At 59.5% G+C, this 115,343-nt stretch carries 85 protein-coding genes and 1 tRNA gene (2 of these 86 running past the window's edge); 47 read left to right on the top strand and 39 right to left on the bottom strand.

Annotated features, from left to right (window positions below; genetic code table 11):
• Both waaF and VGN12_21060 read left to right on the top strand, forming a co-directional pair.
• Positions 1-1,546 carry the 3' portion of a lipopolysaccharide heptosyltransferase II gene (waaF, locus tag VGN12_21065; GenBank protein HEY4311952.1) on the top strand. It extends 584 nt beyond the left edge of the window, so 1,546 of the gene's 2,130 nt are visible here — the last part of the coding sequence; its start codon lies beyond the left edge, outside the window; its stop codon occupies positions 1,544-1,546.
• Positions 1,543-2,697: a glycosyltransferase family 4 protein gene (locus tag VGN12_21060; GenBank protein ID HEY4311951.1), complete on the top strand. Its 1,155-nt coding sequence runs from the start codon at positions 1,543-1,545 to the stop codon at positions 2,695-2,697. Before waaF ends, VGN12_21060 begins: the two co-directional genes overlap by 4 nt.
• Positions 2,698-2,822: 125 nt before the next feature.
• Here VGN12_21060 and VGN12_21055 read toward each other — a convergent pair whose 3' ends face one another.
• Positions 2,823-3,050, bottom strand: coding sequence for a BON domain-containing protein (locus VGN12_21055; GenBank protein HEY4311950.1), 228 nt, complete (start codon positions 3,048-3,050; stop codon positions 2,823-2,825).
• Between the two features lie 429 nt (positions 3,051-3,479).
• Between VGN12_21055 and VGN12_21050 the strand changes: the two genes are divergently transcribed.
• The 4 genes from VGN12_21050 (at position 3,480) to VGN12_21035 (ending at position 9,372) form a co-directional block, all read left to right on the top strand.
• Positions 3,480-4,193, top strand: a complete 714-nt coding sequence (locus VGN12_21050; GenBank protein ID HEY4311949.1) for a hypothetical protein — start codon at positions 3,480-3,482, stop codon at positions 4,191-4,193.
• Between the two features lie 186 nt (positions 4,194-4,379).
• Entirely contained in the window at positions 4,380-6,776 is a 2,397-nt protein-coding gene (locus tag VGN12_21045; protein ID HEY4311948.1) for an MMPL family transporter, read from the top strand.
• Positions 6,777-6,921: 145 nt separating this feature from the next.
• Positions 6,922-8,142 (top strand): DegT/DnrJ/EryC1/StrS family aminotransferase, encoded by a 1,221-nt coding sequence (locus tag VGN12_21040; GenBank protein HEY4311947.1) that lies wholly within the window; start codon positions 6,922-6,924, stop codon positions 8,140-8,142.
• A 474-nt stretch (positions 8,143-8,616) separates the two neighbouring features.
• Entirely contained in the window at positions 8,617-9,372 is a 756-nt protein-coding gene (locus VGN12_21035; protein HEY4311946.1) for a hypothetical protein, read from the top strand.
• Between the two features lie 83 nt (positions 9,373-9,455).
• On the opposite strand, the gene VGN12_21030 is transcribed toward VGN12_21035, so the two are convergent.
• From VGN12_21030 to VGN12_21015, 4 genes are all read right to left on the bottom strand, one after another.
• Complete coding sequence (locus VGN12_21030; protein ID HEY4311945.1) at positions 9,456-9,872, bottom strand: YkgJ family cysteine cluster protein; 417 nt, start codon at positions 9,870-9,872, stop codon at positions 9,456-9,458.
• 88 nt (positions 9,873-9,960) lie between these two features.
• Positions 9,961-11,133, bottom strand: coding sequence for an aminotransferase class V-fold PLP-dependent enzyme (locus tag VGN12_21025; protein HEY4311944.1), 1,173 nt, complete (start codon positions 11,131-11,133; stop codon positions 9,961-9,963).
• A 42-nt stretch (positions 11,134-11,175) separates the two neighbouring features.
• Positions 11,176-13,281, bottom strand: a complete 2,106-nt coding sequence (locus tag VGN12_21020; protein ID HEY4311943.1) for a PAS domain S-box protein — start codon at positions 13,279-13,281, stop codon at positions 11,176-11,178.
• A 467-nt stretch (positions 13,282-13,748) separates the two neighbouring features.
• Complete coding sequence (locus VGN12_21015) at positions 13,749-14,993, bottom strand: hypothetical protein (protein ID HEY4311942.1); 1,245 nt, start codon at positions 14,991-14,993, stop codon at positions 13,749-13,751.
• Positions 14,994-15,395: 402 nt separating this feature from the next.
• Between VGN12_21015 and VGN12_21010 the strand changes: the two genes are divergently transcribed.
• From VGN12_21010 to VGN12_20990, 5 genes are all read left to right on the top strand, one after another.
• Complete coding sequence (locus VGN12_21010) at positions 15,396-16,400, top strand: D-2-hydroxyacid dehydrogenase (protein HEY4311941.1); 1,005 nt, start codon at positions 15,396-15,398, stop codon at positions 16,398-16,400.
• 78 nt (positions 16,401-16,478) lie between these two features.
• Entirely contained in the window at positions 16,479-17,228 is a 750-nt protein-coding gene (locus tag VGN12_21005; protein HEY4311940.1) for a DUF4261 domain-containing protein, read from the top strand.
• 26 nt (positions 17,229-17,254) lie between these two features.
• Positions 17,255-18,895 carry an FAD-dependent monooxygenase gene (locus VGN12_21000; GenBank protein ID HEY4311939.1) on the top strand — a complete coding sequence of 547 codons (1,641 nt, stop codon included), beginning with the start codon at positions 17,255-17,257 and terminating at the stop codon, positions 18,893-18,895.
• 176 nt (positions 18,896-19,071) lie between these two features.
• Entirely contained in the window at positions 19,072-20,229 is a 1,158-nt protein-coding gene (locus VGN12_20995) for a sialidase family protein (GenBank protein ID HEY4311938.1), read from the top strand.
• Between the two features lie 92 nt (positions 20,230-20,321).
• Positions 20,322-21,143: an NAD(P)-dependent oxidoreductase gene (locus VGN12_20990; GenBank protein HEY4311937.1), complete on the top strand. Its 822-nt coding sequence runs from the start codon at positions 20,322-20,324 to the stop codon at positions 21,141-21,143.
• Between the two features lie 31 nt (positions 21,144-21,174).
• Here the strand turns inward: VGN12_20990 and VGN12_20985 are convergent, their stop codons facing one another.
• Positions 21,175-22,578 (bottom strand): MFS transporter, encoded by a 1,404-nt coding sequence (locus VGN12_20985; protein HEY4311936.1) that lies wholly within the window; start codon positions 22,576-22,578, stop codon positions 21,175-21,177.
• Between the two features lie 225 nt (positions 22,579-22,803).
• Between VGN12_20985 and VGN12_20980 the strand changes: the two genes are divergently transcribed.
• Both VGN12_20980 and VGN12_20975 read left to right on the top strand, forming a co-directional pair.
• Positions 22,804-23,646, top strand: coding sequence for a hypothetical protein (locus VGN12_20980; GenBank protein HEY4311935.1), 843 nt, complete (start codon positions 22,804-22,806; stop codon positions 23,644-23,646).
• A gap of 106 nt (positions 23,647-23,752) precedes the next feature.
• Complete coding sequence (locus tag VGN12_20975) at positions 23,753-26,014, top strand: glycoside hydrolase family 2 TIM barrel-domain containing protein (protein ID HEY4311934.1); 2,262 nt, start codon at positions 23,753-23,755, stop codon at positions 26,012-26,014.
• Positions 26,015-26,157: 143 nt separating this feature from the next.
• Here the strand turns inward: VGN12_20975 and VGN12_20970 are convergent, their stop codons facing one another.
• The 7 genes from VGN12_20970 to VGN12_20940 all read right to left on the bottom strand — a co-directional run bounded on the left by VGN12_20970 (position 26,158) and on the right by VGN12_20940 (position 36,238).
• A complete protein-coding gene (locus VGN12_20970; GenBank protein ID HEY4311933.1) occupies positions 26,158-26,673 on the bottom strand; it encodes a PH domain-containing protein in 516 nt (171 codons plus the stop codon).
• A 305-nt stretch (positions 26,674-26,978) separates the two neighbouring features.
• Positions 26,979-27,494, bottom strand: a complete 516-nt coding sequence (locus VGN12_20965) for a TrmH family RNA methyltransferase (GenBank protein ID HEY4311932.1) — start codon at positions 27,492-27,494, stop codon at positions 26,979-26,981.
• A 266-nt stretch (positions 27,495-27,760) separates the two neighbouring features.
• Positions 27,761-28,801 (bottom strand): hypothetical protein, encoded by a 1,041-nt coding sequence (locus tag VGN12_20960; protein HEY4311931.1) that lies wholly within the window; start codon positions 28,799-28,801, stop codon positions 27,761-27,763.
• Positions 28,802-28,995: 194 nt separating this feature from the next.
• Positions 28,996-30,831, bottom strand: coding sequence for a redoxin domain-containing protein (locus VGN12_20955; protein ID HEY4311930.1), 1,836 nt, complete (start codon positions 30,829-30,831; stop codon positions 28,996-28,998).
• A 259-nt stretch (positions 30,832-31,090) separates the two neighbouring features.
• Positions 31,091-32,485 carry a TlpA disulfide reductase family protein gene (locus VGN12_20950; GenBank protein HEY4311929.1) on the bottom strand — a complete coding sequence of 465 codons (1,395 nt, stop codon included), beginning with the start codon at positions 32,483-32,485 and terminating at the stop codon, positions 31,091-31,093.
• 19 nt (positions 32,486-32,504) lie between these two features.
• Positions 32,505-34,619: a penicillin acylase family protein gene (locus VGN12_20945; protein ID HEY4311928.1), complete on the bottom strand. Its 2,115-nt coding sequence runs from the start codon at positions 34,617-34,619 to the stop codon at positions 32,505-32,507.
• A 209-nt stretch (positions 34,620-34,828) separates the two neighbouring features.
• Positions 34,829-36,238, bottom strand: a complete 1,410-nt coding sequence (locus tag VGN12_20940; protein HEY4311927.1) for a carboxypeptidase-like regulatory domain-containing protein — start codon at positions 36,236-36,238, stop codon at positions 34,829-34,831.
• 489 nt (positions 36,239-36,727) lie between these two features.
• Here VGN12_20940 and VGN12_20935 point away from each other — a divergent pair, with 489 nt between their 5' ends.
• The gene (locus VGN12_20935; protein ID HEY4311926.1) at positions 36,728-37,015 is read left to right on the top strand and encodes an antibiotic biosynthesis monooxygenase family protein; all 288 of its coding nucleotides are present in this window, start codon (positions 36,728-36,730) and stop codon (positions 37,013-37,015) included.
• A gap of 233 nt (positions 37,016-37,248) precedes the next feature.
• Positions 37,249-38,295 (top strand): hypothetical protein, encoded by a 1,047-nt coding sequence (locus VGN12_20930; protein ID HEY4311925.1) that lies wholly within the window; start codon positions 37,249-37,251, stop codon positions 38,293-38,295.
• A gap of 133 nt (positions 38,296-38,428) precedes the next feature.
• Here the strand turns inward: VGN12_20930 and VGN12_20925 are convergent, their stop codons facing one another.
• Together VGN12_20925 and VGN12_20920 are read right to left on the bottom strand one after the other, a co-directional pair.
• Positions 38,429-39,247: an SDR family NAD(P)-dependent oxidoreductase gene (locus VGN12_20925; protein HEY4311924.1), complete on the bottom strand. Its 819-nt coding sequence runs from the start codon at positions 39,245-39,247 to the stop codon at positions 38,429-38,431.
• A gap of 62 nt (positions 39,248-39,309) precedes the next feature.
• Positions 39,310-39,867 carry a DUF6174 domain-containing protein gene (locus tag VGN12_20920; GenBank protein ID HEY4311923.1) on the bottom strand — a complete coding sequence of 186 codons (558 nt, stop codon included), beginning with the start codon at positions 39,865-39,867 and terminating at the stop codon, positions 39,310-39,312.
• A 396-nt stretch (positions 39,868-40,263) separates the two neighbouring features.
• On the opposite strand from VGN12_20920, the gene VGN12_20915 reads away from it, so the two are divergent.
• The 5 genes from VGN12_20915 to lpxK all read left to right on the top strand — a co-directional run bounded on the left by VGN12_20915 (position 40,264) and on the right by lpxK (position 50,273).
• Complete coding sequence (locus VGN12_20915; GenBank protein HEY4311922.1) at positions 40,264-42,645, top strand: hypothetical protein; 2,382 nt, start codon at positions 40,264-40,266, stop codon at positions 42,643-42,645.
• 87 nt (positions 42,646-42,732) lie between these two features.
• Entirely contained in the window at positions 42,733-43,797 is a 1,065-nt protein-coding gene (locus VGN12_20910; GenBank protein HEY4311921.1) for a tRNA-dihydrouridine synthase, read from the top strand.
• A 176-nt stretch (positions 43,798-43,973) separates the two neighbouring features.
• Entirely contained in the window at positions 43,974-47,798 is a 3,825-nt protein-coding gene (locus tag VGN12_20905; protein ID HEY4311920.1) for a hydantoinase B/oxoprolinase family protein, read from the top strand.
• 214 nt (positions 47,799-48,012) lie between these two features.
• Positions 48,013-49,110, top strand: coding sequence for an isocitrate/isopropylmalate dehydrogenase family protein (locus tag VGN12_20900; GenBank protein HEY4311919.1), 1,098 nt, complete (start codon positions 48,013-48,015; stop codon positions 49,108-49,110).
• A 104-nt stretch (positions 49,111-49,214) separates the two neighbouring features.
• The gene (lpxK, locus tag VGN12_20895; protein ID HEY4311918.1) at positions 49,215-50,273 is read left to right on the top strand and encodes a tetraacyldisaccharide 4'-kinase; all 1,059 of its coding nucleotides are present in this window, start codon (positions 49,215-49,217) and stop codon (positions 50,271-50,273) included.
• Between the two features lie 181 nt (positions 50,274-50,454).
• Here lpxK and VGN12_20890 read toward each other — a convergent pair whose 3' ends face one another.
• Complete coding sequence (locus tag VGN12_20890) at positions 50,455-51,417, bottom strand: prolyl oligopeptidase family serine peptidase (GenBank protein ID HEY4311917.1); 963 nt, start codon at positions 51,415-51,417, stop codon at positions 50,455-50,457.
• A gap of 408 nt (positions 51,418-51,825) precedes the next feature.
• Here VGN12_20890 and VGN12_20885 point away from each other — a divergent pair, with 408 nt between their 5' ends.
• From VGN12_20885 to VGN12_20870, 4 genes are all read left to right on the top strand, one after another.
• Positions 51,826-52,161, top strand: a complete 336-nt coding sequence (locus VGN12_20885) for a DUF1805 domain-containing protein (GenBank protein ID HEY4311916.1) — start codon at positions 51,826-51,828, stop codon at positions 52,159-52,161.
• Positions 52,162-52,240: 79 nt separating this feature from the next.
• Entirely contained in the window at positions 52,241-53,215 is a 975-nt protein-coding gene (locus tag VGN12_20880) for a dihydrodipicolinate synthase family protein (protein HEY4311915.1), read from the top strand.
• A gap of 72 nt (positions 53,216-53,287) precedes the next feature.
• Positions 53,288-54,118, top strand: a complete 831-nt coding sequence (locus VGN12_20875; GenBank protein HEY4311914.1) for an enoyl-CoA hydratase — start codon at positions 53,288-53,290, stop codon at positions 54,116-54,118.
• A gap of 167 nt (positions 54,119-54,285) precedes the next feature.
• A complete protein-coding gene (locus VGN12_20870; protein ID HEY4311913.1) occupies positions 54,286-55,104 on the top strand; it encodes a class II aldolase/adducin family protein in 819 nt (272 codons plus the stop codon).
• A gap of 72 nt (positions 55,105-55,176) precedes the next feature.
• Here VGN12_20870 and VGN12_20865 read toward each other — a convergent pair whose 3' ends face one another.
• Positions 55,177-56,127, bottom strand: a complete 951-nt coding sequence (locus VGN12_20865; GenBank protein ID HEY4311912.1) for a hypothetical protein — start codon at positions 56,125-56,127, stop codon at positions 55,177-55,179.
• 153 nt (positions 56,128-56,280) lie between these two features.
• Entirely contained in the window at positions 56,281-56,775 is a 495-nt protein-coding gene (purE, locus tag VGN12_20860; GenBank protein ID HEY4311911.1) for a 5-(carboxyamino)imidazole ribonucleotide mutase, read from the bottom strand.
• Positions 56,776-57,119: 344 nt separating this feature from the next.
• Here purE and rfbD point away from each other — a divergent pair, with 344 nt between their 5' ends.
• From rfbD to VGN12_20845, 3 genes are all read left to right on the top strand, one after another.
• Positions 57,120-58,076, top strand: a complete 957-nt coding sequence (gene rfbD, locus VGN12_20855) for a dTDP-4-dehydrorhamnose reductase (protein ID HEY4311910.1) — start codon at positions 57,120-57,122, stop codon at positions 58,074-58,076.
• A 151-nt stretch (positions 58,077-58,227) separates the two neighbouring features.
• Positions 58,228-59,856 carry a hypothetical protein gene (locus tag VGN12_20850; protein ID HEY4311909.1) on the top strand — a complete coding sequence of 543 codons (1,629 nt, stop codon included), beginning with the start codon at positions 58,228-58,230 and terminating at the stop codon, positions 59,854-59,856.
• A gap of 234 nt (positions 59,857-60,090) precedes the next feature.
• Entirely contained in the window at positions 60,091-61,206 is a 1,116-nt protein-coding gene (locus tag VGN12_20845) for a toxin-antitoxin system YwqK family antitoxin (protein HEY4311908.1), read from the top strand.
• A 112-nt stretch (positions 61,207-61,318) separates the two neighbouring features.
• Here the strand turns inward: VGN12_20845 and VGN12_20840 are convergent, their stop codons facing one another.
• Positions 61,319-62,233, bottom strand: a complete 915-nt coding sequence (locus VGN12_20840; protein HEY4311907.1) for a hypothetical protein — start codon at positions 62,231-62,233, stop codon at positions 61,319-61,321.
• 260 nt (positions 62,234-62,493) lie between these two features.
• Positions 62,494-63,240 (bottom strand): hypothetical protein, encoded by a 747-nt coding sequence (locus VGN12_20835; GenBank protein ID HEY4311906.1) that lies wholly within the window; start codon positions 63,238-63,240, stop codon positions 62,494-62,496.
• Positions 63,241-63,377: 137 nt separating this feature from the next.
• Here VGN12_20835 and VGN12_20830 point away from each other — a divergent pair, with 137 nt between their 5' ends.
• The gene (locus VGN12_20830; GenBank protein HEY4311905.1) at positions 63,378-64,904 is read left to right on the top strand and encodes a hypothetical protein; all 1,527 of its coding nucleotides are present in this window, start codon (positions 63,378-63,380) and stop codon (positions 64,902-64,904) included.
• A gap of 114 nt (positions 64,905-65,018) precedes the next feature.
• Here VGN12_20830 and VGN12_20825 read toward each other — a convergent pair whose 3' ends face one another.
• The gene (locus VGN12_20825) at positions 65,019-65,240 is read right to left on the bottom strand and encodes a hypothetical protein (protein ID HEY4311904.1); all 222 of its coding nucleotides are present in this window, start codon (positions 65,238-65,240) and stop codon (positions 65,019-65,021) included.
• Between the two features lie 333 nt (positions 65,241-65,573).
• Between VGN12_20825 and VGN12_20820 the strand changes: the two genes are divergently transcribed.
• Positions 65,574-67,688, top strand: a complete 2,115-nt coding sequence (locus tag VGN12_20820; protein ID HEY4311903.1) for a hypothetical protein — start codon at positions 65,574-65,576, stop codon at positions 67,686-67,688.
• A gap of 45 nt (positions 67,689-67,733) precedes the next feature.
• On the opposite strand, the gene VGN12_20815 is transcribed toward VGN12_20820, so the two are convergent.
• From VGN12_20815 to VGN12_20785, 7 genes are all read right to left on the bottom strand, one after another.
• A complete protein-coding gene (locus VGN12_20815) occupies positions 67,734-69,020 on the bottom strand; it encodes a DUF5009 domain-containing protein (GenBank protein HEY4311902.1) in 1,287 nt (428 codons plus the stop codon).
• 228 nt (positions 69,021-69,248) lie between these two features.
• A complete protein-coding gene (locus tag VGN12_20810; GenBank protein ID HEY4311901.1) occupies positions 69,249-70,607 on the bottom strand; it encodes a DUF1501 domain-containing protein in 1,359 nt (452 codons plus the stop codon).
• 378 nt (positions 70,608-70,985) lie between these two features.
• A complete protein-coding gene (locus tag VGN12_20805; protein ID HEY4311900.1) occupies positions 70,986-71,696 on the bottom strand; it encodes a PEP-CTERM sorting domain-containing protein in 711 nt (236 codons plus the stop codon).
• 456 nt (positions 71,697-72,152) lie between these two features.
• The gene (locus VGN12_20800; GenBank protein ID HEY4311899.1) at positions 72,153-73,193 is read right to left on the bottom strand and encodes a cytochrome c3 family protein; all 1,041 of its coding nucleotides are present in this window, start codon (positions 73,191-73,193) and stop codon (positions 72,153-72,155) included.
• Positions 73,194-73,320: 127 nt separating this feature from the next.
• Complete coding sequence (locus tag VGN12_20795) at positions 73,321-74,835, bottom strand: amidohydrolase family protein (protein HEY4311898.1); 1,515 nt, start codon at positions 74,833-74,835, stop codon at positions 73,321-73,323.
• A 286-nt stretch (positions 74,836-75,121) separates the two neighbouring features.
• Positions 75,122-75,502 carry a hypothetical protein gene (locus tag VGN12_20790; protein ID HEY4311897.1) on the bottom strand — a complete coding sequence of 127 codons (381 nt, stop codon included), beginning with the start codon at positions 75,500-75,502 and terminating at the stop codon, positions 75,122-75,124.
• Positions 75,503-75,527: 25 nt separating this feature from the next.
• A complete protein-coding gene (locus tag VGN12_20785; GenBank protein ID HEY4311896.1) occupies positions 75,528-75,902 on the bottom strand; it encodes a hypothetical protein in 375 nt (124 codons plus the stop codon).
• Between the two features lie 1,144 nt (positions 75,903-77,046).
• On the opposite strand from VGN12_20785, the gene rpsR reads away from it, so the two are divergent.
• Positions 77,047-77,307 (top strand): 30S ribosomal protein S18, encoded by a 261-nt coding sequence (rpsR, locus tag VGN12_20780; protein ID HEY4311895.1) that lies wholly within the window; start codon positions 77,047-77,049, stop codon positions 77,305-77,307.
• A 361-nt stretch (positions 77,308-77,668) separates the two neighbouring features.
• Here the strand turns inward: rpsR and VGN12_20775 are convergent, their stop codons facing one another.
• The 4 genes from VGN12_20775 to VGN12_20760 form a co-directional block, all read right to left on the bottom strand.
• Positions 77,669-83,563 (bottom strand): peptidylprolyl isomerase, encoded by a 5,895-nt coding sequence (locus VGN12_20775; protein HEY4311894.1) that lies wholly within the window; start codon positions 83,561-83,563, stop codon positions 77,669-77,671.
• A gap of 307 nt (positions 83,564-83,870) precedes the next feature.
• A complete protein-coding gene (locus VGN12_20770) occupies positions 83,871-85,592 on the bottom strand; it encodes a hypothetical protein (GenBank protein ID HEY4311893.1) in 1,722 nt (573 codons plus the stop codon).
• Between the two features lie 42 nt (positions 85,593-85,634).
• Positions 85,635-86,270: a DUF1559 domain-containing protein gene (locus tag VGN12_20765; protein ID HEY4311892.1), complete on the bottom strand. Its 636-nt coding sequence runs from the start codon at positions 86,268-86,270 to the stop codon at positions 85,635-85,637.
• A 52-nt stretch (positions 86,271-86,322) separates the two neighbouring features.
• Positions 86,323-87,501, bottom strand: a complete 1,179-nt coding sequence (locus VGN12_20760) for a TlpA disulfide reductase family protein (GenBank protein ID HEY4311891.1) — start codon at positions 87,499-87,501, stop codon at positions 86,323-86,325.
• A 326-nt stretch (positions 87,502-87,827) separates the two neighbouring features.
• Between VGN12_20760 and VGN12_20755 the strand changes: the two genes are divergently transcribed.
• Positions 87,828-87,901 (top strand) — tRNA-Arg (locus tag VGN12_20755).
• A gap of 1,366 nt (positions 87,902-89,267) precedes the next feature.
• Entirely contained in the window at positions 89,268-89,549 is a 282-nt protein-coding gene (locus tag VGN12_20750) for a hypothetical protein (GenBank protein ID HEY4311890.1), read from the top strand.
• Between the two features lie 240 nt (positions 89,550-89,789).
• On the opposite strand, the gene VGN12_20745 is transcribed toward VGN12_20750, so the two are convergent.
• Complete coding sequence (locus VGN12_20745) at positions 89,790-90,044, bottom strand: helix-turn-helix domain-containing protein (GenBank protein ID HEY4311889.1); 255 nt, start codon at positions 90,042-90,044, stop codon at positions 89,790-89,792.
• Positions 90,041-90,289: a hypothetical protein gene (locus VGN12_20740; protein ID HEY4311888.1), complete on the bottom strand. Its 249-nt coding sequence runs from the start codon at positions 90,287-90,289 to the stop codon at positions 90,041-90,043. The genes VGN12_20745 and VGN12_20740 overlap by 4 nt, the downstream gene beginning before the upstream one ends.
• 302 nt (positions 90,290-90,591) lie before the next feature.
• Here VGN12_20740 and VGN12_20735 point away from each other — a divergent pair, with 302 nt between their 5' ends.
• The 9 genes from VGN12_20735 to VGN12_20695 all read left to right on the top strand — a co-directional run bounded on the left by VGN12_20735 (position 90,592) and on the right by VGN12_20695 (position 100,343).
• Complete coding sequence (locus VGN12_20735) at positions 90,592-91,266, top strand: hypothetical protein (GenBank protein ID HEY4311887.1); 675 nt, start codon at positions 90,592-90,594, stop codon at positions 91,264-91,266.
• A gap of 271 nt (positions 91,267-91,537) precedes the next feature.
• A complete protein-coding gene (locus VGN12_20730; protein ID HEY4311886.1) occupies positions 91,538-92,068 on the top strand; it encodes a hypothetical protein in 531 nt (176 codons plus the stop codon).
• 14 nt (positions 92,069-92,082) lie between these two features.
• The gene (locus VGN12_20725) at positions 92,083-93,513 is read left to right on the top strand and encodes an HD domain-containing protein (protein HEY4311885.1); all 1,431 of its coding nucleotides are present in this window, start codon (positions 92,083-92,085) and stop codon (positions 93,511-93,513) included.
• A gap of 402 nt (positions 93,514-93,915) precedes the next feature.
• Complete coding sequence (locus VGN12_20720; GenBank protein HEY4311884.1) at positions 93,916-94,308, top strand: hypothetical protein; 393 nt, start codon at positions 93,916-93,918, stop codon at positions 94,306-94,308.
• A gap of 78 nt (positions 94,309-94,386) precedes the next feature.
• Positions 94,387-94,785, top strand: a complete 399-nt coding sequence (locus VGN12_20715; GenBank protein ID HEY4311883.1) for a DUF6573 family protein — start codon at positions 94,387-94,389, stop codon at positions 94,783-94,785.
• A 612-nt stretch (positions 94,786-95,397) separates the two neighbouring features.
• A complete protein-coding gene (locus tag VGN12_20710; GenBank protein HEY4311882.1) occupies positions 95,398-96,108 on the top strand; it encodes a hypothetical protein in 711 nt (236 codons plus the stop codon).
• Positions 96,101-99,115: a hypothetical protein gene (locus tag VGN12_20705; GenBank protein ID HEY4311881.1), complete on the top strand. Its 3,015-nt coding sequence runs from the start codon at positions 96,101-96,103 to the stop codon at positions 99,113-99,115. Before VGN12_20710 ends, VGN12_20705 begins: the two co-directional genes overlap by 8 nt.
• Positions 99,116-99,306: 191 nt before the next feature.
• A complete protein-coding gene (locus VGN12_20700) occupies positions 99,307-100,026 on the top strand; it encodes a hypothetical protein (GenBank protein ID HEY4311880.1) in 720 nt (239 codons plus the stop codon).
• 20 nt (positions 100,027-100,046) lie between these two features.
• A complete protein-coding gene (locus VGN12_20695) occupies positions 100,047-100,343 on the top strand; it encodes a hypothetical protein (GenBank protein HEY4311879.1) in 297 nt (98 codons plus the stop codon).
• 1,190 nt (positions 100,344-101,533) lie between these two features.
• Here VGN12_20695 and VGN12_20690 read toward each other — a convergent pair.
• Positions 101,534-101,932 carry a HEAT repeat domain-containing protein gene (locus VGN12_20690; GenBank protein ID HEY4311878.1) on the bottom strand — a complete coding sequence of 133 codons (399 nt, stop codon included), beginning with the start codon at positions 101,930-101,932 and terminating at the stop codon, positions 101,534-101,536.
• A 303-nt stretch (positions 101,933-102,235) separates the two neighbouring features.
• Between VGN12_20690 and VGN12_20685 the strand changes: the two genes are divergently transcribed.
• Positions 102,236-103,219 (top strand): tyrosine-type recombinase/integrase, encoded by a 984-nt coding sequence (locus VGN12_20685; GenBank protein HEY4311877.1) that lies wholly within the window; start codon positions 102,236-102,238, stop codon positions 103,217-103,219.
• 29 nt (positions 103,220-103,248) lie between these two features.
• Here VGN12_20685 and VGN12_20680 read toward each other — a convergent pair whose 3' ends face one another.
• The gene (locus tag VGN12_20680; GenBank protein ID HEY4311876.1) at positions 103,249-104,160 is read right to left on the bottom strand and encodes an ImmA/IrrE family metallo-endopeptidase; all 912 of its coding nucleotides are present in this window, start codon (positions 104,158-104,160) and stop codon (positions 103,249-103,251) included.
• The gene (locus VGN12_20675) at positions 104,144-104,581 is read right to left on the bottom strand and encodes a helix-turn-helix domain-containing protein (GenBank protein HEY4311875.1); all 438 of its coding nucleotides are present in this window, start codon (positions 104,579-104,581) and stop codon (positions 104,144-104,146) included. The genes VGN12_20680 and VGN12_20675 overlap by 17 nt, the downstream gene beginning before the upstream one ends.
• 175 nt (positions 104,582-104,756) lie before the next feature.
• Between VGN12_20675 and VGN12_20670 the strand changes: the two genes are divergently transcribed.
• From VGN12_20670 to VGN12_20655, 4 genes are all read left to right on the top strand, one after another.
• On the top strand, positions 104,757-105,869 hold the full coding sequence (locus tag VGN12_20670) for an E2/UBC family protein (protein ID HEY4311874.1): 1,113 nt from the start codon (positions 104,757-104,759) through the stop codon (positions 105,867-105,869).
• Complete coding sequence (locus VGN12_20665) at positions 105,848-107,386, top strand: ThiF family adenylyltransferase (GenBank protein HEY4311873.1); 1,539 nt, start codon at positions 105,848-105,850, stop codon at positions 107,384-107,386. The genes VGN12_20670 and VGN12_20665 overlap by 22 nt, the downstream gene beginning before the upstream one ends.
• A 133-nt stretch (positions 107,387-107,519) precedes the next feature.
• A complete protein-coding gene (locus VGN12_20660; GenBank protein HEY4311872.1) occupies positions 107,520-108,737 on the top strand; it encodes an AAA family ATPase in 1,218 nt (405 codons plus the stop codon).
• On the top strand, positions 108,730-111,054 hold the full coding sequence (locus tag VGN12_20655) for a S8 family peptidase (GenBank protein ID HEY4311871.1): 2,325 nt from the start codon (positions 108,730-108,732) through the stop codon (positions 111,052-111,054). The genes VGN12_20660 and VGN12_20655 overlap by 8 nt, the downstream gene beginning before the upstream one ends.
• Before the next feature lie 23 nt (positions 111,055-111,077).
• Here VGN12_20655 and VGN12_20650 read toward each other — a convergent pair whose 3' ends face one another.
• Positions 111,078-112,286, bottom strand: a complete 1,209-nt coding sequence (locus VGN12_20650; protein ID HEY4311870.1) for a hypothetical protein — start codon at positions 112,284-112,286, stop codon at positions 111,078-111,080.
• Positions 112,287-112,931: 645 nt separating this feature from the next.
• A complete protein-coding gene (locus VGN12_20645) occupies positions 112,932-113,288 on the bottom strand; it encodes a hypothetical protein (protein HEY4311869.1) in 357 nt (118 codons plus the stop codon).
• 2,032 nt (positions 113,289-115,320) lie between these two features.
• On the opposite strand from VGN12_20645, the gene VGN12_20640 reads away from it, so the two are divergent.
• Positions 115,321-115,343 carry the beginning of a ParA family protein gene (locus VGN12_20640; protein ID HEY4311868.1) on the top strand. It continues 892 nt past the right edge of the window, so the window shows 23 of its 915 coding nt (coding positions 1-23); it begins with the start codon at positions 115,321-115,323; the stop codon falls past the right edge of the window.

Below are 115,343 nucleotides of genomic sequence, written 5' to 3'. Positions count from 1 at the left end.
GTTGTGGCCGACCGAGTATTTCGGACAACTCGCCCGCCGCATCGCGGACCAGTGGAACTACCCGGTCCTGGCTTTGTGCGGGCCCAAGGAACGCGAGATTGCCCGCAAGATCACCGCGGTGGCCGATCATCCGAACGTGATCAGCTTGGCCGATGCGCGCCTGGGAGATGACTATCCGCTGCCGATCGGGCTCAGCAAGGCCTGCGTGCGCCGTGCGTCGCTGATGGTTACGACCGACAGCGGGCCGCGCCATTTTGCTCCGGCCTTCGACGTGCCGGTGATCACGCTTTTCGGCCCGACGCACATTTCGCTCAGCGAAACGCATTTCGCCAAGGCGATCCATTTGCAGCACAAAGTCCCCTGCGGGCCGTGCATGCAGCAGGTCTGCCCGCTGGCGCATCAGGAATGCATGCGCGACTTGACGGTGGACCGCGTGTACGAAGCCGTGTGTGCGCAGCTTAACGATCTGCAGAAGCCCGCGCACTTGGCCAGCAGCGACTCGTGGTCGGACGAGGATCGCGACGGGGGGAACGGGCCCTTGGTGATTCCCTTGCACTCCTGGCGCGCGACAACGTCGGCGGCGACGGCCACTTCGACACGACGGAATGGCTCGGCCGCGGGCGAACGCACGTCCCCCGTGGTTACGGCGCCAGTTTCGTTGCTGGCACCTGTGCAATCTGGCCCCGGTCAGAGTGCAAGACCGGCGGCCGGAAAAGCGCAACTGTGGATCAATAATCGTTATCGCACGGCGTTGGCCGACGCTGAGCTCGATGACTTTACGGCCGTGATGTCGACGACCGACGGTCGGCTGATGCGGGCGCTACCGGATCGCGAAAACTGGTGGCTGCGGCTGCACGGTCCTCACGGCGCGACGCGCGGCGCGTTCTTGAAGAAACATCATGCCCGTTCGCTCCCGCAATGGGTCCGCGCGAAGCTCGGCGCGACGGCCCCGGCCACTCCGGGGCGGATCGAGGCCGAAAACGTCGCGCGGCTGGCCGAGGCCGGCATCGAAACCATGCCGGTGATCGCCTTCGGCGAACGACTCAGCTCGGACGGTCTGCTCGAATCGTTTGTTCTTACCGAAGAGCTGACGGGCTACGTGCAGTTGGACCACTTGCTGCAGCAGCGCTTTCCGGCAATCAACCATGCCATTTCGATTGGGCAGCCGCGCGATCGAGAATTTGACCGGCTGCTCACTCAGGTGGCGGACGTGGCGGGGCGTTTTCACCGCTCAGGCTACAACCATCGCGACCTGTACTGTTGTCATTTCTTTATTCGCGAACCTCAGCCGGGCGTATTCGATGTCCGCTTGATCGATTTGCAACGTGTGCAGCATCGCACGCGTCTGCGTCGCCGCTGGATCGTGAAAGACCTGGCGCAGCTTGCTTATTCCGCGCCGCGCGAGGTTGTCAGTTGCAGTCGTCGTCTGGCATTCTTCAAAGCGTACTTGGGCGTCAAGCGACTGGGGCCTGAACACCGGCGGCTGCTGCGCAGCGTGCTCAGCAAGCAACGACTGATGGAACTGAAACTGGGATCTAATCCATGAGAGTGGGTCTGGTCGTTCGTCATTTCAATCCTCACCGCGGCGGCGCCGAGCGTTGGACGCACGAGCTTGCCCGGCGCGCGATCGCGGCCGGTCACGAAGTACACGTGGTGGCGCAGAATTTTGGCCCGCCCGAGCAGGCGCTGCCGATCGTGCCCCATCCGGTGCCGGCGACGCACTCGCCGTACGCGTTCGCGCTCGCGATCGACGAAACCCTGGGCGAACTGGATCTCGATCTGGTTCACGACATGGGCTTCGGCTGGCGATTCGACATTCTGCAGCCGCACTTTGGCGCGGCGCGCGCTCAATTCGACCGCAAGTTACTATCCATGTCCCCCGTGGCGCGCACGGTGCGACGCTGCCTGACGGCGGTTTCGCCGCGATGGCAACAGCACGAACGGGTTGCCTGGCGGCAGTACGCCGATCATCGCCGGCTGGTCATCGCGCTATCAAAGATCGTAGCTCGCGATTTGGAACGCACGCACGGCTGGCCGATGGAACGTTCGCGATTGATCTACAACGGCGTCGATCTGGACCGATTTACCCCCGATAATCGCGCTGAACATCGCACCGCTGTCCGCGAACGGCTGCGTATCCGCGACGACGAGCTGGTGGTGCTTTTTGTCGCCCATAATTTCGCCCTCAAGGGATTGCCAACGCTGTTGCGCGCCGTGGGAGAGCTGAGGAAGAATCGCCGCCAGGTGCGCTTATTGGCCGTGGGGGGCAAACCCGAGCGAAAGTACATCCGCCTGGCCGAACAAGTGGGGGCCGTGGACTGCGTCGACTACCTGGGGGCCGTGGCGGATACGGCTCCTTTGTACGCCGCGGCCGATGTGTTCACGCTGCCGACGTGGTACGACTCGTGCAGCCTGGTCGTGCTCGAAGCGCTGGCCGCAGGCCTGCCCGTGATCACGACCAGCCACAACGGCGCGAGCGAGATCATGACGGATAACCACGATGGATTCGTCCTGGAAGACCCTGCGGACTGGACGCACCTGGCGCAGCGGCTAGATGCGCTGGTCGATCCGGCCACGCGCTTTCGCCTAGGGGTCGCCGGACGGAAGTTGGCCGAGCGGTACCCGGTTGAGGGAAACTACGATCAGGTCTTGAACCTGTGGAATCAAGTCGCCGGCGGGATGCGCCGCGCTGCCTGAACTCGCAGTCCGAGGGCGTTTCATCCTGCGGAGCCTTAGACCTCGGGAGTCTGCCGGGCGAACTGGCCAGTGTAGCTGTTGCCACGGTGGCCAGCGAAAGAAAGAGGGAACGGAGCGGACGGCGTCTACTGCACGTCGATCGAGTTGATCACGTCGACTTCACGGCCGGCGACGGCGCGGACCAACTCTTGCGCCATCTGCTTGTGATAAAAGCTCTTCACCGAGCCGCGCAGCACCAGCGCGTCCTCTCCCTCTTCGACAACCAGATCGCGCAAGTCAAAAATAACACTGTCGGACAATGCCGACTGCGCGAGCGGTCGTGCCTCACTCAAAGCTCGTTGCGTCGTGGCCAAAAGGTTCCCTCCCGCGAGATTTTCAATCCTTCGAAATGCCGATCGCTCGATCAGCCGAGCGAATTCACTGCCGTCCTCAGAGCGTAACAAATCAGTCGCTGCACAAGGAACACCAGACCTACAATCTGGCAATTGCGTAGCTAAAAGCCGCGCCGGTCCGACGCGCTCACCAACCCGAACTCGCGACGCTCTACCCCGCTACTCTAGGACTCGACCGCTCCTTCTGTCAACTCCCTGCAAGCTGGCATTTCGCGATCGGCGATCGAAGCTAACAGATTGCTAACTGCAGGCTTACGAACTGCACATGCATGCGCGGTACCGAGCCGCGTTGGGCAGCTACCTGGGGGGGCGAAACGGCATTGCGGCGACGTTACGGCCGCCGTTATTAAGCCGATACGGTGTTCCTAACCCTGGCCGGGAGGGATTTCGATGCGTTTCAGTAGGACCGTAGGCACGCTTGCCGTCATTGCGAGTTTGGTTGTCGCGCTGCCTGCTAGCGGGCAACCGCCGGCACAGACTGTCCCCGGAAATCCGCCCGTTCGGGAACTGATCGTCGGTGATTGGTACACGATCGACGTTCAAGTTGGTCCGGTCCAAGAACGGCTCGAAGGGGATTTTGCTAAGGACAACGATCGCTGGATTGTCTTGCGGCACATCTCGGAGAGCCGGAACGACGTCGTGGTCCCCCTTTCGTCGAAGGTCCCCTTCGTGAAGATAAAAAAGGCGGTCTCCGCCCAGCAGACTGAATATCTGTGGATTCCGCGCCCGTCGGCCAGAATCATCAGCCACACCGCTGCCGCGAAGCGCGTCCCGATCGAGGATGTCCTGCCAGAAGCCCCCGCTGCGGGTACGTCGTGTCGGGTGATGGAAGTCCGTGATCAGAAGAGTGCTACGTCGTCCGGCCGCCTCGTCGAGCTGACCAATGAGAAAGTTGCACTTGAATCGCAGCGGCGCGCCTACGTAAAGCGGTCGATTCCCTATCTGGGCGAGCTGCCACTTGTCGGCCGTACCTTCTTCACCAGCACTAAATCGTATGACCAGATCGTGCGCGACGAGTCACGGCTAAACGACGTTCTGTGCATTCGGTACTTCGGCGATCGCGAGGCCGAAACACCAACGGTCACGCCAGCCGAGAAGCGGTGACGGTCGAGCGCTGAAGCAGCCCACTTGGCGTCGCGAAACTTTGCCTGAAGTGAATGCGGCGCCCGGGCGAAACTTGCCCTCGCTGGCGTTCCACGCGGGCAGCGGCCATAATCTGGGGCACGCCCTGCCTTCGCGCAACTGCTCGCGAGTTTGGGTTGGCGCCGCCTGCGGAGGGCGGCCCGGTTCATGGCGCCAACCGACTGGCCGCTCTCGATGGAAACGATTCTCAATCTCGTTGACCGCTTCCGCGGAACGGTCTGGCTCGTGACACTGGCGCTGGCGGGGGTTTCGCTGTTTTTGCTCACGAAGCTCGAGATTCTCGATTCGCCCGAGCGCTGGATGCCCCGCCCCACGGTTGAAGCATGGCGCGTGTTCGATAGCCACTTCGACGTTGGCGATACCGTGGCCGTGGGCTTGCACTTCAGCCGGCCGATCACGGAAGAAGATCTGCCGCGGTTGAGCCAGCTACGCAGACGCTTCGCCGCCATCCCCGGCGTGAAGCAAGTCTACGACACCTCGCTCGTGGCCGAGCAGATCGAAGGGGTGCCGCTCATGACCTTGCTCGCGCGCGAGAATCACGAGCGATTCAACTTGTACGCCGGCGCTCTGTGGGATAATCCACCGCCCGAGGATCCGACCCGCACGCTTGTTACCGTTTGCGAGCTGGAGTTCCATCCCGACAAGGAAACGGACGACGTCCTGAACGAGCGGCGCCGTACGGTCGTTAACTCGGTTCACTCGATCATCGCTGAGGAAAAGGTCGAAGCCGGCTGGGGGCAGGCGGTGGAATTTCACGTGGCCAGCGCCATTGTGATGATGATGGAGTTGGAAAAGCGTGCCCGGCAGGTGGCGCTGACGTTTTTGCCCATGTCGATCGCGGTCGGCATGTTGAGCCTGTATTTCAGCTTCCGCACATGGCGCACATTGGCCGTGGCTGTGCTTGGCAGCGCTCTGGCCATCTTGCTGGTGCTCGGCTGGCTGGGAGGTGGCGGCGGTACGTTAGGCGTGGTGACCGTGGCCACGCCGGCTTTGATCTCGATCATCGGCGTCGCCTCGACCATGCACTTTGGCGAATATGCCGCCGAGCATGGGACGACGGGCGAAACGCGCCGTCGTACACAACTGGTCAGTTGGGTGGCGGTTCCGTGCTTGGGAGCCGCGGCCACGACTGCCGTTGGCTTCTTGATGTTGGTGTTCAACGATTTGGCGCCGGTGCGCGACCTGGGCGTGCAACTCTTCATCGGGTCGTTACTGGCATTCTTCGGCGTGTTTCTCGTTTCGCAGATTATTCCGATACGCAACGCGTCAGGCGGAGTCGTTCTGACGCAGGATCGATTCCGCCGTTATGCCACGGCCGTGATTCAACGCCCGGCGATCAGTTCGTTGTTGCTGTTGGGTGTGACCGCATTTCTGTTCTTCTGCGCGTGGCCTAGGCCGGCTGATTACCCGATCGGCCTGTATGTCGATGCCGATCCATTTTCGTTCTTTACGGAAGAGCAGCCGATCGCCAAGGCACTGGACCTGTTCTCGCGGCGCGAATTTGGCGTCTATCAACTCGACGTGGTGCTGGTGCCGAAGGAATTCGCCGCGCCGCCGAAGATTGGCCAGAAGACCGATCCGGTTTACGAAGCCAACCGCGTCCGAGCTCGCGAGTACAGCGACCAGATCCTGTCGCGACGCGACCTGGGCGTGATGCGGGTTGTCTCGACCGACGCATTTCACCAGCGGCAGCAGGAATTTCAACAGCAGCTGGAAAAAACTCGCCGCGAAGAGGGAATCGGCGCCTACCTGGCCAAGCTGTCGCGCGTGACCTCGCAATCGAAAATCTTCTCGTCGACCTTCCAAAGTTGGAACCACGACAAACAAGGCTCGGGCGCCCTGCGGCTCACCTTCCTGGCACATGAGTCCGGCGGCGAAGGCTTTGCCCCGTTGTTGCGCTACGCGCGCGACAACTTGCCGTATGACCGGTTCGATTGCTACCTGTGCGGCTCGATCGCGCAGGTCGTGCAACTGGGCGAGGGACTTTCAGGCGGCATTCTGTGGGGGCTCGGTTCGAGCGTGATCATCATTGCCGTACTGTGCGGCATCCTGTTCCGGTCGTTCAAGTTCACGCTGTTGGCGCTGCCGCCGAATCTGTTTCCCGTGCTTGCCCTGTACGGTGTGATGGGCTTGTTCAAAATTCCCATCAGCTCGGGCTCGGCAATGGTGGCCACGATCGCCTTGGGCATCGCGGTGAATGACACGATGCATTTCGTGTTGCATTATCAACGTCTGACGCGCGAGCAAGGCTTCGGCACGCAGCGCGGCATCGAGCAAACGATCGCGGACCTGGGACGCCCGATCGTGTTGACCTCGGTCGTGCATATCGCGGGGTTCACAGTCTTCTTGCTGACCGACTTCCAGCCGCTGTTTCATTTCGGCCTGCTGTCGAGCGCCGCGATGACGGCCGCGATGTTGGGCGACCTGTTCATGCTGCCGAACCTGCTGATGCTTTTCGATCAGCGCCCCGATCGGGTCCAAGGAACCAGCATCCCGGAAGCGCACCTTGGCCATGCCCAGCAGCCACCACAAACCGTGACGTGAGGGCTACGATTGTTACCCCACGTGGCCGTGAGTGGAGAGGTTAGGGGGCACCGTGGGCTCGCGCCCACGGCTACACGATGCCGCCCCCGCGGGGCTCAAGCATTGTGATTACTCATCGTGACTTTCACCAAGAAGCGAGTGCCCGATGGCTCAATTGGCACTTGTCGGTGGCCAACCGACGAAGACAAAACCGTTCCCGCAATGGCCGCAATTCGACGAGCATGAGCGCGAGGCCTTGCTCGGGGTCCTCGACAGCCGCGTCTGGTGGCGCACACCGGGGACGCGAACACTGCAGTTCGAGCGTGATTTCGCCGCCTACCATCAGGCACGGCATGGCATAGCGGTTACCAACGGCACGCACGCGCTCGAGATTGCCCTGTTGGCGCTGGGCCTGGAGCCTGGCGACGAGGTGATTGTCCCCGACTATACGTTTGTCGCCACGGCCAGTGCCGTTCTGATGACGGGCGCCATACCCGTGCTGGTCGACGTGCGGGCTGACAACTACTGCATCGATTGCGACCTGGTCGAACGTGCGATCGGCCCACGAACGAAAGCCATCTTGCCGGTTCACATGGGAGGGCACGCCGCGGACCTGGACCGGCTTACCGAGATCGCCACGCGCCACGGCCTGATACTGCTCGAAGATTGCGCGCACGCCCACGGCAGCCAATGGCGCGGCCGTGCGGTGGGGACCTTCGGCCGGGCCGGCACGTTCAGCTTCCAGCAAAGCAAGTTGATGACCGCCGGCGAAGGAGGGATCATCATTACCAACGACGACGGCACCGAGCGGCTGTTGCGCTCGGTCCATGATTGCGGTCGACTGCCCGGCACGTGGTTCTACAGCCATTTCGTTTACGGCTCGAACTATCGATTGAGCGAATGGCAGGGGGCCATTCTCGGCGCACAGCTCACGCGGCTGGATGATCAAACCCGGCGCCGGCACGATAACGCCCGGCTGCTCGATCGATTGCTTGCCGACATACCGGGCATTACGGCACAAGTGCTCGACTCACGCATCACGCGCAACGGCCACTACGCGTATATCTTCCATGTCGATCGACAGCAGTTCGCCGGCATCAGCACCGAGCGATTTATCGAGGCCATGACGGCCGAAGGCATCCCGAATCAGGCCGCTTATCCGCCAGTTCACGCGCTGGACGTTTTCACGAGCGGTGCTTTTCGCAGCCGACTTTGCCCCGGCACCGAGGGGCATGCAAGCTGGCAAGGCCCCTTCCCGGAAACTGAACGGGCCGCGTGGGAAACTTATTGGGTTCCACAATATGCCCTACTGGGTGACGAGCAGGACATGCACGAAATCGCGGCCGCGATCCAGAAGATTCAGCGCCACGCCAAGGAATTGGCGTAGCTTTTCGGCGAGATCCTCGCCCCGCCGGTACCTGGGATGCATTCCGGATGTGCCCGCAGCTCTCACAGATTACGCAGATGCATTTCGATTAGTGCGCCTGGCATGGACGGCGCCTGCTCACTGTGTATTTGTTGCGATCATTCTACTGACAGGCAACGCACGCGTGGTCGTCGGAAATAAAAGAATGCGATTACCCGACGATCGCGTACCAGCATGAGAGGGCCAACTATCGCCTTTGGCGTTTTGCTTGTCGAACGAACGACTTGGCAAATTACGAAGGCGCGCCGGTAACCAAACGTTACTTCCGATCATTCTGGTTCGCTCCTTCGCCAGTGCTTGCGGCACGCGATGTGCAACTTCGCTGCGCACTCGTGGTCGAAGCCCTGGATCCTTGGAGCTCCGGTGACGCTCAGGCGGACTTGGTGATTTTTCCGAGGCTTCGCGCATTTTCGAAGCAAAGAGAAGGAGAACAAAATGTTACGCAATTTGTTTTGCACTGCGATCGTCGGGGCCATCGTTGTTTCCAGCGATGTGGCCGGCGCTCAGATCGTCGGACCCGCGCGGCGCGCCGCCTCGGACGCTGCGGCCGCCGCCGGCGCACCCGGTGTGGGAGCACGCATCCAGAATCGGGAAGCGGCCCGCGGCATCACGCCTGGCGATCGTTGGCGCTACGTCAACCACGGAAATCAATGGTGGTACTACACCCCGCAAAGCTCGTGGATGATGTACCGCAATAACGCATGGGCACCGTATGACGCGGCCAGCTATACAGGCAGCGTACCGGGTGCCCCGATGGTGCCGGCCGGCTTTGGCACCAATAACGCCCATAACTGGCGCTATGTCTACAACGGCAATCGTTGGTGGTATTACACACCGCAACAATCGTGGACCTACTTCGATAACAATCGATGGTCGCCGTACCAGGCCGGCGCCGCGGGAACTGAATACCGCACAGGGTATCGGGGGACGCGTCGCGCCTATAGCAATGTCCCTGGTAACCCGCCGCAAGTGCCAGTCGACCCGAATCTGCGCGATGGGCGAGGCGCTGCGGCGACCGAACGACCTGACTTGAACGCTGCGCAACAGGCCAACCCGCCTCAAGTCGTGCCAACCCAGCCAGCGCCGTCGCAAGCAGCGCCAGTTCAAGCGGTGCCGCCGCAGGCGAATCCGAACCCCGGCCCCTCGCTCCCCGCGCGGCCAGCACTTCCTGCTGAGCGACCGAATCCGTGAAGAAGATGACCGGGTGGCGTTTTAGCTCGAACGTGTCGCGTCTGGCGCGCGGCGCGTTCGGCTTTTTTTGTGGCGCGGCAAACCTACAGTCGTACGACCTTCAATTGCTCGAGAATCTTTTCTAGCGGCACCAGGTTCCCCTCGCCGCTGCCCGGGCAGACTTCGCACGTCTCTTGCCACGTTTCCGGTGTCCGCACATTCGATTCCCAAAACGGCCAGGTGCGGCACTGTCGTGGGCGGTCTTCGTAAACGGTGCACTTGCGTGCTTCGGTGTCGAAGAAAACGCAATCGCCGTTGTCGTATTCGATCAGGCTTTTGCGGATACCGACCTGGCGGACGTAGTCCTGCTCGAAATCCTCGACCGAGACATTGAAGCGGCGCGCGAGGGCGGCAATCTCTTCTTTGTTCACCCACACGTATCCAGGCGCGCCAGTGCAGCAATTGCCACACTGCGTACACTTGAAGCGCAATCCGTCGCGGTACCAGGGCTTCTTTTCCATCTGCATCAGTCCTCGAATCGATTCGCGGGCGCCCTCGTGGCACGCCGTTCTGTTCTGCAAAGCCGCGCCGGTTCGCAGCTATGCCGTTTTACCCGACAGGTGATTGCGCCGCTACTTCGGCCACGGCGCCGATCGCGGTCTGAATGTCCTCACTGCTGGTCAAAGGGCCAGGGCTGAAGCGCAGGGTCCCTCCGGCGGCCGAGGTGCCCAGCATCCGATGCATCAAGGGAGCGCAATGCAAGCCGGCGCGCGCCTGCACGCCGAAAGCCGAATCGAGCGTTGCCGACAATTCCTGCGGATCGTAGCCGGCCAACGAGATGCTGACAACGGCCACGCGCGCCTCGGGCGAGCGCGGGCCGTAGAGGCGAACCCCCTTAATCTCGGAGAGCCCGTCAATCAACTGCCGCGTCCGCGCAATCGCATTACTGCGCAAGGAATCGATGCCATGTTCGGTCAGCCATTGCAGGCCGGCCCCCAGTCCGGCGATGCCTGGCACGTTCAAGTTCCCCGCCTCGTACTTTTGCGGCAGATCATGGGGCTGACGATCACGATCGCTATGCGTGCCTGTTCCCCCCTGCCGAAAGGCGGGAATGCGGTCTTCGATTCCGGGACGAATATACACGAAGCCTGTCCCTAACGGCCCCAGCAATCCTTTATGACCTGGCGCGGCGAGTAGATCGACGTGAAGCTGATGGACGTCGATCGCGATTTCTCCCACGGTCTGCGCCGCGTCAAGCAAGAACAATGCACCATGTTCGCGCACCAGTCGTCCCACTTCGGCGGCCGGCTGGATCACTCCCGTTACGTTCGAAGCATGGACCAAGGCCACGAGCCGCGTGGTAGGACGCAGCGCGCGGCGAATTTCGGCCGGATCGACCACGCCCGAACCGTCGCACGGCACGCGCGTGACTTGAACGCGGCCGGATTCTTGCAATGCGGCCAGCGGCCGCAGCACGGAATTGTGCTCAGCGACGGTCGTGACGACGTGACCGCCGTCGGCCAGTGCCCCATGGATCGCGGTGTTCAGCGCATCGGTACCGTTAAGCGTGAAGACGACGTTCCGCGCCTGAGTCGCGCCGATCCAACGGGCAATGGCTTGCCGCGCACTGTCGACCAGCGACTGTGCCGCGACCGCTTCGCTGTATACTCCCCGGCCGACCGGTGCGCCGACCTCGCGTAAATAGTGTTCGACGGCGCGATAGACAGCCTCGGGCTTGGGCCAGCTCGTAGCGGCATTATCGAGGTAAATACGGCGCATCATGAAGCTAGTGGGGGAGAAATCCGGTGGCGGGCAACAGGCAAATCAAACTTCCGTGACGGGTAATTCTACCGCCACGCGCGTGCCGCGTCCCGGGGCACTGTCGATCATGGCGTGTCCCCCCAGTAAACGCGCCCGCTCGCGAATGCCGCGCAAACCGAAGCTATTGGCGGCCGCGGCCTGCTCGGTATCGAAGCCGATACCCTGATCCACCACCTCCAATCGCACCCAGGCGTGTTCCTGCGTCAGGCGGATGCGAATCTGCGTCGATTGGCTGTACTTGGTGGCGTTGGTGAGCGCTTCCTGGCAGATGCGAAACAATATGCCTTCCATGAGCGGCGTCAAACGTTCGGTGCGCATCTGATGCTCGAACGTGATCTTCCGGGCATCATAGTGGTCGTTAATCAAGCATTCGATTGCCGGCGCGAGCCCTGACTCGTCCAGCAGCATCGGTTGCAGGCCGTTGATCATGCGGCGCGATTCGGAAATTGTATTGCGTAACAGTTCGAGCGCTGTGGTAAACGCCTCGTTCGTCGTGACCGCATCGCCTCCGAGCGTATCGCGGGCCGTCTCCAGATGCATCAGCGCCGCCGTGACGTATTGGACGGGCCCGTCGTGCAATTCGTACGCGATGAGCTTGCGATCGGTTTCCTGGCGGTAGAGCAAACGGCGGAGCAAGATTTGTTCTGCTTGCAGGGCCGTGTCAGCCGACTCGCGTTCGAGGATTTCGCGTTGCAGCCTCGCATTGGCGGACGTCAGGTTGCTGGTCCGCTCGGCCACGGTCTTTTCGAGTCCGTCCAGCACTTTGCGTAGGCGTTCTTCCGCATTCAGTCGGTCCGTAATATCGACGGCCACGCCACCGATATAACGATCGCCCGATCCTGCTTCGACCGGGAACTTGTAGACCAACCAGTGATGCATCACACCGTCAGCCGTCGGTACGGCCTCGATTGTTTGGACGCAGCGGTTTTGGCTCATCACGCGCTCGTCGTTCAGCGCTAGCTTTCGCGCCAGGTCGGCATCGAACATTTCGTAGTCGGTCTTGCCGATGACGTCTTCGGAGCCGCGCTGAAAGCGTTTCAAGTACGGCAGATTGGCGTATACGCGTCGACCGTCACTGTCCTTCATGAAGGCGATGGCCGGGCTGTTGTCCATAAAGGCGCGAAACCGCTCCTCGCTGGCGCGTTGATTCAGTTCGGCATTCTTGCGATCGGTGACGTCTTCGACGCAGCCGACGTAGCTGGGCGGCTCGGTATCGCCCAAGCGCTTGGCCATGGCTCGTGCCCAGCGAACCTCGCCGTCCTCAAGCACGATCCGGAATTCGTCCAGATAAGGACGTCGTTGGCTGGAAGCCTCGCGCCACACTGCCCTGGCTCGCTGAATATCGTCAGGATGCACGAACGACGACCAACCGAAGCCGAGCAGTTGCTCGTTCGGTCGCTTCATTAACTCCTCCCACTGCGTGCTGATGTACGTGCAGAAGCCGCGTTCGTCGCTTTCGAACACCCCCATCGGAGATGCCTCGCAGAGCGTACGAAAGCGGGCTTCGCTCGTGCGCAGCGCCTCGTCCGCGCGGACGCGTTCGATCTCTCGTGCGGCACGGTTGGCAAACAGCGACAGCATGGTGCGCGCCGGCTCGGGGTCTGCCAGTGGCGTCGACCACATCGCGGCCAGCAGGCCCAGCGGTGCCCCCTGCGAGTCGAACAGGGGCGTTCCGACGTAGCTTTCCACACCCCATTCGACGAGGGTTTTGTCTTGGGGAAAAATTTCGCGAACCCGTTCGGTGTAGACGCAATCGCGCTTGCCGACGACGTTCTCGCACGGCGTGCCCGCCAATTCGTATTCGTCGCCGACCAGGATGACGCCGCGTGCGAAAATCGCGGGCGTACGGATCAGGTTCTTGCCTGCGCAAAGCTCACCCACGACGACGAAATTAGCGTTCAGCGTCTTGGCCAAGGTTTCGGCAAGCGCGGGAAAGAAGGGCCGTTCCTCCGCGTCGCGCCCCTTGGGCAATTCACCTAACCGCTCGGCCAAACGCCGATAGTCGTTGACCTGGGCTTCGAGTTCCGCGATTCGTGCGCGCAGTTCTTCGACCTCGGCGAGGCGCTCGTCAGGGATCGCGCTCGATAGGGCGGATGAGTCCTGCTTCATGGCGCGTGCTCGCTAGAAAAACGGCGACGGAAATCGCTGCAGCCCACTCTATCAGCCACGACGCGGTCTACGCGCCGTGTCAGCGGTTCGGGACGGGAATCGATAGTGCGTCCGAACCATCTCGCCTGTCGAGTCGGGACGGCCACCGCCTGAAGACAGGGAATTTCGCCGGCCCCGCAGCCCGTACAGGCCGGCCGGTTCTCTCCCCTTAACTGTATCATTGCCGATGAACATCGTCGACTGTCCAGCAGGCGTCGACGGGACAAAATCCCCGGCAAATCGGCATATTGCGAGCAGTTGGGGCGATGTTACACGCAGCGGATTGGGCCGATGGCCACGGCCACACGCGGGGCGTGAAGGCCGACGCGCGGCAAAGAATCGCAGGACGCGACCGTGGCAATCGGACGTCGCGGCGTTATGAAGAACCGGCCCCTTGGGAAGTTGGCCGGGGGGTGTTTTCTGCGCTACTAGCGTAGCGGGTTCGTCGATCCGCTCGAGGTGTATTCGACCTGTCGCTTCGGCGTTGGCGTTTGCGGCGCAGGTTCCGAGTACGACGTCTGTTGCTCGGGATACTTCGGGCTCGCGACTTGTCGTAACGCGTTCTCACGTGCACGTTGATGAGTCGATTGTGCGACGGCGCCACGATCGCCGGTAGCAGGCGCCCGCGACGGACGCCAGTCGCTCGTTTCGCCTTCGGAGGTCGCCCTGACGGTTGTCGCGGTGCGACGTACGCCGTTCCCTTTTTTCGCGGCTTGCCACGGCGTCGATTCGGCGCTCTGCGGCAGCTTGTTCTCGATGATCGTCGGCATGGCGACGTCGACCGACTGTTCGCTCACCAGTTGCGGACCCTCGGCGAAAGGATCACGCATCGCGCCGGCTTTCATCTTGCCACCGGACAGTTCGCGAAGCGCGTTTTCCGGTTCGATGAGCATCGCCTTGGCGCCGGTGCGGACGCCAGGCCGCATGGCATTTTCGATTGGGGCTCGCCCGCGTCCTTCGGGACGTGGCGACTGCTCGATTGGCATCATCAATCCGGGACGCGGCTTGGCGAGAGTCGGTTCTGGCGTTTCGGGAATCAGGTTTCCTTGCGGAGCGTCGAATGTGATGTCCTCGAGATTCGCCGGTTCTTCGAGCAAGCTGGTCTCGGGCGGAGGCGTTGCGCCGGCCTCGGGAATCAATGTGTCGGGAATGGTCTCGCCCTCTTCCGGAGCGTTCGGGCCTTTTCCTTCGTCCGGATTGGCAGGCCCATTCTCAGGAGGAATCAAGTCGTCGGGCAGCATGGCATCGGGAGCCTCGCCCGCTGCTCCACGGTCGTCACCCTGCATGTCCGGCGCGTTCTCTGGCAAGTCGAAGATGTTCTCCATGCCCGGTTCGGTCGTGCTCTCGGCGCCGGGTTCGGTGCCGGGCTCGGGCAGGTTTTCCGTCGACTCAGGAGTTCCGACCTGTTCGTCTTCCTTGTTGTTGGCCGCGGTCTGGCCGGGTACGGCTTCCGCCCCTGGCCATGGGCGCCACAGGGTCGGGAAATAGCCGTAATTTGCCGGCGCCTCGAACTCGTGCGGATAATTAGGGGGCAGCGAGGTCTTCCCCAACTCGACATTTTCATACATATGAGCACAGCCGCTCAATCCGAGCATGCTGCCCAGCACGGCGACCAACAAGATGCAATTGGTCATCCGCGATCGCGATGGCTGTGTCATAAAAGGCTGATTCATGTTTGTCCCTTTTTCGACAGTCTGCGGAGTTTGAATACTCGCCGCAGTTTGTCGCGCAACCCTGCAATCCGAGGGTGCGGATTCCAGGGTCATTGATCGGCAGATTGGACGCTTCGCTTTGGGCCGAGTTTGACGGTTAGGCGCTTTTCATGACTTTCCGCCTACTTTGCGGCCTTTGCTTGATAGCAAGCTGGCTCGATTTGCGGGTATGTGCGCGAAGCTGCGAAAGATGAGAAATCGAGGCGCCGCTGCTGATTCGTTTTGTATTGGTAGAATCATCCCACAAGATTGGTAACCAGCCAGCACCGCTGGCACCGATAGAAGTCAATCGGCACGTTCAGCAATATCGTGCCCGCGACCGCCGGGAAGCAGCAATCCGCTAACGCACCTGAGCCCTGCCTGATGAAACTTGTCATCCACCCGCCTGTCGAAGACGAGCGTGCCGCGAAGATCATTGCCGCCACGGCCGGCGTCGCCACGATCGTCAATGCGTCGGACGAGAACACGGCGGGCGACGAGATGGCCGACGCTGATGCTTTTTTCGGACGCATCACGCCTGAGCTGCTGGCCCGAGCCAAGCAGCTTCGCTGGATCCAGGCCCCGACGGCCAGCATGGAGCATTACCTGTTTCCCGAGCTTGTCGAGCATCCGGCCGTGCTCACCAACATGCGAGGGCTGTTCAATGACTGCATTGCCGACCAGGTGCTGGGGTACATCACCTGTTTTGCCCGTAATCTGCACCACTACATCCGCCAGCAGAAATCGGCGCGTTGGGAGCCGGTGGGGGGTGAGACGACGCGCGTCGGGTTTCAATACGGCGCCGGGCGGCAGACAGCAATCGACCTGACACATCGACAATTGACCGGCGAGACGCTGGGCGTGGTTGGCTTTGGCGGGATTGGCCGCGAGATCGCCGCGCGTGGTCTGGCCTGCCACATGCGCGTGGTGGCCGTTGATCCGGTGCCTGGTGAGCTGCTTCCCGGCATGTCCGCGCTATGGGCCAGTGACCAACTGCCGCGACTTCTGGCCGAGAGTGATTACGTCGTGATCGCGGCGCCGCACACGCCTGAGACCGCGGGGCTATTCGGTCGAGTACAGTTTCAACAAATGAAGCGGAGTGCGTATCTGATCAACATCGGCCGCGGCGCGATCGTGCGGCTGGATGATTTGTGCGCGGCGCTCACGGCCGGTGAAATCGCCGGCGCTGCGTTGGATGTCTTCGAGATCGAACCGCTGCCGCCGGATCATCCGTTGTGGCAATTCGACAATGTCATCGTTACGCCGCATGTCGCTGGTATGGCGCCGCAAATCGCCGAGCGTCACTTGCATGTGCTGCTCGCCAACCTGCGCCGCTTTGCTGCTGGCGAAGATCTTTTGAACGTCGTCGACAAGCGGCGGTGGTATTGAGACAGTCGGCAGTCGGCGGAGCGCAGACGGCAGTAAGATTGCGAGTTACTTTTTCGTCGCAAATCCGAACGGGATGTTATGGAATTCGCGCTGACAATGATCGCGATTGCGGACGAGCGCTTGCCGACTGCCGACGAAGTGCAGCGGGCCTTTGCCTCGGCACAGGGAGAGTGGGGTGCAATCAGTCGACTTGATCGCAACGATAAGGCGGTAACGTTCGAGTTGGATGGGTACAACGTAGCAGTCGGCCTAGTAGCAAAGCCGATACCCTGGGCGGACCTCGCAGGGCCTGTCGCTGCGTCGCCGCTCTGGCCGGAAGCGGCTACGAAGATGCAAAAGCAGCGGGCGCATTTGCTGGTAACAGTATTCGCGATGCGCGTCGATCGGCTGAAAATGTGGATGACCATGACGCGGGCCGCGGCAGGACTGTGCGAACTGCCGTCGGTGATCGGCATCTACTGGCCCGAGGCAGGGCTGGTGCATGAGCCAGCTGCTTTTCGCAAACTGGCTGCGGAAATGACGCGCGAGCGTTTGCCGCTGTATCTGTGGATCAGTATTCGCCTCGGTCGCAACGAGGACGGCTCGCTGTTTGGCTTCACGACCGGCCTGGCGGCGTTCGAGCAAATGGAACTTGAAGTTTCGCACTGCAACTGGACGCCGGATGAGTTGAGCCATCGGCTCTATAATTTTGCGCATTATTTGCTCGATCGTGGGCCGGTGCTGTTGGATGGTCAAACGATTGGCCTATCGGCTGACGAGCAAATCACGATCGAACATCGACCATCATTGTGCGGCGATGATCGTACGGTCATTCATTTGCAGCCCTAGCCCAACTGCCTGGAAGGAGCCATTCGATGCCTGCCGAGAATCTTGATGCCTTGGTCGTGGGCGCCGGCCCGGTGGGACTGACGATGGCGGCCGAGTTGGCCCGGCACGGCTTGACCTGTCGGCTGATTGATAAGGCCTCGACCGCTTCCGACAAGTCGAAGGCGCTCGTCGTATGGAGTCGCAGCATGGAGATGCTCGACACGATGGGGGCTGTTCGGCCGTTCGTTGACGCCGGACTGCAAGCCCACGGTGCGAATCTGTACAGCGGCGGCGAAAAGCTGGTACACGTCTCGTTCGAAGCGGACAGTCCTTACAACTACGCTCTGATGCTGCCGCAATGCGACACCGAACGACTGCTGGCCGAGCACGCCGCGCGACTGGGAGTGCAGATTGAGCGGCAAACCGAGCTCATCGGTTACTCGGCCGATGAGCAGGGTGTCAGCAGTCGTTTGCGTCATGCCGACGGCAGTGAAGAACGAATTCACACGCCTTGGATCATTGGCTGCGATGGTGCTCACAGTGCTGTTCGGCACGGACTTGGCATTACTTTCTCAGGCGCGGCCGAACCGAATGACTGGATGCTGGCCGATCTTTATCTGGAGGGAGATTTACCGGCCGATGAGTTGAGCATCTTTTTTCATAAGCAGGGCGTGCTGGCGTTCTTTCCCATCGTTGGTGGCCGGTTCCGCGTCATTGCCGATCTCGGCACGACCACGCCTGACGGGCGGCCCCAGGATCCGACGCTCGAAGAAGTGCAGCAGACCGTCAACGAGCGAGGTCCGGGCGGCCTTACAGTTTCGGATCCTGTTTGGTTGGCCGGCTTTCGCATCAACGAGCGGATGGTCGAAGCATATCGTCACGGTCGCGTGTTTCTAGCCGGAGACGCTGCGCACATTCATAGTCCTGCCGGTGGCCAGGGGATGAACACCGGCATGCAGGATGCCTATAACCTGGCTTGGAAGTTGGCCCTGGTTCAGCATGGCCAGGGGAAGGACTTGCTGCTGGATAGCTATTCGCAGGAACGGACCAAAGTCGGACGTCGTGTGTTGAAAAACGCCACGATCATGACCAAGGCCGGCACACTGCGCAGTCCGATGGCTCAGGCAGTTCGCGACAGTCTTTATCGGCTCTTTGGTTCGTTGCAGTTCGTGCAGAGCGAGATCAGCAACACGCTGTCTGAGTTTTCGATCAATTACCGGCGCGGACCAATTACCGGCGAACATTCGACGATCCACGCGATTCACTGGTTTCACTCTGGTGGGGGAGTGAAGGCAGGTGATCGAGCGCCCGACGCAGAATTGATCGACCGCGCGACCGGTCAAGGCACGCGTCTCTTTGATCTTTTCCGCTCTACCGAGCATGTGCTGCTATTGGTTTCAGGCGATGCTGTCCGAGAACTCGATGGTTTGCGACAGATCAAGCAGCAGGTCACGGCCCGCTTCGGTTCTGTAATACGGTCGTATATCATCGCTCCGCGCGACATGGCGCGCGTCAGCCCGAGCGCGGTCGAGGGCGCTGGTTATTTATGCGCCGGCGAACTGCGGCAGCAGTACGGAGTGCATCGTGACACGCTGTATCTCATCCGGCCCGATCGGTATGTCGGGTTTCGCAGCCAGCCGGCCGAGGGCGCCGAACTCGTCAAGCACCTGGAAAAGTACCTGCGATAAGGGTGTTTGTCCCGCGGAATTCTCTGGTGCCATGCTTTTTCCGTCCGTTCGGGGCGGAATAAGCATGTCCGGTACGGGATACGTCGCAACTCATTGCGGCTTCGCTTAAACTATCGCGTTCAATGGTAAACCGCCTCACGAACTGGCCTCTGGGCCTCACGATCGAGATGAACATCATGAAGCGTCGTAGTTTTTTGGTTTTGCCTTTCGCAATGCTTGCCTTCGTCGCGATATCATCGCAGCGGTCGGTGGCGATTGAAGTCGAGAACTTCGATGTCTACCGCGTGCCGGGGCGCTTTGGCGGCTGGCCGGCCAATCATGGCATCTGGTCGTGGGGAGACGAAATCCTGGTCGGCTTCGGCGCCGGCTATTACAAGGACCTGGGATTCGAGCGGCACAATATCGACCATGACCGGGCCGAGGAACACCTGCTCGCCCGCAGCACCGATGGCGGTCGCACTTGGAAGATCGAGAATCCGGCCAAGCAGGGGGTGCTGATCCCGGTCGGCAAGGCGCTGCATGGCGTGACGCCGCCAGGCCTGGTCGAAAAGCCGTGGCAGGATTGTCCCGGTGGCATCGACTTCACGCATCCTGATTTTGCCATGACGCTGCGCATGACCGACGCCGATGTCGGTCCTTCGCGTTTTCACTATTCGACCGATCGAGGCCATACCTGGCAGGGGCCTTTCCGCTTGGCGCTCGTTGACCATCCAGAAATCAACATCGCGGCCCGCACGGACTACATCGTCAACAGCAAAGACGATTGCCTGCTGTTCCTGACGGCGGCAAAAGCGGATCGTGAAGAAGGGCGCGTGCTGTGTGCCCGCACCAAGGATGGCGGTAAGACGTGGCGTTTCATTTCGTGGATTGGGCCAGAGCCGACCGGCTTTTCGATCATGCCTTCGACGATTCGTCTCGGTCCGGCCGAGCTACTTACAGCGCTGCGTCATCACGAGGGGCCCAAGAAATGGATCGACCTGTATCGTTCGCTGGATGACGGCGGCAGTTGGCAGTCTGCCGGCATCGCTGCTCCCGACACCGGCGAGGGCAACCCCGGCGCCATGCTTCGCCTGCAGGACGGGCGGGTGTGCCTGACGTACGGTTACCGCCGGCCCCCTTACGGCATGCGAGCCGTGCTGAGCAAGGACGGCGGTCGCACTTGGGGTAAGGAGATTATCCTGCGCGACGATGGCGGTGGCCGCGACGTGGGCTACCCGCGCAGCGTGCAACGTCCGGACGGCCGCGTGGTGACGATTTACTATTATCACGACCAGCCGAAAACAGACCGCTATATTGCGGCCACGATTTGGAACCCGGACAATGCTGGGAACTGAAGGCGCTGGAGATTGATAGCGCCGAGGTTTGATCGCTCGTCCGACCCGTCTCGATTTTTCCTTCTTCTCGATTTCGAATTGCGGAGCATCCCATGCCCAGTCTGCGCGGTAAGACCATGTTCATCACGGGTGCCAGCCGTGGCATCGGCAAGGCCATCGCCTTGCGTGCCGCGCGCGACGGCGCGAACATCGTGATCGCGGCCAAGACGGTTGAGCCGCATCCGAAACTGGCTGGCACCATCTTCACGGCCGCCAAGGAAATCGAAGAGGCCGGCGGCCAGGCCCTGGCCCTGCAGGTCGACGTCCGGCAGGAAGAGCAGGTCGCCGAGGCCGTCGAACAGGCGGTCAAGAAATTCGGCGGCATCGACATGCTCGTCAATAATGCTAGTGCCATCTCACTCACTCCTACGACCGCCACGCCGATGAAGCGGTACGACCTGATGCATCAGGTCAACATCCGCGGCACCTTTCTCTGCTCGCAGAAGTGTATTCCGTATCTGGCCAAGAGCGACAACGCGCACATCTTGAACTTGGCGCCCCCCTTGAACATGGAAGCCAAATGGTTCGCCGGGCATGTTGCCTACACCATGAGCAAGTTCGGCATGAGCATGTGCGTGCTGGGCATGTCTGCGGAATTGGCCGAGCAGGGAATTGCGGCCAACGCCCTTTGGCCACGCACCGTGATCTGGACCGCCGCGGTCGAGAATCTGCTCGCGCCGCACGCCCGCCCGCATTGTCGCAAGCCAGAGATCATGGCGGATGCGGCGTATGCGATTCTGTCCAGCGACAGCCGGAAGTGTACGGGCAATTTCTTCATCGACGAAGATCTGCTCCGCGAACGCGGCGTCACCGATTTCGATCAATACGCAACCGAGCCCGGCCAGGAATTGCAGCCCGATTTCTTTATTGATTGACGACACCGGGCAGCGGCTTTGGTGAAGCGCTCTAGGTCCCTCGCTGTTTGGACTGTTTCCCGCTCACCGTGCCTACTTCGCCGAGCGCTGCCAGTTCGTCGGCCAGGATATCGGTTGGCAATTGGGGGTCGGCGGCGACGGCCGGTAAGATTCCTTTGGCGATATAGATGGGCCGGATCAGGGGGCGAATCGCGCGCAGATGCAGGGCGAACGCCAATCCCGCCAGGATGCAGACTACGCCGGCCATCGCCAGCGTCCAGCGGATGCCGATTTCGGTTGCCACGCTTCCAGCCAGCAAGCTGCCGAAGGGGGCCATGCCCATGAACGCCATGGCGAACAGGCTCATCACACGGCCGCGCTTGTCTTCGTCGACGATCGTCTGCAACAGCGTGTTGCTCGAAGCCGCTTGCACCAGCAAAGACGCTCCCGCGACCAGCAACGCAACGATCGAGATGGCGATGTGCCGTGACGAGGCCAGCGTCAACATGGCCAGGCCCAGCCCGACCGATCCGTAAACGATGACGCGCCCTAGTCCCAATACGCTGCGTCGCGACGCCAGATAAATCGCGCCCGCCAGAGCTCCCAAGCCGGCGCTGCCGAGCAGGACTCCCAGCGTGCGCTCGCCTCCGCCCATGATCTGATTAGCGTAGATCGGCATCAGCACCGATTGTGACATCGCCATCAAGCTCACCACGGCCACCATCGCCAGCAGTGCCCGGATCGGCGCAAAGCCGAAGGCGTAAACTAATCCCTGCCACAGCGCGGCCGTGACTGGCATATGCTTTTGGACGGTCGGTCGGGGGGCGATCCGCATCATCCACAGCGCCGCCAGCACGGTCAGAAAGCTGAAACCGTCAATCAAAAAGCATAGCCCCTCGCCGAACGCATAAATCAAGAAGCCTGCGACAGCCGGGCCGACCAACCGCGCCGCCTGCACCATCGACGAGTTGAGCGCGATAGCGTTGCTCAAATCCTCGGGCTCGTCGATCATCTGCACCAGGAACGCCTGCCGCGTGGGGATATCCAGGGCATTGACGATCCCTTGGAAAATGTTGAGCGCGATGATCTGCCCCAGCGTGGTCCGATCGGTCAGCACCAAGAACGCCAGCGCGAACGATTGCAGCATCGACAATACTTGCGTCGCCAGCAGCACGTGATGCCGGTTCCAGCGGTCGAGCCACACGCCGGCCAGCGGGGCCAGCAGAAAGATTGGAATCTGGGCGGCGAAATTCACCACTCCCAGCATCATCGCCGCGTGCTCGGGCTGGCTTTCTCGCGTCATCCGATAAACGAGCCAGCTCGTAGCCACCAGGCTCAACCACGTCCCGATGAGCGAGATGAGCTGCCCGCTGAAGAACAACGCAAAGTTGCGATGGCGCAAGCTGCGCACCATGAAGCCCCAATCGCGGCGATTCTTCGGCGTGGACGAGCTCATGAGATGCTAATACGGCGGAGGAGATTTCTCGAGGATCATGTTCATTTCATAAAATCGCCACCCCGCAGATGGGGAATGTTAGTAGTCGAGCGATCACGAGTCCAGCCGAGGATTTCCCAGAGACTGGTTTGATGTCGTTGAAATAAGCTTACTCGCATCGCATAATCGACACCGCATTCTGGCCGCGCCGGCGGCTGGCATTCTCGTCATAATCAAAGGGCAAATATGCATCGTGTTCTGTTGCCGTCGGTCGCGTCACTCGTGCTCTTAGCAAACCTGTCGAGCGCAGACACTGTGACGCTGACCTTCTCGGGGCGCATCGACGGCAGCGACACGATTGACGTCACGCCCACGCAGGCCACTTGGGATCACACGTATTTCGGCTTTCCCACGGGTGTCGATTTCGACGGGCAATCGTGGGACCCGCAGACCAACACCACGCTTTCGGACGCTGGCAGCCCCTTCATCCCCAGCGACCTGAGCGATTACCGCGCCAACGTCGTGCAGACGGCTGGTCGTGACCAGGTTGCCGCCGAGATTGATGGCAACGATCTGCAAATCCATCTGGCGGATACGCCCAATGGCGACGACCTGTATACGTTTCAGGTCGTGTTGACGAAAGAGCCGCCCCGGGTGCCCACCACGCAAACTCTATTGCACGTGCAAGGAACGATCGACGGCAGCGATCGCGTCGTGATTACGAACACGGGCGCTACGCTCGATCATTATTTCTGGGGCACCCCGACCTCGATGTCTTTGAACGGCGTCGCCTGGGATCCGAGCGTGCAGCCCACTTTGTCGAATTCGGGCGCCACGACGTTTCTGCCCAACACGGTCGACCTGAGCTCGGCGACGTTCGTCAAAAACGAGGGGCGCGACCTGGCCTCGTTCGAGGTGTTTAATGACCACGTCGACTTGATTTTCGCCGACAACCCGCTGGGGAGCAGCAACTACGACGTCACGCTGTCGTTCTCTTCGCCCGTGCCCGAGCCCGGCACAGCGGCGCTGGCCGTATCGGCGATCCTGACAACAGCCTGGGGACTGCTCGGGCGCCGGCCGGCAGATTGAATGCATCGCGCCGCTGGGCTAGCCTAAAGACTCCCGCCGCGGTGTCATCCCGGACCGTGCGGCGTATGCTTTTGTCAGGACCACGTCTTCCCGCGGAGCCGACCGCATGTCTATTCGTCTCGCATTGTTTGTGGTCCTGGTGGGCCTGGCGCCGTTTGCACGCGGCGCCGACTGGCAGCCTGCTGCCGGCCCGCTGTTGACCCGTTTTGCTAAGGAAGTTCGCCCCGACAAGGTATGGAGCGAATACCCCCGGCCGCAGATGGTTCGCCGCCAGTGGCACAATCTGAACGGCTTGTGGCAATTCGCGGTTGCCGGACGTGATTCGGCGCCCCCCGTCGGCAGGCAACTTTCGCAGCAGATCCTGGTCCCGTTTCCGGTCGAGTCGGCACTGTCGGGCGTGATGCGCGATGCCGAACGCGTCTGGTACCGGCGGATGTTTACCGTGCCGCAAGGATGGACCGGTAAGCACGTCTTGTTGCATTTTGGCGCGGTCGATTGGGACACAACCGTGTGGGTGAACGGCAAAAAGCTCGGCTCGCACCGTGGCGGTTACGACCCCTTCGATTTCGATATCACCACGGCGCTAAATGGAACGGGCGAGCAAGAATTAATCGTCGGCGTGTATGATCCCGGTGACGCCGGCACGCAGCCGCGCGGCAAACAGGTGCGCAAGCCGCACGGCATTTGGTACACCTCGACCACCGGAATCTGGCAGACGGTGTGGATCGAACCGGTTTCGGACGCTTACGTAACTTCGCTGCGCATCACGCCCGATCTGAAGGCCGGCGTTGTAAGAGTCACGGCCCAAGGCTCGCCCGAGGCCGAAGATATGCCCGTCCGCCTGACGGCACTTTCCGGCGAAGATACCGTGGCGACGGCCACCGGGACGATTGGCCAGACGATCGAGCTTCCGCTGCCAGACCCGCACCCGTGGAGCCCTGCCGACCCGTTCCTGTATGGGTTGAAAGTGGTGATCGGCAACGTTGAGCGTGAAAGCGACGCGCTGGAAAGCTACTTCGGCATGCGCGATATCTCGATAGGCAAGAGTGCGAAAGGGGCGATGCGCATCCTGCTGAATGGAACCGCGCTGTTTCAGTACGGTCCGCTGGATCAGGGATTCTGGCCCGACGGGCTTTACACAGCCCCCAGTGACGCCGCGCAACTCTATGACCTCGAGGTCACGAAACGGCTCGGCTTCAACATGGTGCGCAAGCACGTCAAAGTCGAGCCGGACCGCTGGTATTACTGGTGCGACAAGCTGGGGTTATTGGTTTGGCAGGACATGCCCAGCGGCGACCGTTCGGTCGCATCCGGTAAGGGAGAATTGAAACGGACCGCCGACTCGGCCCAACAGTTCGAAGCCGAGTTGAAGCGGATGATCGAATCGCACATCAATCATCCGTCGATCGTGATGTGGGTTGTCTTCAACGAAGGGTGGGGGCAGTACGACACAGCCCGGTTGACTCGCTACACCGAGGAACTCGACCCCTCGCGCCTGGTTTGCGGCGCCAGCGGCTGGAACGATATGCAAGTCGGCGACGTGCATGACATTCACGTCTATCCGGGCCCTGGAGCGCCGCCGGCCGAAGACGATCGCGCCGCGGTGCTGGGGGAATTCGGTGGGCTGGGACTGCCGCTGGTGGGGCATACCTGGCAAAACGAAAAGAACTGGGGCTATCGCAACCTGTCGTCCAAGGATGAGTTGAACGAAGGCTATCTCAAGCTGCTGGATGGCCTGCGCCCGCTGGTGGCCGATCCCGGCCTGAGCGCCGCGGTCTACACACAAACCACGGACGTCGAGATCGAGGTCAACGGACTGATGACTTACGATCGGGACGTCATCAAGGTCGATGAGCACGCCGCTGCGGCGGCCGCGGCGCGGCTTTATTTGCCGCCGCCAATCGTTCGCACGCTGGTTCCGACCTCGGAGCATTCGGCCCAGCACTGGCTGTACACGCTGAATACGCCGGGCGTGAAATGGGCGCTGCCCGAGTTCGACGACAAACAGTGGAGCGAGGCTCCGGGCGGCTTCGGCACCAGCGACACGCCCGGCGCTGTGGTCGGCACGGTGTGGAACACGGCTGAGATCTGGCTGCGACGACGATTTACCCTCGGCGATTTCGATCGCGAGAACGTCTTTGTGCGACTGCACCACGACGAAGACGTCGAGGTCTTTCTCAACGGTGTCCTGGCCGCCAAAGCCTCGGGCTATTCGACCGATTACCAACTGTTGCCGATTGCTCCGAAGGCGCGCGCGGCGTTACGGGCGGGCGAAAATATCCTCTCGGTACATTGCAAACAGACCGGCGGGGGGCAATACGTCGACGTCGGTGTGGTCGAGGTCACCGAGCAACTGCAGGCCGAGTAGCGGCGAATTCGCGGGTGCTCGTCGCTATCGCTTTTGCAGGCGCAGTGAATCGTTGGTGTGTTAACCCCAAACTTCTGGTGCGTTAGCCCCAATGCCGAGCGTCAATGCGGTCGCTCTTCGGGGACGCGGCCGCGAAAGCGTGGCTAGACCGCTACTGGCGTCTGATGGGCCATGACGCTTTTGACCGAGGCGTAGCCGCGCTGCGCCTTCAGGCAGACCTGCTTGAACGATTCGGGCCGCGGCACGGCCGAGAGGCGGAACGTTTCGACCTTGCCCTTGCGGAAGATCATTTCACCGCAGGGGTACCATTCCTGGCCGGGCAGGACTTCCAGATCGATCGCGTCGAAGTCGTCCAGCAAAACGGCGCTGGCGACCTTGGGGCTGAGCCCTGTTTCGATCAGCAACCGACGATTCGTCAGCCGGTAGCGACGGTTCATGCCCGGCACGAGCAGCATCGCGAAGAAGATGCCCAGCGTGACGGGAATCGTGGCCAGCTTGAGAAAGTTGCCAAGCGTGAGAATATTGCCAAAGCCTAGCCGGCTTTCAAAGGCGCGCCCTAGAAATCGCCCCAAGCCCGTGATGGCGATCGAAGGCCATACGGTCATGATCGTGACTTCGCTCAACTCGGGAGGAGCAACTCCGGCAATCGCCTGTTTCATCGGGGCAGCCTCGGCAATCGATTCTTGTCGCTCACCCAGCGAGAGGGTTCCCGACGGGGAGCTTAAAGCGTGCCAGCGTAACAGATTCGGCAATGGGCCGCCAGGGGCGCGACGTCACTGCGGGCACGAAAGGGGACGCCGGCGAAGCGGTTTGACGCGTCGTCGACGCCCCAGCTAATGGAGCCGCTAAACCCCTTAGCCAACTCAAGGATATGTCACTGGGACAATCCTTGCGCGAGACATTCGGCGGTGTCGGCGAATGAAGATTTCGTCACGCTTCGCTGCTCGGCGTTGCCGTCGTGCGGTCACCCCTCGGGGTATTGCCTGCAATATTCGTAAAGAGCCATTGCCGTGGCCGTGGCCACGTTATGGGCGTAGGGCAATCCGTAGACGGGGATTTCCACCACGTCGTGCAACAGCCGTAGCACGTCGTCTTCCAGCCCTTGGCGTTCGTTCCCCACCACCAGGACCGTCCGCCGGGGAAAGGGAAAGTCGTACAGGCATTTTGATCCGGTAGTCTGCTCGAGGCCGACGAGCTGATACCCCTGTTCGCGCAGCTTCACGAGTGCCGGGGCGAGCGTGCGATGCACGTCGAGCACCAGCGTCGCGGGATTGTCGGGATCGAGCGCGTCGCGGGCGATCTTGCCGATCACCTTGGCGTGGCCGCAACAGACGATCCGCCGCACGCCACAACAGCCGGCCGCACGCACGATGCGCGACAAATTGACGTTTGTCCGCAGCGGCGCGCAAGCCACGACCAGCTCGCGCTCGCGATTTAAAGGCACCAAAGGCTTATGACGCTCATGCGCGAACTCACTCATCGGCGAAGGTTTTTCCTGGAAGGGGTGTGTTCGAGTAGCGCGTGACTGAGGGTGGGGTGTGATTGGATGGGCGCGTCTCGGGGGGGCGGGCGGCTCGCCCGCCCATTCGTTGATGGGCGAGTTGGTTTGGATAATTTGGCCGGCATGAATCGGCAAAGAAGCTAAGAAGGCGGACGGGACGTCCGCCCCCCAAGACAGTGCCCCAGGGAGTCCTGCCAAAATATTCGGCCTCCAAGATATGCCATTCCCGAGAGGCGCGGGGTTGTTCAACGTAGCTGGCCGTCGATGATTGCGTCGAGCAGTTCTGTAAGGTTGTCAAACGCATCGCCTGGCATTCCGGCGCGGCGCACGTAGGCGTTCAGGTCGGCGATCGCGAATTCTTTGTCCGTTTGCACGCGCACCTCGCGCGCGGCCCGGGCCGACGGCAGTTGTCCGGCCAGCGCATACTCGGTGATCCGCACGGTGCTGCGAATCGTGCAATCGTTGACGTTTTTCGGAACCGTGTACGGCGCGAAGCTGACCAGCTTCGTCAAGCCGTCGATCGTGCCGAAGGCATGTACCCGCACATCGGCCGCGGACGGTGCTTGCCCCTTCGCCGGGGGCGCGATCCGCATCCGCACGAACAGCAGTTCCATCGTCGGCACGGTTTCGATCACTTCCAACTCTTTATTGGGAATGATCCGGCTCCCCTTAATGCTGATCACCAGCGTTCGCAGCGCCTGCGGATTGCGCGGTTGTCCAGGCTTGACGAACAAGCCCAGGCCGTGAACGTTACTCACGGCCGATTGCTGCAGCGCCGCGAATTCGGACGCCGTGGCCGGCTTGCCATATTCGCCGGCGCAGGCGGCGGGCACGTAATACAAATAGGGCTCGCCGTCCGGACTGGCACGCTGCACGCGCGCTTGCAGGCTGATGTAGGTGTTGTCGATCACGTCGAGGATGACGCCGCTTGTGAAAAACGGCAACTGCTTGCGATCCTCGTCGATCATCAACGTGCCGTAATCGATCACCGGCCAGCGTCCGAAATTGAGCTGCGCCTGCTGGCGGCTGCGCACTCCGCCGCGGACCACGTCGACGTCCACGACCGTCCGCTCGCTGAACGTCGGCTGCGCGAGCGGCACCCCCTCTTCGAGCATCGTGCAGATCAAGTCGCTTTTGTCGTGCGCTTCGGCCAGTTCCTGCGCGGTGCGAGGAATGCGTTCCAGCACGCGTGTGACCAGGGGAGCTTGCGCGCAAGCGGGCGGGGTGAAGTGGTTTTGCAAAACCACCACACTCACGAGCGTGGCCCAAAAAGTCCAACGCATCATCGCAAGCAACCCTGAAAGAATCGGTTCGATCTGGCATTCGCCCCGCGCAGGGCGAACGTCTGGGCTGCATTTTCCGGTCGAGCGCCAGGCCTGTCCAGGGCCGGTCCACCTCGGGCGGCCGGCGTTCGGCGCATAAAAAAACCGGCCGGTAGAGGAAAAGCCCCTTCCGGCCGGTGATTATTGATCATTGGGCGTTATCGTCCGCCGGCGTTTCCGTCGCGTTCGAGGGTCGAACCGCTGCGGGGGCCTTCGTTCTTGTCGGCTTCGCCTGCAACCTTAACGGTTAGATCCTCTTTCGGATCGATCGAAGCGTAGAAGCCGAACATCATTTCTTCCCACGTCTGGTCGCCGAAGTGAACGACCTTCGTCGGATCCGGATTCGCCAGGTTCTCGGTCGAGTTGTCGAAGTGCGCGACGCAATGCAATGTCGAGCCCTTGGGAGCGAGCACTGGCTCGGCCAACTCGTAACGCAGTTGCCAGTTGAAGTCCCAATTCGGCACGTCCAACAGCACCTGCTCGCGTCCATCCGGATGCGTCAGCACGTACCGGAAATCCTTACCACGCAGATGCATGTGCGGCGTCATGTTCAAGATCAACATGTCGCGGCGGAACTTGTGCTTGGCTTTGACTTCGAAGTTGGGATCGCCGGCCGGAATGTTTAGCGACAGGTTGCCAATCGCGTCGCCGTGTACCTTCTTCTTCACACTCTGCGGGTCGGCGAACTTAATGCCGATCGAGCTGCGATCCGTCGTCGCGACGCCGTTGGGCGTGTAGTGCATCTGGAAAACCAGTTTCGAATTGGCTGGCACAAACGTGGCGGTTCCTGCCGGATGCACGTCCGAGGGATTCCCCGGTGCGTATCCACCCAGCCCGGCCATCATCCCTTCGACGCTGCCCGGCGCGCGAATAAAGCAAATGATGTGATGCACCACGGCCGAGTTGCCTGGCCGGCACTCAGTGGCTTGCACCCATTTGTCCTCGGTCCAACCGGGGTCGACCGTGAAGTACTTGTATTCCACGGTCCCTTCGGCGGGCACCGCGTACGGTTCGCTGTCGACGAAGATCACCTGGTCGGGCTCGCCGATGCGCCAACCCTTGGCGAATTCACGCGGCGCCGGCAGTTGCGACTTGTCCCCTTCCGGGCAACCATTGTCGACCCAACTGGCCAGCAGACCCTTTTCTTCGTCGGTCAGCCGTGCGTCGTTGGAATACTTGCCGTGCGCGGGATTGGCGTACCAAGGGGGCATGCGTCCGTCGTTGACCACCTCGCGAATCATTTCGGCCCAGCCCACCACTTCGTCGTACGAATCGACGGCGAACGGCGCGACTTCGCCATCGCGATGGCATTCCAGGCAACGCGTCTGCAAAATTCGCGCGATCTGGTTCGAATAGGTGACATCGCCGTGCGGTTCATGCTTCACACGACCGATGATGCAACCGTCGGCCTTTACCAGTGGCTGGCTGACGGGCTTGCCGGCCAACAGTTCGTCGATCGACACGGCCAGGTCGCGACGCTCTAAGCGTGGCTTGGCATAGCCGGCCCCGGTCTTGAAGCCGAACTGGTCGTCCACCCGGCCCGCGTATCGCAGCACGTCGTCTGCGTCGAGCACGAATACTTCCGGCGTACGCGTGGCGCCGAAGGCATCGGCAACGCGATTATTCATGTCTTTCAGCACGGGAAACGTCAGGTCGTGCATCTTGGCGAAGTGTGCGATTTCGGCCAGCGAATCCTGCAGGTTCGAATCGATCGCGACGAACTTCACGCCCTGTGCTTCGTATTCCGCAGCTAACGTCGCCAACCGCGGCGCGTACTGCTTAACGAGCGGACACTCAACGCCGACGAACGCCACGACCAAGGCCTTGCCGCCGCGCAACTCGGCGAGCGTGCGATTGTTGCCATGAATGTCAGGCAACGAAAAGCCGTCGATCTTCTTGCCGATCGGCGGAACATTCGAGGGCTGGTCCGCCAAGACCTGCCCGCAGGCCACAAGGGCAACCGCCACAGCCGCCACTTGCAACGAGCCGCGCATGAATCACCTCAGATAGGGTTGACGAAAAAGGCAGTCAAAAGCCTTGGGCTTTGCCAGTCCGGTGGAACGGACCCACGTCGCCCGAAGGAAAATAGTTAGCTTACAAACATTCTTATCGACCAATGCTACTCATGTAAATAGCGGACTGGCCGAAAACCGACGCCGGACGCTCTGCTGGCACCGCCAGAAACCGGGTTTTATCGTGGCCGCCGGCGTGGCAGAGGACGCGAAACCCCGCGGCCTCGCCCCTCTATTACCTTCACTTTGCGGCCGCGGTTTCGGCCAGCAGCTTGTCGATCGAGGCCGTCACGCTTTTCCCCAGCGTGGGCGAATACCCGACGTGGACCTCGCGCACGGTGCCCGCCTGATCGATGATCAAGAGCGTTGGAAAGCCGCGCACGCCGTATTTCTCGTCCAGGCCGTCGGCCTTTAACGTCGGGTAGGAGAGCGCCAGCTTCTCGACCACGAAACGGGCATCGGCCTGGTCGTCATCGGTGTTCATGCCAAACACCTCGACCGGCTGCCCCTGACAGTGCGCGGCCAACTGCTTGATCTGCGGCATGGCACGGATGCACCAGCCGCACCCGCGATACCAGAAATCGAGCACCACGACCTTGCCGCGGCAATCTTCGATCGAGCGGGTGTTGCCCGCCAGGTCAGTCGTCTGCCATGTCGGCGATGGCTGACCCACGACCGCGGCGAAGCGTTGCGCCTGCTCGAGTGCGTGCTTGGCGACTGTGTCATGCCGCTTCAGGTCGGCGTCAAGCTGCGATTGAAAGATCTCGGATTGAACCGTGGCGCGCAAGTCCTCGAGGATCGCTTTCGCCCGGGTCGACAGATCACTCGATCGCGTAGCATCTTTTTCAGCTTCGCTCAGCAGCTCTTCGTATTCCTGTTTGACGGCGAAGTAATCGGTCATTTCGACGGCCACGAACGTGGCGATGTTCGGATCGACTTGCGCGACTTCACTGAGCGACAGCCGGGTCGTACCGCGCCCCTCGACGCCATACCCTTGTGCGGTTTCGGCGTCCGCCTGATCGACTAGCCCCCGCTTCACGTCGAACGAGAAGGTCGACTTCTTCGAGCTGAGATAAATCTCGTCCGTCGGGGTCTTGGAAACATCCTCGAACCGGATGTGATCCGCATCCGCAGCGTTTGACTCGAGCAGCTTGTAATCGTCGTGAACCGTGGTCAGGCTGTTGTCGCATTGCCAGGAAGTCTGCCCCGCCTTGGGCAATTGGGGCAAAACAGCGCGTACATCGAGCGTGAAATCGAGAGTCGGATTGTCCGCGATGCAGCCGTCGGGCGCCAGGTCGCACCAGGCCATTGATACCTTCTCGGGGCTGTAGGTGACCTCGGCCTCGCCCTTCTTGGTTCGCCCGCGCGACGTTCCTTGCCGTATCAACATTCGGCAGCCGCCGTCCGGATTCTGCCGCACGGGGAGCAGCTTCCAGTTGATCTTGGTTTTGATGCTGCCGTCGTCGTGCTGAAAATCGCTCTCGCCGGTGTAGATCAACTCCTGTCCAATATGCACCTTGTAGCGCAGCGGCTTGGCGTCACTATTCACGGCTTTATTGTCGGCCGCAGTGGCCGGCGTGAAGAACGAAGTTGCAAGAATCGCGACGCTGCAAAGGCAGATTAACCACCGCTTCATACGCGTTCTCCCGCCATCGTTAGTTGTATTCCAGCTTTTTGGTGCTCGTGACATGCGGCGCGAGCCCTTCTCGGTCCATGAAGTAGGTATCCTTGGCCTTCCCTTCGCTAAACAACTTCGCCGCCTGGTCGTCCCAGTGCCCCGTCGCGGGATGATCGCTCTCGCCCAGAGGTAGCACCATGTACGAGCGTGGCGGCTTCGAGAGCACCACGATTTGCGTCGAGGTCTGGCCGCCGTGGCCGATCTTTTGATCGCCGACCGCGTCGAACGAGATCGCGCGCGGGGTGGCCATGCCGGCCTCCTTCACGCTGCCACCGCCGACGGGCCAGCTTTGCTTGCCGTCTTTGCGGGCGACTCGAAACACATCGCCGTAACGAGCGCTGACGCCGCCGGCTTTGCTGCGCATCCAATCGGTTCCCTTCGTGAGCGCCGCCAGGATATCTTCATCCTTCAAATCTGCCGGCACGCTGATCGCCTCGGCCAACTTGCCGCCCAGCGCCATCTTGAAGGCGTAATAGGCCAGGGCCCCGTTGCTGCCCGGATCGGCACGACGGTCCCAACCTTGGATCGCGGCGAAAGCGGCGCTGACATCGGGCGTCTTTGCGGCGTCCTTGGCCGACTTCCACGCCTGGGCCAGACGCTCTTGCCATTTCTCGGCGCCGAGAATCTGAGTGCAGAAGGCCAGGTCGATCGCCTCGTCGAGCGTGACGGAATTGTCGGTATGCAGAATCTCGGTCACCATCTCGGCGCGCTGATGATTGCCGCGTCCATCGTCATAATACAAATACGGCCGCTTGGCACTTTCCTTGGTCATCGGGCTGTGCCGCATCATATGCACTGGCGCGACGTTGCAGTTTTGCATGTACCCGTCCTTGGGATTCGTGACCTGTGCCAAATCCTCGAAGGGGTGAATGCCCGCGAAGTCGTTCTTCGAGACATTGCCCGGCACGGGCTTGTTCGTCGGTAGGCCGTGATTGCGGACCGGCACTCGCCCGTCATGCACATAGAATGTGTCGCCGTCCACGGTGCCGATCATGATGTTCTGCGGCATTAGCTCGCAGGTGGTTAGCGCCGCTTTTATCGCGTCCAGGCTGCGGGCCGTGTGAACCTTGTACAACTCTTCCATCAAGCCTGCGCGATCGATATACGCCAGGGCCATCGTGTATGCCTTGCCGTCTTTGCGTGCCACGACCGGGCCGTGATGCGTCGAATCGACCTGAAAGCTCTTCTCGGTCACTTTCTCGCCTTCGCGCACGCGAAGCGTAATTTTGCGCGTCGTCATTTCTCGCCATTTGCCATCCACTTCGTAGCGCAGCGGATTGGCCGGGTCGATGGTCTCTTCATAGACGTCGGCCGTGTCGGGCCCGCCGGTGGTCATGGCGACCGACGCATACTGCGTGTGCCCCAAGCCCGGCATTGGCAGCCCCAGGATCGCCGCGCCTGACAGCGCAAAATCCTCGCCGCTGGCGTACATCCGCTGCTCGTAAAAGCGGAAGGGGCCATACCAGCTCAAGTGCGGGTCGATCAGTGCGATCACCTTGCCATTCGCGCTGCGATCGGCCGCGATCACCCATTCGTTCGAACCCAGGTAAGGCTGCGCCGAGGGCTTGATACCGGCCCGCTCGAGGTCATCCTGTGCCTGTCCCTCGGGCCAGTTCCAAATAATGAATCGGCTGAGCATGACCGGGAAATGCGGTTCCAGCTTTTGCGCCCACTTGGGCACCTCGTCCGGATGCTCGTCCATATACTTTTGGATACCTTTAATAAAGCCGGCGGAAGCGGCTTTCAGCTTCGGATCCATTTGGTTGTAATGCTCGCGGGCGATTTCCTCGTGCTGCCAGACGCGCGAACGATAGTCCTGATCGATCAGCGCAGGGCCTGCGATCTCGGCCAGCGTACCGGCGGCGAGACGATAGTTCTGCAAAAGTTGTTCGAGGCGATCCTCGGCCTGTGCGTAACCGGCCGCGAAGGCCGCGCCGGGCAATGTCTCAGCATAAATGTGCGGTACGCCCCAGTCATCGCGATAGACGGTGACCGTTTCGGACTGTGCTGCACCGCTCGTCGCCATGACGATCGCGACCGAAAGTGCCGCGACCCGAGAACACCAATCACCCGACAAAACTCTCAAACGCATGGCAACCTCCGGCAGAGAAGAATCAAATTCGACCGTGTGATGGGGGTGCGCCGCCCGCCGCGCACGCCACCGAGCCCAGGGGCGATATTGTTCGCGTCAGAAAGGAAGGCCACCAACGAACCCGTATTCTGGTTCGCTGAAGGGCGCGCGTCAAACTGGGGTCATTTTGGATTGTGGGGTTCGCTGCGTCGCGGAATTCTCGCCCCGATCTATTTCTTCGCTTGCAGCTTCACCGAGACTTCTACTTGTTGCCCGGCTGCCAAGGAGACGAGCTGGCTGGGATGCGGATCATTGCCCGGCATTTGTAGCGTGTCGTGATACACGCCAAGTTGGTTGGCCTTCGCGGGCAGATTCTTGATGAGCGCTTGTCCCTCGGCGTCGGTCTCGGCCGAATAGGCATAATCAGGACGCCGGAAGAGTTCACGCAAGCTCGGATCCTTCAGCAGGTCGATTGTGCTGTAGAACGGCCGGCCATAGACCTGGCTTCCGCCGCGCCACCAGCCAACATTCGGCCAGAAGCCGCATTTGGCGCCTGCGACCGCGGCATTGTCCGGTCCCACGACGTGTACCAGGCAATCGGCCGTTTTGACCATCTTTACCACAACCCGCGTCGTCTCTTCTTGTAGCTTGAAGACCTGCGGCCGACAGAAAAACGACGCTCCTTGCTGCTTCTCGTGGTCCCGAGCGAAGGCTGGCGTCTCGCCGTCGTCGGCCATCGCACCAGGGCAGACCGCGATCACTTGCAGATCGCCGCGCGGTAAGGACTCGAACACAAAGCTGCCATCGATCCGCATCGTCGCCGCGGCGCGCCATTGCAGCGTCCCCTGGACTTCCTCGTCCCACAGAATGACCTCGCCGATCGCGCGACCCTCCTTCATGGGACGTTCGACGGGCCCTTCGAGCCGCCCTTCAACGCGCACGGCCGGCTTGAGTTCGAAGCGTAGTTGATGATGGTCGCCGTCGTGGAGCTCGATTTTTTTCACGTCGCTGTACATCACGCCCCCGTCGTCGGGCAGATAGACGATCTGCAGCAATTCCTTGCCGGCCGGCAGGTGGGGCAACTGGATCGCCCCGCGCTCGTTGACCTTGTTACGCTCTTGATCGGGCGCCGACGCGCTCCATACGGCGTAAACCTGCGCCGGATTAATGTTCACGTGATCGGCAAACGGCGTGATCTCGATCGCAGCCCCCTGACGCACTTCGATCGTCGATTCTCCCTTATAGGCGTCGTTCTCGACTGGCACGTCGTTGTAGGTCGAGCCGGCGTAGTCGGGATGGGCTACGCTGCAGGTGAACGCCATCGGCGGAAATGTTTTGTCCGAATCAAGTAAGACAGGAAACGAAAACTGGCCGCGTCCTTCGTTGTCGGTCGTGATCTTGGGCGGCTCCTGATCGTAGTTGGGCCCGGTGCGCCACATGCCATGTCCTCGCTTTGATCGCACCGCCCACGGGATCACGGTCGCGCCGCCGACTGGCTCTCCCTTTTGATTCACGACTCGAATCCGCTTCGTCCGTTGGTCGCCGGACTTATCAGCCTCGGCCGCCGGTTCGTCCGCGCGCAGAATCGCGGCGAATAACGTGACGACCGCAACCACGACCAACGTGGGCCTCGCACTCACGATTCGATGACGCCTGCCTCGTTTCATCGGACCTTCCTCTGCCGGGTGCGCGTTGCCTGGGCCGTCTGCCATATTTGGTATTGTGCCGGCCGCTGATTCAGAACGCAAAATTCCGGTGCTGGTCACCTTAAGCAGTGGGGAAAAATAAATCTCGACGGAGTATCATGGCGAATGGTATCTCCAATATATGGGAGGGGCGCAGCGATGCGAGCACTAACTGGAGCTTTCATGACATTGGCGGGAGGGGTAATTCTTTGCTCGCCGCACGCGGAACACGTTATGGGTTGGTTCGTTGTCCTGCTTGGCATCATCATCTGCATATTTGGATTGGCGCGGCCCGAGCCCCGCCGCAATTCAGACTGATGCCCCGGCCGCCCACTCAATCAATTCTTTGATCGTCCAAACCTTATCGGCTAACCAGCTTGCCATCGCGGGCGAGCAACGAACCGTGCACCGCATCAACCTCGTCAGGACCGGGAGCCTCGACCGATGATCTATGCCAACATCTGGATTACCGTCAAAGACGCCAAAGACGTCCCCGAGATTCGCGAGCTGTTGCGCGAGCAGGGGCGGCTATCCCGCGCCGAGCCCGGCTGCGCCCGCTTCGAGGTGTATCACTCGACCGTCGACGAAACGAAATTCCTGCTCGTCGAGCGCTGGGAATCAACCGAAGCATTGGACCTGCACCGCAAGGCCAAGGCCTACACCGAAATCTACCAGCCCAAGGTGCTACCGAAGGTCGATCGCCAAGGGCATGTTTCGACGCCGATTGAGTAATCTCGACGGCCGTCAAACAGTCTGTCGCACGGAAACTTGAGACACCGCCCTGCGCGGTGGAATGCCTTACTGGCGCCATCGCCAAGAGCTCGCGCGGCGAACTCACGTGAAGGGGCGGTCTTCACTTCGCCTTGACCGCACTTTCCGGAACCTTTGTCATTTCGGAAGAATTGGCGACCCGGCAGTCAACTGCTCGGGCTAGGCGATGATCTACATGGTGAGAGAGGGCCACTATGACCATAGAAGCCGAAACGATTGAAGCGGGCAACGTCGAAAGTAGAAGTTCCGACCGCCAATTCGAGAAAGCCGCCTCGTTCGCAACCGACTATGTAGGGTTAGCCGGCGGGTTGCGGAACGTGTCACTGCGTCCAGTTGCTGAGGCATTTGAGCGAAACGTCAATCGCCTTCGTACGATGGCTAAATTTCCCGGACGCGTCAGCTTGGCATCAGGAATTGCTGGTATCGCGTTTTTTCAACTCATTAAGTCGCTTTCAAAAGTTCCGGGGCTCATCGAAGCAGTATCGACCAATCCAAATACTCCAGAGACTAATGCCATTCTGCAGTCAGCGCTACAGGAACGGCTCGAAAACGTCGGTACGTTCAGGGAACTGCTCGATTTTCTTCCTATTCAAGAGTCAGTTGATAAGGCGACTGTCGGATTCGAGAGTATGCATCCGCAAATTTCGGCGATGATTTCACAGTTCAGCACCTCGGCAATTTCAGACGCATTGCACGCGCTTCTTGCGGCTCAAATCATCGGCAGTTGGACAGCATTTGAGACGCTGGTTGGAGATCTCTGGATTGTAGCCGTCAATGAGTGCCCGCGTGAACTCGTGAAACGAATGGCACCAAGCGGCAAGGAAGAGGCTTCTAAATGGTTGCCGTTCCGCCTCCTTATGAAGCATCATTTCGATCTTCGGCGTACTATGGGGAACGTGCTAGTCGAAAGTAGAAAGGTGTCGTTTAAGACTCTCGACGACATTAGATCCGCGTATCGATCGATTTTCAGAGGCGATGCCGTAATGGGCGCGATTGACAACCGCGGCTTGGATATACTGCACGCCGTCCGAAATGCGCTCGTTCACCGGAGTGGTTTTGTTGACGACGCATTCAAAGAGCGGATGAAAGGCTTTGACTCTTGGGGCGAAATGCAGGTCGGTGCAGAAATTGAGTTATCCGGCGCAATCGCTGCGGATCTCACCGGAGCGTCCATTACGAGTGCAACTACGATGATGACCGAAGTCGACAATTGGATAACTACCAATCCAGATCCCGAGTAGAGCCGGAACCGGAAAGACCTCAGTCGTGAGAGGTACTATGTTTGGAGTCGGACCGAACCTGCGTCGTAGTCTAAACACGCTCCCGAAGTCTCAAAAGAACAGTCCTCAAATTCAACGTCTAGAACTGCTGCATCTAACTCGTCATCCGTCGCACCAGCCAATCGCCCCAGCGCGGTGAGAGGGCGGCGATGGCGAAGAGGATTCGCGCCTTGCCTGGGATGACCAGTTCTGGTTGTCGCGCGTCGCAGGCTTGGACGATGCGTGCGGCCAGGTCTTCTGGCTGAAGGAGTTTTACTTTCGCCCCCGCGCCTGGCTTGCGGGCGCTTTCGGGAATGCCGCTCGTGTCTTCTTGGGCGCGCTCACTGTCAGCCGCACGCGGTTCGTCCCGCGCGATCGGGCCCGGGCAGACCAATAACACATGCAAGCCCTGCGGCTCGAGCTCCAATCGCAACTGCTGCGAATAGGCCGAGACGGCGAACTTGCTGGCCGGGTAGGCCCCCATGAATCGGGTCGCGGACTTGCCAGCCAGCGAGCCGATATTCACCACGTGTCCGTGGGCTGTTAGCAGATGGGGCGCCGCGGCCCGCGTCATGCGCACCAGACCCAGCAGATTGATTTCCACGAGCGCGGCGAAATCCTCGGGCGTGGTGTCGAGCACAGCCCGCCGGCTCGATCGTCCGGCGTTGTTCACCAGCACATCGATGCGGCCAAATCTGGCGATCGTTTGCGCGATCAGCGCATCGACCGATACCTGCCGCGTCACGTCGGTCGGAATCGCAGTCACCGCACGGCCCGCTTGGCTGAGTTCCGCGGCGGTGCGCTGCAATGCATCGGCGCCGCGCGCCGCGATCACGACATTGGCCCCACGCTCGGCGAACGCAGCAGCGATGGCGCGCCCCAGTCCGCTTGAGCCACCGGTGACGATCACCACTTTTCCGGACCAATTCGTCATGCCAGGCAATTTCTGAATGTGTTTATGGATTAGTGTTAGCGGATCGATGACAATTTGCTCGTTCACTCGACGGGCGCGAAATGCGTCACGTCCCACTCGACGGCCAGATCGGTGCCCAATACGAAGCGCTGATAGCGCCGCGGATAGCCGTAGTGCGAATCGAACTCGGCCTTGAGTATGGTCTGCGAGCCGGGGGCCGCGCCAAAGCCTCCGGCGGTTTCGGAGGAATCGAAATCCTGGCGGATTGTTTCGAACTGTTCCGGCACGGTCCAATATTCCCAAGTACGCGATTGCGAGGGGGTGACCCCGTCTCGCGTCATTTTTGTGACCGTGCCGGCGCGGACCTCGATGTGTACCACGCCCGGCTGCCGTCCGCCGATCGTGATATCCATGTCGTACCCGGCCGGTCCGTTGGCTTTCCACTTCTGCTCGGCCACGTCCAGATCGGCACGGGTAATTTCAGGCACGGACGGTCCGCGCTTGAGGACGAGGGTCACGACGATGATCGCCAGCACTATGCCGATGCCGCACGCCGCACCAAGCACCATGGCCGAGGCGCGCACCGGCTTTGGGTGCGGCTGCTGCCCGTTCGGCGATTGGCCGTTGGTCTTGGAATTCATAGGCGGACGGAATGCTGAAGCGCCTTGTGCTGCAACTGCCTGACGTGGCCGGGATGCCTGCACATTCTCACAAGCCCGGCGCGCGGGCGTCAACCACGCGGTAACATGATGGCACGAACAATCGTTCCGGTGGATTAGGCAAAGTTAACCGGCACTTGCACCGCATTGGCCACGGGTTAGACCGTCACTCGTTGGTGGAAAAGAGGCCTGCCCGAATCGTCCCTGTTGACGCTTTGGCAGGAACCGGTCACGCTGAACCACAGTTTTGCGAGGCGCGGGGGGCTGCGCTGCGCAATTCCGCGCGCCAGCCGAAACTTCGCGTCCTATCACAAGTAGGTGACGGTCCGTTGTTTCGGGATTTGCTATCGGGCTGTCAACGTCCGGAAGGATGCCGAGATGTACACGACTCACTTTTTAATCTGTAGCTTGCTCGCGCAATTGCCGCCGGCCGCCCAGCCGCCGGCCGCACCGCGCGCGGGGCAACAGGGCGTGCATGGCCAGCGCGAGCGTGGGCAAAGTACCACGGCGCCGGCCGGCGAGGCCCCGGCCGCGCCGCAGGCGGGCGTCATTCCTCCTGCCGAAACTGATCCACCGCCTCCGCCCGTCCCGGCCGAAATTCCGCCGGCGCGCAAGGAAGCTCCTGCTGCTGCGCCGCCGCCGTCCGCGGCGCCTGGCAAGCTGGTGCCCGTCGAACCGCGTTCGGCACGCACCGCGTCGGCCGAGATTCTCAGTCAGGCCTTGGCCGTGCCCGAGGGGGAACAACCGCGCGGCCGCCCGATGCCGCTGGTCGAGGTCCTGCGTTTGGTCCCGGATCGCGCCGGGCAATTGCGCGCGACGGAAAGCTATTGGCGTCTGGCCGAGGCGCTGGCCGACTACAACTTTGCTTGGGATGAGTATCAACAGTTCGAGCGATTGAAGCCGGCCCAACACCCTGACAATGAGCCGAGCACCGACCAGCGCATGCTGGCGCCTCGGCTGCAGGCCGCTAAGGCGAGACTGCAAGATGCCGACGTTGCGCTGGTCTCTGGACAATATGACCTGGCCGGCTCGATTCGTTTGCCGACGGGGCAAACGCTGCCGTTGCCGTCGGACATTCCGCACGTAGGACCGTATCGCACGGAGTTGGACAATCTATATCAAGGCCGCGCGATTCCGCCGCGGGCCGTGTTGATTGATCGAACACTGCCGATCCGCCGTAGCGCGATCGAATCGCGTGCCGCCGCGGTCAACGCCGCCGGCGATGCCTTAATGGCCGCCGAGGAATCGCATTTTGAGGGGCGCAGCGACTTGGCTCTCGTTTTATCGCTGGTCGATGAGCTGTCGCGTCAGCGCCGTGCTTTTATGGCCGATGTCCGCACTTACAATCTCGAAATCGCCGAATACGCGATGTCCGCTCCGACGCCCCCCTTGGACCCACAAGGGCTGGCCTCGATGTTGATCAAGCTTCCCGCGGGTGTTCCGACTGGCACGGTTGCCGGCGGTACGATGACGAATCCGGCGGGAGCGACCGGCATCGAACGGGCCGGCTTCAATCAGCCGATTGCCGCGCCGCAACAGATGCCTTTGCAGCCAGTGCCCGAGGGGCAACTGAATCTTGCTCCGCCGCCGGTGAATCCCGCGGCGCCTGTGCGCAACGAGCCGACGCTGGCTCCGCCGCGTCCCCCGCAGCAAACACCGCGCGAGCAGCGCTTGCCCCCGTTGCCACGTGGCGACGAAGAAAAGGCCCCCTACGGTTCGACATCGACGGAAAAGGCAGAACCTCCTTACGGCAAGTACGCTGCACAGCGTCCCACCGGCATTCCCGAGAATCAGACGGCGCCGGCCGACATGCTGCCGGAGGCGCCTTTGGCCGAGTCCTCTGCGCTGCCCGTTGCGGAACGCGGTGTGCCAACGATGCCGAGTGCTGATATTCCAGCGGCCGAACCGCCGGCGGCAGCGATCACGACCGCTGAGCTACACGCTTCGCCATGCCTTTACCCGGCGCTGCGCGATCGGTCGAGCGCCGATCAGGCGCGGCAGTTGGCGCTGGTCTTGTGTTGGGAGCCTGTCGCGGTAACGGCCGAAAGCGCGCCGATCCCGCTTGCTGATTACCTGGTGAATGTTCCCGCTGAGCGGCGACGTGACGCGATCACGTCGTATTGGCAGGCGCAGTTTCACGCGGCTCGCGCTCAATTGCTCGCGCAGCAGCTCGAGCAATTCGAAGCGCTCGGGGGGACGATCGCCAGTCAAGGGCTGCAAGGTCCTGGCGGCGCCGAAGCCATGTTGTTGGTGCGCGCCGCACAACTGGCCGCCCAGGCCGACGCGCGCAATGCACAGATCGAGCGACTGACGGCACAGTGGAGCCTGACGCAGGCCGCGGGGCGCCCGCTGACCGGCAGTCCTTGGCTGATCGCGGAAACACCTCCGCACGCTGGCGGATACCGACTGCAATTGAACGAATTGCCGCGTGAGCTGGCCACATCTCCCACGATCCAGCGCCTGGCCGCCACGATTCCGCAATTGCGGGCTGCCCTGGTCGATCGAGCCGCGGCGGTCGTCGCTGCCGACGACGCGCGGGGCAACATGGCTCTGGATCCCACCTTCTCCATGGCCGAGACGCGCCAGGCTCTGCAAGCCATCAGCGATCAAACCGCCGAGACGGGCACGTTTCTGGCCCGGCTCACCGATTACAATATCGAGATTGCCGCGTACGCGAATGCTGTGCTGCCACCTGCCACGGGGAGCGAGTCGTTGGTTCGGGCCCTGGTAAGCACCACGCCGACGCCGGTCGGCAACTGAACGCGGTACGCCAAAGCAATCGAGTGTCACGCTGCCTTACGAGGTAGCTCGCTAGACTGCAATTCACCGTAAGCGTCTGAAAGACTGATGGCCACGATCACCGAGAATGTTGCCAGCGAAACGGCCGAGCGTCGCCCTCGCGCGAAGCCGCTCGTGATCGGCAACGTGATCGTCGATCCGCCGGTGCTGCAGGCGCCGATGGCCGGCTTCACTAATTACGCGTATCGGCAGATCGTGCGCGAATTCGGCGGCGCCGGCCTGCAGGCGACCGAGATGGTTAGTGCTCGCGGCTTTCTGGCGAAGGATGAACGGGACGGCGAATTCCCCGATCGATTGTGGGGCGTGAAAGATGAAGCCCGCCCGCTGGCGGTGCAGATCTGGGACAACGACCCAGGCACGCTGGCCGCGGTCGGCGCGCGATTAGCGCACGAGTTCAAAGTCAGCGTTGTCGATATCAACTTCGGCTGCCCCGTGAAGCAAGTCACGGTCGCGGCGCAAAGCGGCAGTTACTTGTTGAAATGCCCCGACCGTGTCGGTGCGATCGTCGAGCGCGTTTCTCAGGCCTGCGCCCCCACGCCGGTTACGGCCAAGATCCGCTTGGGCTGCACGCGCGACAACATCAACGCCATCGACGTGGCACAAGTCATCGAAGGGGCCGGCGCCGCGGCGCTGACGGTGCATGGCCGCACGGCGCAAGATTTCTTCAAAGGTTCGGCCGACTGGGACCGGATTTCGTCAATCAAGCCTTACCTGAAACGCATTCCGCTGATCGGGAACGGCGATCTCGACTCGCCGCAGAAAGTCGTCGAAGCCTTGGCCCGTTACGACGTCGACGGCGTAATGATCGCGCGGGCTGCCCTATCGAAGCCGTGGTTGTTCCGCCAGGCACAGGCGGCATTACGAGGTGAACCGATTCCCGCTGACCCGACGCTGGCCGAAGAACGCACGCTACTCCTCTATCACTACAGGCTGGTATGCGAGCGATTCGGCCAGGCACGCGGCACGATCCTGATGCGGCGCTTTGCCTGTTGCTATGCCCAAGGTCGGCCCGGCGCGCGCGAGTTTCGCACTCGCATCTCGCACGTTACCACGCCTGACGACTTCGCGGGCGTGGTCAACGATTTCTTTCCGCAAACGCAAGACGCCGAATAGCCGACAGATATCCCTCTCCCTCCGGGAGAGGGCAGGGTGAGGGGATCGCATAAGCGATCATCGACTCGCGCCGCGGTTCCCCGACAGTGAAGGTGTCCTCTGGGGGCGAGGTCTTCGACGCGGACGATTGATTAAGAGTTTGCCTTGCGGCATGTTTTCCGCCACACTCGGCCTCCATGCAATCAAGCGCTTGGGAATTCTGGATTGACGTTGGTGGTACGTTCACCGATTGCTTTGCACGGCGTCCGGATGGCACGCTTGCGCGCCTTAAGTTGTTGAGCTCGGGCGTGACGAAGGGATCGGCTGGGGACGGTTCGTCGCGCACAGAGATCTTCGATTCGTTGCGCGCCGTCGATCCGGCGAATTTTTGGGCCGGCTATACGCTGCGGCTGTTGAGCCCGACGGGCGACGTGGTGGCGGAACGTCGGGTGCGCGAAAGCGATGCAGGCTGTCTGAAACTTGACGCGCCGCTGCCCGTGGATGCCACTCCGGGGCAAGCGTACGAGCTCGCCTCGGGCGAGGAAGCGCCGATCGTGGCGATACGCTACTTGCTGGGGCTGTCGCTTAGTTCCCAGATTCCTCACGTCGTGGTGCGTTTGGGAACCACACGGGGAACCAACGCCTTGATAACGCGACGCGGGGCGCGCACGGCGTTTGTGACGACCCGTGGGTTCGGTGACATTCTGGCGATCGGCTATCAAAACCGGCCGAGACTGTTTGATGTCGCGATCAAGAAACGCGTTCCTCTGTTCGCAGATGTTGTCGAAATCGACGAGCGTGTGACCGTCGACGGCGAGGTAATGCGATCGCCAGACCCCGATTTGGTAAAGCAGCAGTTCCGCGAGCTGCGCGGCCGTGGCATCGATTCGTTGGCGATTTGCCTGCTGCACGCCTATCGCATTGCTGCACATGAAGAACAGGTCGCGGAGTTGGCGCGCGAGGCAGGCTTTGCCGAAATCAGCACCAGTAGTCGCGTGGCGCCGCTGGTTAAGATTGTTGCCCGCGGTGACACAACCGTGATGGACGCCTACTTAAATCCGATCCTGCGCGATTACGTGGGTTTGCTGCGAGGCTCGCTCCCCTCGGCCGATTTGCGGATCATGACCTCGGCCGGAGGGTTGGTCGCGGCCGAAAATTTCGTCGGCAAGGACAGCATCCTGTCCGGACCGGCCGGCGGCGTGGTCGGTTTCTCGCGCGCGGCGGAAAGCGCGGGCTTCACGCAGGCCATCGGCTTCGACATGGGGGGGACGAGCACCGACGTATCGCGCTTCGACGGCCGATTCGAACTCGAGTACGAGACTGAAAAAGCGGGCGTGCGGGTCGTCGCGCCGATGATGGCGATCGAAACCGTGGCCGCGGGCGGTGGGTCGATTTGCGCCTTTGACGGGGCAAAGTTGGTCGTCGGACCGCAGAGCGCCGGAGCCGCACCGGGCCCGGCCTGTTACGGTCGCGGCGGACCGCTAACCGTGACGGACGTGAACTTTTACCTGGGCAAGATTCTGCCAGAGCATTTTCCGTTTCCGCTCGATCACGCGGCGGTCGCAGCGCGACTGAAAGCGCTAATCGACGAAATCGAGCGTGTGGCGGCGCGTCGCTACACACCGATTGAACTGTGTGACGGTTTTCTGCAGGTCGCGAACGCCAACATGGTGAAGGCGATTCAATCGATTTCGATCGCCAAGGGATGCGATCCTCGCGAGTATGTCCTGGTGGCGTTCGGCGGGGCGGCGGGACAACACGCCTGCGCCGTGGCCGACGAACTTGGTATGCGCCAGGTGCTGTTGCATCCTGATGCGGGCATCTTGAGCGCTTATGGCATCGGTGCCGCCGACGTGGTGCGCCACGCTGCGCAGGGCGTTTACGATCATTATTCGGAAGATCGCGTGCAGCAACTGGCAGCAACGTTTGCCGAACTGGTCGCGGGCGCGCGCGACGAAGTGCTGGCCGAGGGGATCGCGCCGGATCGCGTCAGCGTGCGACGATCGCTTGACCTGCGCTACCAGGGGTTAGATGCCTCGCTGACGATTGCCGAGCCCCGCCAGGGAACATACGCCGAAGCGTACGCCGCTGAACATGAGAAGCTGTACGGCTATCGCAGCGACGGTCGGGTGATGGAAATCGTGGCGTTGCGGGTCGAGGCCGTGGGGCATACTGTCCCGCCCGAGGAGCCTTCGACGCATGCACCGCACCGCGCCGCGCCGGCCGAGCGAGAGGCCAATGTGTACTTCGAGGCGCAGCAGTGCCATGCGAATGTTTTTGATCGCGCGCGGTTGCAGCCGGGGGATCAGATCACGGGGCCGGCCGTGGTACACGAAGGGATGTCGACGACGATCATCGATCCCGGCTGGCAGGGAGAAGTCCTCTCGCGCGGCGAATTGGTGCTGACTCGTGTGGCGCGCAAAAAGGAGAGCGAGCGATCCGAAGGCGACACGGACAACAGGGCCATCGATTGCGATCCGGCGACGCTCGAAGTTTTCAACAATCGCTTCGCCGCGATCGCCGAGCAGATGGGGATCACGCTACGCAATACGGCCAGCAGTGTGAACGTGAAGGAGCGTCTCGATTTCAGTTGCGCGGTATTCACGGCCGCGGGGGACCTGGTCGTCAATGCGCCGCACATCCCGGTACATTTGGGGGCGATGGGGGAAACGGTGCGGTGTATTTTGGCAGACAATCCCGCGCTGCGACCGCGAGACGTCTTTGTGACCAACGATCCCTATCGCGGAGGATCGCATCTGCCGGATGTCACGGTCGTCACACCCTTGTTTGACGCGGCGGGCACACAGCTCTTGTTCTTCACGGCCAGCCGCGCGCACCACGCCGAGATCGGGGGCATCGTCCCGGGCTCGATGCCGCCATTTTCTCGGAACCTGGCCGAGGAAGGGGTGCTGGTGCGGAATTTCAAACTGGTCGACGCCGGAGAATCACGGCTCGAGGAATTTGGCCGACTGCTAAGTTCCGGGCGGTATCCGACGCGCAAGGTGGCGGACAATCTGGCTGACGTCGCGGCGCAGGTGGCGGCGAATCAGCAGGGCGCGCGCGACCTGGCGCGGCTGGTCGAGCGGCATTCGCTGCCGGTCGTGCAGGCCTATATGCGATATATCCAAAACGCGGCCGAGCAGAAGATGCGGCAGGCGCTCGCGAAATTACCCAGTGGTCGACACCGCTTCGAAGACCATCTCGACGACGGTTCGGCCATCGTGGCAACGATCGATATCGCGGGAGATCGCGCGACGATCGACTTCACGGGTACCGGCCCCGTGCTGGTCGGCAACCTGAACGCGAATCGGGCGATTGTCACGGCGGCCGTGATGTATTTCTTGCGGTCGCTGATCGACGAGGACATTCCACTGAATCAGGGAGTGCTCGCGCCGGTGACGATTGCGCTGCCCGAGTGCTTGTTGAACCCGACGCCAGGCGCGACGCCCGCCGTCAGTCCGGCGGTGGTTGGTGGAAATGTCGAGACGTCGCAGCGTGTCGTGGACGTGTTGCTGGGCGCGCTTCAGGTAGCTGCCGCCAGTCAGGGGACGATGAACAACGTGTTATTCGGCGACAGCACGTTCGGATACTACGAGACGATTTGCGGCGGCGCCGGCGCGACGCCCGAGGCGGACGGCGCCGACGCCGTACACACACACATGACGAACACTCGGCTGACCGATCCCGAGGTGCTCGAACAGCGCTACCCGGTGCGGCTGCAAGAGTTCTCGATTCGGCGCGGATCGGGCGGAGCCGGCCAACATCGCGGCGGGGACGGTATCGTGCGCCGCATCGAGTTCCTGCGCCGGCTGGAAGTTTCGATCTTGTCGCAACGACGTGGGCCGTATCCGCCGTACGGCCTGGCCGGTGGCGCGCCGGGCCAACTCGGAAGGAACACGTTGCGGCGCGCCGACGGGACGCATGACGAATTGGCTGCCCAAGTGCAATTCACCGCGAAGCCGGGAGACGTGCTTTCGATCGAGACGCCAGGCGGCGGGGGCTGGGGCGCGAAGGACGGGTGACGGTTTCGGCTTGGTCAGGAAGCTAATTCATCCCGATATGGGGAGACGGAAAACGAGTTGTGCGGCACTCACGCCGCCCGTTCAGGCCCGTTTGACCCCCCGCCCCCTGTCTGTTAATTTTTCCTGCTTACGCTTCGCCCGCCTCTGGGCCGCTTTTTCGGCCCCCCGCGAATCGACATCCCCCCCAAAGGGCAAAAGGTAGGTCCACACTCCCATGGCTCACGAAGTTACCCTCATCACCGGCGACGGTACCGGTCCGGAACTCGCCGCGGCCGCCAAGAAATGCGTCGATGCCACCGGCGTCAAAATCAACTGGGACGAGCAGGTCGCTGGCGTCGACATCATGGAGAAGATGGGCACGCCTTTGCCGGACGCCGTCATGGAGAGCGTCCGCCGCACGAAGTGCGCCTTGAAGGCCCCTATTACCACGCCCGTCGGCACCGGATTCCGCAGCATCAATGTCCATCTGCGGCAAGCGCTGGGCCTGTTCGCCTGCATCCGCCCCTGCAAGCAGTACGTCGGCGTGCGCAGCTTCTTCACCGAGGTGCCCGTCGACCTGGTGATTGTCCGCGAGAACACCGAGAGCCTGTACGCCGGCATCGAGTTCGAACGCGGCAAGCCCGAGACTGCCGAAGCGATCAAGTTCATCAACGAGCGAGCCGAGAAGAAAATCAAATCGGGCCTGGACGAGACCGGCCTGACGATCAAGTCGATCAGCGTTTCGGCCACCGAGCGGATTGTGCGCTGTGCCTTCGAGTACGCCCGGAAGAACAGCCGCCAGCGGGTCACGGCCGTTCACAAGGCGAACATCTTGAAGTTCACCGACGGGCTGTTTCTGGAAGTGGCCCGCAACGTGGCTGCTGAATATACGGACATCGAATTCGAAGACCGGATCGTCGACAACATGTGCATGCAGCTCGTGCAAAAGCCCGAGTTGTATGACGTGCTGGTGCTGCCGAACCTGTACGGTGACATCCTCAGCGATCTGGCCGCGGGGCTGGTCGGTGGTTTGGGTGTCGCGCCGGGTGCGAACATCGGCCCCGACGGAGCCGTCTTCGAAGCCACGCACGGCAGTGCTCCCAAGTACAAAGGGCAGAATAAGGTCAACCCGACGGCACTGATCCTCTCCGGCATGTTAATGCTGCGTTACCTGGGCGAGATCGAAGCCGGCGACCGCCTGGAAAAGGCCGTGGCTGACGTGATCGCCGAAGGGAAGTATGTCACCTACGACCTGAAGCCGAATCGCGATGATCCGACCGCCGTCGGCACCCGCGAGATGGCCGACGCGATCTGCCGCAAGTTGGCCGAATAGGAATGGCCAGGTAGTCATGACGAATAACCTGTAGCCGGGGACTGTGACCCCGGTGCCGCTCGGATTCGACCGGCCTCGTAGAGGCCGGCTACAGGGGACGCCTTTTGCTTAGCGCTGCTGAATTTCGTGCTCTGGTCAGCGGACAGCGGCGCGACGCGCGAGCGCATCTATGGCGTGCCGTGCTGCGCATGGTCGAGATTCCGTACACGCTGGCCGTCCGCTGGCGCAACTACGGCTATGATCGGCAAATTGGCGTCGAGCATGCCAGCGTGCCGGTGATCAGCGTCGGTAATTTGACGCTTGGCGGGACGGGCAAGACGCCGCTCGTGGCCTGGATCGCTCGTTGGCTGCGTGCTCGCGACATCCGTGTAACGCTCATCAGTCGCGGCTACGGCGCCGAGCAAGGAGCGCGCAATGACGAGGCGCTCGAACTCGAGCAAAAGTTGCCCGACGTTCCGCATCTGCAAAATCCCGACCGCGTCACGGCCGCGCACACGGCCGTCGACGAGTTCGAATGCCAGGTGATTCTGCTCGATGACGGCTTTCAGCATCGCCGGCTGGCACGCGATCTGGATATCGTGCTCTTGGACGCGCTCGAGCCGTTTGGCTTCGACCACGTGTTTCCACGCGGCATGCTGCGCGAACCGGTTTCCTCGCTCGCCCGGGCCGATATTGTGGCGCTGTCGCGCGCTGATATGGTTTCGCCCCAGCAGCGCGCTGAGTTGCGCGCCATTGCCGCGCGCTATAACTCGCAGGCGGCATGGCTCGAGATGCGGCACGCACCTGAGCGATTACTTTCGGGAAGCGGGCAAACGGCTCCCTTTTCGGCCTTTGTCGGACAGAGTGTCGCGGCATTCTGCGGTATCGGCAATCCGGCCGGTTTCCGGCACACGCTCGCGCAGTGCGGCTTCGGGGTGAGCGAACTGCGTGAGTTCCGCGATCATCACGCCTATACGCAGGAGGATGTCGCATCGTTAGGGCAATGGGCCCGCGAGCAGCATGCCTCGGCACTGATTTGCACGCACAAGGACCTGGTCAAGCTGGGGGTCGACCAGATCGCGGGCGTACCGCTGTGGGCTGTGGAAATCGGCGTTGAAATTCTCACCGGTCTGCCGGCGCTCGAAGAACGCCTGCAAGCGATCGCGGCGAAAGCCACGGGCTGACAAGTATCGCAGCGTAACGATAGGACGCTACTGCAGAGAACTTGGCGTCATCGCATTGCGCTTATCCAACGCCTCGGCCTGCGTAATCTGTGGACCTGCTACCGGCGTTTGCAGGCGGCGATCCACAGATTACGCAGATATCACAGATTCCGAGTAGAAGCAAAGCTGTCAGTACCGGAGCTTATTTCACAAGTTCTTTGTCGAACCAGTCGGCAACTTCCTTCACTTCCTCGTGGATCGTTGGCCAGGGATGACCGCCTCCTGGTTTTACAATCAGCTCGGCCGGCACTCCTTCTTTTTTCAGCGCCGCGACCAGTAGCTCGCTTTGCTGCAGCGGGACCAACGGGTCTTTGTCGCCGTGGTAAACCAAGAACGGCGGAAACTGGCCGGTCACATGATGCGCGGGCGAGATCTTCTTCATCTGCTCGAAGACTTCTTCATTCTTCTGCGTCGTGATGCCCCCCTGATACAGCAGATTGCCGACCATGCGCGACGACATCGAAAGATTGTCCGGCCCAACCTTGGCGGTCCCCCAGTTCGTGAAGTCTGTGGGAGGGAAGAATACCGAAACCGCCTTCACTCGCGTACTTTGGCGATTCAAAGGATCGCGATCGTCCGGCTTGCCATCATCGGCCGTGGCCGCGCACAGGCATGCCAGATGCCCACCGGCCGAGGCGCCGGTCAGGCCGAGTCGATTCGGATCGATCTTGTATTCCTCGGCGTGCGCTTTGACCCAGCGAATGCCGGTCTTCAGGTTCTGCAACATCTCGAGCGCTGTGAACCGATTACGCGATCCGGGTCGCACGGCGAACACCGTGTAGCCGCGTTCGCAGAAGGTGTCGAACATTTTGGCCCGCTTGTGATCGTTGATCTTGCCGCGGTCCGAGAACCAGGCGCCGCTGGCCACGTCGACGATCGCCATGCCGTTGCTCTTGCCAGTTGGCGTGAAGATATCCAATAGCAGGCCGATACCGTCGATGTCTGCGTAAACGACGTCCTGTTGCTGCTTGTAGGGTGACGCGGCTTTCTCGGGTGGTGCTGCCAGTCCCGCGGCGGCGCCGGGCGCGTCATCCGCAAGGCAAACATTGACCGACAGAATCGCGGCAAGCGCGAACAGGCCAAACGACGACGCGAGGCGTTTCACTGTGGTTGACTCCAACTTGAAGGGCAGGGGACTGCGACGCGAGCGAGACTCGGCCCTAACGCCGTGGCGCAATAGCACGGCGCGACCGGTGGAGAGGTATTGTGAATCACGCCCATTGCGGGGTCAAATTTGCGATAGTCATCCGCCGGACGGCCAGGTCAGCGGATCTCGAATCCCGTTGCCCCAAGCGATCATCCCGGTTCGTCAAGACGGCCGGCAAACCCTAGTCAATCCCCCCACTTCGCTGCACCGACAAACACGCCGTTTAAGCACTTACGTCGACGGCTGGCAAGCTGTGTCCCCCTTTTGCGTTGTAACGCTTGCGGGCCCGCGCGCGGCACGCTACCAAGAGAGGTGTTCGCGGTGACCGCCCGGTGCGCGGGTATATATAGTTAGGAAAACTACCGCATGACCACGACCACGCTTCCCACCGCGCGCAACGACGTTCTGCACACCCCGCACGGCGAGGCGCTGGGAACCAGCTTTCGCTGGCCCGGTGGCCAGTATTGTGCCATTCACACCAGCCGCGGGCTGGTCGGATGCGGCATTTATGATGTGGCCGTCGCGGGGGAATTCGGGCTCGTTGTTGCGATTGCACGTGGCACGCCCGCCAAACCGCTATGCGAGCCCGAGGATCTTTACCAGGCCAAGATCGTGGAAGTCAGCGAGCCCGCCCGCAAGCTCGGTATCGAGCCGGGCATGACCGGGCTCGAGGCTCTCGCCAAGCTGCTCTCGAGCAATTAAAGTCGACTCGCCGCCCATAATGGCAAAATCTGCCAACGCGAAATAGACACCTATCACTACCTCCTGCCGAACGATTTTTATGAAGCGTCCACCCGTCAAGTTGATTGCCGCTCCGTACACTCCCTTCACGCGAAATGGTGAGCTCAATCTGGGCGTCATCGACGAGCAGGCCGACCTGTTCGCCAATAACGAATTGGCAGGCGCCTTTGTCTGTGGGACCACCGGCGAGAGCATGTCGATGACGCTCGCCGAGCGCCGCACGGTTACCGAGCGCTGGATCAAAGCCGCCGCTGGCCGCTTTGCCGTGGTGGTTCACGTCGGGCATACCTGCCAGCGTGATTGCATCGAGTTGGCCGAGCACGCGGCCGAGCATGGCGCCGCGGCGACCGCGGCGATGGGCCCTTGCTTTGCCAAGCCGGCCGATGCAGACATGCTGACGGACTTTTGCGCTCCGATCGCGGCTGCCGCCCCCGATCTGCCGTTTTACTACTACCACATTCCGGGCATGACGGGCGTCAGCCTGCCGATGGCAAACTTTATGAAGGTCGCCGGCCGGCAAATTCCCAATCTCGTCGGATTGAAATACAGCCACGATGACCTGGTCGATCTCGCGGCCTGCGTCGCCTTGGATGATGGCCGCTTTGAAGTGCTGTTCGGCAAGGACGAAATCCTGCTGGCGGCCCTGGCGCTAGGTGTCCGGGGCGCTGTCGGTAGCACCTATAACTTCATGACGCCCCTGTATCAGCGGGTGATTCATGCCTTCGACGCGGAAGACATGGTCCTGGCCCGCCGCGAGCAAATGCGTGCCGTAGAATTGGTCCGGGCGCTGTTGCGTTTCGGCTCGTCGTTCATGGCTGCCGGCAAGGCCGTAATGAACCGGCTGGGGATTGATTGCGGGCCGGTTCGCTCGCCGCTACGCCCCTTGAGCGCGGAACAGGCAAGCCAACTCGACGAGCAACTCACGCGATTGGGCTTCGACGATTACTGCTCGAAAACCACTTCGCGTCCCTTACGATCAGCGGGCCGGACGACGCGTGCGATCAGCGCCAACTAGGTCCATACGAACTATATCCATTGATCGCGCTGCGACGAAACGCCACGGCTCTCGGGCCGCGCTTGTGAATCGATGACGCAACGATCAACGACGACTGACGCCCTGACATCGCATGCCGGCGCCTCGGCCCCGGCTGGTTCGCTGGTGGGTTGCGAGCATGTCGATCGGGTCGCGGTGCTCACGCTCGCCAATCCGGCCAGGCGCAATGCGCTCAGCCGCGACGTGCTCATGGCGCTGCGCGATCAACTGCGCGTGATCGCCGGCGACGCGGCGATTAAGTGCGTCATCTTGAAGGCCGACGGCCCCGTTTTCAGTTCGGGCCATGATCTGCGCGAGGTCGCGACGGCCAGCCGCGAGCAGGCCGAGGCGCTGTTCACCCTGTGTACGGAAGTCATGGAGGCGATCCGCCATCTGCCGCAGCCCGTTATTGCGCAGGTGCAGGGGGTTGCTACCGCGGCCGGTTGCCAATTGGTGGCCACGTGCGATTTGGTCATCGCCGCCGAGACCGCCACCTTCGCGACGCCCGGCGTGCGGATCGGATTGTTCTGCTCAACACCGGCGGTGGCGCTAGCCCGGGCGGTGAGCACGAAGAAGGCGATGGAAATGCTGCTGACTGGTGATGCGATTACGGCGACCGAGGCCGAGCGTATCGGGCTGGTAAATCGCGTCGTGCCGAGCGACCAACTGGCCGCGGAGACGCTGAAACTCGCCCGGCAGATCGCTTCGGCCAGTGGTGCCGTGCTCGCGCTCGGCAAACGAACTTTTTACGAGCAGTTATCGCTCGACCGTCCGGCGGCCTATAAGGTTGCCGAGTGTGCGATGGTCGAAAATGCCGCTCTGCCCGACGCCCAAGAAGGGATCGACGCATTTTTGAACAAGCGTCCGCCGCAGTGGCGCACCTGAAAGATCGTCTGCGGGCTCGTCGTTTTGCATGGCTTTAATTAGCACGCTAGGATGACGTTCCGAGCCGTGCAACGTGGTTCCGCCAACGCTGGGCTCGCGGACCTTTCTCAAGTTCTTTATACGCACACGCTGCCCGCCCGCCCCTACGCAGCGCTTAGGAGGATTTAATGATCAATTCCGACCCCTCGTCGATCGTTCGCAGTACCGTTGCCAGCGACTCGGCTGAGAAGGAATGGGTCCTGGAGATCGCCAATTCGCAGGAAGCGCGACACGAACGCGTGAAACTTGCCGCGGCTTATCGGATTATCGCCCGGCATGGTCTGGACGATGGACTAGCTGGCCACATCAGCCTGCGTGTGCCCGGTGCGCCCGATTATTTCTGGGTCAATCCGTTCGGCAAGATGTTCAGCGAGGTGACGGCCGAGAACCTGGTGCTGGTGAACTCGAAGGGGGAGATCATCGACGGCTGGCCGATGATCAATCAGGCCGGCTTCTGCATTCACGCCGCGATTCATCATGCCAGGCCTGACGTTAACTGCGCCTGCCACACGCATCCGCCGGCCGGCTCGGCCTATAGCGCGCTGGGCATCCTGCTCGATCCGCTCGAGCAGACGGGCTGCTCGTTTTTTGAAGACCACGCCATCTACAGCGAATACACCGGCATCGTGCTCGACGAGCAGCAAACAGTCGACATAACGTCGGCGCTCGGAACGAAACGGGCGCTGATCCTGGCCAATCACGGCTTGCTTACCACAGGTTCGTCGGTCGAGCAAGCAGTCCTCGACATGATCGATATGGAGCGGACCTGCGCGGTCAATTTACGCGCGATGGCCACGGGGCGGCCTTTGCAAATCGTGCCGCCGGAAGTGGCCCGACAAAGCCGCTCGGTGCTGACGCAGCCGATGCGGTATCCGTTCCAATGGGAAGCGGTCGTCCGGCAACTCGACCGCCACGAGACCGATTACAACCCATGGCGCGCGAAATAAATGATACGTCGGTCAAAAATGGAATGGACGACGAAGGACGCGGTCTCGCTGGTTGTAGCCTATCGGTACGAATTAAACCGGCTTCTTTTTACGTTTGCTTTCAGCGTCCGTCTTACTTCGCCGAAGTTCGTCCTTCAACTCCTCCACGTCTGACTCAACCTCAAGTAACCGGTCTTCCACGTCGTCGTGCAGAGGTCTTATCGAATCCTCGACAGGTGAGTGGTAGCAAGTCGCATTTGGCGGTAACTGAACGGATGACTTGATGTCGTCCGATAGACTATGGTCGACGTTAATTGCGGTGATTAACTCAGGATGTAGACCACGTTGACCAAGGGCTCGAAGAAAAAGGCTGGCTCCAGCCTTATTTGGCGTCAGTGTTATGAAATCAAATGCCGGGGTAATTCCCGACGACTCCTTTAGGCCCCCATATTCGAACGCGTACCGCCATCCCAGCAACCCGTGATCGATTAGTCCTTTCGTTGCCAACAAGAGAATGGCCGCGCCGTCCCCGCCGTCAAATTGTGCGGCCAAGAGTAGCTCGTCGACTGAAACGGCCACGTGAAGGCCCTTCCAGAACTCATGTGCGTCGAGCCGCTTTGTGGCAAAAGGATAGCGCGCGAGTAACGAGTAGATGATGAAATGTAGTCGCAGCTGTTGGGAGGACATGGCTTTCAACAGCGAGAGTGCTGGGACGGCCGAATCATCGGCACCATCTGTCGTTCGAGCCCCAGCAAGCAATCCGCCGAAGTATTCTGCGGAGATCGCATCTTCGATGTAACGTCCTTCTTCCCAGACACCTTTTAAGACACGTGCGTTTACACCACCTTGAGAGTCGATCTTATTTCCGAGCTTTCCGCACGCGACATCGAATATTCGGCGCAGGTTCCGGCTCGACTTCTCAACAAGACTCCGCGCGCCTTCGCCAATATAGTCCGCGCTCGGTCCGAGAAGCTTCGTGATTATGTCCTTCGAAGCAATACCGCCGGTGGCGGCAATTAGGATTTTGGTAATTTCGTCAGACATGCACTCGCCCCAAAATGCGCGCGGATCGATTTGGCATCAACCAACGGTTACGTCATCAGGATAAGCGTTTGGTGCGTGACGCAGCAAGTTTACGACGGCGCGATGCGGCCGATCGTAGTAGCCGCGACGGTGTCGAATCGCCGCTTGTCGTAGTTACGGCAGCGTCTCGCTGAGGACTTTCTTTGCCTGTTCGGCGCGATAGTCGTGCAGCTTTGCGGTCAGCGGCGGGCGGTTGGTTGCCAGGATGCTGACGGCCAATAATGCCGCGTTGACGACGCCAGGCTTGCCGATCGCCAGGGTGCCAACGGGGATGCCGGCCGGCATCTGCACGATCGCGAGCAACGAATCGAGCCCGTTGAGCGTCGTGCTGGGAATCGGCACCCCGAGGACAGGCTTCACCGTGTGTGCCGCCACGACTCCCGCCAAGTGGGCGGCTCCGCCGGCGGCGGCGATCCACACTTCCACGCCGCGCTTTTCGGCGTCGGCCATATACTCGCGCAACTGGTCCGGCGTGCGATGCGCCGACAACACGCGGCACTCGTGCGGCACGTCGAACTTGGCCAGCGTATCGCCGGCGTGTTTCATCAACTCCCAGTCCGACTTGCTCCCCATCACGATGGCCACTAGCGGCTTGTCTACGGCGCTCATGCAATTCTTCCTTCTGCGTGTGGGCAATAACGACTAGAAATTAGGGGCCGACGAACGCACCCCGGGGAAATTCGCGATTACGAGACAACTTATCGAGAATTGAGCGGGGCACGCTATAACGCGTCGCTGATGCCCCTTCCCTCAAGGCTTCGACTGGTCGTCGTTTGACCAGCGGATCCCAAGAATTCGATAAGCCGCGCGGCCGAGTATGCCATATCCGCCAGCAGTGGCAAGGGGCCAAGTGCAACTGCCGATATAATGGGAAACCAGAGTCGAAATCTCAGCGTTATTTTCGACCGCTGCCAACTGTCACTGCCGACCATTCAATCGGGACGGATCCTGCCTTGACGTCGAAGCCCGATAATCCGCCGCGCATCCTGCTCGTCGGCGCTACGGGGCAGGTGGGGCGTGAATTGCTGCGGACGCTCGCCCCGGTCGGTCCGGTGTTCGCCACGGCCCGTTCGCCCGGTGCGTTCGCAGGCACGGCGCAACGGCTGATCCTTGACGTTACGGATTTGGACGCCGTGCGCCGTACGGTTCGCGAGGTGCGTCCGGCCATCATCGTCAACGCGGCAGCGTATACGGCAGTCGATCGGGCGGAGTCCGAGCCTGACCTGGCCATGCTCGTCAACGGCATCATGCCCGGCATGCTGGCCGAAGAGGCGCGAGCGGCCGGCACGGCGCTTGTGCATTATTCGACCGATTACGTGTTCGATGGCGGCGGCACGCGCCCCTGGCGCGAAGACGACGTCACAAATCCGTTGAATGCCTACGGCCGGACGAAACTGGCTGGCGAGGAAGCGATTCGTGCCGCCGGCGTAGCTCATGTCATTCTGCGCATCTCCTGGATTTATGCCGCGCACGGGCACAACTTTGTCCGCACCATGCTCAAGCTGGCGTCCGAGCGGACCGAGCTTCGCGTGGTCGCAGACCAGGTCGGGGGGCCGACTCCCGCCGCGGCCGTGGCCACTACCACCGCCGAGATCCTGCGCCTGGCCGGGGACTCGCCCGCTGAATTCCTGCGCGAGCATGGCGGGACGTTCCATCTGCCCGTCGCGGGCGAAACGAGCTGGCATGGTTTCGCCGAGGAAATCTTTCGCTTGGCCGGCGCGGCGGGGCTTTCCCTGCGTGTCGAGCGGGTGCTGCCGATCACGACCGCCGAATACCCGACTCCGGCACGGCGCCCACTGAACTCGCGCCTCGACGGCTGGCGGGTGCGCGAGCGATTTGGCCTTGCGCTCCCTGATTGGCGGGCTGCGCTCGCTGCGGAGTTTCCTAAGATTGTGCAGGGGTTGCAGTAGCGATGTCGGGTTCACCTTAAGGCGGGCGAGACGCCCGCCCCCCTGGGTGTTCCTCGCTGGCTTCCTGGCTAGGGAGGCCCTATGATCGAGAGGGGGCTGGTCGGGCGGCCCGCGCGTCGGGTTTTCGATCGCTTACGGCAGGAGCGAGGCTATGGAAAAGCTCAGGCGTCAGGTTCGTATCGCGCGGCGTCGTTTGGCGATGCAGCGATTCTTAGCCACGCTTCCCTGGTGCTTGTTCGGCACATTGGCGGCTTCGGCCATCCTAGTCGCGGTCGATAAGTATTATCCGCTGGGGCTGCTGAGTTGGGCCTGGCCCACGATTGGATTGGCCGCCGGCATTCTCCTGTCGGCCGCGCTGGTCTGGTTGCGCGGCCAATCGGAATTGGACGCCGCGATCGAGATCGATCGGCGCTTCGGACTGCACGAGCGAATTTCGAGTGCTTACGCCTTGAGCGCGGCCGAGCGCGAAACGCCCATGGGGCAAGCGCTCGTGGCGGACGCCGTTCGCGCCGTCGAGCGTGTGGACGTCGGACCGGGATTTCGCCTGTCTCTGTCGCGCACGGCGCTACTGCCGCTGGTGCCGGCCGCGGCTGCCTTCTCGCTGGCGGTGTTCCTGAATCCCGTCACGGAAATCGCCACGGCCACGACCGAGCTGGCCGAGCAAAAGGTGCAAGTGAAGAAGGTCACGCAGGTGGCACGCGAGAAGATCGCCGAGCAGTTGAAGGAAGCCAAGGAAAAGGACCTGAAGGAGGCCGATTCCCTGGCGAAGCTCGAAGCCGGACTGAAAGAGTTGAGCAAAGGGGAAGAGAACCGCCACGACGCTTTGGTCAAAATGAACGACCTGCACAAGCAGCTCGAAGAACGTCGCGAGCAATTGCGCGGTGGTGACAAGTTGCAAGAGCAGTTCGAGCAGTTGAAGAACCTGGCCAAGGGCCCCGCCGACAAGCTGACCGATGCGCTCAAGGAAGGAGATCTGAAGCAAGCCGGCCGCGAGCTGGAAGCGCTGCAGGAGAAGTTGCGGTCCGGCCAACTCGACGGTCAGGCCAAGGCCGAGTTGGCCAAGCAACTGGAAGCGATGGAACGAAAGTTGAAGAACGTCGCCGAGAAGCAGCGCGAGATGGAAAGCGAGCTGAAGAGACAAATCGCCGAAAAACGCGCCGCCGGTCAGTCGAAGGAAGCCGAGCAACTGGAAAAGAAGCTTGGCGAGATGCAGAAGCAGGCGTCGCAGATGCAAAAGCTGGCGCAAATGGCCTCGAAGATGGGCGAGTGTTCGGAGTGCATGAAGCAAGGCGACTCGAAATCGGCCGCCGCGGCACTGGCGCAAATGCAGGGGCAGCTCTCGGAAATGATGCAGGAGCAAGCCGAGGGCGCGCTATTGGACGAGGCGCTGCAAGAATTGGCGGACGCCAAGGATGCGATCGGCGCTAACGACGCGATGGAGGCCGACCGTTTTGGCATGCTGCAACAACGTTCGACACAACGGAGCCTGAAGCCCGGCCGTGGCCACATGGATGCCGATCGGCCCGAGGATGATATCGAGGCCGGCCTGTACGACACGAAGTTGCGAGGCAAGATGGGGGCGGGCGCCGTGAGCGTGACGGGCAAGATCGACGGCCCGAACTCGAAGGGGCGCGTCGAACAAGAGATTCAATCGCAATTCCAGGCCGCGCGCGGCAGTGCCTCGGACCCGCTGGCGGACACCAAAATGCCGCGCGGTTATCGCGAGCACGCGCGGACGTACTTCGACGTGCTGCGCGACGGCGAGAAGCCGGCTGAGTAAACGACGCCGCGATGATCGCTCGTGGCGGTGAGCTGCCAGCTTTCGGGCAGGGGCGGGGGATGGCGAGGATTTTTCCGCCCGTCGCGCCCGGACAAAACGCCTATTCCCGGGCCGGGCTGTTCCCAAACTTTACCGGCGGGCCTATCGTAGAATTTCGAGGGTCCGGTCGGCGTGCCTGGTGGTGCGCCGCGGTACCGGCGGCGATTTTTTCTCGCTTCTCACGTCATTCGATCCATGATCGCTCCCTTACTTCTCAGCCTGGTGGTCATGACGGCGCCGGCCGGCGCTCAGACGCCGACCGCGGCAAAGCCGCAAGTGGTCGAGGAGAAGTTCGCTTCGGGCGCAATCAAAGCAAAGCGGCAGATAAAGAAGAACGCCCGCGGCGAAGAAATCGAGCACGGTGTGGTCGAAACTTATTACGAGAAGGGACCGATCGCCAGCCGATACATTTACCACGACGGAATGCGAGACGGACCCTGGACCGAGTGGTACGAGTCCGGTCAGAAAAAAGGGGAAGGGACCTACAAGAAGGGGAACAAGGAAGGGGCCGAGGTCCTCTATCACGCCAATGGCCAAAAGAAACAGGAAACGACGTTTCGCGGAGATACCAAGCACGGAAAGCTCACTGCCTGGCACGCTGGTGGCCAAAAATCCATCGAACAGATCTTCGACCAGGGAGATCAACACGGCACCGTCCGCCGCTGGTACAACGACGGCGCCCCGCAAGAGGTTTCCGAGTTCGTTCATGGCACCAAGAGCGGCCATTCGGTGCTCTACTATCGCAACAAGCACAAATCGCTCGAAGTCGATTACAAGGACGGCGCCAAGGAGGGGCATTACGCCGAATGGTATTCCGACGGCCGACCCAAGACCGATCGCACCTACAAAGACGGCGCACTCGACGGCGATTTTGCCGAATGGCATCCCGATGGCAGCGAAAAAGCCAAAGGCCATTACATCGACGGGGCCCGCGATGGCGAGTGGAAAGAATGGTGGGGCGACGACGACAAGCATGCCCCCAAGGTGGATGCCACTTACGAGAAAGGGGATCTGACGGGGCTGTATCGCAATTGGTATCGCAACGGCCAATTGAAGGTCATGGAAACGTACAATGTCGGCAGCAAGGATGGCCTGTCGACCGAATGGTTCGAAAACGGCAATCGGAAGGCCGAGGGAGTTTTCGAAGACGACGCCCCCAACGGCCGTATCATGGGCTGGTATGAATCAGGGGCACCTAAGGTCGTGGTCGGCTATCGCAAGGGACGCAGGCACGGCGAATTGTACGAATGGGCCGAATCAGGCGAAGTGCAGGAGGCGACATCGTTCAACAACGGTGTCCCCGTCAAGTGAGCGCGGCAGGGTCGGCAGATGGATTCGGTCCTGCAATCCAAGAAAGGAGCGACGACCGCCACTGTCAGACGATCGTCGCTCGCTTCGTTTGGTAGTGCAATAAGTGCCGCGACTAGTGTGATCGCCTGCGCCAACGCACGCCCACGACCAATGCACACCCTACGGCCCAGATGGCGACCGTGGCCGGCTCGGGCACGGTGGCGAAGTCACCTGTGATGTTATCGACCGCGACCTGATTGCCGTCGCCAGTGTTCTGGCCGTTCATGTACATGAATAACTCGTTGAAAGTCGCATTGGCGAGAGGGCCGGTTTGGCCGGGACTGCCGCCATTTCGTAACGGATAGGCGCTCAAGCCCAGGGTGTTATTGATATAGGCGCTTGCCGTGCCGGCCGTGTAGTCGGCCACGACCGTGATGTGATTGTCCTGGCCATTGGTGTAGGTCCCGAACGGCATCAGCTGCGAATTGTCCGAGTTGCGCAGGGCGTATACACCGCCCGTGGCGCTCGTGGGCACAACCGCTACGCTGACGGCCCAATTGCCTGCGGTGCTGCTGTAGAGTCGCGCCCCGAACAAGATGCCGGCCGTAATGTCCCCCGAATCGAGGTGCAGTGTCATGGGCTGCGAGTTGGCATCCGTCATGAGCGCCGGCGCTTGCATGACGTCAATATCAAAGCCCAGGGTCACCTGCTGCGACGTGATGTTGAAGCCGGTGTCCATGAACAAAGCGCCGGTTTCGTCGTTTGATCCGACTGAGCTGAAGACCGCCTGGTTATTTGGGTTTTGAACCGTGATAGTTCCCTCGGTGATGGCATTCGGTGGGACGTCGCCGTCTGGATTGCCTGTGCTCGAAAAACCACCGATGGCCCCCGGCATGGTAATCACGGGGCCCATAGAACCCGTGGCCGGCGCCTGGCCCACGGAGTCGCTGTGGAAATCCTGATCCAGGAAATGAATGCCTGCCTGTGCCGCCGGCGCGACGATGCCGATCATTAGCGCCACGCACAGCCCAATTGTCGGTCGTTTCATGGAGTGCAGCCCTTGCGAATGTTGCCTGACCTAGTTGAAGCCCCCTGTCCGGCGGACGCAGCGTATCGAAAGCCCGGGACCGGTCCAGCGCGATTGGCTTCGCGGCGTGACGGCCTGGGGCGGACGATGTAACAGCACTCACCGTTACAGGATATAGGCGTGCGGAATTGCGCATCCTGACAATCGGTTTTGCGAAAAGTCAAAATACTCGCGCTGGAGGGCGAGAGTTTGCGGCAGGGCAGTGGGGATCGGCCAGGCGACTAGCTCCAACCGAGCTTTACCCGCCAATAGCTGGAATAGACAACGAGCCAGTCGTGCATGATCCGCTCCCCCTCGCGGTCTTGAAAACCGGCCCGAGCGGGAAAGTCTCGGTACAGCCCAGGCTCGGTTGTGGGCAGATGCGGGATGTTGAATACTGGATCGCGGGTGAAGCCCGGCACGCGGGCGAAGCCATACGTGCTCTGGTCCTCGTCGAGATAAAGGACGACCGTCTGGCCGATGATCTCGACGTCGTAAACATAATAGAGCCCCGCCCAGCAGTTTCCCCCGATTCGCGCGGCTCTCGGGTGGGCCAACGCGCTGTCGGCCAAACGCTCCATCGCCGCACGGCTGAACCAGAAGCCCGCGTGCATGAGGATTTCAGCCCACACAAGCCCGTAGGCGACGGCTCCCAGCACCAGTAGCGGTGCCCAGAGCCGGCGTCGCGATTGGTAGGTGCCAGGCGCGATGCCGCGACCCAACTCGACAAACGCCCTGAGGGCTGATTGCAGCCCACGGGTTATGGCGATTACCACCAGCAGCGCGAGCCCGGCGCAGACGTCATCCGCATAGTTGAACCGGACCATGGCAACACTCGGCAGGCGATATTCCCACACGCGATAGAGCACCAGCGGCACGACGAAAAGAAAAAGCGGTGCTGGATCGGTGCGCAAACGCCACATGGCCCACGCAGAGGGCTTGCTCGCCGGCACGTCGCCGGGTGGTTCTCGTTCATCAACATCGGGCATCGCGATAATCTCCGTATCGGCCCGGATTACGACCGGCGGTGACGGCCGCTGATTACGACGCCCGCAGCCACTGCCACCGGTCGAGTCATTTTACCACGCGACGTAAAGCACGGCGCGACGGATTAGAATCGACAGTGATGACCAACTCACAAACACGGCCCACGCGCCGCCGCTGGTTGCAGTTCGGGCTGCGCGGATTGCTCGTCGTCTTTTTGACGCTCGGCGTCAGTCTCGGCCTGCTCGTGCGCTGGCACGCGAGCGCCCTGCGGCAGAAGCGCTCGGTGGTAGCGCTTCGCGCGGGACACACTTTCAATTCGATAGAGTACAAAGACTTCGAGCCCGAGTTCGACACACTTCCTGTCCCATTGTGGTTGCAGAGATTTGTCGATGTCGATCATCTCTGTAACGTTAAAAGCGTTGAATTGTGGCACGCAACGGATGATATGTTGCGCCTCCTTCCTGAATTTCCGCAGCTTGAGGAACTGATGATCTCATCCGACTCCGGTTGCACGCAATCCGGATTCCAGGAATTAGCGTCCTTAAAGCAACTGAATGAGCTTTGGCTCGAATCTCGTCTAGTCGGTGACAACGGCGTGATGGCCATTGTTGGTTCCCTGGAAAAACTAGAGTTCCTCACTATTGACTGCGGAGCGAACGTGACTGACGCGGGAATTGCCGAACTCGAAAAGCTCAGCAATCTTCGTCGTCTACATTTGAACTGCGGATTTCAAATTTCCGACGATGGACTTTCCCATTTAGGCGCCCTCCGCAACCTCGAATATCTTGACTTGGATATTGACGAAGACGTAGATCACAGAGTGACGATCTCGCCGGGGCCGGCTGGGCCCATTCTCCAAGTTTTCGTTGTCGATTTGCCCGCCGGCGTGCGCGGCTGGCCGTGGGTTGGCAATTTGCACGGACTCCATCAGTTAGAAATCAACGGCCGCGCTCTGCGCAGCAACCTCGCGAACGCGCGGCTTGGCGAGCTTAAGAATCTAGACTGGCTGACCATCCGATTTCGCGACGGACTGAATGATGATGTACTCGCCGAAATCGCGACCCTGACAAAGCTAGAAGATCTGACGCTGCTATTTGGCAAGAGCACGGAAACCAACAAAGGATGGGAACAGCTACGAGCGATTAAGAACCTTGAGTCTCTTGATATCACTTTGGGTGCGAACGTCGACGACGCAGGGCTTGCGAGCCTCGGAGAATGCCTGCAACTGCATCAACTCTGTATTCGTATGAACGACCGTGTGCAGGGGCACGGCCTGTCATCGCTCCGCAAATTGAAGCGGCTAGACCTCGATTATCAAACACGCTCTGCCGATGCGCCACATTATCAGGTCGTAATACCCCAAAGCGTTGAACATCTGGTGATCAATGGCGTCCAAGGATTCAGCGATGATGACGTGGCGAGTTTGGTCCAATTGCCGAAACTAATATCGTTGGGGTTTTATTGGTGCGAGAAGCTCACAGATCATGGCTTGGAGCATCTGAAGAAAATGTCGAATCTTCAGGAATTAGGCGTCCACAGGTGCGTGCATGTGACCGGCAGTCAAATAAGCGCATTACGTGCCGCGTTACCGAACTGCAAAGTCGAAGCAGGTCAAGGCGGATACGTACATCTTGACCCGCAGTTCCTGCCGATTCGAGATCGGTGACGGATGCGGGGGCCACCCGAGCTTGTTGGGGCCGTAATTCGGATCGCCCCACCTCGGCAATGTACAGTGCTCGCAGGGCACCCTACGGGAGAAGCATCGCCACAGTAGACTGCCTTAGCCCTTCACGCGCTGCGGGATCGTGAACGAGTAGAGCATCGTCACGGCGCCAGCCGAGAGCAGGCTCCAGGGGGCCCATTCGGGCGGCTTGATATCGCGAGTGCTGCGCTCGGCACTGGCACCCCCCTTGGACGCCAGAATGAAGTCGTCCACGACCAGGCATTCGGCGCCGGCCACGAGCAACGTCAGGCCGACGGCAAGAAAAAACGACCGCCACATGCGCGTGGTCTCGTCACAAACGGTGCGCCCCGGATTCCGATAGATCGTACCGGCACTGCGCCGGGCACCCCCGGGGTCCTCTGCTTGCATTCATCGACCAAGCCCGGATAAGGTCTTCAGCGATTGGTGGGTCGATGGCGCTGGTCGGCGGTCGGCGACGGGCCGATTTTGACGGTCTTTCCGCGCGCGACCGTCCAGCCTCCCACACCCTGGGGCAGCGTGGCCGGCGACGGGTCGTAATGGCCGCCTCGCTCTGATACGATCAAGGCACTTTTGCCTGCGGAAAATCGTTCCGCCGGGCCTTGCCCATTCGTTACAGACGGACCGAAAGCCATGCCGCTTGATCCTTATTCCCCTTGTCCGGCCGGAACGGGCAAGAAGCTGAAATTCTGCTGCGCAGACCTCGTTGGCGAGCTGGAAAAAATCCAGCGGATGCTCGAAGGGGACCAGCGACTCGCCTGCCTGGAACATATCGAGAAACTGCAATCGAAGTATCCCGGCCGAGCCTGCCTGATGACGTCGCAGGCTCTGCTACTGCTGGGTATGGGGCGGCAAGACGAGGCGAAAAAGGTGATCGATGGTGTGCTAGCCAATGCCTCGACCAATCCGGTGGCGTTGGCCGAATCAGCCTTGGTGACGCTGGGTGAGGGAGAGCTGCGGAGGGCGATCGAAACCCTGCAATTGGCGATTTCGAGCAGTCCGACGCCAATGCCCGCCACGGTGGTCGACGTGATCGCCAGTATTGCCGAGGCGCTGGTGACGATGGACGAAATTCCGTCGGCCCTGGGGCATCTGCTGGTGCTCGCGCACCTGCTGCCGCAGGACGAGCGGACATTGGGGCTGATCATGCGGCTAAATGGTTCGCCGCAGGTGCCGCTGCTGTTCAAGGAAGAGCCCGATTTTTTGCCGGCGCCGGAGAGCGCAAGCTGGCGGGCGAAGTTCGACGAGGCGCTACAGCCTGCGCAGCGTGGTTCGTGGCGCGTGGCGGCCGACAAGCTGACGGCCTTGGCCGCGAGCGCCGGCGATTCTCCCGCGCTCTGGCACAACCTGGCGATCCTGCGGCAGTGGCTGGCCGACGACGGCGGCGCGGTCGAAGCGCTGCGCAAGCTGGCGTCGCTCGACGTTCCGCGCGACGATCGGGTCGAGGCCGAAGCGCTCGCCCAACTGATCGATCCGGCGACGACAGGGCAGGGGATCGACTTGTTCTCGATCAATTATCCGATCACGGACGTCGAGGGGCTGGACACTCGGCTGACCGATCGGCGTTTGGCCGTGATGCCGGTGAACACCGCATCATGGACAGAGCGCAACGAGGTGCCGCCGCACCGGTCGTTCGTGGTGCTCGATCGCCCCGCGCCGGGCACGGGCGCCGGTTTGAAGCGTGAAGATGTACCGAATGTGCTCGGACATGTGCTGATTTTTGGTCGACAGACCGATCGCGAAGCGCGGTTGGAAGTGACCGTGGCACAGCCGAACGTCGCTCCGCTGCGTGAAGTCGTCACGGAGCTGTGGGGCGGGCAACTTGGCCCGGCCGGCGCCGAAGAGAAGCGGGGCGAGATTCCCGCCACGCAATGGTCGCTGAGCTGGAACTGGCGGCTGCCCGAGGATACGCCCGTTGATGAGGTTCACAAGCTGCTAGTGGCTCAGCGTCGCGAGGCGATCCTCGATCGATGGACGCAGACGGCGGCCGCGGTGCTCGGCGGTCAAACGCCCGCGCAAGCCGCGCAAGACCCGGGCAAGCAGATCGCGCTGCTGGCCGCGATTCTGGTGCTGGAGCTTTCGTTCCAGGAAGCATCGATCGGCGACGCGTTCGGTGAATTGCGCCGGCGGTTGGGATTGCCCGAGGCCGAAGCAATCGACCCGACGAAGACGTCGGTCGATGATGTACCGCTGGCCCGCCTGCACCACGTGGAGTGGGAGAAGGCGCCAGATCAGGTGCTGGTAGCGGGATTCAATCGGGCGCGATTCGCGGCCGCACAACTGGCCACGCGCAAGATCGCACACGCGATTCTTGCACGCGAGTCTTTGAAGGCCAACACATCGCAAGTCTACGGCTTGCTCGCGAGGCTGGAAGACGACACCAGCCAATCGCTTACTTATCTCGACAAGGCGCGCGCGGCAGCCGACGAGGCCAAACAGTCGACGGCCATGTGGGACATCGACGAATTGTCGCTACGACTGGAACGGGGCGAACCGCAGGAATTCAGCCGCGTGCTGGCGCACATTCAAAAGGAACATTCACGCGAGCCGGGCGTGGCGCAGGCACTGTTGCAGATCCTGGTCGAGGCCGGACTGGTCACGCCCGATGGTCGGCCGGTGCGGCCGCCTCAGCAAGGTGCGTCCCCGCTGGTGGTGCCGGGGGCGGCCGCCGAACCGGGCAAGATCTGGACTCCCGAAAGCGACGCGGGGCCGGGCAAGAAGTCTGCGCTGTGGGTGCCAGGCGAGTAGAGGACGCGTGGCGTTCTTTAAAAAACGTCGTCGTCCGCGTAGCGTTCAGATGCGCACGAAGATCTTTTGGCGATAGAGCCAATAGCAGACCAGCCACATCGCCAAGAGGACCAACACGTGCTCGACGATGGGCACGTAGGCCTCGCCGAGATGCAAGGCGTTGGCAACACGCGGATATAGATCCTGGCCGAAATGGATTTTGAGCCGCGTGTTAAACCAGCCGCTGAGCATGCTTTCCATGACGTAGATCAGGATCGAGTTCATGCCGACGACCAACAGCGGAGAGCTCCATCGCCGCAGGCCGAGAACGTCGATCACACCGTAGAAGCCAGCCAGCATCAACAGCGTCCAGCCGGTGCTGAAGATGGCCCAACTGGGCGTCCAGATAATTTTGACGACCGGGCAGATGCCGGCCAATTCCAACCCCCAGCCGATTCCGAGTGCCGCGCCGCCCAGGCCGGCCAGCGTGAGGAACTTCACCCAGCGGCGCTGTGGGCCGCGTAGATACTCGCCCGCCATCAGGCCGAAGATCATCGTGGCCAGCGAGGGGATGAAGTTCAGCGTCGGATAGCCCGATGACTCATACGCGAACGGCTTGGCACGCGGGAAGAGGTTCAGGAACCAGGTGTCGAATCGCGCGGCGGGGTTGGTTCCCTTGTCCCAGTGCTTTGAAAAGCCTTCCAGATGCTGCCAATCAGCCGATACGCCGACCGACGCGTAATCGAAATCCTCAGGCGGCAGCGGGTACGCGGCGAAAAGCGCCCAATAGCCGACGAGAATCACGGCCGCGGCAATGCCTTGCCACAACCGAGGCTTGCCCCACAGCAAAAACAAGAACGTGTAGCCCAACCCGATCTGCGATACGACGTCCATGAACGTCCAATTGGTTTGCGTGCCACTGCCCGAGCGCAGAAACACGCCCAACAGCACCAGCACGATGGAACGTGTGATGGCGTGTAGCAACATCTTCCAATACGGTTGGCCATGCGACTGGCGTGCGGCATACGAATAGGCCATCGCCACGCCGACCATAAACATGAACGACGGCTGGATCAAGTCCCAGAACGCGCAGCCCAGCCATTTCACGTGATGAAAGTGATAGCCCAGCGTTTGCCAGGTGGGATCATCGGGAAAATGCTTGCGGGCCACCTCCCAGATTCCGAACCCGCCCGACGCCAGCGCCACCATGATGAATCCACGGTACGCGTCGAGCGACAACAGCCGCTCGTTGGGCTGCGTGCGGACCGAGCTGCCTCGCGCGGCGCTGGTCGGGGGCTTCGCAGGAACCGGCGCGGAGGGAGACGTAGCGGAAGGAGCGATCGAGGTAGCCATGGCCGGGGGGCACCTGGGGATGCAGGGACGAGCGAGCGGCGTGAGCAGCCCTAGTTTATCCGCCGCGATGGTTGCGACAATCGAAGCCGGCCCGAGGGAAGCTTTTGTGCAGGGCGGTGATCTGGGTTGGCGTTGGGACCCTTGCTGGCACTGCTGGGCTGGTAGTGCGTGATGCGTGGAGCGCATTGCGGGCAGCGGCCGATGCTCGTGGAGTACCTACGACGTTCGTTACACCAGTTCGCGGATGGGCGCGCCGTCGGCCAGAATTTTTGTCGGCCGGCCGCCTAAATCAACGAACGAGCGGTCATAGTCAACGCCAAGATGGCGATACATCGTGGCGAGCAGATCCTGCGGCGTGAGCGGGCGATCGGCAGGGTATTCTCCTTTCGAGTTCGTCGCACCGACGACTTGCCCCATCCGCAGTCCGCCGCCGGAAACGAGTGCCGCTTGCGCGCCGGGCCAGTGATCGCGGCCGATCAGCCCGTCGCGATTGACCAATCGCGGCGTGCGGCCGAATTCGCCGGCTGCGACGACCATCACTCGTTCGGACAGGCCGCGGTCGTAGATGTCTTCGATCAAGGCCGAGATGCCCTGGTCCATGAACGGCGCGCGATACCGCATCGCGTCGGCCATGTCCCAGCGTGTGACTGTGTTGATGTGATCGTCCCAACTGAAGTACCGATCACTGAGCGTGGGGGCGAGGGCGTCGATCGTAATGACGGCCACGCCCGCCTCAGCCAGTCGGCGCGCAAGCAAGCAGCTTTGTCCCCACAGGTGCCGGCCGTAACGCTCGCGCGCGGCTTCAGTTTCGCGACCGACGGCAAAGGCGTCAGCGACCGCGGGGTTAGTGAGCATCGTCAGCGCCTGGCCGCGGAACTGCTCGACGCCGTCGAGCGAGCCCCCCAAGTCCAGATCCCGACGCAACCGATCGAATTGCGGTAGCAGGCCGCGCCGCTCGGCAAGTCGCTGGGCGTCGACACCCGCGGCCAGTGACAAATTGGGTGGACGATAATCCTTGTTAGAGGGATCGCCCGCGGCCACGGCCGAGTGCGCCAGCCCGAGATAAACGGGCCGGGTCATGAAGGGTTGCCGCGGAATGCCGACGTAATTCGGCAGGCCGTCCGGCCGGGAGCCGCGCAGCTTGCTGGCCACCATGCCGAAGTCGGGATGCTCGCTGCGCGCCGTGGAGGTGGGGTCGGGCCGATCGGGAGTTTTGCCGGTCAGAAGTTCGATCGAGCCGTCGTTATGCGCCGACATGTCATGGTGCAACGAACGAACGAGCGAGATCTTCGAGCCGAGCCGGGCCTGCCGCGGAAACAATTCGCAGATATCGAGCCCCGGCACGTCCGTCGCGATTGGACGGAAGGGGCCGCGATATTCGCTGGGGGCGTACGGTTTCAGGTCGTACGTCTCGAGATGGCTCGGGCCGCCCCACATCCAGAAGAGGATCACCGTCGTGTCGCGCGATGCCTGGCCGGCGCGAGCCCGGGCGGCGAGAACCTGCTCGAGTCCGATGCCCCCCAGCCCGAGAACGCCCGCGCGCAAGAACTCGCGACGGCGCAGCGGGCCTGGGCAAAACGGATTCATCGCACCGATCCTTATCGTTGTGCGGAGGCGGGCGGGACGGCGGCGGGGCGGGGGCACGGACGGTCAGGCAAGCGGCGCCATTGTGGAGGATCAGCGACCGAAGGTCAAATTCTCAAGACGCGAGAGTCTACGACTCCGGCGATTTCATCAGGCCAAACCGGTCGATCAACCGGTAACATGCCGAGAAAACCTCGGCTCGATGTCATGCCGTAACGGCGGCTGCGCATGAAAAAAGCCGCCCGGAAGGCGGCTTGGTCATTTTTAGGAGACCAACCTCGTACGTGCTCTCTGTTCTTGTCCGCTTATCGTTCAGCTCTTTGCGCCCTGCCTCTCCCTGGCAGGGCGCCCTACAGCGCACGAGGGCGCTGTCACCCCCGGCTACGCCTTACGGCGTAGCGAACGCAATTTACGGCGGCCCGCAACAGCCCCACACGCAATCGCCAGACCGACCAGCGTCATGCTACCCGGTTCGGGCACAAACGTATTGCATGCTTGCACGTACGTCGCACAGATACCAAAGTGAAAAGTGGCCCAATCGACCGTCGTCGTCGACGTGACGCCATTTACGGGAATCACGAACGTCACCGGCCCGGCCAGGAACGGATTGGCATCCGAACTGCCCGCGATCGACGAATTCGCATTCGAGTACTTGGTGCCAGAAGCCGGCCCGATAATGGAGTGCGTGTCCATTCCATCGGGCAGCATCAGCTGCATGCTGGTGCCATCGAGCAGAACTTGCCAGCCGGTGGGAACCGTCAGACCGTCACTGAAAGTACGGTTTGAATTCACCGTTCGTTCCACACCGGAACTCGATCCGAGCGTGGTGCTGGTCTTGTTGTTGCTCAATTCGAACGACACACCACTAATCACTTGCGCGATATCACTAATCTTCGTTTGCAGATTTTCCAACGTGACAAGAATTTCGTTCGTAGTGGTCACGAACGTCACCTGGGCATCCACCGGTTTACCACCATCCACCGTCGAGTTATCGCCGGTTGAGAATGAGATCGTGGTCGCCGGGGCCGAAATTGCCAATCCCAGCACGAGACAGGAAAAGGCAATCACACCAGGCATTTTGGTCGACTTCATGAGACACTCCGTAGTTAAAGGCAGGTAAACAAGTCAAGTAAATCCGCGGGTGCAAACCTGCGGTGAAATCCGGAATAGGCGCGCGATAAACGCGAGGTCACGATTCGAATTGATTGATGCGCGCACGATGAGCGCAACGAGCAAATCCAATCGAAAGCCCGAGTGACGCGGCAAGAATTGCCAGAATGAGCCCGAATTAACAATCGCCTAGAAAGCGCGCGCCCCCGTAGGGACGGAGGTTAGCGATTGGGGCTCGATGTCATTAGCTGCGCCAAGAAAAAGCTGAAATTAGTCCCACAAATCAGTGTCGAGTCTAGAAGCCGACTCCGAGCAACGCAAGTAGAAAATGCCCTTTTCCCCCAAGAAATCTGGTGCCAAAGCCCTTTCCCGCATGCCAAATGGCATATGAGCTTTTTTCGATCAATCGTCGGAATTCAGCCATGAATTTGTCGCCGGTCAATACTGGCAGCGCTGGCTGTGAACCTCGTAGGGAATGTGCTCCTTCTTCGGTTTGCCGGCCTCGTGGCAGTGCAGGCAATACTTTTGATCGGGCACATCGCGATGCGCTTTCGTCGAGCCGGTATGCACTTGGTGGCAACTGAGGCAGGTCATCGACTCGCGACCATACAGTACGACGTCGCGCACGTTGTCGAGCACGTGCCGGTCGGCCGGATTGATCTTCACATCATCAGCCAACGCGAAGTCGACCTGGAAGTCGCGGAACAAATTATCGCCCGCCACGAAGTTGTTGGCATAGGGCAAGCCTGTCGATTTCGATTTTCCGAATCGCACATGGCATTGGGCGCAGATCGAGGTAACTACGGCGGGCGAATCTTTGCGCGCCTTGGCCAGCGGCATCAACTTCGGATCGTTGGCATGCTTGGCCGGCGCATCGCCGTGGCAGGTGAAGCAATCGAGCGATGGCGCGGCGAAGGCGTGTGTCTCGGGATCGACGGCCGTGGCGTGACAGCCGGCGCACTCGGCTGCGAAAATTTCTGTGTTCCATGTTGGCTTATCGACGTGATCCAACTTCGCGCGGCCGGTGCGAGAGAGCGTGGCGCCTACGGTGCGCAAATCGAGCTTACCGTAGGCGGCCGAACGTTTCAGAAAGCGCGTCTCGCGCGTGTCCCCCATGATTAGTTGCACTTCGTCGGCCGGTTGCTTCGTGGCGGGATCGGCCCGCAGTGCGGCCAGCGCCAGATTGTCGGCCTCGGGTTCGCGAATCGTGCGATTGTGCTTGTTCGTGCCCCAGGTCGTTCCGACCTCGTTGCGGTGGCAGAACAGGCACTCGCCACTTTCCATGTATTCAGGCAGTTCCTGGCCGACATGATCCTCGCCCCAGGCGGCGGGATCGAGTGTCTTGGTATCGGCCGGGGCTTCGGCCGCGATCGATGCATCGTGCCTTGCCGCCGAAAGTAACGACAGGCCGAGCAGTGTCGCCGAGGCCAATCCGCATAGCAACAGCTTTGCCCGCCGAAAGAAGTTCGTTGGCGCCATACGTGCCTTGAGAGGCTAGAGAAATGAAAGCGGGCGTTCGCACGTCGTTATTAGCGACGCGCGAACGCCCGGTGAAGGCCATCATGTCGTTTGTCCGCCGTGCAGCGGGAACGACTTCGTGCGTCGCTTACGTGTTCGTGTCGTCGCGGACCCAGCCATAGGCGGCGTTATCGCGCGTTCCGCCGAAATTATCGTAGGCGACCTTCAGCTTCGACAGTTCGTCCTTGGGGATATTCTTGCGTTGCTCGGCCGGATCGACGCCGTAGATCTTGGCGGCGTTGAGGCCGAAAATGTTCGCCTTATCTTCCTTGGAGAGCTTCGTGTAGCCGAACTTGTCGCACATTTCGTCCGTGATCTGAAAGCGTTTGAAGGCGTCGATCACCCACTGCGGCGAGCCCCACCACAGGCAGTCGGTTCCCCAAACCACGTGATCGGCGCCGTAGTTCTTGACATTCTTGCCGATCAGATGCTGACACATCTCCGGGTGATAAACCACCAGGGTGCCGAAGCTGGAGCCGATTTCGGGGTAGACGTTGTTGATCTTCGGATTGCGCTCTTTGATCTTCATCAGCACGTCGTGCCAAGCGAAATCGCCGGTGGTCGGGTTGTAATTCTCGACCAAACTGGCCTGCTCGATGCCCGGTGCATGCTGCATGGCGGAGTGATAGATCACAAAAGTCAGGTCCGGATTGTCGAGGGCGGCCTTTTCCACATCCTTTGGATTCGCCAAGTGGCCCAGGGTCTTCGACTGGTAGGAAAAGCCCTTGTGGACGCTAATCTTTTTGATGCCCAGCTCGCGCGATTTCTCGTAGAACGGGTAGGTCAGCTTCTCGTCGTCGAGTTGGAAGCCGTTGCCCGAGCGGCCGGGATCTGTGTGGCAGTACCACTTCCACGAGTCGATGCCGTACATCTTGACTTCGCGTTCCATTTGCTCGAACAGCGCGGCCTTGTCCTGGCTATTGGTCTTCATGTCCCAATAGTGGTTCGGGGCACAGTTGCCCTGGCACAGGGCGCGGACGCTGCCGGCCATGTCATTGATGTCCTTCTTGCGAGCCGACATCAACCAACTGGGGAGCGGGCCGCCGCCGCGCTTAGGCCCTTCGGCCTTGTTACCCTTGCGATCGAAGTGCGTTTCGCGTCCCGGCACACCCGAGATCACGAGCATCGAGGTCTCGCTGTCGAAGAACATTTCCTTGACGAAGTTCGGGAAGCCGTAGGCGTCATCCGATTCGTCCAGCTTGAAGCCCATGTTCTTTACGAATTCCTGATTGCGGAATCCGATGGCCAGGCCGTTGGTGAAGTGGGCCTGGACGTCCATCACGAAGTACTCACCCTTCGGGTATTTGTCTTCGTAGGCGCCCGGCTCGAGGGTCTCGTCCTCTTTCACATCCCAGTAATTGCCGAACACCTTATTACTGGCCAGGAAGCAGGTGGCCATGCCCATCGTGCTGGCCATGAAGGCACGGCGTTCCATGCCCAAGTATTTGGCCTTCTCCTCGCCCAGCGTGTTGATCAGGTACTCGACCTGCTTCTGCTGCTTGGTTTGCGGGCGTGGAATGAACTCCTCGTTCGAGACCACCTGGGTAGGCATGGGGGAATCGATCCCCTTCTTCCGGTCCCGGAGCCACTTTGGAATCCACATGGGGAATCTCTCCTCGAAACAATTGAATGCGGGGCTGAATTAGACGAACAAGCCCGCCACGGCCCGATCGACCAAAGGAAGAAGCGATGCACGTTCCACAGAGCCGCGAAAGCCTGCACGCGCGAAGCCGACAAGAAAGGAGGATCGGCCCCGACTGCGTCTCGGCCGCCAGACGCGGCTACCAGGAAACTGGTTGGATTATAGGTTCTGCGAGAATCACGTGCAAAGCAAGAGCAGGTGCGGGGCAGGGGCCGCTGGTCGGTTTGCCTACCCGGGGTCCACTTCGCTACCGACCCTCGATTTGCGCGAGCGCTATTTCGGCGGCACTCTTGGCTTCCGGATCGTTCGTCGTGGCGATCAGCGTCGCCAGGGCCTGGTCGGCGCCAAACTGCTTGGCCATAGGACCGATACCTCCGAGGCGTTTGGCAGCCTGCACCTGGAAGTTTTGGATGTGGCCTGCTGGCCGGGGCGGTCCGTTGATATAAGCGATCAACTGCTTCACGTCAGCCGGTGAAGCGGTGGTCGAGAACGCAGGTTTGTACGGCGTTTTGAGCCCCCCCTGGTAAACGATGTACGCGAGCGAGGCGGCTACCGCCAACACCAACGCGATGATCAGCGGGGGCCAGAACTCGCCGGAGCGCCAATTGGTGGGAGATTCATCGGCCATACCGTCGTGGCCTCCTTGAAAACAGCTATGGCATGGGGGTCTTCTTGTTAGCGCCGGTCGCCGAGGTCATGCCATAGGACTCGGGGAAGGCCTTGGTGAGTCGCTCGATCTCGGCCCGTTCGAGTGGGGGTGTGTAGAGACAAGTAATCGGGTCGTCCCCGATCCACGATCGCCAAAAGGGAATCGTGACGATTTCATGCTCGTAGTCCCCCGGTTCGCCACCGGGTACTTGCACTGCGGCCACTCCGCCGTTGGCGGTTAGCCATTGTCGCAGCGCCCAGCGGTCGCGGACGATCATCCATTGCCATCCCAACCAGCAGGCGGCGACGGCCACGATCAGAAATTGCAGTGCGATCCTGGAGTTGAAACGGCGTCGGGTTGGCTCTTGCTCGTGAGACATGGGGCTTTCGGCCGCCGTCCTAGAAGAGCTCCAAAATCGTCAGCAGAACGAGGACGATCTTGCTTCTGGTCAGCCTGCGCCATAAACCGGCCGGCTTCTTTTGGACTGGAGTGTTCTTGTGCCGGGATTCAATCTCGGGGTCGCTGGTCATGAAACAAATAGGCCCCAAAACAATAGAATGATGGGAGGCGCAAAGATCCCAAAAATCGCACATTCTAATTGCGAAGCCTTGAAGAGAGCGCCCAACGATGCGCCGACGGAGGCGCCAATGCCAAAAAAGAACGCGGTGGCTGCCGCCCATCGATACAGGCCCAGCGAATCGGGCGGATGGCTGGTTTTCGGCGCATAGTGCGGAAACGACCGTACGACCAGCGCAAGCCCAACGAGGCATACCAGTCCGATGACCAGTGGCAGAAGCCACGATCCGGGCTGCCGTGACGTGGGGGCCGGGTTGGACTGGTGGTCGCGGGTCATAGGACTTCACCCACCATTGCCATGATGCTCAGGGGGTGATTGCCACGCATCGTGCTTAGGATAGAAGCGTCGCTGCGAATCACGTAGCAGCCGATACGTCGCCCCGAACAGGGCAACGATTACCGAAATTCCTATGATGGTTCCCATGCCCGAATTCTACCAAACGCCCCGCGACGCTCCATTTCTGGACGATCCGGTGGGCATTCACGTTCGGGTCCGGGTTGTGCTGGTGGTCGCGGGTCATGGGTGTGGTGACTCCGGCGAATGCCTTCGTTCGGTCCTGATCCAGCTTCGACGGAAGTTGGCGCACTTCTTGTTCTGACACGTATATTCCGTCGTCAGGTTGCCGCTTTCCTTGTCAGTCATCATCGAACCGGCACTGAACACGCCGTTTTTCCCACAGTTGGGGCATCTGTCGGAGGTATTTGGCATGCCCCAATTCTACAGCCCGGCCATCGACTGCGGCTCACCGATCCCGAGAAATCTTTGCGTCAGAATGTACCACTATCCGTGAAAAAGCCCTTTTGACGGCGGGGGGGAAAGTGGGTAGGATGTGCGATTCTGCCGAACGTGGGCGGGCGGACTGGGGATGGCCCCGGGGATGTTCAGCCCGGGCGTTTACGGCACGCGAAGTCGCGATCAACGAAACACTTGCAGTTGGATTGGGAGCATGGGAAAGTTCGTCCCCAAGAAGCGATCGAAGTTCAGCAGCCGCGCGAAGAAGAAAGATCCGATCTTTGTCGACGGTAAGCGGCCTCGCCCGATGTACGTCGATTACAAGGATCTGGAGCTGTTGTCGAAACTCACCAGCCGGCAGGGCAAGATCATCGGCCGCCGCAAGAGCGGCTGCACCGCCGCCAGCCAGCACGCCGTGACCGCGGCGATCAAGCGGGCTCGCTTCATGGCCCTGCTGCCGTACGTCGCCGAGTAATCCGACTGGCCATCTTGGACCATCGAGTTGCGGGCCGTATTGGCTGCTGCGTGCGCGCCGTGTGCAATCGACATCGGCGCGCTCTGTCAATGGATGCGTCTTCAGCAGCGACGCGTCTTGAATGTGCGAGCGGGATTTCCGTTCGCCCCGCGCCGGCAAGTTGGCCGCGCGGCCCTTTGTGATCAGTAGCGTGGCAAATCTGCGCCGTAACGCCTGCTTGGCGAAGCTCAAAAGGTGCCCTAGTTGGTGCCGTCAATCTTCGCACTCTCGGCACTGCTGACCCACCGCTGACCGATTGCGAATCGCCGACGGTCTTACTTATGTTGCGAGGTGCCATTCGCAGACGATGGCCCGACGACCTCTATTTGGCGGCGTTCTTGGCCAGCAGCGTGGCCAACTCGCTTTCAATCGCGGAACTCTCGAAGTCGTTGGTTCCGAGACTGTCGTTCGATCCTTCGTTCGAGTTCGTCGAACCAGACAGCGAACGCTCAATACGAGCGGCAACCGATAACAGCGACGAGGAGAGAGCACCTGTGTCGGGTGAAGCGGCCATGATGTGATCGACGATCGGCGCCGCGACATTGATGGCGAGTTTGGTCGGGGATGAAGTCGGCCGATCAACGGACACCGACGTTGCAGGCAGCGACGTGTTGGTGGCCGTTGTGACGCCGCCCACGGTGGAACTCGCGGAATCGACCACGCTTGTGCTGGCCACTTCCACGGGGCCGGCGCTGATGCCAGTCGATGCGTCGACAGCGGACGTGACTTTTTCGCTTGCGCTTGCCGGATCCACAACGGTTTCGTCGGTAGGGCTTGGCCCCAGGACCGCGGGAGCCGTGAGCCCGCTGGCGGTGGCCGTGGTCGGCGAGACCGTCCCGGCCGGTACGACGGGCGCTTGCGAGGGCGTGACGGAAGCTGGCGGTGTCGCGGCCACGGACAGGGCGCTCGTCGCGACCGTAGCGTTGGCTGGGGCGCCGTTTGCCGGAAGCGATGAGAGCCAGGCCGAGGAGATCATGGCCATTTCCAGCACGTTGACGATACCGTCGCCATTGAAATCGGCGCGCCAGTTGGCCTTCAACCAACTGGACGAGGCCAGGGCAGTATCCTGGGCATTGACGATACCGTCTTGGTTGATGTCGCCTGGCAGGACGTTGAACGAGAAATCGAAGTTCCCGCCGGCCAGTCCGTCACCCGACGGGAAGAACTGCAGGCCGTCGCGCCAATCGCCGTCGAGCGAATTGCCAGAGCGGTCTGTCACGGCGTAAGGGCCTGTCGAGCTGAGATGAATTTGCATGTTATCAGCGCCGATCGATCCGCCCAACGTCCAGACCGCCGTGTAGGTCGAAGGATTGTACGTGAATCCGCGGATCAGATACTGCACGCCAAGCTTGTCGGTCAGCAGCAGACTGTTTTGCTGAACGTTCACATCGCGATTAAACACAATTTGAATCTGGTTCAAGTTGCTCCAGGGTAGATCGCGGGTTTGGGCCGCGCCCGTCGGAATGCTATAGCCGCCAGAGCTTTGCCCGTTCGAGGCGAGTTGCTGCAAATAGGACTGCGACCAACTGGTGCTATCGACCAGTACGCCCGTTACCTCGGGCGGAGGCAAAACCTGAATGGCGATCGTTTGAAAGCCGCTACCGACAAGGCCATCCCAGGCGCTGAACGTGACGTTGTCAAGCCCGTTGTAGCCTTGGAAGGGCACATACGACACGCTGTGCGTGGCGGCCAGTGTCGTGTTGATCTCGGCCAGCGTCGCCGTTACGGTTACATACGGACTGCCGTTGCCCCAGATTTCGGCGCTGGTTAATCCGCCGGGAACGTTCGTCGCCAGGTATACGCCTCCCGAACCTGCATAGACGTTCAAGCTGATGAGACTCGTGGCAGGCAAACATTGGTCCGTCAGGGAAACGCCGGAAATCGAGAGAGGGCCCGTGGCGTTCAATGGTGGGGAACTCGGGGGCACTTGAATGGTCAGCGGACCAATGACGGTTAGGCCGACGCTAGCCGTGTTGGTATTGCCGGCCTGGTCGGTGGCTGTGATCGTGACGGCATCCGGCCCGTTGTATCCAGCCTCTGGCAGATAGGACGAACTGTAATACTGCAAGCTGTAATTGATCTCCGCCAAGGTCGCGACGATGACCACAGAACTGGTGCCATTGCCCGTGACTTGGTTCGTGGTCAGACCGCCATACGAGAAGGGAAGCGCGACAATGTCGATCGCGCCATGCGCAGCGGTGAGTGAGACCGTGACCAGGCTGTCGGAAGGCAATCCTGGATCATTGAGTGAGGCGTAGAAGTTCGCCAGGCTGTTCGCCTCGACTAACTGTGTTGTCGAGTTCACGGTGATTGATAGCGGACCGACAACGCTGATCGCGACATTGGCGCTGGCGGTATGCTGCAGAGTATCCTCGGCCGTGATCGACAGATTGTCGGTGCCGAGATAGCCGCTATCGACGCGATAAGTCAGGCCATGAGTGTCGGCCAGCGTGGCATTGATCGCCGAGACAGGGGCGAGAATCGTCACCAGGTTTGTGCCATTGCCCAGGATTTGCGCCGCGGTTAGGCCACCGGGGACGTTGGTCGACAGCAGCAACGTTCCATGTTCGACCGAGAAGGTGGTGACGACATTTGCCGTCGACGGCGCAGCCGGATTACTGAGCGAAGCGCCGGTAATCGTGATCTGTCCGTGGGCAGCTACGATGGGCGGGCTGCTGGGGGTTGTTATCGAGAGGGGAGCGATAACGTTCAACGTCGTGGTGGCGTTGAGGTAAGTCCCTTGGAAATCATTCGCCGTGACCGACAAGAAATCATTTCCGGTAAAGCCATTGTACGGTGTGTATGTCAGCCCTCCGTCGGCCGCGAGCGTGGCATTGATCTGGGCCAGGCTGGCCGTGACCGAGACGTACGACGAACCGCTGCCATACACCTGATACCAGGCGATGCCGTTCGGAACCGTGGTCGACAGCGTGAGGTATCCATCCTGAACGTAGAACGTGACCGTCAGGTCATTAAAGGACGAAAGTGAGGGGTCTTGAATCGAGATGCCGTTCACGGCCGTCGTTTGGTTCATCGGGACGGCCAACGAGACGGGCACGTTGATCGACGAAGCTGCGCCGATCGGAATAGCTCCGTAGGCGGCGTTGTTTGCTGGGTCCGTGACTGACACGTTGATTTCGTCATTCCCGCTGAAATCGGAGTCCGTCGAATAAGTCAGTCCGTTTGCGTCCGCGAGCGTACTGTTGATCGCGGCGATCGGCGCCGTGATCGTGATCGACGAAGTGCCGTTACCGGTGATTTGGCTGGCAATCAGCCCGTTAGTTACGAATGTCGATAGATTCAGCACGCCGTGATTGGCCTGCAGCGTCATCGTGACGGGGGCCAGGCTGGACAGGCCTGGGTCCGAAACCGAGATTCCCGATATTGCTGTCGAGCCGCCCGCGGTGACGAATTGTTCGAAGGTGGGCAGCGAAAGTGACAGGGGGCCCAGGACAGTGAACTGGGTTTGCTCGATGTCGCTATTGCCCGCCGTGTCAGTGGCGGTGAACGTTAAGGTGTCCGTGCCGGCGAAGCCAAATGTTGGGATATAGAGTAGGCCATTCGTGGCCGCCAATGTTGCGTTGATCGCGGACAAGGGGGCCGTGACCGTGACGCTGTTAGTTCCGTTTCCTGTAATCTGAGCGTCAGTGAGGCCGCCGATAACCGTCGTGTTCAAGGCGAGCGTGCTGTTCGCGGCATTCAGCACGAGTGAGATGTTGTCGGTTGATGGCAGTGCCGGGTCGACGATCACCATGCCCGTTAGGGGAATTGGCGCGCCGGCTCCGACGATTCCTCCTATCGGCGGGACAACCGTGAGCGGCCCAACGACGAGCAAAGAAACGCTGTTGGTGGCCGTGCTCGTCAACTGATCGGTCGCCGTGAGCGACAGCGTGTCTGAGCCGTCGTAGTCGTTCGCCGAGCGATAGATCAAGCCGTTCGTGGCGGCCAGCGTCGTGTTGATCTGCGCCAAGGTGCCGGTCACGGTGACGCTGGCGGTGTTGTTATTCGTAATCTCAGATGCGGAAACTCCCCCTGTGACAATCGCCAGTTTGACGTTGCCGTGCTGGGCGGCGATGGTGAGCGTCAGCGTGTCTGCCCCAGGGAGCGCCGGATCCGAGATTGCCACGCCCGTTATGCGGGCGCTGGCCGCCGAAGGGACTTCGGTCGTCGTGGGGGCGGTAATCGTCAGGCCTACAGCAATGGCGACGCTGGTGTAAATCGAGTTTCCGAGCGGGTCCGTGGCATCAAGCATTACCCCGTCGGATCCATTGAACCCAGTTGCCGGCGTATAAACGACGCCATTCGCGGCAGCGAGCGTGGCATTGATCGCCGCCAGCGGCGCGGTCACGATCACCTGGGCCGTGCCATTGCCGATCACCTGCGCGGCGGCGATGCTGCTGGAGACATTCGTCGCCAGGGTCACTGTTCCATGACTGGTGGTGAGGAGGAATGTAATGTTGTCTGCCGCTGGCAGGCCTGGATCCGTGACCGAGATACCGCTAACGGCCAAACTGGTGTTTTGAGGTGTTGCGAGTGTCGTGGTGGGTGCGCTGATTAGCAGACTGGCCACCACGGACAAGGGGACACTACCGGTGCTGGTGTTACCCAGCGAATCACTGGCATTGATCGATAGAGTATCCGCTCCGCCAAATCCGGTATTCGGCGCGTAAATCAAGCCGCCGGTCGCCGCCAGTGTGGCATTGATCGCAGCCAAGGGGGCGGTAATCGTCACGAAACCCGTGCCGTTGCTCGAGACTTGCGAGCTGGTAATGCCGGCAGCGATCGTCGTCGAGAGATTGATCGTTCCGTTGAGGGCTGCGAACGTGGCCGTGATATTGCTGGTGGTCGGCAGCGCGGGGTCGGTTAGTGACACACCCGTCACGCTGAGGACGCTTCCGGCCGCGACTTGTTGGGTGGTGCCCGGTGTTTGCACGGTGAGCGGACCACCAACCGTCAGCGTGAATGCTTGCGCATCACGCAAACCATTCGATGCGTCATCGGCGTGCGCTACCAACTGTAACGTTCCGGTGAATCCGGCTTTCGGCGTCAATGTGACGGTGGCCGTGTCGTTAGTTCCGGGTGTGACTGTGACGGTGACATTGGCCGGCGTGGAATACGGGGGCTGGCCGAACGGGTTTTGATCGCTGATGCTGAAGGTTGGCGTACCACCATTGGTATCCGTGGCCGTGATCTGAAATTGGACCGCCTTGCCGGCGGATGTTGTCAGATTGCTGACCGGGCCTAGCAGGACCTGCGGTTCTTGAGCCGGTGGGACCGGCGTGATGACGTTGACATTAAAACTTTGCTGCGCGGATGTGTTGTCCGAACCGGTGCCCGTGACGGTGATCGCGGCACTGCCGGTGAAGCCTGCCGGCTCCGAGATCTGCAGCACGCCGTTCTGCGTGTCGTTCTGCACGATCGAGGCCGAGGTGATTGTCACGGGCGTGTTGGCGATATTTACTCCACCACTCGAATGGGTCGACACGTTCAATATTCTGCTGTAGATATCCTGGCCCGTGAGCAACTGGCCGAAGATCGTGTAGCCGAAATTCAGCGCCTGCGGTTCCGAGGACAGCGGCTGAGTCGGTCCGGTCAAGAAGAATTCGCTACTGGCAACATGCGCACTGGTCGCGGCCATCGCCAACAGGCCGGGCGTGTTGTAGGCGATATTGGCGTTGTATTCATTGGGCACAGGGGCCACGCTGGGCGGGCTCGACTCATCGCTAATGCCACCTTGAATCAATTGGAACGAGCTCGAAGTCTCCATCCGGTAGAACGAGGAGTTCGTGTAAACGCCGCTATTGACATCGGCGATGATCGCCGCGACGGTTTGCGGCGCGAGATTCTCGAATAATTGAAATTCCAGTTGGCCTGAAAAAGAAAATCCATTTGAATCAGTCCCCGTGACGTTGAAAACCAGGTCGGGGTTGCCCGTGAGCACACTGACCTGCACGCTGGGATTGGTGCTGTTGGCCGTATAAGTGATCGATTGGCCGGTGTCGTGCCCGACGAGCGGCACGTACAGGTCCTTGCCTGAGGGGACGTTGTAAGCCGAAGAGAGGTCAGGCCCGTTGATCGGGTTCAGCGTGACGCTGAGCAGGTGCCGATCTTCCAGCGGCTCGTACCGCAGCCGCCGGGCTCGAACGCCGGAGTGGCGTGTCGTCGCGGCTCGATGATGTTTCTTTTGCCACCCACCACGAAATCCAAAGCCACCCATCTCCGCCCCCTCGCCCCGCTCGATAAAGCCCAGAAGTTTAAGCCCGTTGCACCCCCATTTACAGGTAGTGGCGGGTGAAATGCAAGTGAAAAGAGTGTATGAGATTTTCATTTGCTTCCAAGGAAGTAATTTCTGGCGGCCCGGCTGTCTGAATGTACAGCATTACCGGTGCTCGTCTGCGGATTCGCCGACATTTACCGGACCGGCCTCGCGTGCGCAACTCACCAGCGGAGGAGTGAGTCGATACCAACGAACGGGCGATGCAATGCGAAGTTTCGTAGTCCTCGCACGGAAGAGGGGGGGCAATTCAGCGAGGCGGTTTTTCGAGATCCAGCGCAATGCGGCCCGCCGTGGCTTTGCGGAATTCGTCGGCGTCCGGTGGCGATACGCCAGCCGTCGCAAGGATCAGATATTCGAGGTTCTTCGCTTGGGCCAATGCGTCCAACCCATGCCGGGTAAATGTCCCTCCCGCGCCGAGACGGGTTAGACGCTCGAGCCGTGCCAGGTCTTGTAGCCCGGCGTCGGTCAGATGTGCGCAACTGCGATCGAACCATAACTCCTTGATGGCAGGGAACTGGCCCAGCACGTTTGCTCCGCGGTCTGTCGTCTCGATATTCGACAGTTGTAAGAATCGCAGTTTTGGCAGTCGGGCGAGATGCACCAGCTGATCTTCCAGAATCTCTTTGACCGGATCGGAACCGTTGCTGAGGTTGATAAGCTCGAGACTGGGGGCATCGGCTAGCACGGCCAGCCCGTCTCGCCCCATTCCCGCAATGTCGCCGAGCGATAGCCATCTAAGTTTTTCGAGCGCGGCGAGCGATCGTAAGCCATCGCAGGTAATCGGCACGCTGTAGATCGACAATCTCTCTAGGTTTCTCAGGTTGGCAACGTTCGCCATTCCCTCGTCCGTGACAGTTGCGAAACTGATGGCCAGTTTCTTGATCGCGGGAAGACGGCCGATCTGTGTCATGGCCCCGTCGTTGACACCCAGGCCGGCAATGCGCAGTGAATCGAGCGCCGGCAATTTTTCGAGGTTTTCCCAACCGGCGTCTGACGTGTTGTAGATCGTTGCTTCAAGCTCGCGCAGCTCGGCGAGCTTACTGATTTGCTCGAAGGCAGCGTCGCTGGTAATGACGCGCAGCTTTAGTCGCTGCAAATGTTTGCGCAGGACGATATGGGCGAGTCCCGCATCGTTAACCCCCTGCGCATCGACCTCGAGCGTGGTGAGATTGCGCATGCCGGCCAGGTACTTCAGTCCGTCATTGGTCACCAACGTGCCCGAGATGTTCAGGCTTTTGAGATTTTCCAAGCCGGAGAGGCTGGCCAAGCCCGTGTCGGTGAGGCGGGTTCCTTGCAGATTAAGTGTTTCGAGCCTGGTCAGATCGCGCAGCTGGGCGATCCCGGTATCGCCGATTTCCTGTTTGCCAAACCCGTTGAAGTTGATCAGGCTGAGCGATTCGAGCTTTTCGAACTTGGCGATTGCGAGCAGGCAGTCATCGTTGAGCTTCATATTGACCAAACGCAGCCGCTTCAATCTGAGCGGCGCCAGTTTATATAGCCCTTCTTCGGTGACCGACTCGGCGGTGATAACCAGTTCCGAGAGGGATGTCATGCCCGCGAGCGAGGCCATCGCCTGGTCGTCGACACTGCCGCCGATCGACAGCGACTCGAGCCCTTCGATCCGAAGAATCTCGGGCAGCAGTTTGTCATTACGGCAATCGAGCGCCACTAGACCCAGCCGCGGCATGTCGTGCAAGCAAGAGAGGTCCGCGGCTGCGCGGGACAGATCCAAGCGAAACTTCTTGCCACGCGGCAGTTGTACGTCCCCGCGCGCCACGATGCGCTCTTGGTCTGGCTCTGCGTCGACAATCGTGACCACCCCGAGCGACCGGTCGGCCGGAAACTGGAGAACGACCGATTCTGAGGCACGATTCGGGGCAGGGGAGGACTCGGCGGCGGTTAACGTCGGGCCAGCGAGGATATCTATCGCCACATACAAACCGGCAACGATCAACGCGCGAGCTGGCATCGGCGTGTTCCCTCGTCCGATTCTGGATCGTGTTGCTGCTGCTCACGGTGGCAATGTATTTTCGCCCCCGGCGACCGTCAACAACGCGCGCACACGGCTTGGTTCCATCTCCCGAGGAACGTATCGCACCGAGCCGTCGGCCATCAGCAGGTTGACTCCGCTGACGTGCGGGCTGGCGATGTCGGTGGTTGACCCGGAGTTGATTTGGAAGGACATCTTCGCAAACTCCAGATCGAATGGTTTCGTCCACGGTATTTCGAGGCCTGTAATTTCGACCACGGCAATGGTATTGGACAGACCGTCGGAGATTTCCTCCGCCTTACGGCCCGACGTGTTTGGCCACAGCGTCTCATCGCCGACCACAGCGACATAGTTTGTCATGCCAGGGGCCGTGTGGTGATCGCTCGGGCAGCGAAATATATCTGGGAGCTGGTCGATCACTTTGAGATTCGCGGGGCTATCCCACGGCTCTGCCAAGTTGTAGTTCGGGGTTGCCCCAGCCTCGAAGTATGGCAAGATAAGTGCCCGCCAACTGTGCATGGGCTTACCATCGGCATCGACCGTGTACGCAGGCGGGAACTCGCCATATTGCGACAGATAGTTGTGCAACGCGAGACCGATTTGCTTCAGACGGCACTGGCACGATGCTTTGCGAGCCGCTTCGCGGGCATTGCCCATTGCGGGCAGCAGAATCGCCGCCGCTGCGCGTGAGTAGCGCGTTTACGTCCGGTTATTCGCCCAATGTTTTGCGGAGGATCGCGATATCTGAATCACTTTCCGGATCGAATCGCTTAACGACTCTTCCCTGGCGGTCAATCAGCACCGCGTCCGGCACCGCATGGACCCCAAAGGCTGCGTACGTCGCGTTCGTTGCGAAGCCGGGCAGATCGCCCGCAATCGGGGTCGGGGCCTCCTTCGACATGGTAATTGCTACGGGAAAGGGTATGTCGCGCCCGTTCCAGGCAGACGCCCGTATCCCTGCTAGACGATCGTCGAGAGCAGAAGCATCCCCTACAGGAATATAATCGTCTCGGGCGACGTCGCTATGAACCCAAATGATTACCAACCCCTTTGCTTGATACTTGTCGAACAGCGAGAAAAGGATTGGGAGTTGACGTACGCATGGGCCACACCAGTAACCGCCGAATTCGAGTATCACGCATTTGCCGCGCAAATCCGCAAGACGAAGTGGAACGCTATTCTTCCAAGCAACTACATCCGCGAGGTCGGGGGCTTGTTCCCCCTCAAGTGCGAACATTCGGGCCGCCAAAAGGTCAATTGTATCCAGACGCTGAGCATCTGACGTTTGGAGAACCTCGATCACCTTTTTCATCCGTTGAGCAGGCCAGCCAGCATTAATATCCAGTTCGTAATGGCCGGCGGGCAGGACAAGCCGAGCGTCTTGCGCCAGTGAGTCAAAAACAGCGCTTGCTTTGCCCACTTGAAACACAGTTAGCCGGACGTTGCCCAGCTTATGGTCGCGTTTCGCCAATTCTCGTGACGTGATGTCAAGCGATACCTCATGCTCGGGGACGAGACGCATCGTTAGCGGAGACGATGGGTCGGAAACGTGATTTATGGCGATGATTTTTCGTTTTTCATGTCGCCCTACAATGCAAAAATGATCCAGTAAGCGGCGCTCCGTTTTTAGCACAGCGTGTCCGTGCTTATCAGATCGGCAGTTCCCGTAATAATACCACTCGGTGCCGCTGCGATCTTCGTCCGCCAGTTCACTCGCTCGTTGGCCGGCAATAGAACCTAAGCCAATATTTGCACCTTCGATTGGGTTCTGGTTCTGATCGGTTACATGAATCGTCAAAGAAATTTCGCAGATGTCCGCACTTGCGTCTCTCAGGGGTAGCGGAAGCCAGAAAAGGGCATTTACTAAAAGTAGGCAAGCGCTCTTCATAGGGTGATTCCTTGATTGACAGTTGCACGCGGTGCTTAACGTTCGGCTTACGAATTGCGTACGAATCCTAGCCACGCCCGTCGGCCATTGCGCTCGTGCCGAGGCCAAATAGGTCCGTAGAAGCAGCTACGTTTGCAATTCTGTTGCTCTAAGATGCGAAATCCAGCGTCCATTCGAGTTGATCCTCTCCAGGATCGCGCTAAAGCAAGCCAGCGGCTGGTGGGCTTGGGGCTGGGGGCATGCGATGTTGTCGTCCACGAGAGGGGCTGCGAGTCGGCACCGGTTGTCGATCGCGGTTTTAGATCGTATTCTAGACCGTCTTGCACGCGCCCGTGGCGCAACTGGATAGCGCATCGGTCTTCGGAACCGAGGGTTACAGGTTCGAATCCTGTCGGGCGTACTTCTGACTTGGTCCGACTTGCGGTGACACGCCGGGCCAAGTCCTGACTCTCTTTCATCTTGCGGCGGCCACTCTCGGTCGCCGCATTTTTTTCTACCGTAGCAGCTCGCGCGACTAAATGTCCGTTTGAGCCAGCTTGAGACACCGGCGCACTCCCAATATGCTGCGCGCCATTTTCTTCGCTGGTGATTTGGTGGTCAGCAGCGACCGCATCGAGCACGCCGATGTTGGCCTCGGTCGGCTCCGCCAAGTCTGAACGAACTTCGACGTTCGAGGATGCCTTAGCGATCGCGTGAACCGGCGGAGTGCCAGTTGATGCGGCTGCCTGACATTCTCCGACGCAGGCGCACTCCCAAGATGCTGCGTCCGCGCTCGGCTGTTCGCCTAACCCGTTTGCAGATAAACTGTTTTGAGATTCGTCGAGTGGACTTCGAAACCGAGGGTTACAGGTTCGAATCCTGTCGGGCGCAGTTGAGTCATGGCCCGACGTGCCGTGACACGTCGGGCCAACTTCTGACTCTGTTTCACCTTCCGTTGCCGCCGCTCGGTTCTCACCGGCAGTTTTGCTGGAGCGACGTTGCGCGACCGGCTGCCCATTTGAGCCAGCTTGAGACGCAGCTGCACTCCCAATATGCTGCGAGCTATTTTGTCTGGCAGCACTTTGAGAGTGCACCGAGCCCGATGACTCACCGACGATAGTTGGCACGAGTTCCGGCAAACGGTTCACCGCTTCGACCTTCTCTGACAGATCTGTGTGGCTGTAGACATTCATCGTCAGCCGGATGTCCGAATGCCGCGCTAGCTTCTGGGCAGTCTTCGGGGAAACCCCCGCACGACTCAGATTGGTGATGAAAGTGTGGCGGGTCGAATGGAAGTCGGCAAACTCGCCTTCCTTATCTTGGTAGACCAGAAAATCCGACTCGTCTCTCCGCTTCAGTTCCTCCGGATCATCCGTCTCGGTCATCCACTTGCATCGAGCTACCGCGAGATCCTTTTGCATCATCTCCGAAGTTCGCCGGTCGAGCCCACCGGAGGCAGCAGACACCGGAAACAGCAGTTCGGTGGGGGAGGGCTTCTTGCCGTCGATCCATTTTTTCAAATGACCCGCGACCGTCGGCGGGAGCACTTGCGTGTCCTTACGACGCCGCTTGCTGTGCGTCGCCTGGACTGTCACCGTCGGCGGATCTGTTTCAAAAGAAAATGAGCCAGTTCTCAGACTGCCGATTTCACCGCGACGATATCCCGTAGACGCCGCAAGCATGTACATGCTTGCTCGGTCGGGGCCAGGAAGTCCTACCGCATCGCCACCGTCCTGGGCGGCCTGGACGAGTCGTAAGAACTCGTCCGAACTTAAAGCTCGCCGGTCATGGCGACGGTCGGTCTGAACGTTAAGGAGTGGGATGTCCGCCGTTGGGTCGCGATCGAGTCGCTTCGTTCGAACAAGCCACCGGCAAAATTGCCGGAGAGCTTTCACATAATGATTGCTGGTCTGCTTGCTCATGCCTTCTTCTCGGCGTTCCGAGAGGAAGCTTTCGACTTCGGGACTCTTAATCACCGCAGCAGATCCGAATTTGCACTCGGTGATGATGCGACGAATCTTGCTCACCACCTCGCCGCGTTGCCGATCGCACACGTCGCGATCTTTTAAGTGCTGCTCGAAAGCGGAAATCTGCCGCTCAATACTTCCGGCCAAATTATCGGGGGCGGGTTTCTGCCCGGCTCGGATTAGCCGGGCTTCTTCCTCAAGCTGAGCGGCGAGCCGCTCCGTCGCTCCGCGATCGCTGAAGCCTTTGACTGTCTTCCGCTTCCCGCGGTGGTCAAGGAAGCCGATATACCAGCAGCTTCCCCGCTTCTTTTTGTCCTGCGTACGTTTGTAGATCGATGCCATTTAATTTCCACCTCCCGGTTTCTGACATTCTCCGGCCCGGTCAAGGGCCTGGCACCCATTGGCAATCCATGTCTCAATGTCCGGAAGGCGCCAGCGGGTGTTCCCGCCCAGCCGCACCGGCTGCGGCAGGCGTCCCTCGCTAAGCAATCGCCATAAGGTTCGGGTCGAGACGCCAAGCAGATCGGCAACTTCGTTCGCCTTGATCAGCACCATCTTGGGATTCGGAACGCCGTTTGTTGTTTCGGAGGTTTTCATGATTGCTGCGTACCTCCGTTGTTCTCGCGGTCACCGCCGAACATCCACGTATGGGCCATATCGAGCACTTTGATTACCAGCGGCAGATCGTCGCGACCGAAATAACCCGACTGCTGCCACTGATCCCCATTTTTGTAGAGCCGATTCACGGTCACGTTGAAACGGTCTCCGCTTTTGGTCTTTCGCAAATAGACCTGGCACTTGATCAAGCCAAGGCGAAAGACCTGAGCAGGTTCGTTGCTCATTGGATTCTCCTTTAGAACGCTGGTCGAACAGAGTTACTTGAGCGACGGCTTTTGCCGTCGCTCGTCGAGAAGCGTAAGTGAGAATCTTCATTGCGCCGCGCAGGTGACATCATAGGCGGCACTTCGAGACAAGATTTGTCGTCTCAATTCATTTTCTAGCAACGACTTTCGATCTGACACATTGTCATCTCAGTCGGCACCGATCGTTTCTACTAGAAGTGTCCAACGCGGTCGCGTCGCGGCACGACGGTTCATGTTGCGATTTGCTGCGACAGCAGCCAGCGCCTGCGCGTCTTAGCCACTTGCCGCAACAATTGCCGCAATTACTCGCCTCGCGCGGTACCACCATGCTCACTGCATCGGATCAAGAATTACTGAGCATCCTCAGCTTGTGCGCCCAGGTGGCTTCACTGAGTCAGGCGGCGAGGATTTGCGGATTGCCCTCGGAATCCGCATCCATCTTTTCCCGACTTCAACGCTTAGAGAAAATTGATTTCATTGGGCACACAAAGTCTGTTGAAGTCGAAATGCCGCCACTGTTGGAACCGCTAGTGAATTGGCAACCGGGACAATGGGTTCCCGATTTTGGACCAGTCGTGTGGCAACTTCAGAAACGGTGGCACGTTCCGCGCCGACCGCTGCATTTGTTCTTCGTAACGCCGCGTGCTGCACGTCTATTCGGAGGTCGGCGAAAAGGTCGGCCTTCCCGCTTAGGGCAGATCTCTCACGATCTCGGAGTGACGGAAATGTTCTTGTCAGTCAAATGGCGTCATCCAGAGTTAGTGGAGTATTGGGTCGATGAGGCAAGGCTTGCCGCTTTTCGTCGAGGCCAAAAGCTACCCGATGCAATGTTAGCTAAAACTCCTTCGGCCACTCCAATTCGCGTGCTGGAGTTTGGCGGCCACTACGGAAAGAAACGCTTGCAAGCCTTTCATCACGACTGCGAACGGCGCGGGTCGCCGTACGAGATCTGGTAAAAACGATCTGGAACTGAGCTTGAATTGTCGAGTCGGACTTTGCCAAGTAAGCCACCCGTCTTTAGAATTTGGACAAAGTGTTCACGCGCATGAGCCAGTTTGTTCCTGAACTCAAAGACCGAGAGGCACGAAAACATCAGTTTTTAGCCGCTTTCTGTCGATGGGCCATGAAGCGAGAAGGGGCTGCATGGCCTGAGCCAAGCTGCTATGATACGATCGCTTTTAGCGGATTGGCGTTGCCCCGTGCTCTGCACGACAAGGAATCAAAGCAATGGATGCTGCACGAATCGAATTGAAATTGGCCTTGGATGAGGCTGGCTTACCCTCCTTGAAGCTTCAAACGTTCTCCGAACGGCTCAACGTCCAAAAGCGCATCTACTTGATTCAAACGCTCGGCTACGACCTTGGTTACCGTTTCAGCTGGTACCTTCGAGGGCCGTACAGCCGCCATTTGACTGACGATGCTTTCGCCCTGCGAAACGAACTGGATGCAGGAGATACCGACGCCGATGGTTTTTTATTGGCGGAGTCGGCCAAGCAATCGATAGTTCGTGCGCACCAACTGTGGACATTGCCGCAGGGGACATCCGTCCAACCGGATGCGTGGCTTGAAGTGCTCGCGTCACTTCATTATCTGAAGGAAGTTGCTTACTGGCCTAGCTCTGCTGACAAATCCTTCGACGCGGTGTTTGCGAAGCTGATCGAGTCGAAGCCGCAGTTCACAGATCGCAAAGAGCTTGCAAAGCAGGCGTGGGACCGTCTAGCCGAGTATTTTCTTATCCACTCTCACGCGACCGCTTAAGGGCAGGGGCTGTCGTGGGCAACGAGTACCGGCATAAGATCATCTGTGATCCCGTTCACAGCGAGATTCCGGTAAGCGAGCTAGAACAGAAACTAGTCGATTCTCGTTCCTTCCAGCGCCTTCGCAATCTGAAGCAGCTCGGTCTCGCCTCACTAGTTTATCCGAATGCAACGCACACTCGGTTTGCGCACTCGTTGGGCGTATTTCGCCTTATGAGCCGAGTGATCGATCTGTTTGTTGATCGCGGACACTTCAATGATGAGGATCGACGCAAGCTGCGAATAGCAGCTCTGTTGCATGACATTGGCCATTATCCCTACTCGCATCTCATGGAGTTTGTCGACCGCGACAAACTGCGGCCCACACTGCTACGCAAGGGAACTGGAGCTGCAACCGTCGGCACAACTGCCGTCCGTTATCCGTCGCACGAAAAAATCGGCGAGCTGATCATTGAGAAACGCACTGACCTCGCTGAAGTATTGAGTCAAGCAGGACTCGACCCGAAAGAAATCGGATCGATGATTCGCGGACAACACACAAAACCGGCCTACAACCGATTAACGCATAGTAGCCTCGACGTAGATCGGATGGACTATCTAGTCCGTGATTCTTTGGGGACTGGCGTTCCCTATGGGCATATCGATCTAGATTACATCCTGAGCAATCTTGATGTCGTTTCGGAACCGAATGAGGAGGGCAAGGATGTTCTCGACGTAGTCTTGGCAGAGAAGGCATCGACTGCCGCCGAGCATTTTCTCGTCGCGCGATATTTCATGCATAAGGTCGTCTACTTCCATAAGACGACATTTGGACTCGAAGCCTTGCTGCGACAGATCTTATTTCTGATGCGAGAGCAAAAGCGAGTTTACGCAGACGGCGACGCCGTTCGGAACGCAATTACCGACGACGCACAGTTCTTTGCTTTTCATGACGGATATGTGGATGCGGCTGTCCAGCTTGCCGCAGCCGATAAGAGTGCGGGCACTCTCGCCGACCTCTGCAACTTGCTCCTCACGCGAACGCCACCAAAGCTCTTGTGCGAAGTTCCTTCGCTTCGAAACCATGACGGCCAACATCGGAACGAATACGTTTTATTTCGCAACAACAAGGCTGGAAAGATTGAAGGTCTCGCCGCGAAATATGGCATCCCGAAAGAATTCTGGATCTGGGAGGATCTTCCAAAGGACGTTTCCTTTGAGGCAATGGGACCATCAATTGAGCTATCTCAGGTCGAGGACTTGAAGCCTGAAGAAGCCGCCGAGCTGATTCGTATTCAAGGGAAAGATGGAAAGATCCGTCGATTGATTGAAGATCCAACAAGCATCATCCACCATCTCAGCAAACTGAAATTGCAGGTAAGTCGTTTGTATTTGGCTAAGCCAGTTGAAAAAGAATTACTGGCGTCCATCCGTGCTGAAGTAAACAGCTGGTCTAAGCAGGACTAGCAGCGACACGACTGGCAGCTTTTAGAGTCCGATGCCAGATCGATTTCGTGACCCACTCTCGCTTGGTCGCGATGCACTGACCACATCTGCCAAATACGTCTCCACCGCGCAATCCCTCTTCGCGGGATTTGCACCCCGCCCCACGCTCGCTCGCTATTTCCGCTCTGCGGAAAAGACTACGCGAGGCTCCGCCCTGTCGGACAGCCAACCTACGTGCAGCTCTGGGCGCTACGCTACAACCGTCACGCCAGGCAGTAGCCTGTCATGCCGCTTGCACGCGCTTCGCTTCCGACGCAGCACTCCGGTTGTCTGGTTTTTCTATTTTTTGCTGTGGGGGGCTTCAGAAAATGCGAAAGCCCCCCACACCAAAAAAATTGTAGGTGGGGGAGGGCTCAGTGATTAATGACCGGTGCTGCAAGTGCCGGACTATCGATTAGTGAAAAAATGGAAACCTTGAACCAATACCATCACGTCAATGGACAACTCAGCAACGGCGCGAGTGCCGGCAAAACGCCAAACGCTGAAACCACAACTCGCACGGAGAAAAAAGACCGACCTGCACACTCTCTGACGAACGGTCGAATCTTGACCCGTATCTGGGCCGAGCAAAACGATTGGGGCTCAATCACCTGGCGAGTTGATCAATACCGGATGCCGGTTCCGAACTACGCAGGGGGAAAATTCCGCTCGTTCCACATCTGCGATCTTCAGGACGCGATGCGTGGTCTGTATGAGGCGAAGCGATGGATCAAACGGGCCGACAGGCAGAGCACACGCCGCTGGTTCCGTTGGTAGTCGCAAGGCTTAGGCAGACTTTTTGATTCAACAGCCCACCGAGTTCTGATTCGGTGGGCCTTTTGGAGATGCATCCATATGAGCGAAGAAAATGACCTACGTCGTGACGGCTGGGATCTTATCCATGTTTACACTCGCGCAGAGGCAATTGAAGATGGCGTGTTGATCGATGTCAGCGAGACCGCTCGAGAAGCTGGATTCCGCTTCCCGGTCGCAATGACTGACGCGGCCTGGCACAAGCTCATCGCTGTCCCGCCCGAGCTTGGACATCAGGATGAGATTGGCCGCTTGTGGGACGTTTTGAATGTTCTGCTTTTCTCGATTCGAAAATCGAAGGACAACAGCTCTGAGATTCGATTTCGAGTTTCGGTTTTGAACGAGCACGAGAAATTAGAGGAGGTCGAAGTCAAATCTCTTTGCGGCCCCGGCGACAATCTCGAACCGGTCATAACCATCATGCTACCGGACGAGGACTGAAGTAGCCTTAGCACCGGCCAAGCGGTTCTCCGCTTGGCCTACTTTCCTCTGGCATGGGGTGCCACAAAATCGCGCACCGCGCATTCCCCAGTGCTGCGCACTTGGGAGATGCTCCTGCGGAATTTCGCACCGCTCTCGCGGTACGAACATTCCGCCCACCACCCCACCAAAAACCGAGCGGCTAGTCGCCGCCCTTTTTTTCCGGCCTGAACGGCCAGAGCCCTGAACGGGCTTGCGCCACACCGGCTAGGGCCGGTGGTGGCTTGCGTCTGGACCCGGCTGGGGCCGGGTGCCAGCCGGGGCTTCGCTGAACGCTCCGCCCCCATTCCAAGCTGTCGCTTGGAATGGCTCCCCGGACGGGCCGCAGTAGCGGCCCAGATTCCATATTTGGAATTTGGCGAAACGCCGAGACGAATCGGAACCGCGAGATTCGCGGCACCTCGCACCAGTGGCCATGTGCCAAGCGAGGTGCCGTTTCGATTTGCAGAAGTTCTCCTGCAATCCTTGGTTGCGCGATACTCAGAGACTAATATGTGAGGTCTAAGTATTTGCTTACGAGTTGGATTATGGTCACTACCTTGCCCGTATTACCGGCTAGCCGCCGCCTGCGAGATGAGCAGTCATCCCCGACGAAATCCCAGACTTCAGGAGCGTGACTACGATCTGCTCGATCACGTCATGCGGTATCGCGTAACGACGCCGCAGATCCTCCACCAGCTCTTCTTCGCCGACTGCGATCGAAACGCCGTGACCAAAGTCACCTCCAGACTTTGCGATCACGATTTCCTAGAAAGCCATCCTCTCTACGGTTCCAACAGCTACTTCACACTCGGCAAGGCCGGGGCCAGGCTCTTCGGCTTAGCAGCGCGAAGGCTCGGTGCGTTGGGGCCGATAGCACTCTACAGAGATTTTGGAGTGCTCATGTTTTGCGCACGCACCGGCGCACGACGCGAAAAACTTCGTGTGAGCGAAATCGCAAAACGCTTCCCGCAGATTCTTGTTCGAGGTGTCGATTCGAGCCACTACTATCTCGACTCCGAGAACGACACCGTACGACTAGGGCATATCTGGGTTGAGGGCGGCGGGACGACAGAGCACATTGTCCGGAGCGTCAAGCAAGACATCATCGAGCCGCGGCGATCCGTTCCGGCACTTCTCGACTACATCGACAAGGGCAGATTTGTCGTTGCCGTGGTGACAATGACTGCCGAGAAACGAGACCAGATTGCCGGTGCCCTGAATACTTTGCCCACAAGCGTTCTCTTTCGCGTCGAGCATGTTCCCGAACTGATTCAGCTCCTCCCAGGCGCACGCAATGTATAGCCGACTCATTGCAGCCGTCCTGCGGCTGCTGCCAGGAAGCTCCTACCAGTCGCCGGACAACCCGTTGCAGGTTGACCGGCTGCCAGACATTTCCAAGGTCGAACTGGATTACCCGGTCTATCAAAGCCCTCCGGCTGTCATTCAGCGACAAACGCTGATCACGATTTGCGTCACCGCAGCGACTGCATCTCTTCTCGGATGGGTCTCGCAGAGAATTCCGATCCCACTGCTCCACGGGGGGCTGAATACCATCGGCCTGCTCGCGGCAGCGACTATGATCGTGCTCGGAATTTTTGCCGCGAAGTGGCCGACCTTTGGGTGGTTGCTTGCGGCTGTATCAGTCATCGTGTTGTCGAGTCTCGTGCGTGAGGTTCCGTTTTCGCTCTCCGCGTTGATTTTTGCGATCCTAGCTTTGCCATTTTTCGCAAATTCACTTGCCACACATTTCTTGTATCTGAAAACAGCCGCACCGATGTCCGGAGAGATGTCGCGATTGATTCGCGACTTTTGGAAGGCGAGGTGGTTCAGGCCGTGGCGATCGCCGCCCGGCTCAGAATTCTATCCAGTCAACTTCCTGATTCTGATTCCTTCGGCGTGGCTTCTCTTGAAGCACCTAGCGGAGGAGCCGGGGTTTGAAGGAGCGACCAAGACTTTCTTTCAAGTCGCACTGCTAGGACTCCTTTGGGGCGGAGCCACTGACGCAATTTTTGCGTTCGTCTTTCGGCGACGGACATTCTTTATTCATCGGCAACTTGTCGCTCTTTGGCACGCTGTAGTTGAGTGGGCGACGTACAACCGGCTAAACACGCACGGTGCCGGAGTGCATCAAAGTCCCGCTGGGACGTGCACCGTGAGAAAGTGGTTTTTTGTCGGCATGATTCTCTCTTGGGCCTGCGTCTGGGTCGGTAGTATTGGGAACGAACCGCCGGTCACATTTGATGACTTGATGGCGAAGCAGCTGAAAATTCTCAACAGGCTCACAGAAGAGGTCGAGAAGCATAAAAAAAGCGACGCGGACAAAATAGCCGAGAGGCGTCGAGAACGAGACTTGCCCACGTTTTCCGCAAGTGAGCTTGCCCAGCTTCGCGCCAAGTCACCGGCTGACGCCGAAGAATACATCCAGCGTCGGCGCGAAGAGCTTGAAAGGAAGTTCCGCGACGAAGACGCTGCCGAAGTTGCTCACTCTGAAGGCAAAGTCTACGAGCTTCTCTCCAAGTTCGTGCGGCGGCTCGCATCCGTACTTTTACAAGTTTTCGTGCCATTTGCTGCCACGCTCAGCGCGATTGTCGGGCTTTGCACTGGCATGATCGGTCGCACGCTTGCCGGTGTCGAAGACATGTCCGACTCGAATTGGCGCGAACGAGTCTTTACAACGAACAATTGGCCAAATCTCGTTGATCGCATCCAAGCCTCCGGCGATGAGACCGAGAAGAACAGCGTTCTGTTGGGGACGAACGCCCGTGACGACAGTCCGGTTTTGGTTCATCGCGACGTGTTTCGCGAGCATGCGCATATTCTTGGCGATTCCGGTTCCGGAAAAACCAGTATGGGAATCTTGCCGCTGCTCTCCCAGCTAATGCGCCGGGGCGACTGTTCGGTCGTGGTCGTCGATTTGAAAGCAGATGACCAGTTGCTTTTTGAGTGCTTGCGCGACGAGTCGGCACGAATCACCGAACGGGTTAGAAGAGCTAACCGTTATCACCCGACATACGACTTTCGCTGGTTCACCACTGTTGTCGGGCGATCGTCGTATGCCTTTAACCCGCTCCGCCAAGCGATGATGAAGAAGTTGACGCCGGATCAGCGCACCGATTTGCTCCAAGCGGCCCTCGGTCTGCATTACGGAAACGATTATGGCCGGAAATTCTACGGCGATGCGAATTTCGAAGTTCTTAACTTCGCTCTTCGTAATTTCCCCGAAGTGGACAGCTTCACCGCGCTAGAACGCGTTCTCGACGGTTCTGACCGATTTCCGCTGCACGCGGAAAGCAAAAAGGCGGGGAGCAATGTGCGATCCTCGATTAGACGATTGGCACGGTTCGAGGCCCTTAACGCAAGTCCGGCAAATGGCACGCCGGACCCGGTTCTAAATGCGTCGATCGACTTGGACGATCTTTTTACCACACCCCAAGCTCTCTATGTCGCGCTGCCGCCGGCGGCAGGTATTTCGACCACGGCAGAAATCGCACGGATCTTTCTCTACTCCTTGCTCGCGACCGCCCAGGCACATACCTCCAGGCAGCACCAAGTGTTCTTGGTCGTCGATGAATTCCAGCGCATTGTCGCAAAAAACATCGAGCTGTTTTTGCAGCAAGCACGCAGCATGAATATCGGCTGCATTCTTTCAAACCAATCGCTTGCCGACCTTGAGAGCGTTGATGCGGATCTGGTGGATGCGGTTCGGACGAACACTCGCTTTCGTCAAGTCTTTGGGGCCGGGAGTCGGGGAGACATCTACGATTTGATGGACACCGCAGGGGAAACCATTTTTGGCCTTCGCAGTTGGTCGTTCGTGCCGTCGCTTTTCACGTTTGGCCCACAGTCGATGAGCGTGTCAGAAGGACGCCACTCTCGACTGTCACTCAATGACATTCTCCTCGCGACGGATGCACCTGGAAGAAACATCGCGTGCGTTCGTCGAGGAATGGGCTTCGCCCAGTACGGTGGAATGGCGTTCGTGATGGACTCCGTATATCACCTGGCCGACGAGCATTACCGGAGCTTGTCGAAATCAAGCTGGCCGCCACAAGAGAAATATCTTGTGTCGGCGAAGCTCGAAGAAACCAAAGCAAACGCTCCGATCGTAACTCCGCGAGTACTGGAAGATCCGCCGCCCGGTCCCGCAGAGAATCCAGAACCGCAGCCCGAAGAAAAAGTCAGTGCATCGCAGGCGAACGGCGATGAGGCCGATCCGATGGAGGAGTTCTATCTGGAGCAGCTACAGGCACACGATGCGCTCCAAAAGAAATTCAAGAAAGCACTTCGAAGAAGACGCCCCGGAGCTTGATGAGTTATGAAGCGCGTCCCCCTTGAATCGCCGACGCCGGAGATCCGAATCGACAACAGCCGATTCCCGGCTTGGTTTGGACTCCTCTTGCTCGCTGGTATTGTTGTGTTCATCGCGTGGCTCACGAACCACACTACTAGTGATCCTACTCCGAACGTAGATCCTTCCGAGCAAACGGAGAGGGGCCAGAAATGAAAGTCGCCTTAAATCGAGCAGCGGAGTCGCTTTCGAGACTGTCCGCCAAGAGATTTTTCAATTTGGTACTGGGCATCGCATTATTCGCTCCCATCGCTTGGATGCTCGCCCCCATTATCGGCACTCTCAAAAGCAGCGTCTCGTTCGCAGGAACCGCTGTTTCCGCCCGCCCAGCAACGCCGTTGTCTTGTCTAATTGATCCGGAAGAGTGGGCAGTGCTTGAGCAGTACACAGCCATTCAGCACACCCGCACCGGTCGAGAGAAGCTCGTCGAGCACTTTTACAACCGGCTGAGTTTCACTCTCCGCCAAATCCACGAAATGCGAAACACGATCGACAATTACCTTCTGCATCAAACGACCACCCAACGTTCGATCAATCTGAGTACGTCTGATTCCGACTGGTGGACAAAATTCGGTCGAACTCCAAGGCAAGTCTTAAACCGGGAAGATATGCGCGAGTACGAGGGCGAGGTTCTCAAATTGGTTAGAGCGGGAGCGGATCGTTCTCCAAGTCAAGAAGAACGGTTGACCTTACTAATCGCCCATCTCGGCGAAGAGATGATGAAGGTGCCGGTCGATCGCACCTCGAATCGATTCGACATCACTCTACCTTGGGAAGACTCTTCGACCGAGAGAATGCTGATCCGATACAAGGCCATCTACAAACAGCTCATGCACAGACAGTGGGGATCACCCCTAGCACTCCCTCAATGAACCGAAAGATCGGAGCGACTATGACGACAAGTTCAGAATTGAAGACAACGGACGATGGGTCGAAGAAGAGCAAGCCGAGTATGGGAATCGTATTACTCGGAATATTGCCAGGCGCGCTGCTGATTATTCTCGGCGTGAAGGTGTGCTTCGATATGGTCGCGGTCAACTCAGCTGAAGACCCGGTGACGGAGCTTCAGAACAGGCCACTGGCTCGCGCTTGCATGTGGGTTAGCGACAATCTCAAGCCGTCATGGGCGAAGGAAATGCAGAAGCCGCTAAAGCATCCGGCGCTGCCGAAGAAGGACGACGGTCAGTGACGACCGCGGCGCAAGAAAAATGCCTCCTTGTTATTCACTGCCCGGAGGCGAGGACAGGTCTACCTTGTATTTTTGCACTCGGCAGACGCAAGTGGTGTGCCCTCAGTATAGCGACCGAATCGGCGATTTACAGCACTTCGAGCAATTTTCGGAATTGCGGCGAACTCCATTCTGGGGTTGCTGGATTGCAGCAATTAGTTGCCGAGCCCTTTGGAATCCGACCAACAAAGGCTAGGGGAGAAGAGCCTTCGTGCGGCCCATCATCGTCGGGGCCAAGGGCCTTCGGCCTCAGCGGGGCGAGCCCCGACGATGACAGGCCGACGAAGGCAACTCATAATGTCCAGATCACCATCCTTCTCTGGAGAACAATCTTGCAACCGAATGCTAATAACGAGGCAACGAAGTCTGTGCAGCGTCGCGCTGTCGCCGCCGCCATCGCGCTTGTGATTGGCAGCGTGTCGTTCTTTGGATCCCTCACCTGGGCGGCGATTGGAATGTACCAAGTGGCGACTTCTCCCGATCCAAAAGCTGAACTCGCAAACAGACCTGTGCTGCGATGATTCAGCGGCGCGTGGGATGCGGTGACTTCGAACTTGCCCGGCGGCGATTCACAACGGACGTACGTTACGCCAGATGGAAATCGGATACGAGAAGACGGCACGGTGGTGGAGAGCGAACCGCCGCGGTAGAAGCGTCGAATGCAATCGCAGATTTCAGACTTTTTTTCGCTTTAGGTAAGATCAGTTCGCTAGCTTTGGCTGGCATCGAGAGTGGACTCGGACCTTCCGTGGAATCTCGAACAAAGTCGAACTTTGCCGTGGCGATCGACAATCCCAATTCAGGCTCCTACTCAAAAGTATCCTTGAGCTTCTGCGTCCGCAGCTCAGCCACTAATCTTTGATCCCGCACTAATAAGGTCTTGCCGTCAGTGCCCCGCGGCTCCGGACGGTGTGCCGTCGACGAAAGAGCGCGAGTAAAACCATTTTGCGATAGCAACTTCTACCCAGGGGAAGTGTGCGACGATTTACGGTTTTAAGAAAATCGGCTTGACGTGAGCTGTATTTGCTAGTTTGGACGAGGATGATGGCAGATCGAATAGGGCGAAGTTGCTGTTGCGACTAAACCCTATTCGGTGGTTAGTTGACGCGCTCCATCGAAACACGTCAGCTTGTCACCATCAACCTCATTCATCATCCAATCATCTGAAGTGCCGCGGAAGCCGCGCCTTGGACATCGACATCGCTGTCCTTTAACGCCTCGCGTAGTTGCGGCACTGCGGCTTTCGCTTCGGGTCCAATCTTCCCGAGCGCCGAAGCTGCGTGCCAACGGACACCGACATCGCTGTCCTTTAACGCCTCGCGTAATTGCGGCACTGCGGCTTTCGCTTCAGGTCCAATATTCCCGAGCGCCCAAGCTGCACGCCAACGGACACCGACATCGCTGTCCTTTAGAGCTTCGCATAATTGCGAAAGAGCAGCTTTTGCTTCGGGTCCATTGTTCCCGAGTGCCAAAGCTGCACGCCGACGGACATAGACATCACTGTCATTCAACTGCTCAATCCACCTTGTTACGTATTTGTTCTCACTCATCTTCAGCTCCTCGACTGAAGCCATTCAGCCAGGCGCACTGGTGAGTCACCAGCTATCACGCCCTTCCATCCACGGTGTGCCGTCGACGAAAGAGCGCGAGTAAAACCATTTTGCGATAGCAACTTCTACCCAGGAAGAAGGCTATCACGATTTGCGGTTTTAAGAAAATCGGCTTGAGGTCAGTTGCGAGAATGTGCGCCAGCAAGCATGAAGTGCCGAACACGCCACCGCATGGGGGCTTGCCAAAAGGCTGAATGTTTGTGAACCATAAAGGACGTTATGGTTCACAATCCGTGAGGGGCAATGGCTCAGGGGCGCGGGACAGAATTAGTGATCAGGGAAGCGTCGAGCTACTCCTCTTCTTATGTGCCTACGCTGCTCCGGCATGCGGGACGCAAAGCGGCAAAACGGTTTCTAGAGTTCTTTGCTGCCAATATTCGCAACAAGAATACGCGGCAGGCTTACTTCCGGGCCGTCGTCGACTTCTTCGCTTGGTGCGAAGACCAAGGCTTGGCGCTGATCGACATCGAGCCGATCGCGGTTGCGGCTTACGTCGAATACCTCGGCGAGATCTATTCCAAGCCAAGTATCAAGCAGCATCTCGCCGCAATTCGAATGTGCTTCGACTGGTTGGTTGTCGGCCAGGTGATTCCGATGAATCCCGCTTCATCAGTTCGCGGCCCCAGTTATTCGATAAAGCGAGGCAAGACCCCCGTGCTATCTGCGGATGAGGCCCGTACGTTACTCGACAGCATCGATATCTCAACTCTAATTGGCCTTCGCGATCGCGCCCTGATTGGCGTGATGGTCTACAGCTTCGGTCGAGTTAGCGCCGTCGTTGGGATGCGAGTGAAGGACTACTACCAAAACGGAAAGCGTTCCTGGATTCGCCTTCACGAGAAGGGGGGCAAGCTCCATGAAGTGCCTGCTCATCACAACGCTGAAGACTATCTCGATCAATACATCGCCGCGGCCGCCATTGCCGATGACGCGAACGGTCCCCTCTTTCGTACCGTAGCTGGTCGAGCTGGCGAGCTGACTTCAAATGCAATGCGTAGACACGATGCTCTCCGCATGGTGAAGCGGCGGGCTAGTGCCGCAGGATTGTCAGACCGAATTTGCTGCCACACTTTCCGCGCCACTGGCATTACGGCCTATTTGGAAAACGGTGGGACGATCGAAAATGCGCAAGCGATCGCCAACCACGAATCGCCAAGAACGACCAAACTCTACGACCGAACAAGCGATGAGATCACGCTGGATGAGATTGAGCGCATCACCATCTGAAAGTTGGTTTTCGACGAGCAAGAAAACGTCTATACTGAGAGCAGCTCGGCAAACTCACACATCGGCACGTCGACCGCATGAATCAGCACGAACACTTGGTATTGCTGTGTAAACGCTTCCGCGACGCATCGGTGTTTTGTGCCGCGATAGTCAATGACGACGATTTCTCGTGGTCGTGACCATTTCCGTCCTCCCAGAGGCACGAGCGATCCTATTGAATCGTCGGGCGTGAATTCATCGGGCCAATCAATCGGTCCGATAGAGCGACGAAACGATGGCGAATCGACTACGCGTCTGAATTTCGCAACGCAACCGCGAATCGGACAGATTTCCGGAGGCTCCAGCACGAGAACCGCACACGCTCTGCGATTTCCAGATACGTAGCGGCGAACCGATGAATAGATTGATGCCCCGTATCGTTTGCCGAGCTTTACTGGAACGAAAATTCCGAATTCGTGGTCTTCTGCCTCATTGGAAAACTGGTCAATCTGAAAGAGCACTTCGGAGGCAAAAGCATTCGCCTCGCGCTCAAACACTTCCGAGATTTCTGGAGCGATAGTCATCTGACAGTCTTCGGCAACGACAAACATCTTTCGCTGCCACGGCAACACCGCATGAGCTGCTTCATGCAAAGTAAGAAAAGTCTGCTTGACGGCATGGATTGAGCGGTCGAGATAAATCACTCGCCCCGCAACATCGAGCACGCCGAGAACTTTGCTGAGTGCCCGTCGCAAAGCTGCTCCGGCCTGCTTGCGAAGACCGGCTAAGAAGCTCTCGTCAAGGACTTGTTCGTCAGACACGACAACATTTGCAGCCGCCAGTACGTCGGCGACAGGCGTAGGAAAACGCCCAATTGCATCCGCTTCCTGCAATGCCTTCTCAGCTAATCGCCGAATCGCAGTTTGCTGCGAGACGGAAATTGAATCATCCGGTCTTCTCACTCCTATTCCTCCGTGAACGTAGGAACGCCAGGTATTCAAGAAGTTTCTCTTCTTCGTCCTGACTCAAGTGTTCGTTCGCAAATGTCGCGGCCCGTCCGTGCCGACTTGAAGAAGCGGAACGAAGAACGCCATTCGATTCGGTGGGGGAAAAATATCCAGCCTTGGCCATCAGTACGTCGTACTCAACGCCGTAAACGGTTGCTAGGGCGTGCAGCACGTTCGGAGACGGTCGAGAGATTTTGTCGTTTTCGAGTTGCGAAAGATAAGCGTTAGAGACTTCTTTCTCGGTGGCCTCTTCGACATCTCGTAAGGTCAGCTTCTTGATTCCCCTGGTGTAGGCCAGGAACTTCCCCAATGTCTGGGCACCTTGAATAGACGGCGTTTCATTTTGGCTTTCTCGGTGCGAAGTTTTCCGTTTCATCGCTCTCACTCCTCGCAAATCCGGTGGTGGACAACCTTTTTAGTCTAGCACATCTGCTCAGGCAAGTGAAACTGCTAAGTGCTTGCTTGACCAATTTAGCAAACTTGATATAATGAGCACAGTCCGGAAAGAGCCGGACAGATTAGAGAAACCTTTTCAGTAGGAGGGCCACATTATGGCCGAAAATGAGCAATCCCCGACCAATGACTCGACAGGTGCGGCATGTCATCCCGTGAAGTGGGCCGCGCTGGTCAACGACGTGAACATTCCCGTTCCGCAGCGCCGGGCTCCGGTGAGCCTTATCAAGGCACAGGCTGGACTCGGCGACGATCAGGTTCTTGTTCGAGACCACAATTCGCCCGACGACGTGGTTTTGGAAAATGGCCAGACAATAGATCTCGGCGAGGGAAACGTCTTTTACAGTCTCGCGAAATGCGAGGTTCAGCCGCGGGAGCATTGCGCATCGCCGCCGAAGCTTGCTTACTTCGTCGATGATCGCCCGGAGATAACTATCCAGCCCTCCTTTACGAGCCAGGTGCTCCGAGAACTTTTTGGTGTTCACGCTCGTGCTCAATTGTTTCGCGATTCTGAAGGACCGCGCGATGAAGGGATCGTTGTCGAAGAGCTGATTCGATTCATTGATGGTCCCGTATTTTATACGCGAGAGATCGAGGCTGGGTTGCATATCACCGTGAACGCGCGGGAGTTCACCGAGGCAGAGGGAGTCTTGGCGAAGATGACCCATGACCAGATCGCTGCCCTTGTCTATCCGGAGAAGCCGTCGGAGACGCGTGTCTGGTTGGTGAGCGAGGGCAATCGAGAAATTGGCGCCAACGAAACCGTTGACATTCATAGTTGCCAAGTCTTCGACGTTGTCCGGAAGAAGGTCGATGGCGGCTATGAAGAATCTCGCGTCCAGCGTGAGCTTGGATTGCTGCAAGCCGGCGGCCAACACGCGGCCTACGCGAAGGACAGTACGGCTGTGATCTATCGGGCGCTGCGCACGCGACCAGGTTTCGAGATGTCGGCCACAGATGTTCTCGTGAAAATTCCGGGCGGCTATCCGGGGCAAATGCTCGATGGGGCATATCTGCCGGAGAATTCTCCGCTCATCGGTCGCGTTAAAGGGCAGCTTGAGGCGGCACGCATTACTGCCGATGGCCGAACTTGGTGCCTCATCAGCTATCATCCGCACAACGGTGGCGGTGCCCCGACGTGGAACCCAACGATTCACGGCTTTCACACTTACATCGGGGAGATCCTCTCGTGGCTACACGACCTAAACTAAAACGGATCGATTTGCTCGGCGAGGGCAATCAGGCATTGTTCCGAATTGCCAGTCCCCAGCGTAATCAACTCGAACGCCATTTATTTCAACGCTACCCGCATCGCGAATGGGGGACGTTCTTCAGCTTCGGGTATCGGCGCACATCATCGACGCTGATTCTAAGCTACGTCGATGGCGTCTGGCCCAACCCTGGCGATCTTGATCGACAAGTTGCTCTAACCAGGTTTCGCGATCAGTACTCGCGCCGCGCATTCCAATCCTCAGCTGAGGGGCCGCTCGCTATCGGTGTAGTGCATTCGCACCCGGAAGGTTTCGCAACGTTTCCGAGCGCTCTTGATGACGACATGGATTTGTATTTCGCCCAAGAGTTTTCCGCGTTTGGCAAAGGCTCTCCGTATGCCAGCCTTATCTTTCAACGCAGTTCGACAGGCGGATTCACTTTCACAGGTCGCGTATACGACCGGGGCCAATGGCTTTCGGTTAACAAACTTCTGGTCATCGGAGAAACAATTGAGAGCTATCAGACCGAACTGATGCCCACGCAAGACATTGGCGATACCGTTTCCGCGACGAAGGCCGAATCAACCACCGCCCGGCTATCGTCGTTAATCGGAGACGCTTCCGCGCGTCGACTTCGCAATGCCGTGGTGGGCGTTGTTGGTTGCAGCGGCACTGGGTCACCGGCGGTGCACGTTCTTGCGCGCGCCGGTGTCGGTGAATTCGTTCTGGCCGATCCTCAACGCTTTGGCCGTTCGAACCTTGAGCGCTTGCACGGGGCAACTTGGGATGACGCTCAGGCCGACAAGCCAGATTACAAAGTCCAGATAATGAGTCGGCTGATTCGATCAATCAATCCAAGCGCAAAGATCACCGCGCTTGCAGGAAACATCCTCCACGAGAATGTCTTTGATGAACTTCTGCGGTGCGATTTGCTACTCGGATGCACCGACACACAACACGGACGGGCGGCGTTGAGCGACGCATCGCAGTTGTATCTCGTTCCCTCTCTTGACGCTGGCATATTGATGGAAGGAAAAGCTGGTCGAATCGAATCACAGATTACTGAGATTGATGTTTTTTCTCCCCTGCTTCCGTGCGCGTTCTGCGCGAGTCGGATCGACACAGCGGAGATGGCCGTTGAATTAATGACTGACGCAGAAAAAGCAATTCGCCGCGAACAAGCAAAAGCCGCAGCCGAGAGAGGCGACGATCCAGATCAATACTGGCGTCATCGGCCACGCCAACTTCATACGGTCGGTTACCTGGCAACCATGACCGGGGCAATGCTTGCTGGTTACGCCGAGGGCTGGCTGACCGGAGCCTTTGCACCGCCTCACCCAACGGTTCAGTTTGACATTGGTCGCGAACGATTTGGGGTCGTCGCGCCGCCGCGATTGCCGGTCGAGGGTTGCACTTGTGCGAGCATCCGTGGCTGGGCGGACCAGGCTCGGTCGTATCGAAACGTAGTTTTGCCGCCGCATTGGTCGAAGCGGGGCCAACTAATTAGCCGGACCTGACGGATATCGCCGAATGTTGATGGCGTCAGGCTCGATTTTGCCCGAACAGTCCCCGCATTTTCCCTGTTTTCGCGCGCGCCGCAGGGGGCAACCGTTTGCTCGGTCGAGGAAGTTCTTGAGTTGGTGTTCGATTATGGCGATAATCACCCCTGTTGTCGAACATGACCTTGAAAAACCTCGTAAAAGAACGGCGATATCGCTGTTCGAGACTCAATATAACATGGCCGAAAAGCGAACAGAACGATGGCAGCAGTGGGTTCCCCAGCTAGCTGAGGCGGGGCTAGCTGGTGATCAACGAAGGCTCGAACTCTTGGTCGTCACTCTAATTCGATCGCTGCGAACAGAAGCTCCGGATCTCAGTAGCGAGTTAGGAACTCTGCTTGCGCAGTATTCCACAAACCCAGGCGGTCTCAGGTGGAAGAGCGCAGGACCGCCACCGACCGATCCCGACGAGGGATTTGCATTGGTGCGGCTCGTCGAACTCGACACAGCTCCAGAGCCGATTCTGCCTGAAGAAGTGTTCGAACGAATCAAGCGATTTATCCAAGAAAGAAATGACAGCGATCGACTTCTGAAAGAAGGTTTTACACCACCGTGCTCCGTCCTCTTGACCGGCGCACCGGGCACAGGCAAATCAATGCTGGCCCACTGGCTGGCACATGAGCTTCGATTACCGCTCGTGATGCAGGATCTTGCCACATCGATTTCGAGCTTTCTTGGAAAAACGGGATTCAATTTGCGTCGGACACTCGATTACGCGCGCAGCCAGCCATGCGTTTTGTTGCTCGACGAATTCGATGCGATCGCCAAGCGTCGCGACGACAGCACCGAGGTTGGCGAATTAAAACGAATCGTCAATGTGCTGCTCAAAGAATTGGAGGACTGGCCGCTGCACTCAGTGCTGGTGGCAGCCACCAATCACCCTGATCTTCTTGACCCCGCCATTCGTCGGCGCTTCCATTTGGTGCTCAATCTTCCGTTGCCCGGTGAAAACGAACGGCAGTCGATTTTGCGACGTGCGGGAGGCAGGTTCTCAGATGAAATCACTGCACGGTTATTATCCGCGTGCGCAGCAACTCTTGAGGGGTGTAGCGGTTCGGATCTACAAACATTGATGCATGCTGCGGTTCGCCGACATCTCGCGAGCGGAACATCCTTGGTCAAAAGTTTGCTTGGTGAAGTTCACCTGCATTACGATTGCAATCTTGACAGTAAGGTTGTTGGGCCATTGGTGCGAGCCTTGCAAAATGCATCTCAAGAGCAATTCACGGTGCGAGAATTAGCTGAGGTGTTTGGAAAAAGCACTTCCACAATTCAACACCATCTGAAAAAAGAGGCAGTAGATGGCTGACTCCAGGCGGCGGCTAATTCTTGGTAACGGTGAACAGTACATCCAGCCGGTAAAAAAACCGGCGACAGGACGTTCGCCGGAGCCACCGCGGAGTTACGAAGAAGCCCGCCAAGTCGTCAAGCAAGGTGTTCAGAACGCACTTCGCACATTCGAGGCACTGCCAGAAGCGAAGCGGTTTGCCGATGAAGCCGTATTTTGCTTGCGCCTACATCCTGAGGCGACTGCCAAGTCATACGATCCAGTCGCACTTTTTGACGAAGTGCCCGAATTGCGCAAAGTCGGTTCGCGGAAGTATCGCGAACGAGCAGAGAACGTTGCGCAGACCGCTCGACTAGAGAAACAGTCGCTCGACAAAGATGCTCTTCTAGATGCGCGTCTTGTTTTTGTTCAGAGTACGCCTGCCGGATTTGAACGTCTTATCACGCAGCTTGATCGAGCCGAAAGCCGAGTCCCGCGGCAAGTTAGAGACGAGATTCGACGCGTGGAACGATTCGACACGCTCGACACCGGAGAGCAGTTGGTCGGTTTCGGCGAAAAGTGGAAAAGCGGTCGAGCAGAGTTAGTTCTGCATCCGAGCCGGATCGCCCAAGAACGACAACTCCAATTTCTCTTTGATTTATTCGAAGAAACCGGAGTTGAGACCGATAGCAGCCAGGTTCGGCCCTATCCCGGAGGACCGACTTTTGTCTCGTGCAAATTGACTCGCTCGGCATTGCGCGCGCTTGCCGGAGTGAATCCGTTGAGGGCAGCTCACCCGCTTCATTTTGGCGGATTCAAAGATTTACGGACCGCGCCCACTGCGAAGGCACCTAAGCCTCCGTCGTCTCCTACTCGCTCGACGATCAAAATCGGAATGTTCGACGGAGGAATTGATCCGACCGCGCCACTTCTTCAGGGGCACGTCGAAGAAGATACGTCGCTAGAAATCAGCACTCCATCAAAACCTGAGTATGTGGCTCACGGCACAGCGGTTGCTGGGGCGTTGCTGCACGGTGAACTGAATGGCAAAGCAGCCGACAAGCATTTGCCACCTCCGCCAGTGTTTGTGGTGAGCATAAGAGCGCTGCCAACATCTAGTCGCACTGACATCGACCTGTATGAATCGATCGATGTTGTCGAGCGCGCCGTCCCAGCTCGAAATGACATTAAGGTCTTCAATCTGAGCTTTGGGCCGGATGGTCCCATTCAGGACGACACGATTTCCAGATTCACTTACGTGCTGGACACCCTGGCCGTCACTCACAAAGTTTCGTTTTTTGTCGCAGTCGGAAACACTGGAGACGTTGTTGGTTTCGAGCGTGTCCAAGCGCCGGCAGACCTCGTGCATGGTATCGGTGTCGGAGCATTTACGATGCAAGGCGACGCGCCGGTTCACGCTCCTTATTCTTGTCGCGGACCCGGACGAGAATGCGGAAAGATCAAACCAGATCTTGCCGCGTTTGGCGGATGCGAAAACACTCCTATTCATCTCGTGTCAACTTCCCCAGGTCTCAAGTTACTCGATTGGGGAACAAGCTTCGCCTCTCCACTCGCAGCTCGACTTGGTGGTCAGGCATCGGAGATTTTTGAGCGCAGCTCCGCCCTGCTTTCGAGAGCGCTCCTTGTTCACACGTCGCTGCACCCGAACCTGAAGCCAGATCACCTTCTGGGGCATGGTTGCGTTTTGCCCGACATCGACGAGGTCTTGCTTTGCGAAGAGCAATCGACGACCGTCGTGTTTAATGGAGCCATTCTGCCGACAGGCATAGTTCGCCTTCCGATTCCGTGGCCTTCGGGCATCGTCATCCCCGGCAAAGTCCAAATAACTTGGACTGTCGCCGCGCTCTCGCCAATAGATCCGAATCATCCTGGCGATTATACGAGTTGCTGCCTCGAAGACACGTTTTATCCGAACGGAAAGCGATTCACCTTTTCGCCGCCGCAAGGTACGAGCGGTACGCCGAAGCGGCTGCACTTGGTATCCGATAAAGCTGAGATCGCAAAGCTTCTGGCACAGAGTTGGAAGCAATCGTCGTTTCCGGTCACCGAATCTGGCAACGATTATCGAGACGAGGACGAACGACGAAAACTCGACTGCAAGTGGGAACCGATAGTCCGCCGCTATGTCTCGAAGCAGGCCAAAGGATTAGACGATCCATTTCTGACCTTGCACGCAATAGGCCGCAACGATGCCAGAGATCGCTTTGACTACGCAGTAGTGGTCACGTTACGCGCCGAGAAATTTGGCGGCGATTTGTATGGGGAGATTCGCAAACGATATCCGGCACTCTCGCCAATTCGTCTGCGCACGGAAGCCGAGATTCGCGTTCAGATTTGATCCTCAGTTGGATCGCGAACGACTTAAAGGTTCCTCCCCCACTGCTTTTGCAATCCGCTTAGGGTCATGTTGTCGGCGATTTCGTCGTGCGGAACAAGCAGATACGCCCAAGGTTTGCCGCCACAGGTCAGTGCGTGGTCAGTGGCCTGCTTACACCATCGCAGTGCAGCGTCTGACTTTGCGATGACATCGGCAGCATCCATCTCATTGCGTGCCTTTGGCTCAATCATGAGGATGGTGCTATCAGTTTCGGCGACGAAGTCGGGCTGGTATTCAAGATGCTCCCCATTCGCGAGATAGTAGATCTGGAATTGCCCCTTTGCTGGCTTGAACCATTTCGACGATTCGCGGTCCACAATGACCGACAGCTTTCGTTCTGTGTCAGAGTGAAACTTCACAACTGGATACAAGCACTTCTCGAAGCCGCCGAAGATATACTTCGCCATGTTGCTCTTATCTTTTGGCGGTTGTCGGAAGTCTCGCAGCGCTTCAGTTGCCGAGGCAGTGAAAGCGCTCGGTTTCAGTTCCGTAAATCCCTTGCTCACCTTGACCTCGTATCCAGTCGCTTCCTCCCAATAGTGATCTTGCATCTGGGCATGGATAAACTGAGCGATTGGACGTTGGAAGCAGCGGAGCACTTTGCGAGTATCGTCTTCCGATAGGTAGGTCTGAAAATGGCTCACGACTTGGCTCGCAAGATCATAGAGCAAGTCAGCGTGGTCGTCGTACGACACGTCGTCATAGTCCACCAAGCCGCTGACAACGTAGTCCTCCATCCGTGACTCTTCGATGCCTCCCTTTCCCAGCGTCAGCACTTCCCTCTCCTGAGTTCGCAAATGCTGAATCCATAGCTCGTCAGAAGGAGCTTGGTATTTGAGAGAGTCTAGTTTCAGAGCGAATGGTCGAAAACCGGATTTCACTACTCCAGTCGGAACCACGAGTATGCGAGGAATATCAATCGTCTGCTGCACGACCATCTGTGCCGTCTTGGCCACGATAGCAGCAATATCGATTTGCTCCTCAACGCCCGGAAGTTGTAGTTGGCCGGGCCGCAATTGGCTGGCCACTTCCTCAGCAACTCGTGCTTGGATATCTGCATTCTGCAAATAGCTGACACTGGGGACCGACTGTGGTTGGCTTTCTAACCGACGCATCACCTCATACGCAGTCTGCGCAACTTGCTGCTCTGCTGTTGAGGCAAATGCGGACAGAGAATGCGTCGGCGCCAACATCGTGCTCGTCGTAGTCTGCGTTGGCTGAGCTATTCACCGTCGAGCGATTTGCGCTCGATCGCCGGATCGGTCGATCCGGTTTCGCCCGTCGCCGGGCTGAAAGCTCCCCACGCCAGACAGGTTGAACGGACCACAAAGGCCCGAACCCCCTGTGCGGGATTTGAGATTTATCTCGCACCCGCTTTGGACAATGACGGCCTCAGCACATGCCGAGGTATTTCCGCATCGCCCTCATTCATCATCACTCGATCGGATAGAATGTCGGGATTACTCGAAGCGAGAACACGCTTCTGCAATACAAATGCAGCATGCGTTTCTGCTTGCGGATTACTCCGACAAGCCTCCGTCGAACTGGGCGAGCACCTCTCGATGCAACCCAGCTCTACGGGCAGTCACGTGACGGATGGTTAGACCGTCCCCTTAGCCTGGTTGGTTAGACCAGATTTACCGGGAGTGACTTTCTGGCAAGAAGCATCAGCTGCGCCCTTCGACGAGCTATGAATGTGCTCGTCTTCACGGAACGCGCGTTCAGCGTCAGTTGACAGCCGCAGCAAGCGATCCGACGGCTCGCCGCTGTTGCAAATCTAGCTCGTGGTGAAATCCGATGCACCGATGACCGCCCGATTCGCCAATTCATACTACCGATCACTTCTTCATCAATGGCAGTGATCTTAAGAGCTGACCGACGGATTGCGGCTTGGCCATTGATGTGTTTCGAGACGCGATGCTTGGGGTCGAAGTTGCTCGAAGCGACAAGTCTTGTAACCGCTTCATCCGCAACGCAGCTCGATCCTCATCATCCTGACTCACGAAACTCCAAAGCCCTCGGCGAATAATCGCCGCGAGCATTCCGCACGGATTTGTCTTGCCCGTTCGGAGTGCGTGCTCCGCGGCCGCGATGAATTGCAAACGCCCCGCTTCGCCGGGACTTGCTTTCGATGCGCTCACTGCTTGTTCGTAAAGGCTCAGTGTTCGAGAGTTGACGGAAAGATCTTCGGGCATGATGCAGTTCAGGTTCGGTGGCTTTGCGGCCCGACTCTCCAAGACTCTTGTTCCGACAAAACCAGAGTCCCCGCTTCGCACGAGTTTCTGGTTTGTGTACTCCGCAAGGAGTTCTCGGTCTGATTCAGGGAGTGGTGTTTTGGTGCAACTTCGGCGAAGTTGCCGTGGCGATTCGGATCGAATGGACTGAACCGCCCAATCGAGATTTATCTGAATTGCAGCACCGAATCGATTTAGCCTCCACTGAGGCACACTCGATGAAATCAACCACCCGATCGCCTGAAGCTTAGTCCGTGCGGCTTTGACATTGCGCTCATGCACGCCAAAGACGCGAGCAATCCACGATGCTTTGCAAGTACCGATGGCAGTGCAACCACCGGATCGAAAATAGACGCAGCGGAGCAGATGGCCTAGCACTGTGGCAATTGTCGATTTAGTCGACTCTGCCGAAAGAAATCGCAACGTGCGGCGCGGCACAGGCACTCGCCGCCGATTGTTCGTAATCGAGTCCACCATTGACTGGGCTGATTCAGTAACCACATTTGACTGGACGAACTCTAATCGGTTCGACGACCACGCGATGAGCCCCGCTGCCTGAAGTCGCCGAACGGCACGACTAATGTGCCCACCGCCAGCACCGCCCACGAGCGAATGCAATTCTTCGAGTGAGTATTGCGGCTCTCTCCCTTTTTTCAGGGTGCATCTTCTGGCGGTCATTTCATGGCACGCGAACCACGCGCGGAGATCGACAAGCTTTATCGTCCCCTCGCGATACGCGGTCCACGCTCGACATACTTCGGCAACTGAAATCAGGACATAACCTCCCGATGGCCGCAAAATCGGGGCGGCTGACAATGCAGTGCTCATTTTTACTCTCGCTTCAGATTAAGACGCGAACGCAGAACGAGACCCAAGTGTGCCGGTATAGAGGCACACATGTATGAAGGCACACAGATAACGTCGTGGAGTCACAGATTGTTACTTGACGTTCGAGGAATGTCGGTGGCAAGATCGTGGCGTGATTAGCGCAGAACTTCTGCGATTCCTCGATCTACTACGGTTCCTGGAATTCTGTGATCCGAAAAAAGCGACTTGCCGGTCGCTTTTTTTATTTCTGGCCTATGGTCTTCATCCGGCGCAACGGCGCCCGTGTTTTTATTCCTATTGTTCTCTTCGTTTGTGAACGTGCCGCGACCGACTGGCGGACGCGACACTACTTCACGCGAATACTATTTGAGCCGCGGCTTTACTTTCGCAAGGTACAAAAGTGCCGCGTGAACACGGCGTCGTCCGGCGGTAGTTCCGGTCTCCTGGCTCCAAGCGAAATACGCGTCTTGCTGAGTGGAGGTCTAGTGGCATGCTGGCACTCTCGCAGCATGGGGGCACGCCTCTATACCGGCACACTCGAAGATTGCGACGATGCTACAAAATCCCGCTCTGCTAAATAGGCTTTTCGTATCGCCTCTGGGTGCCACGAAGAGAAACGAAATCAATGCCGAGTCCGAGGATTGGATCGTTTGTCGCACTGAAGACGAATCTGCTCGTTTTACGCACGGCAGTCTCTCGCCTCACGGCTCATTTGCGGGCGCTGGGGTGCAATCTCGATGCTTGGCGCCTGGGAGTATGGAGGCATGGAGTCACTCCCCACGCAGTGTGACGGCATACCTCGCTACTCCACACCGAGCTGAGTGGGGGCATGCCTTGATACCGGCACACTGCATTGCGTTCCGACCGAGCACCGAAATGCGAACCAACTTTTTTTCGGGTGTCATGTCTGGGTGCGGGGTCGGTCGCCAGTTTTTGGTCAGCAAGTACGCAATTCTCGATTTGCATACCCAAGAATCCTCGTGTGTATCAAGCCGAGCCGAGGCCAGTTACTGTTTTTGCTATCGCTTTTCGAGAGCGCTCGCGAAACGATCAGGCAATCGATTCCGCTGCTCACAAAAAACTGGTGCTGAGTGTGGGGGCATAGTGGTATGCCTCTTCTGACTTAACTACTGCACCCAAGATTGAGGAGACCCAAAGAAGCTAGATGAAATTCATTGAAACGCAAGT

Source organism: Pirellulales bacterium (assembly GCA_036499395.1).
Taxonomy (GTDB): Bacteria; Planctomycetota; Planctomycetia; order Pirellulales; family JACPPG01; genus JACPPG01.
The sequence above is the reverse complement of the archived record's forward strand: the minus strand, read 5'-3'. Positions and strand labels throughout refer to the sequence as shown.

What these genes read in the sequence shown, in the direction of transcription:
- VGN12_20675 (HEY4311875.1), bottom strand. Translation starts at nt 104,581, where the DNA reads ATGAAACGGAAAACTTCGCACCGAGAAAGCCAAAATGAAACGCCGTCT.
- VGN12_20970 (HEY4311933.1), bottom strand. Translation starts at nt 26,673, where the DNA reads ATGAAACAGGCGATTGCCGGAGTTGCTCCTCCCGAGTTGAGCGAAGTC.
- VGN12_20655 (HEY4311871.1), top strand. Translation starts at nt 108,730, where the DNA reads ATGGCTGACTCCAGGCGGCGGCTAATTCTTGGTAACGGTGAACAGTAC.
- VGN12_20760 (HEY4311891.1), bottom strand. Translation starts at nt 87,501, where the DNA reads ATGAAGAGCGCTTGCCTACTTTTAGTAAATGCCCTTTTCTGGCTTCCG.
- VGN12_20880 (HEY4311915.1), top strand. Translation starts at nt 52,241, where the DNA reads ATGAAGCGTCCACCCGTCAAGTTGATTGCCGCTCCGTACACTCCCTTC.
- VGN12_20645 (HEY4311869.1), bottom strand. Translation starts at nt 113,288, where the DNA reads ATGCCCGAAGATCTTTCCGTCAACTCTCGAACACTGAGCCTTTACGAA.
- VGN12_21005 (HEY4311940.1), top strand. Translation starts at nt 16,479, where the DNA reads ATGGAATTCGCGCTGACAATGATCGCGATTGCGGACGAGCGCTTGCCG.
- purE (HEY4311911.1), bottom strand. Translation starts at nt 56,775, where the DNA reads ATGAGCGCCGTAGACAAGCCGCTAGTGGCCATCGTGATGGGGAGCAAG.
- VGN12_20685 (HEY4311877.1), top strand. Translation starts at nt 102,236, where the DNA reads ATGGCTCAGGGGCGCGGGACAGAATTAGTGATCAGGGAAGCGTCGAGC.
- VGN12_20730 (HEY4311886.1), top strand. Translation starts at nt 91,538, where the DNA reads ATGGATGCTGCACGAATCGAATTGAAATTGGCCTTGGATGAGGCTGGC.
- VGN12_20985 (HEY4311936.1), bottom strand. Translation starts at nt 22,578, where the DNA reads ATGAGCTCGTCCACGCCGAAGAATCGCCGCGATTGGGGCTTCATGGTG.
- VGN12_20835 (HEY4311906.1), bottom strand. Translation starts at nt 63,240, where the DNA reads ATGCCCGATGTTGATGAACGAGAACCACCCGGCGACGTGCCGGCGAGC.
- VGN12_20810 (HEY4311901.1), bottom strand. Translation starts at nt 70,607, where the DNA reads ATGAATCCGTTTTGCCCAGGCCCGCTGCGCCGTCGCGAGTTCTTGCGC.
- VGN12_20770 (HEY4311893.1), bottom strand. Translation starts at nt 85,592, where the DNA reads ATGCCAGCTCGCGCGTTGATCGTTGCCGGTTTGTATGTGGCGATAGAT.
- VGN12_20815 (HEY4311902.1), bottom strand. Translation starts at nt 69,020, where the DNA reads ATGGCTACCTCGATCGCTCCTTCCGCTACGTCTCCCTCCGCGCCGGTT.
- VGN12_21020 (HEY4311943.1), bottom strand. Translation starts at nt 13,281, where the DNA reads ATGAAGCAGGACTCATCCGCCCTATCGAGCGCGATCCCTGACGAGCGC.
- VGN12_20700 (HEY4311880.1), top strand. Translation starts at nt 99,307, where the DNA reads ATGAAAGTCGCCTTAAATCGAGCAGCGGAGTCGCTTTCGAGACTGTCC.
- VGN12_20975 (HEY4311934.1), top strand. Translation starts at nt 23,753, where the DNA reads ATGTCTATTCGTCTCGCATTGTTTGTGGTCCTGGTGGGCCTGGCGCCG.
- VGN12_20945 (HEY4311928.1), bottom strand. Translation starts at nt 34,619, where the DNA reads ATGCGTTTGAGAGTTTTGTCGGGTGATTGGTGTTCTCGGGTCGCGGCA.
- VGN12_21045 (HEY4311948.1), top strand. Translation starts at nt 4,380, where the DNA reads ATGGCGCCAACCGACTGGCCGCTCTCGATGGAAACGATTCTCAATCTC.
- VGN12_20960 (HEY4311931.1), bottom strand. Translation starts at nt 28,801, where the DNA reads ATGATGCGTTGGACTTTTTGGGCCACGCTCGTGAGTGTGGTGGTTTTG.
- VGN12_21060 (HEY4311951.1), top strand. Translation starts at nt 1,543, where the DNA reads ATGAGAGTGGGTCTGGTCGTTCGTCATTTCAATCCTCACCGCGGCGGC.
- VGN12_20790 (HEY4311897.1), bottom strand. Translation starts at nt 75,502, where the DNA reads ATGGCCGATGAATCTCCCACCAATTGGCGCTCCGGCGAGTTCTGGCCC.
- VGN12_20990 (HEY4311937.1), top strand. Translation starts at nt 20,322, where the DNA reads ATGCCCAGTCTGCGCGGTAAGACCATGTTCATCACGGGTGCCAGCCGT.
- rpsR (HEY4311895.1), top strand. Translation starts at nt 77,047, where the DNA reads ATGGGAAAGTTCGTCCCCAAGAAGCGATCGAAGTTCAGCAGCCGCGCG.
- VGN12_20950 (HEY4311929.1), bottom strand. Translation starts at nt 32,485, where the DNA reads ATGAAGCGGTGGTTAATCTGCCTTTGCAGCGTCGCGATTCTTGCAACT.
- VGN12_20905 (HEY4311920.1), top strand. Translation starts at nt 43,974, where the DNA reads ATGCAATCAAGCGCTTGGGAATTCTGGATTGACGTTGGTGGTACGTTC.
- VGN12_20695 (HEY4311879.1), top strand. Translation starts at nt 100,047, where the DNA reads ATGACGACAAGTTCAGAATTGAAGACAACGGACGATGGGTCGAAGAAG.
- VGN12_20650 (HEY4311870.1), bottom strand. Translation starts at nt 112,286, where the DNA reads ATGTTGGCGCCGACGCATTCTCTGTCCGCATTTGCCTCAACAGCAGAG.
- VGN12_20750 (HEY4311890.1), top strand. Translation starts at nt 89,268, where the DNA reads ATGGCGACGGTCGGTCTGAACGTTAAGGAGTGGGATGTCCGCCGTTGG.
- VGN12_20705 (HEY4311881.1), top strand. Translation starts at nt 96,101, where the DNA reads ATGTATAGCCGACTCATTGCAGCCGTCCTGCGGCTGCTGCCAGGAAGC.
- VGN12_20840 (HEY4311907.1), bottom strand. Translation starts at nt 62,233, where the DNA reads ATGAAACGACCGACAATTGGGCTGTGCGTGGCGCTAATGATCGGCATC.
- VGN12_20980 (HEY4311935.1), top strand. Translation starts at nt 22,804, where the DNA reads ATGCATCGTGTTCTGTTGCCGTCGGTCGCGTCACTCGTGCTCTTAGCA.
- VGN12_20715 (HEY4311883.1), top strand. Translation starts at nt 94,387, where the DNA reads ATGAGCGAAGAAAATGACCTACGTCGTGACGGCTGGGATCTTATCCAT.
- VGN12_20710 (HEY4311882.1), top strand. Translation starts at nt 95,398, where the DNA reads ATGAGCAGTCATCCCCGACGAAATCCCAGACTTCAGGAGCGTGACTAC.
- VGN12_20845 (HEY4311908.1), top strand. Translation starts at nt 60,091, where the DNA reads ATGATCGCTCCCTTACTTCTCAGCCTGGTGGTCATGACGGCGCCGGCC.
- VGN12_20865 (HEY4311912.1), bottom strand. Translation starts at nt 56,127, where the DNA reads ATGTCTGACGAAATTACCAAAATCCTAATTGCCGCCACCGGCGGTATT.
- VGN12_20670 (HEY4311874.1), top strand. Translation starts at nt 104,757, where the DNA reads ATGGCCGAAAATGAGCAATCCCCGACCAATGACTCGACAGGTGCGGCA.
- VGN12_21050 (HEY4311949.1), top strand. Translation starts at nt 3,480, where the DNA reads ATGCGTTTCAGTAGGACCGTAGGCACGCTTGCCGTCATTGCGAGTTTG.
- VGN12_21010 (HEY4311941.1), top strand. Translation starts at nt 15,396, where the DNA reads ATGAAACTTGTCATCCACCCGCCTGTCGAAGACGAGCGTGCCGCGAAG.
- VGN12_20900 (HEY4311919.1), top strand. Translation starts at nt 48,013, where the DNA reads ATGGCTCACGAAGTTACCCTCATCACCGGCGACGGTACCGGTCCGGAA.
- VGN12_20775 (HEY4311894.1), bottom strand. Translation starts at nt 83,563, where the DNA reads ATGGGTGGCTTTGGATTTCGTGGTGGGTGGCAAAAGAAACATCATCGA.
- VGN12_21025 (HEY4311944.1), bottom strand. Translation starts at nt 11,133, where the DNA reads ATGATGCGCCGTATTTACCTCGATAATGCCGCTACGAGCTGGCCCAAG.
- VGN12_20930 (HEY4311925.1), top strand. Translation starts at nt 37,249, where the DNA reads ATGACCATAGAAGCCGAAACGATTGAAGCGGGCAACGTCGAAAGTAGA.
- VGN12_20925 (HEY4311924.1), bottom strand. Translation starts at nt 39,247, where the DNA reads ATGACGAATTGGTCCGGAAAAGTGGTGATCGTCACCGGTGGCTCAAGC.
- VGN12_20825 (HEY4311904.1), bottom strand. Translation starts at nt 65,240, where the DNA reads ATGTGGCGGTCGTTTTTTCTTGCCGTCGGCCTGACGTTGCTCGTGGCC.
- VGN12_20910 (HEY4311921.1), top strand. Translation starts at nt 42,733, where the DNA reads ATGGCCACGATCACCGAGAATGTTGCCAGCGAAACGGCCGAGCGTCGC.
- VGN12_20875 (HEY4311914.1), top strand. Translation starts at nt 53,288, where the DNA reads ATGACGCAACGATCAACGACGACTGACGCCCTGACATCGCATGCCGGC.
- VGN12_21035 (HEY4311946.1), top strand. Translation starts at nt 8,617, where the DNA reads ATGTTACGCAATTTGTTTTGCACTGCGATCGTCGGGGCCATCGTTGTT.
- VGN12_20745 (HEY4311889.1), bottom strand. Translation starts at nt 90,044, where the DNA reads ATGAAAACCTCCGAAACAACAAACGGCGTTCCGAATCCCAAGATGGTG.
- VGN12_20935 (HEY4311926.1), top strand. Translation starts at nt 36,728, where the DNA reads ATGATCTATGCCAACATCTGGATTACCGTCAAAGACGCCAAAGACGTC.
- VGN12_20995 (HEY4311938.1), top strand. Translation starts at nt 19,072, where the DNA reads ATGAAGCGTCGTAGTTTTTTGGTTTTGCCTTTCGCAATGCTTGCCTTC.
- VGN12_20690 (HEY4311878.1), bottom strand. Translation starts at nt 101,932, where the DNA reads ATGAGTGAGAACAAATACGTAACAAGGTGGATTGAGCAGTTGAATGAC.
- VGN12_20800 (HEY4311899.1), bottom strand. Translation starts at nt 73,193, where the DNA reads ATGGCGCCAACGAACTTCTTTCGGCGGGCAAAGCTGTTGCTATGCGGA.
- VGN12_20765 (HEY4311892.1), bottom strand. Translation starts at nt 86,270, where the DNA reads ATGGGCAATGCCCGCGAAGCGGCTCGCAAAGCATCGTGCCAGTGCCGT.
- VGN12_20820 (HEY4311903.1), top strand. Translation starts at nt 65,574, where the DNA reads ATGCCGCTTGATCCTTATTCCCCTTGTCCGGCCGGAACGGGCAAGAAG.
- VGN12_20870 (HEY4311913.1), top strand. Translation starts at nt 54,286, where the DNA reads ATGATCAATTCCGACCCCTCGTCGATCGTTCGCAGTACCGTTGCCAGC.
- VGN12_21015 (HEY4311942.1), bottom strand. Translation starts at nt 14,993, where the DNA reads ATGAATCAGCCTTTTATGACACAGCCATCGCGATCGCGGATGACCAAT.
- VGN12_20850 (HEY4311909.1), top strand. Translation starts at nt 58,228, where the DNA reads ATGGAAAAGCTCAGGCGTCAGGTTCGTATCGCGCGGCGTCGTTTGGCG.
- VGN12_20965 (HEY4311932.1), bottom strand. Translation starts at nt 27,494, where the DNA reads ATGAGTGAGTTCGCGCATGAGCGTCATAAGCCTTTGGTGCCTTTAAAT.
- VGN12_20740 (HEY4311888.1), bottom strand. Translation starts at nt 90,289, where the DNA reads ATGAGCAACGAACCTGCTCAGGTCTTTCGCCTTGGCTTGATCAAGTGC.
- VGN12_20795 (HEY4311898.1), bottom strand. Translation starts at nt 74,835, where the DNA reads ATGTGGATTCCAAAGTGGCTCCGGGACCGGAAGAAGGGGATCGATTCC.
- VGN12_21030 (HEY4311945.1), bottom strand. Translation starts at nt 9,872, where the DNA reads ATGGAAAAGAAGCCCTGGTACCGCGACGGATTGCGCTTCAAGTGTACG.
- VGN12_20830 (HEY4311905.1), top strand. Translation starts at nt 63,378, where the DNA reads ATGACCAACTCACAAACACGGCCCACGCGCCGCCGCTGGTTGCAGTTC.
- VGN12_20915 (HEY4311922.1), top strand. Translation starts at nt 40,264, where the DNA reads ATGTACACGACTCACTTTTTAATCTGTAGCTTGCTCGCGCAATTGCCG.
- VGN12_20785 (HEY4311896.1), bottom strand. Translation starts at nt 75,902, where the DNA reads ATGTCTCACGAGCAAGAGCCAACCCGACGCCGTTTCAACTCCAGGATC.
- VGN12_20660 (HEY4311872.1), top strand. Translation starts at nt 107,520, where the DNA reads ATGGCGATAATCACCCCTGTTGTCGAACATGACCTTGAAAAACCTCGT.
- VGN12_20885 (HEY4311916.1), top strand. Translation starts at nt 51,826, where the DNA reads ATGACCACGACCACGCTTCCCACCGCGCGCAACGACGTTCTGCACACC.
- VGN12_21000 (HEY4311939.1), top strand. Translation starts at nt 17,255, where the DNA reads ATGCCTGCCGAGAATCTTGATGCCTTGGTCGTGGGCGCCGGCCCGGTG.
- VGN12_20920 (HEY4311923.1), bottom strand. Translation starts at nt 39,867, where the DNA reads ATGAATTCCAAGACCAACGGCCAATCGCCGAACGGGCAGCAGCCGCAC.
- VGN12_20805 (HEY4311900.1), bottom strand. Translation starts at nt 71,696, where the DNA reads ATGAAGTCGACCAAAATGCCTGGTGTGATTGCCTTTTCCTGTCTCGTG.
- VGN12_21040 (HEY4311947.1), top strand. Translation starts at nt 6,922, where the DNA reads ATGGCTCAATTGGCACTTGTCGGTGGCCAACCGACGAAGACAAAACCG.
- VGN12_20720 (HEY4311884.1), top strand. Translation starts at nt 93,916, where the DNA reads ATGACCGGTGCTGCAAGTGCCGGACTATCGATTAGTGAAAAAATGGAA.
- VGN12_20955 (HEY4311930.1), bottom strand. Translation starts at nt 30,831, where the DNA reads ATGCGCGGCTCGTTGCAAGTGGCGGCTGTGGCGGTTGCCCTTGTGGCC.